This is a genomic window from Anatilimnocola floriformis (assembly GCF_024256385.1).
GTDB lineage: Bacteria > Planctomycetota > Planctomycetia > Pirellulales > Pirellulaceae > Anatilimnocola > Anatilimnocola floriformis.
Window position 1 is genome coordinate 4091087 of record NZ_JAMLFW010000001.1, and the last position, 115343, is coordinate 4206429.

97 protein-coding genes and 1 tRNA gene (2 of these 98 running past the window's edge) are annotated in these 115343 nt (G+C 58.9%); 39 read left to right on the top strand and 59 right to left on the bottom strand.

Annotated features, from left to right (window positions below; genetic code table 11):
- Positions 1 to 1257 carry the 3' portion of a DUF1998 domain-containing protein gene (gene drmB, locus M9Q49_RS15705; protein WP_254509743.1) on the top strand. 564 nt of this gene lie to the left of the window's left edge, so 1257 of the gene's 1821 nt are visible here — the last part of the coding sequence; its start codon lies beyond the left edge, outside the window; it ends in the stop codon at positions 1255 to 1257.
- Complete coding sequence (drmC, locus tag M9Q49_RS15710) at positions 1257 to 2060, top strand: DISARM system phospholipase D-like protein DrmC (RefSeq protein WP_254509744.1); 804 nt, start codon at positions 1257 to 1259, stop codon at positions 2058 to 2060. The genes drmB and drmC overlap by 1 nt, the downstream gene beginning before the upstream one ends.
- Positions 2061 to 2381: 321 nt before the next feature.
- Here the strand turns inward: drmC and M9Q49_RS15715 are convergent, their stop codons facing one another.
- A complete protein-coding gene (locus tag M9Q49_RS15715; RefSeq protein ID WP_254509745.1) occupies positions 2382 to 3971 on the bottom strand; it encodes an ATP-dependent DNA ligase in 1590 nt (529 codons plus the stop codon).
- Positions 3972 to 3973: 2 nt separating this feature from the next.
- Entirely contained in the window at positions 3974 to 5038 is a 1065-nt protein-coding gene (locus M9Q49_RS15720) for a ligase-associated DNA damage response exonuclease (RefSeq protein WP_254509746.1), read from the bottom strand.
- Between the two features lie 139 nt (positions 5039 to 5177).
- On the opposite strand from M9Q49_RS15720, the gene M9Q49_RS15725 reads away from it, so the two are divergent.
- From M9Q49_RS15725 to M9Q49_RS15745, 5 genes are all read left to right on the top strand, one after another.
- The gene (locus tag M9Q49_RS15725) at positions 5178 to 6041 is read left to right on the top strand and encodes a ThuA domain-containing protein (protein ID WP_254509747.1); all 864 of its coding nucleotides are present in this window, start codon (positions 5178 to 5180) and stop codon (positions 6039 to 6041) included.
- Between the two features lie 50 nt (positions 6042 to 6091).
- Positions 6092 to 6901, top strand: a complete 810-nt coding sequence (locus tag M9Q49_RS15730) for an MBL fold metallo-hydrolase (RefSeq protein ID WP_254509748.1) — start codon at positions 6092 to 6094, stop codon at positions 6899 to 6901.
- A gap of 185 nt (positions 6902 to 7086) precedes the next feature.
- The gene (map, locus tag M9Q49_RS15735; RefSeq protein WP_254509749.1) at positions 7087 to 7905 is read left to right on the top strand and encodes a type I methionyl aminopeptidase; all 819 of its coding nucleotides are present in this window, start codon (positions 7087 to 7089) and stop codon (positions 7903 to 7905) included.
- A gap of 65 nt (positions 7906 to 7970) precedes the next feature.
- Entirely contained in the window at positions 7971 to 8465 is a 495-nt protein-coding gene (locus M9Q49_RS15740) for a DUF3592 domain-containing protein (protein ID WP_254509751.1), read from the top strand.
- Between the two features lie 29 nt (positions 8466 to 8494).
- Positions 8495 to 8947 carry a hypothetical protein gene (locus M9Q49_RS15745; RefSeq protein ID WP_254509752.1) on the top strand — a complete coding sequence of 151 codons (453 nt, stop codon included), beginning with the start codon at positions 8495 to 8497 and terminating at the stop codon, positions 8945 to 8947.
- Between the two features lie 83 nt (positions 8948 to 9030).
- Here M9Q49_RS15745 and M9Q49_RS15750 read toward each other — a convergent pair whose 3' ends face one another.
- Entirely contained in the window at positions 9031 to 10410 is a 1380-nt protein-coding gene (locus M9Q49_RS15750) for a DUF1501 domain-containing protein (protein WP_254509753.1), read from the bottom strand.
- Between the two features lie 145 nt (positions 10411 to 10555).
- Here M9Q49_RS15750 and M9Q49_RS15755 point away from each other — a divergent pair, with 145 nt between their 5' ends.
- Both M9Q49_RS15755 and M9Q49_RS15760 read left to right on the top strand, forming a co-directional pair.
- Positions 10556 to 11317 carry an FHA domain-containing protein gene (locus tag M9Q49_RS15755; RefSeq protein WP_254509756.1) on the top strand — a complete coding sequence of 254 codons (762 nt, stop codon included), beginning with the start codon at positions 10556 to 10558 and terminating at the stop codon, positions 11315 to 11317.
- A gap of 33 nt (positions 11318 to 11350) precedes the next feature.
- Positions 11351 to 11605 (top strand): hypothetical protein, encoded by a 255-nt coding sequence (locus tag M9Q49_RS15760; RefSeq protein ID WP_254509758.1) that lies wholly within the window; start codon positions 11351 to 11353, stop codon positions 11603 to 11605.
- Here the strand turns inward: M9Q49_RS15760 and M9Q49_RS15765 are convergent.
- From M9Q49_RS15765 to nuoH, 8 genes are all read right to left on the bottom strand, one after another.
- Positions 11581 to 12360 (bottom strand): TatD family hydrolase, encoded by a 780-nt coding sequence (locus M9Q49_RS15765; RefSeq protein ID WP_254509759.1) that lies wholly within the window; start codon positions 12358 to 12360, stop codon positions 11581 to 11583. The genes M9Q49_RS15760 and M9Q49_RS15765 overlap by 25 nt on opposite strands.
- A 31-nt stretch (positions 12361 to 12391) precedes the next feature.
- Positions 12392 to 12829 (bottom strand): hypothetical protein, encoded by a 438-nt coding sequence (locus tag M9Q49_RS15770; RefSeq protein ID WP_254509760.1) that lies wholly within the window; start codon positions 12827 to 12829, stop codon positions 12392 to 12394.
- Between the two features lie 27 nt (positions 12830 to 12856).
- Positions 12857 to 14749 (bottom strand): NADH-quinone oxidoreductase subunit N, encoded by a 1893-nt coding sequence (locus M9Q49_RS15775; RefSeq protein ID WP_254509761.1) that lies wholly within the window; start codon positions 14747 to 14749, stop codon positions 12857 to 12859.
- 35 nt (positions 14750 to 14784) lie between these two features.
- Positions 14785 to 16902: a complex I subunit 4 family protein gene (locus M9Q49_RS15780; RefSeq protein ID WP_254509762.1), complete on the bottom strand. Its 2118-nt coding sequence runs from the start codon at positions 16900 to 16902 to the stop codon at positions 14785 to 14787.
- Positions 16903 to 16971: 69 nt separating this feature from the next.
- Entirely contained in the window at positions 16972 to 19833 is a 2862-nt protein-coding gene (locus M9Q49_RS35465; RefSeq protein WP_261365061.1) for an NADH-quinone oxidoreductase subunit 5 family protein, read from the bottom strand.
- Positions 19833 to 20168 (bottom strand): NADH-quinone oxidoreductase subunit NuoK, encoded by a 336-nt coding sequence (gene nuoK / locus M9Q49_RS15795; RefSeq protein ID WP_254509763.1) that lies wholly within the window; start codon positions 20166 to 20168, stop codon positions 19833 to 19835. The genes M9Q49_RS35465 and nuoK overlap by 1 nt, the downstream gene beginning before the upstream one ends.
- A 4-nt stretch (positions 20169 to 20172) precedes the next feature.
- Positions 20173 to 21276 (bottom strand): NADH-quinone oxidoreductase subunit J family protein, encoded by a 1104-nt coding sequence (locus tag M9Q49_RS15800; RefSeq protein WP_254509764.1) that lies wholly within the window; start codon positions 21274 to 21276, stop codon positions 20173 to 20175.
- On the bottom strand, positions 21273 to 22658 hold the full coding sequence (gene nuoH, locus M9Q49_RS15805) for an NADH-quinone oxidoreductase subunit NuoH (protein WP_254509765.1): 1386 nt from the start codon (positions 22656 to 22658) through the stop codon (positions 21273 to 21275). Before nuoH ends, M9Q49_RS15800 begins: the two co-directional genes overlap by 4 nt.
- A 482-nt stretch (positions 22659 to 23140) precedes the next feature.
- On the opposite strand from nuoH, the gene M9Q49_RS15810 reads away from it, so the two are divergent.
- From M9Q49_RS15810 to M9Q49_RS15830, 5 genes are all read left to right on the top strand, one after another.
- Positions 23141 to 24433: a PQQ-binding-like beta-propeller repeat protein gene (locus M9Q49_RS15810; protein ID WP_254509766.1), complete on the top strand. Its 1293-nt coding sequence runs from the start codon at positions 23141 to 23143 to the stop codon at positions 24431 to 24433.
- An 86-nt stretch (positions 24434 to 24519) separates the two neighbouring features.
- The gene (locus M9Q49_RS15815) at positions 24520 to 24849 is read left to right on the top strand and encodes an ArsR/SmtB family transcription factor (protein ID WP_254509767.1); all 330 of its coding nucleotides are present in this window, start codon (positions 24520 to 24522) and stop codon (positions 24847 to 24849) included.
- A complete protein-coding gene (locus tag M9Q49_RS15820; protein WP_254509769.1) occupies positions 24842 to 25279 on the top strand; it encodes an SRPBCC family protein in 438 nt (145 codons plus the stop codon). Before M9Q49_RS15815 ends, M9Q49_RS15820 begins: the two co-directional genes overlap by 8 nt.
- Before the next feature lie 321 nt (positions 25280 to 25600).
- A complete protein-coding gene (locus M9Q49_RS15825; protein WP_254509771.1) occupies positions 25601 to 26758 on the top strand; it encodes an LLM class flavin-dependent oxidoreductase in 1158 nt (385 codons plus the stop codon).
- Positions 26759 to 26857: 99 nt separating this feature from the next.
- Positions 26858 to 27640, top strand: coding sequence for an alpha/beta fold hydrolase (locus M9Q49_RS15830; protein ID WP_254509772.1), 783 nt, complete (start codon positions 26858 to 26860; stop codon positions 27638 to 27640).
- Positions 27641 to 27678: 38 nt separating this feature from the next.
- On the opposite strand, the gene M9Q49_RS15835 is transcribed toward M9Q49_RS15830, so the two are convergent.
- Positions 27679 to 28506 carry a purine-nucleoside phosphorylase gene (locus tag M9Q49_RS15835; protein ID WP_254509773.1) on the bottom strand — a complete coding sequence of 276 codons (828 nt, stop codon included), beginning with the start codon at positions 28504 to 28506 and terminating at the stop codon, positions 27679 to 27681.
- 89 nt (positions 28507 to 28595) lie between these two features.
- Positions 28596 to 33521, bottom strand: coding sequence for an outer membrane protein assembly factor BamB family protein (locus M9Q49_RS15840; RefSeq protein ID WP_254509774.1), 4926 nt, complete (start codon positions 33519 to 33521; stop codon positions 28596 to 28598).
- Positions 33522 to 33959: 438 nt separating this feature from the next.
- Between M9Q49_RS15840 and M9Q49_RS15845 the strand changes: the two genes are divergently transcribed.
- Positions 33960 to 34283, top strand: a complete 324-nt coding sequence (locus M9Q49_RS15845) for an HU family DNA-binding protein (RefSeq protein WP_254509775.1) — start codon at positions 33960 to 33962, stop codon at positions 34281 to 34283.
- Positions 34284 to 34418: 135 nt separating this feature from the next.
- On the opposite strand, the gene M9Q49_RS15850 is transcribed toward M9Q49_RS15845, so the two are convergent.
- From M9Q49_RS15850 to M9Q49_RS15910, 13 genes are all read right to left on the bottom strand, one after another.
- Positions 34419 to 35912, bottom strand: a complete 1494-nt coding sequence (locus M9Q49_RS15850; protein ID WP_254509776.1) for a TadE/TadG family type IV pilus assembly protein — start codon at positions 35910 to 35912, stop codon at positions 34419 to 34421.
- Positions 35913 to 35922: 10 nt separating this feature from the next.
- Positions 35923 to 36360, bottom strand: a complete 438-nt coding sequence (locus tag M9Q49_RS15855) for a TadE/TadG family type IV pilus assembly protein (protein WP_254509777.1) — start codon at positions 36358 to 36360, stop codon at positions 35923 to 35925.
- A gap of 11 nt (positions 36361 to 36371) precedes the next feature.
- Positions 36372 to 36797: a TadE/TadG family type IV pilus assembly protein gene (locus M9Q49_RS15860; RefSeq protein WP_254509778.1), complete on the bottom strand. Its 426-nt coding sequence runs from the start codon at positions 36795 to 36797 to the stop codon at positions 36372 to 36374.
- Complete coding sequence (locus M9Q49_RS15865) at positions 36797 to 37774, bottom strand: type II secretion system F family protein (protein ID WP_254509779.1); 978 nt, start codon at positions 37772 to 37774, stop codon at positions 36797 to 36799. The genes M9Q49_RS15860 and M9Q49_RS15865 overlap by 1 nt, the downstream gene beginning before the upstream one ends.
- Before the next feature lie 18 nt (positions 37775 to 37792).
- Entirely contained in the window at positions 37793 to 38749 is a 957-nt protein-coding gene (locus M9Q49_RS15870) for a type II secretion system F family protein (RefSeq protein ID WP_254509780.1), read from the bottom strand.
- Between the two features lie 2 nt (positions 38750 to 38751).
- A complete protein-coding gene (locus M9Q49_RS15875) occupies positions 38752 to 40098 on the bottom strand; it encodes a CpaF family protein (RefSeq protein WP_254509781.1) in 1347 nt (448 codons plus the stop codon).
- Positions 40099 to 40112: 14 nt separating this feature from the next.
- Entirely contained in the window at positions 40113 to 41210 is a 1098-nt protein-coding gene (locus tag M9Q49_RS15880; protein WP_254509782.1) for an AAA family ATPase, read from the bottom strand.
- Positions 41211 to 41585: 375 nt separating this feature from the next.
- On the bottom strand, positions 41586 to 42212 hold the full coding sequence (locus M9Q49_RS15885) for a response regulator transcription factor (RefSeq protein ID WP_254509783.1): 627 nt from the start codon (positions 42210 to 42212) through the stop codon (positions 41586 to 41588).
- Between the two features lie 360 nt (positions 42213 to 42572).
- A complete protein-coding gene (locus tag M9Q49_RS15890) occupies positions 42573 to 43061 on the bottom strand; it encodes a GNAT family N-acetyltransferase (RefSeq protein WP_254509784.1) in 489 nt (162 codons plus the stop codon).
- Positions 43062 to 43123: 62 nt separating this feature from the next.
- The gene (locus tag M9Q49_RS15895; protein WP_261365062.1) at positions 43124 to 44485 is read right to left on the bottom strand and encodes a sulfatase; all 1362 of its coding nucleotides are present in this window, start codon (positions 44483 to 44485) and stop codon (positions 43124 to 43126) included.
- Between the two features lie 130 nt (positions 44486 to 44615).
- The gene (locus tag M9Q49_RS15900) at positions 44616 to 45086 is read right to left on the bottom strand and encodes a hypothetical protein (protein WP_254509786.1); all 471 of its coding nucleotides are present in this window, start codon (positions 45084 to 45086) and stop codon (positions 44616 to 44618) included.
- Between the two features lie 77 nt (positions 45087 to 45163).
- Positions 45164 to 45237: transfer RNA gene (locus tag M9Q49_RS15905), tRNA-Met, on the bottom strand.
- Positions 45238 to 45390: 153 nt separating this feature from the next.
- Complete coding sequence (locus M9Q49_RS15910) at positions 45391 to 45948, bottom strand: hypothetical protein (protein ID WP_254509787.1); 558 nt, start codon at positions 45946 to 45948, stop codon at positions 45391 to 45393.
- Between the two features lie 510 nt (positions 45949 to 46458).
- On the opposite strand from M9Q49_RS15910, the gene M9Q49_RS15915 reads away from it, so the two are divergent.
- Positions 46459 to 49014: a S8 family serine peptidase gene (locus M9Q49_RS15915; protein WP_254509788.1), complete on the top strand. Its 2556-nt coding sequence runs from the start codon at positions 46459 to 46461 to the stop codon at positions 49012 to 49014.
- 19 nt (positions 49015 to 49033) lie between these two features.
- On the opposite strand, the gene M9Q49_RS15920 is transcribed toward M9Q49_RS15915, so the two are convergent.
- Both M9Q49_RS15920 and M9Q49_RS15925 read right to left on the bottom strand, forming a co-directional pair.
- A complete protein-coding gene (locus M9Q49_RS15920) occupies positions 49034 to 49333 on the bottom strand; it encodes a hypothetical protein (protein ID WP_254509789.1) in 300 nt (99 codons plus the stop codon).
- Between the two features lie 45 nt (positions 49334 to 49378).
- Positions 49379 to 50206 carry a ThuA domain-containing protein gene (locus M9Q49_RS15925; RefSeq protein ID WP_254509790.1) on the bottom strand — a complete coding sequence of 276 codons (828 nt, stop codon included), beginning with the start codon at positions 50204 to 50206 and terminating at the stop codon, positions 49379 to 49381.
- Positions 50207 to 50490: 284 nt separating this feature from the next.
- Between M9Q49_RS15925 and M9Q49_RS15930 the strand changes: the two genes are divergently transcribed.
- Complete coding sequence (locus M9Q49_RS15930; RefSeq protein WP_254509791.1) at positions 50491 to 52470, top strand: c-type cytochrome domain-containing protein; 1980 nt, start codon at positions 50491 to 50493, stop codon at positions 52468 to 52470.
- 80 nt (positions 52471 to 52550) lie between these two features.
- Here M9Q49_RS15930 and M9Q49_RS15935 read toward each other — a convergent pair whose 3' ends face one another.
- The 10 genes from M9Q49_RS15935 to hemL all read right to left on the bottom strand — a co-directional run bounded on the left by M9Q49_RS15935 (position 52551) and on the right by hemL (position 63630).
- Positions 52551 to 54305, bottom strand: a complete 1755-nt coding sequence (locus M9Q49_RS15935; RefSeq protein ID WP_254509792.1) for an acyl-CoA dehydrogenase family protein — start codon at positions 54303 to 54305, stop codon at positions 52551 to 52553.
- An 84-nt stretch (positions 54306 to 54389) separates the two neighbouring features.
- Positions 54390 to 54971, bottom strand: coding sequence for a class I SAM-dependent methyltransferase (locus M9Q49_RS15940; RefSeq protein WP_254509793.1), 582 nt, complete (start codon positions 54969 to 54971; stop codon positions 54390 to 54392).
- A gap of 12 nt (positions 54972 to 54983) precedes the next feature.
- On the bottom strand, positions 54984 to 55499 hold the full coding sequence (locus M9Q49_RS15945) for a peptide chain release factor-like protein (RefSeq protein ID WP_254509794.1): 516 nt from the start codon (positions 55497 to 55499) through the stop codon (positions 54984 to 54986).
- On the bottom strand, positions 55496 to 56539 hold the full coding sequence (locus tag M9Q49_RS15950) for a formylglycine-generating enzyme family protein (RefSeq protein ID WP_254509795.1): 1044 nt from the start codon (positions 56537 to 56539) through the stop codon (positions 55496 to 55498). The genes M9Q49_RS15945 and M9Q49_RS15950 overlap by 4 nt, the downstream gene beginning before the upstream one ends.
- Positions 56536 to 57843, bottom strand: a complete 1308-nt coding sequence (locus tag M9Q49_RS15955; RefSeq protein WP_254509796.1) for a DUF1552 domain-containing protein — start codon at positions 57841 to 57843, stop codon at positions 56536 to 56538. The genes M9Q49_RS15950 and M9Q49_RS15955 overlap by 4 nt, the downstream gene beginning before the upstream one ends.
- A 20-nt stretch (positions 57844 to 57863) precedes the next feature.
- Positions 57864 to 60371, bottom strand: a complete 2508-nt coding sequence (locus M9Q49_RS15960; protein ID WP_254509797.1) for a DUF1592 domain-containing protein — start codon at positions 60369 to 60371, stop codon at positions 57864 to 57866.
- Between the two features lie 105 nt (positions 60372 to 60476).
- On the bottom strand, positions 60477 to 61559 hold the full coding sequence (locus M9Q49_RS15965; RefSeq protein ID WP_254509798.1) for an Mrp/NBP35 family ATP-binding protein: 1083 nt from the start codon (positions 61557 to 61559) through the stop codon (positions 60477 to 60479).
- Between the two features lie 27 nt (positions 61560 to 61586).
- Positions 61587 to 62054, bottom strand: coding sequence for a hypothetical protein (locus M9Q49_RS15970; protein WP_254509799.1), 468 nt, complete (start codon positions 62052 to 62054; stop codon positions 61587 to 61589).
- A gap of 42 nt (positions 62055 to 62096) precedes the next feature.
- Positions 62097 to 62336 (bottom strand): hypothetical protein, encoded by a 240-nt coding sequence (locus tag M9Q49_RS15975; protein ID WP_254509800.1) that lies wholly within the window; start codon positions 62334 to 62336, stop codon positions 62097 to 62099.
- 4 nt (positions 62337 to 62340) lie between these two features.
- Entirely contained in the window at positions 62341 to 63630 is a 1290-nt protein-coding gene (gene hemL / locus M9Q49_RS15980) for a glutamate-1-semialdehyde 2,1-aminomutase (protein ID WP_254509801.1), read from the bottom strand.
- A 200-nt stretch (positions 63631 to 63830) separates the two neighbouring features.
- Here hemL and M9Q49_RS15985 point away from each other — a divergent pair, with 200 nt between their 5' ends.
- From M9Q49_RS15985 to M9Q49_RS15995, 3 genes are all read left to right on the top strand, one after another.
- Positions 63831 to 65459 carry a DUF1549 domain-containing protein gene (locus M9Q49_RS15985; protein WP_254509802.1) on the top strand — a complete coding sequence of 543 codons (1629 nt, stop codon included), beginning with the start codon at positions 63831 to 63833 and terminating at the stop codon, positions 65457 to 65459.
- 71 nt (positions 65460 to 65530) lie between these two features.
- Positions 65531 to 66817, top strand: coding sequence for a DUF1501 domain-containing protein (locus M9Q49_RS15990; protein ID WP_254509803.1), 1287 nt, complete (start codon positions 65531 to 65533; stop codon positions 66815 to 66817).
- 150 nt (positions 66818 to 66967) lie between these two features.
- The gene (locus M9Q49_RS15995; RefSeq protein WP_254509804.1) at positions 66968 to 67960 is read left to right on the top strand and encodes a WD40 repeat domain-containing protein; all 993 of its coding nucleotides are present in this window, start codon (positions 66968 to 66970) and stop codon (positions 67958 to 67960) included.
- A 135-nt stretch (positions 67961 to 68095) separates the two neighbouring features.
- Here M9Q49_RS15995 and M9Q49_RS16000 read toward each other — a convergent pair whose 3' ends face one another.
- A complete protein-coding gene (locus M9Q49_RS16000) occupies positions 68096 to 69436 on the bottom strand; it encodes a PhoH family protein (protein WP_254509805.1) in 1341 nt (446 codons plus the stop codon).
- Positions 69437 to 69732: 296 nt separating this feature from the next.
- Here M9Q49_RS16000 and M9Q49_RS16005 point away from each other — a divergent pair, with 296 nt between their 5' ends.
- From M9Q49_RS16005 to M9Q49_RS16015, 3 genes are read left to right on the top strand one after another with little or no spacing between them, the layout of a single operon-like run.
- Positions 69733 to 70662: a carbon-nitrogen hydrolase gene (locus tag M9Q49_RS16005; protein WP_254509806.1), complete on the top strand. Its 930-nt coding sequence runs from the start codon at positions 69733 to 69735 to the stop codon at positions 70660 to 70662.
- A 16-nt stretch (positions 70663 to 70678) separates the two neighbouring features.
- Positions 70679 to 71719: an agmatine deiminase family protein gene (locus M9Q49_RS16010; protein ID WP_254509807.1), complete on the top strand. Its 1041-nt coding sequence runs from the start codon at positions 70679 to 70681 to the stop codon at positions 71717 to 71719.
- Positions 71720 to 71742: 23 nt separating this feature from the next.
- The gene (locus M9Q49_RS16015) at positions 71743 to 72747 is read left to right on the top strand and encodes an acetylserotonin O-methyltransferase (protein ID WP_254509808.1); all 1005 of its coding nucleotides are present in this window, start codon (positions 71743 to 71745) and stop codon (positions 72745 to 72747) included.
- A 14-nt stretch (positions 72748 to 72761) separates the two neighbouring features.
- Here M9Q49_RS16015 and M9Q49_RS16020 read toward each other — a convergent pair whose 3' ends face one another.
- Entirely contained in the window at positions 72762 to 73421 is a 660-nt protein-coding gene (locus tag M9Q49_RS16020) for a hypothetical protein (protein WP_254509809.1), read from the bottom strand.
- Positions 73422 to 73725: 304 nt separating this feature from the next.
- Here M9Q49_RS16020 and M9Q49_RS16025 point away from each other — a divergent pair, with 304 nt between their 5' ends.
- On the top strand, positions 73726 to 74250 hold the full coding sequence (locus M9Q49_RS16025) for a hypothetical protein (RefSeq protein ID WP_254509810.1): 525 nt from the start codon (positions 73726 to 73728) through the stop codon (positions 74248 to 74250).
- Positions 74251 to 74660: 410 nt separating this feature from the next.
- On the opposite strand, the gene M9Q49_RS16030 is transcribed toward M9Q49_RS16025, so the two are convergent.
- The 3 genes from M9Q49_RS16030 to M9Q49_RS16040 are packed head-to-tail and all read right to left on the bottom strand — an operon-like array spanning position 74661 to position 75478.
- The gene (locus tag M9Q49_RS16030; RefSeq protein WP_254509811.1) at positions 74661 to 74972 is read right to left on the bottom strand and encodes a hypothetical protein; all 312 of its coding nucleotides are present in this window, start codon (positions 74970 to 74972) and stop codon (positions 74661 to 74663) included.
- Between the two features lie 19 nt (positions 74973 to 74991).
- Positions 74992 to 75276: a hypothetical protein gene (locus tag M9Q49_RS16035; RefSeq protein ID WP_254509812.1), complete on the bottom strand. Its 285-nt coding sequence runs from the start codon at positions 75274 to 75276 to the stop codon at positions 74992 to 74994.
- A 52-nt stretch (positions 75277 to 75328) separates the two neighbouring features.
- Complete coding sequence (locus M9Q49_RS16040; protein WP_254509813.1) at positions 75329 to 75478, bottom strand: hypothetical protein; 150 nt, start codon at positions 75476 to 75478, stop codon at positions 75329 to 75331.
- A gap of 729 nt (positions 75479 to 76207) precedes the next feature.
- On the opposite strand from M9Q49_RS16040, the gene M9Q49_RS16045 reads away from it, so the two are divergent.
- Entirely contained in the window at positions 76208 to 76735 is a 528-nt protein-coding gene (locus M9Q49_RS16045; RefSeq protein ID WP_254509814.1) for a hypothetical protein, read from the top strand.
- A 135-nt stretch (positions 76736 to 76870) separates the two neighbouring features.
- On the opposite strand, the gene M9Q49_RS16050 is transcribed toward M9Q49_RS16045, so the two are convergent.
- The gene (locus tag M9Q49_RS16050; RefSeq protein WP_254509815.1) at positions 76871 to 77776 is read right to left on the bottom strand and encodes a DUF1571 domain-containing protein; all 906 of its coding nucleotides are present in this window, start codon (positions 77774 to 77776) and stop codon (positions 76871 to 76873) included.
- A gap of 460 nt (positions 77777 to 78236) precedes the next feature.
- Here M9Q49_RS16050 and M9Q49_RS16055 point away from each other — a divergent pair, with 460 nt between their 5' ends.
- Both M9Q49_RS16055 and M9Q49_RS16060 read left to right on the top strand, forming a co-directional pair.
- A complete protein-coding gene (locus M9Q49_RS16055; protein ID WP_254509816.1) occupies positions 78237 to 81653 on the top strand; it encodes a DUF1553 domain-containing protein in 3417 nt (1138 codons plus the stop codon).
- A 26-nt stretch (positions 81654 to 81679) separates the two neighbouring features.
- Positions 81680 to 81913: a hypothetical protein gene (locus M9Q49_RS16060; RefSeq protein ID WP_254509817.1), complete on the top strand. Its 234-nt coding sequence runs from the start codon at positions 81680 to 81682 to the stop codon at positions 81911 to 81913.
- A 10-nt stretch (positions 81914 to 81923) separates the two neighbouring features.
- Here the strand turns inward: M9Q49_RS16060 and M9Q49_RS16065 are convergent, their stop codons facing one another.
- A complete protein-coding gene (locus M9Q49_RS16065) occupies positions 81924 to 84263 on the bottom strand; it encodes a BatA domain-containing protein (RefSeq protein WP_254509818.1) in 2340 nt (779 codons plus the stop codon).
- 266 nt (positions 84264 to 84529) lie between these two features.
- Between M9Q49_RS16065 and M9Q49_RS16070 the strand changes: the two genes are divergently transcribed.
- The gene (locus M9Q49_RS16070; protein ID WP_254509819.1) at positions 84530 to 85654 is read left to right on the top strand and encodes a hypothetical protein; all 1125 of its coding nucleotides are present in this window, start codon (positions 84530 to 84532) and stop codon (positions 85652 to 85654) included.
- Here the strand turns inward: M9Q49_RS16070 and proS are convergent.
- On the bottom strand, positions 85651 to 87162 hold the full coding sequence (gene proS, locus M9Q49_RS16075) for a proline--tRNA ligase (RefSeq protein ID WP_254509820.1): 1512 nt from the start codon (positions 87160 to 87162) through the stop codon (positions 85651 to 85653). The two genes, M9Q49_RS16070 and proS, sit on opposite strands and share 4 nt — an antisense overlap.
- 273 nt (positions 87163 to 87435) lie before the next feature.
- Between proS and M9Q49_RS16080 the strand changes: the two genes are divergently transcribed.
- Together M9Q49_RS16080 and M9Q49_RS16085 are read left to right on the top strand one after the other, a co-directional pair.
- Complete coding sequence (locus M9Q49_RS16080; RefSeq protein WP_254509821.1) at positions 87436 to 88824, top strand: DUF1501 domain-containing protein; 1389 nt, start codon at positions 87436 to 87438, stop codon at positions 88822 to 88824.
- Between the two features lie 141 nt (positions 88825 to 88965).
- Positions 88966 to 89964, top strand: coding sequence for an SHD1 domain-containing protein (locus M9Q49_RS16085; RefSeq protein ID WP_254509822.1), 999 nt, complete (start codon positions 88966 to 88968; stop codon positions 89962 to 89964).
- 61 nt (positions 89965 to 90025) lie between these two features.
- Here the strand turns inward: M9Q49_RS16085 and M9Q49_RS16090 are convergent, their stop codons facing one another.
- A complete protein-coding gene (locus M9Q49_RS16090) occupies positions 90026 to 90748 on the bottom strand; it encodes a platelet-activating factor acetylhydrolase IB subunit (RefSeq protein WP_254509823.1) in 723 nt (240 codons plus the stop codon).
- Positions 90749 to 90903: 155 nt separating this feature from the next.
- Between M9Q49_RS16090 and M9Q49_RS16095 the strand changes: the two genes are divergently transcribed.
- The 5 genes from M9Q49_RS16095 (at position 90904) to M9Q49_RS16115 (ending at position 94109) form a co-directional block, all read left to right on the top strand.
- Positions 90904 to 91278: a DUF1428 domain-containing protein gene (locus M9Q49_RS16095; protein WP_254509824.1), complete on the top strand. Its 375-nt coding sequence runs from the start codon at positions 90904 to 90906 to the stop codon at positions 91276 to 91278.
- Positions 91279 to 91288: 10 nt separating this feature from the next.
- Entirely contained in the window at positions 91289 to 91711 is a 423-nt protein-coding gene (locus M9Q49_RS16100; RefSeq protein WP_254509825.1) for a DoxX family protein, read from the top strand.
- 36 nt (positions 91712 to 91747) lie between these two features.
- A complete protein-coding gene (locus M9Q49_RS16105; RefSeq protein ID WP_254509826.1) occupies positions 91748 to 92620 on the top strand; it encodes a Hint domain-containing protein in 873 nt (290 codons plus the stop codon).
- On the top strand, positions 92617 to 93735 hold the full coding sequence (locus M9Q49_RS16110) for a WD40/YVTN/BNR-like repeat-containing protein (RefSeq protein ID WP_254509827.1): 1119 nt from the start codon (positions 92617 to 92619) through the stop codon (positions 93733 to 93735). The genes M9Q49_RS16105 and M9Q49_RS16110 overlap by 4 nt, the downstream gene beginning before the upstream one ends.
- 77 nt (positions 93736 to 93812) lie before the next feature.
- Entirely contained in the window at positions 93813 to 94109 is a 297-nt protein-coding gene (locus M9Q49_RS16115) for a hypothetical protein (RefSeq protein ID WP_254509828.1), read from the top strand.
- A gap of 1 nt (position 94110) precedes the next feature.
- On the opposite strand, the gene M9Q49_RS16120 is transcribed toward M9Q49_RS16115, so the two are convergent.
- Positions 94111 to 96909 (bottom strand): serine hydrolase, encoded by a 2799-nt coding sequence (locus M9Q49_RS16120; RefSeq protein ID WP_254509829.1) that lies wholly within the window; start codon positions 96907 to 96909, stop codon positions 94111 to 94113.
- 75 nt (positions 96910 to 96984) lie between these two features.
- Positions 96985 to 97917, bottom strand: a complete 933-nt coding sequence (locus M9Q49_RS16125; RefSeq protein ID WP_254509830.1) for an epimerase — start codon at positions 97915 to 97917, stop codon at positions 96985 to 96987.
- Between the two features lie 237 nt (positions 97918 to 98154).
- On the opposite strand from M9Q49_RS16125, the gene M9Q49_RS16130 reads away from it, so the two are divergent.
- Entirely contained in the window at positions 98155 to 98940 is a 786-nt protein-coding gene (locus M9Q49_RS16130) for a hypothetical protein (protein ID WP_254509831.1), read from the top strand.
- Positions 98941 to 99048: 108 nt separating this feature from the next.
- Here the strand turns inward: M9Q49_RS16130 and tssC are convergent, their stop codons facing one another.
- The 8 genes from tssC to tssK form a co-directional block, all read right to left on the bottom strand.
- Positions 99049 to 100536 (bottom strand): type VI secretion system contractile sheath large subunit, encoded by a 1488-nt coding sequence (gene tssC / locus M9Q49_RS16135; protein ID WP_254509832.1) that lies wholly within the window; start codon positions 100534 to 100536, stop codon positions 99049 to 99051.
- 66 nt (positions 100537 to 100602) lie between these two features.
- Entirely contained in the window at positions 100603 to 101121 is a 519-nt protein-coding gene (gene tssB, locus M9Q49_RS16140; protein ID WP_254509833.1) for a type VI secretion system contractile sheath small subunit, read from the bottom strand.
- Positions 101122 to 101277: 156 nt separating this feature from the next.
- Positions 101278 to 102420: a type VI secretion system protein TssA gene (gene tssA, locus M9Q49_RS16145; RefSeq protein WP_254509834.1), complete on the bottom strand. Its 1143-nt coding sequence runs from the start codon at positions 102418 to 102420 to the stop codon at positions 101278 to 101280.
- Positions 102421 to 102612: 192 nt separating this feature from the next.
- Entirely contained in the window at positions 102613 to 103311 is a 699-nt protein-coding gene (locus M9Q49_RS16150; protein WP_254509835.1) for a sigma-70 family RNA polymerase sigma factor, read from the bottom strand.
- Complete coding sequence (locus M9Q49_RS16155; RefSeq protein WP_254509836.1) at positions 103308 to 103691, bottom strand: hypothetical protein; 384 nt, start codon at positions 103689 to 103691, stop codon at positions 103308 to 103310. The genes M9Q49_RS16150 and M9Q49_RS16155 overlap by 4 nt, the downstream gene beginning before the upstream one ends.
- Positions 103692 to 103789: 98 nt before the next feature.
- Positions 103790 to 105487 carry a type VI secretion system protein gene (locus M9Q49_RS16160; protein ID WP_254509837.1) on the bottom strand — a complete coding sequence of 566 codons (1698 nt, stop codon included), beginning with the start codon at positions 105485 to 105487 and terminating at the stop codon, positions 103790 to 103792.
- Between the two features lie 46 nt (positions 105488 to 105533).
- Positions 105534 to 106184, bottom strand: coding sequence for a DotU family type IV/VI secretion system protein (locus M9Q49_RS16165; protein ID WP_254509838.1), 651 nt, complete (start codon positions 106182 to 106184; stop codon positions 105534 to 105536).
- A 3-nt stretch (positions 106185 to 106187) separates the two neighbouring features.
- A complete protein-coding gene (tssK, locus tag M9Q49_RS16170) occupies positions 106188 to 107657 on the bottom strand; it encodes a type VI secretion system baseplate subunit TssK (protein WP_254509839.1) in 1470 nt (489 codons plus the stop codon).
- Between the two features lie 429 nt (positions 107658 to 108086).
- Between tssK and M9Q49_RS16175 the strand changes: the two genes are divergently transcribed.
- Entirely contained in the window at positions 108087 to 108983 is an 897-nt protein-coding gene (locus tag M9Q49_RS16175; RefSeq protein WP_254509840.1) for a D-alanyl-D-alanine carboxypeptidase family protein, read from the top strand.
- 3 nt (positions 108984 to 108986) lie between these two features.
- Here M9Q49_RS16175 and M9Q49_RS16180 read toward each other — a convergent pair whose 3' ends face one another.
- Together M9Q49_RS16180 and M9Q49_RS16185 are read right to left on the bottom strand one after the other, a co-directional pair.
- On the bottom strand, positions 108987 to 110909 hold the full coding sequence (locus M9Q49_RS16180; protein ID WP_254509841.1) for a sodium/solute symporter: 1923 nt from the start codon (positions 110907 to 110909) through the stop codon (positions 108987 to 108989).
- Positions 110910 to 110963: 54 nt separating this feature from the next.
- Positions 110964 to 111239, bottom strand: a complete 276-nt coding sequence (locus M9Q49_RS16185) for a DUF485 domain-containing protein (protein WP_254509842.1) — start codon at positions 111237 to 111239, stop codon at positions 110964 to 110966.
- A 187-nt stretch (positions 111240 to 111426) separates the two neighbouring features.
- Here M9Q49_RS16185 and M9Q49_RS16190 point away from each other — a divergent pair, with 187 nt between their 5' ends.
- Complete coding sequence (locus M9Q49_RS16190) at positions 111427 to 114987, top strand: DUF4175 family protein (RefSeq protein WP_254509843.1); 3561 nt, start codon at positions 111427 to 111429, stop codon at positions 114985 to 114987.
- Positions 114988 to 115176: 189 nt separating this feature from the next.
- Positions 115177 to 115343, top strand: the beginning of a protein-coding gene (locus M9Q49_RS16195; protein WP_254509844.1) for a DUF1552 domain-containing protein. The gene runs 1072 nt beyond the window's last position; the window shows 167 of its 1239 coding nt (coding positions 1-167); its start codon is at positions 115177 to 115179; the stop codon falls past the right edge of the window.

A 115343-nucleotide genomic window follows, 5' to 3' on the forward strand; every position in this document is an offset into this window, starting at 1 on the left:
GAATGCAAGTTGGAGCGTCCGCTTAAGGAAGCGGCTGGCCCTCACAATCCCGCACTAGGACACTGCGATGGCGCACGTCCTTGGCTTGGAATCGGCTGGGCGGAAAAATGCAACCACTTCAACCGTCTGCTAATTCGGACTGCAAGTAATGCTTACTTCCCGCAATTGATGAGCGTCATCTCCCTCCCTGATCGAGATGAAAAGGTCAGAGAGGCAGTAAATGGTGCCTGGGATTTTTTGGAAGAGGTCACGAACCTTGATGAGCTCAAGAGCGAGCGTAAGAAACGAAAGGTACAGGCGCTCTTGGAGGGTGTGAGCGATGATGAAGTCATGGCAGAATTGAACGCGCGCCGTGGTGCAGGAGATGCCGAACCCAAATCCGTGCGGCGGGCCGAGTTGGAAACCCTCACGGCCAGACAGGAAGAGATTGGTTCTGACACACCGGATAGTGTCTTTTACTCGCGGGAACTCTCGCGAGAATCGTGGGATCAGCCCTGGATGAAAGACATTGAGCGCATTGTGCTGGTGCAGCGACTACGGGAAGTGACGGCCGAGGTGGGCTTCACTCGCTTTGAACCTCTGTCTCCGGACATCGAAGGGGAATTGGCTGTCGATGTGAAGCGGGCGTCGCTGGCGCGAGAAGTAAGTTGGTTGCCAGCCGTCGAAAACCGGGGGGAGGGTGTATTCCTTCAGTTTAACTCCGCAGCGATCGGAGCCTGGTTGCAGCGCCCTGAAGTGCAGAAGCAGGGTAAGCGGCTTGATGCCGGGTTTCAACGTTGGCTGGAGGAACATCCAGAGCAGAGTGCACGGAAACCACCGGGGCTGCCTTATCTGATGCTGCATTCGTTTTCGCATCAACTGATTACGGCGGTATCTCTGGAATGCGGCTATCCGGCCAGTTCAATTCGCGAGCGTGTGTACGCGATCAAGGACGTAGGATACGGAGTGCTGCTCTACACTGGATCGCCGGATGCCGAGGGTACATTGGGGGGACTTGTCGAGGTTGGTCGTCGCATTCACGATCATGTTCGCAATGCACTTAAGCTCGGCGAGTTGTGCTCGAACGACCCGGTTTGTGCGCAACATCAACCGGCGAGTGCCCATGAGCGAAGATTCTTACACGGCGCCGCCTGTCATGGCTGCTTGTTGATTGCCGAAACATCTTGCGAGCAGCACAACGATTTTCTGGATCGGGCACTCGTCGTGCCAACGATCGAAGGACTCGGTAGCGAGTTCTTTGCCGCAGGAATCTGGTAATGGAGATGTTCTCCTGCCTCTCCAGCGACACCCTTCGCCTGCTCGCAAGTGAACTGCGGTCCGGGCGATTGGTACCACCTTACCGTGCGCTGGCCTTGCAGCGTTGGCTGGACGTCGCCCCGAGCGAACGGGCCGCTGGCGGCCTGTCTGATCTGCACACGCAAGCCTTTGTCCCTGCACAACTGGCCGTTTTGTTAGAAGCGTTGGCCGTCGAACGGGATCAAGCAGACTTCAATGTCGAACGTTGCGTGCAGATGGTGGCGACCGGGCCGGAAGATCCTGCTGGAGAGCGCCGAGATACCAGTGCCGTTGTGCAATCAATGTTCGCCGGCGCTACGGAGTCAGTGTACATCGCGGGCTTCGCCATTTATCAGGGGCGCGAAGTGTTCCAGGTGCTCGCCGACCGTATGGAGCAATTGCCCAACTTGACGGTGCGAATGTTTGTGAATATCGGTCGAACGCAGAATGACACGTCCCGGGAAAGTGAAATTGTTCAGCGGTTCAGGCAACGATTTCAAACTCGGGAATGGCCGCCAGGCAGACGCCTTCCGCAGCTATTCTACGACAATCGTGCGTTGACGACGGATGCGCCAAAGAGGTCGTCATTTCACGCCAAGGCCGTCGTCGTAGACCATAAGCAATTGTTCGTCACATCGGCGAACTTCACCGAGGCAGCCCAGGAACGCAATATTGAAATTGGCGTCTGCCTGCATTCGAGCCCACTAGCTCAAAAGCTAGAGGCTTTTCTTGATGGATTGGTTGCTTCGCAAAAACTGACCCCGCTAACTCTGCCGCCGCGTTGACCATGTATGGCAGCGAGCTCGTCTCCAACCTTGGCTCACGGCCCACGCAACGTCCTGAGGCGACATCGTGTCCCAGCGGCGTTCGTTATGCCATTGGAGATGGTGAGGCCCCCACTGTTTCGCTTGAATCCAATTGACGATCTCTGTCGGCAAGGAAATGTCGGCCATGGGGACTTCCGTTGAAGAACCTGTGAGACGAAGCAGTCCCGGCCATTAAAGTGGGTTAAAACGCTACTACAATAGGATGTGACACCCTTTGTCAGGTGGCATTTTCAATTCTCTAGCTATTTATTTTGTTGGCGGCGACGTTGAGAAGTCGCGCTAATCTTCGGCCTTCAGCAATCCCCGAATCATTTCCAATGTATCCGCATCGGCGGGTTGTTTGTCTCTCCGCCAGCGGGCGATGCGAGGGAAGCGGACGGCGAGTCCTGATTTGTGGCGAGAAGAGACTTGGATTCCTTCAAAGGCAAGTTCAAAGACAAGTTCGGGTTTGACCGAACGGACAGGGCCGAATTTTTCGATGGTGTTTTGCCGGACGAAGCGATCGACCTCGCGAATCTCTTCGTCGGAAAGGCCGGAGTAGGCCTTCGCAAACGGCACGAGTTGGCCGTCCTGCCAGGCAGCGAAGGTGTAGTCGGTATAAAGGCTCGCGCGGCGGCCGGAGCCGCGCTGGGCGTAGATCAGCACAGCATCGCACGAGTAAGGCTCGATCTTCCACTTCCACCACGAGCCGGTCACGCGGCCCACTTCATACGGCGAGTCGAGTCGCTTGAGCATGAGGCCTTCAACTTGGCGCGTGCGACTCGATTCGCGGAGGCGCGCGAGTTCATCCCAGCCGCTCGCGATGATGATTGGCGACGGCATGAAGACTTTCGATTTGCCAGAGGGAAGCAAAGCATCCAAGCGTGCTCGACGCTCTTGAAACGGCTGCGAACGCAGATCGACGTTCCCTTCTTCCAAGAGGTCGAACACAACCAGCCGAACGGGAACATCGGTGAGCAACTTTTTGCCGACCGTTTTGCGGCCGATTCGTTTCTGCAATTCAGCGAAAGGTAGCACATCGTCTCGCCAGGCGAGGATTTCGCCATCGAGCACGGTTCCCTCCGGCAACGCGGCGGCCGCGGCTTCGATCTCTGGGAAGCGTTCGAGAATCGGCTCTTCGCCGCGCGACCAGAGATAGGTTTCGCCGCCACGGCGGATCAGCTGCGCGCGAATGCCATCCCACTTCCATTCAGCCGACCAATTCTCGACGGGGCCGAGCTCTTGCGGATCGATTTGCAGTGGATGAGCAAGGCAGAAAGGATACGGCCGACTGCGATCGGCGGCACCAGTGTCAGGCGCGAGCAGCTGTTGAAAAAAAGCCGCCGTCGGCTGCCAGGTTCCCATCAAACGATGAGCAATCACGGCCGGCGAAAGGCCCGCGACTTCGGCGAGGGCGCGAACGACAAGGCCTTGCGAAACACCGACGCGAAACGAGCCGGTCACCAGCTTGTTGAAAACGAAGCGTTCTTCCGGCGCGAGTTCCGACCAGGCACGCCGCAGCACTTCGCGCTGCTCCACTTCGGGCATCTTCGCCAGCGGCAGCAAGACATTTTCCATCCACTCATGCAACGGCCGCGGCGCGGGATTGCTCGGCGGTGGCAGGAGCAGTGCGATTGTTTCGGCCAGATCGCCGACCGCTTCGTAGCATTCGAGAAACAACCACTCGGGAATCTCAGCGAGCTCGGTTGCCCACTGCGCGAGGTTGCGAATGAGGATGAGACGCTTTGGTTTCTGGCCACAGAGAAAGAAGACAGCCCAAGCCGCATCGGCCGGCGCTGCCGCGGCGAAGTACTCGCGCATGGCGGCGATCTTGCGATTGGTCTTGGTCGTCTCATCGAGACGGCGATAGCACTCAGCAAAGCGTTGCATGATCAGCCCTCAGCTTCTGTCGAGTGCTGATTTGTTGGAGTTTCGGCAGGCTCTTCAAGCGCGTCATCACGGCCGTCTTGTTCGCCTTCAAACTCTGTTCGCAGCGACTGAGCATCGAGACCTTGTTCACGCAGCCAACGAACCATCACCGGCACTTGACCATGGGTGACGAAGACGCGCTCGGCGCCGGTGGCTGCGATGGTGTTGCACAGTCCCGGCCAATCGGCATGATCGGAGAGGACAAAGCCGCGATCGACCGCGCGTCGCCGTCGCGCGCCGCGCACGGCCATCCAGCCGGAGACAAACGCGGTGGCCACATCGCCGAACTTTCGTTGCCAAGGAGTTCCCGCTGCCGATGGTGGCGCGATGATGAGCGCACCGGCCCAATCCTTCCCACGTTCGCCACCGCCGGCGTACTTCGTTTCCGGCAATTCGATGCCGCTGAAACGGTACGCCGCGTTCATCTTTTCCACAGCGCCATGACAATAGATCGGCCCGATGCTCGGATCCAATCCGGCCAGGACGCGTTGAGCTTTTCCCAGCGAGTAAGCAAAGACGAGCGCAGCCCGACCTTCATCGCGGCTTATCCGCCACCAATCGTTGAAAGAATCGACGAGCACCTGATAAGTGGGCCAACGATAAATCGGCAGCCCGAAGGTCGACTCCGTAATGAAGCTGTGGCAACGTACGACCTCCAGCGGTTTACACGTCGGATCGGCGGCCACTTTGTAATCGCCCGAGACGACAACGACTTCGCCATCTTTTTCCAAGCGAACTTGCGCAGAGCCGAGCACATGGCCAGCGGGATGGAGTGAAACACGCACGCCTCCGTGCGTGAGTGATTCACCGTAAGGGAGCGTATCGATGTGCACCGCCGGGCCCATTCGCGAACGAAGGACGAATTCGCCATCGGTCGCGGTCAGATAGTGTTCATGTCCGAAGTGTGCGTGGTCGCCGTGCGCATGCGTGATTACGGCCCGCGCAACGGGTTGCCAGGGGTCGATGTAAAAATCGCCGGCCGGGCAATACAAACCGGCGGGTGTCTCGGTGAGCAGCGACAAGGTCACGGTGCATCCTCAAATTGGAGAAGGACATTGCACTGCATATCAGAGGCCAAAGCTCGCCGCTGAATTTCATTTTCAGCCAGCAGGGGAGTTGAGATGTCGTTACAATGCTCAAACGTCTATTTCACCCAAGGATTTCACCATGTCTGAAACTCTCTCCATTTTTCGTTGGCTTGTGCTCGGTGTTGTTTGCTGCGGCGGACTGTTGGTCTCGCAGCAACCAGCGGCAGCGCAAGGCGAAGTCAAACCGCTGAAGGTTCTGCTCGTTACCGGGGGCTGCTGCCATGATTACGATCGCCAGAAGCTGATTCTCAGCGAAGGGATCGGCGCTCGCGTGCCAGCCGAATTCACCATCGTGCACGAGGGTGGCAATAAGACAAACCACAAGGTTTCGATTTACGAAAAGGACGGCTGGGCCGATCCCTATGATGTGGTCATTCACAACGAGTGCTTTGCCGATGTGAAGGAACCCGATTTCACCGAGCGGATCTTGAAGCCGCATCGTGAAGGCAAGCCGGCCATCGTCATTCACTGCGCGATGCATTGCTACCGCGACAAGACCGACGAGTGGTTCAAGTTCGTCGGCGTCACGTCGCATCGCCACGGCAGCCACTTCGCGTTTGACGCCGTCAACGTACAGCCCGAAAATCCGATCATGAAGGGCTTTGGCGAAAAATGGAAGACGCCCAACGGCGAGCTCTATCACATCGAAAAGACCTGGGACAACTGCACGCCGCTGGCCAAGGGCTACAGCCACGAAACCAAGAGCGACCACGTCTGCATCTGGACCAACACCTATGGCAAAGGTCGCGTGTTCGGCACCACGGTCGGTCATTACAGCACCGAGATGCAAGACCCGGTGTTCCTCAACTACGTCTCGCGCGGCTTGCTCTGGTCGTGCGATAAATTGAACGACAGCTACCTCAAGGATCCCGCCAAGGATTTCAAGTTCAGCTTCGAATCGAAGCCCGGCGATCCACAACCGACTCCAGCCAAGAAGCCGTAGTCGTAATCGTAGGTCAGGCACTTAAGTGCCTGACCTACTAGGATTTCACAGTGCCAAAACCTCTCCTCACTACCGACATTCGCGGCCAGTTCATTCTACTAGGAACTGGCACGAGCGTCGGCGTGCCTTCGCTGGGGTGTGGGTGCGAGGTTTGCACGAGTACCGATCCGCGCGACAAGCGGACGCGGGCGAGCGCGATCATCGGTTTACCCGAGGGGAACCTGCTGATCGATACCGGCCCCGACTTGCGGTTTCAATTGCTGCGTGAGGGGGTCGGCATCGTGCATGCGGTGGTCTACACCCACGAGCATGCCGATCATCTGTTCGGCCTCGATGATCTGCGGCTGTTTCCTTTTTATCTTGGGCATCCGATTCCGCTCTATTGCGAAGAGCCCGTCGAGCGCCGCATTCGCCGTGCGTTCGACTATGCCTTTGCCGATGAATCGCACTACACCCACAGCGGCGCTGCGCCGCAGCTGTCGATCCAGCCGCTGGATCTTTCGCCGCACCAAATTCTCGGCGGTGAGATCCTGCCGCTGCGGTTGCAGCATGGCCCGCGGTTTGAGGTGATGGGTTTTCGCGTCGGCAACATCGCCTACTGCACCGATACCAATCACATTCCCGGCGACACGATGGCCCAGCTGCGAGGGCTCGATGTGCTGATCATCGACGCGCTCCGCTGGCGGCCGCACGTCACGCATTTTTCGGTGGAAGAAGCCCTCGCCGTCGCCGAACAACTGAAGCCCAAGCGAACCATCTTCACCCACATCTGCCATGACCTGGGACATGCGGAGACAAACTCCCGCCTGCCGCCGGGAGTCGAAATGGGTTACGACGGCATGAAAATTCCGCTTACGTAAACAGGATGAGACACCGCAGCGGAAGTCGAGGAAGTTACAGTTTACCTGCTTGGAATTTTCCCCTCTTCTCGCGCCCCTCGTCTCTCGCATCCTCCTCTTTTCAACTCCCCTCCGGCTTGGCGATGGGGTATGATTAGAGCATTGGATTTCTCCTTAACAGCACCTCCTCCAGATCCGCACGCACGATGCTTTACAACCGCAAACGCCGCCTGAAACTCGATGAAGCCGAGCGGCAACAGATGCGCGCTGCCGGCCAGTTCAACGCCCGCCTGATGGACGAAGTCCGCGCGATGATCAAGCCCGGCGTCACGACCAACGACATCGACCGCCTGATCAGCACGTACACCCAAGACCATGGCCATCGCTGCGCCACGCTCGGTTACGCCGGCCAGCATGGGCCTTATCCGAAGAGCTGCTGCACGAGCATCAACGACGTGATCTGCCACGGCATTCCGTCGGACTATGCTCTCCGCGAAGGGGACATTGTGAATGTCGACATGACGTCGATCGTCGACGGCTGGCACGGCGACTCATCCGAAACGTTTTTGATCGAGCCCGTGAGCGATCTCGCTCGCAAGGTCACGCAGTGCTCGTTCGATTGCTTGTGGGCCGCGATCGACGCCATCAAGCCCGGCAGCCGCGTTTCCGAAATCGGCGAAGCCATTTGCCGCAACGCCCGCAAGAACACGTTCTCCGTCGTGCAAGAATACGTCGGTCACGGCGTCGGTCGGCAGTTCCATCAGCCACCGACCATCCCGCACGATCCCACATCGTCGCCCGAAGCACGTCGCCAACGTCTCGAGCCCGGCGTGTGTTTCACCATCGAGCCGATGATCAACACTGGCACCCGCGATACGCTGCTGAGCAAGCGCGACGGCTGGACAGTGCGCACGAAAGACGGCGGCCTGAGCGCCCAATTCGAGCACACCATTCTGATGACGGAAAACGGTCCGGAACCACTGACCGTGCCGCCGAATGGGCCGCAGCGCGGGCACAAGTTCTAACGCCCAGTCGGTCGCTTCGAATCGACACGCATCCACTCTGCTCGCAAATTACCGAGTCACCTGCCATGGCTTTGGAACCGCAACGAGAAGTGCCTGCCGAGCTGCGCAGTGAGATCATCCAGATCAACGCATTGATCTTTGGCGGACCAGTCTTGTTGCTGTTCCTCCTCTACGCGCTAAGGCTGTGTGGGATTGATCCGCTGAATAAACGCGGTGATGAAGAAGGAGTTTCCTCCAATCTTTACCTGGCGTTTGCCATCATCGGCACGCTGATTTGCGTTCCCTGGTGCTTGTGGCGAATTCGCAAGTCGCTGTATCTGGCCCGCTACGGCGTGGAAGTGATCGGCCAGATGACGAGCATCGGTTTGGTGCAAATGAAGGGGATGCGGTCGATGCACTACCGCTACACTTACCTGCGTAGCACCTATGCCGGCGCTACCGAAATTGTCGCCAGCGCAGTCGAACGTTATCAGCAGTCGCCGCAGATCCGCTTGCTCGTTGATCCAGCTAAGCCGCAACGGGCAATGCTGTATAACGAGGTACTCGGGCCGGGATTGTGATGGTTCGATTGCCTCAGCAAACAGTAGCCATGTCGAACGCTAAATCTGTTTTTGATCTGACTCGTGACGAGCGCCAGGAACTCGCTGTGGCGATGATGCAGCGAGGGGTGGAGCGACTAGCACTGGCGAAGAAGAATTTCGAGCAGTTGTATCCGGCCGCGCCGCCGGAAATGATCAAGGCTGCGGTCTTTCACGTCTATGTCGATGGCACGGATGCGGCCGTTCTGTGGCTCGCTGAAATGGAACGCTTCCTGCGCGATCCCAGCCGGACTTTGCACAGTGGCGTGACGTGGGACCTCATCGGCCACCTTTACAGCTGGCACATGCTCGAAGCACTGATGCCAGCCGGTAAACCAGGCTTGCTGAGCATGCTCGATGAAATCAGCGAGTTCGCCAAAACGGGCGATTACGAGGCGATTCCCGGCGCCATTGAGCAAATCAAAGAGATGCTCAACGGCGATGAGGATCCACCTGTGATCTGAATCCGCTCGACCGAAGTATGGCTTCGGGGTACGCGACTTTGCACAGCGTAAGTGCAGCAAAGCGAGCTGCCGTGCGCGAGAGATCACGCAATGAGTTCGCGAATCACCTGGCCGTTGGCGAGCACCGGCATGGGTCGGTCGAGTTGGTCACGGAACATCGCATCGGTGGGAATGCCCAACTGGTGATAGATCGTGGCGAGCACGTCGTTGAACGGGATCGGTCGATCGAGCGGCAGGTCGCCACCCTTCGTGCTGCTGCCAAAGACGATGCCGCGTTTTAAGCCCCCGCCGGCGAGCATCACCGAACAAACGTTGTGCCAGTGATCGCGGCCTCCTTGGGCGTTGATCTGCGGCGTGCGGCCAAACTCGCCGAAAACGGCGACGAGTGTTGTATCGAGCAAGCCGCGGTCGGCGAGATCGTCGAGGAGCATGCTGACCGCGCGGTCCATCGGCGGCAGGAGCGTGTTCCGCATCGCGCCGAAGTTGTCGACGTGCGTATCCCAATCCTGGCCATGATGCTGCGTGAGCGTGTAATTCACCAGCGTGAACGGCACGCCCGCTTCGACGAGCCGCCGCGCGAGAATCGTTTGTTGGCCCCACAAATGACTGCCGTACTGTTCGCGAAGTTTGGTGCTCTCGCGATTCAGATCAAAGGCCATGCCGGCCGCGTCGCCCGTGAGCATCTCCAGGGCCTGGCGATGATAAGCTTCGCTCGAGGGGAGACGCTGTGACCAGGCCTGTGGATTTTCGAGCGAATCGAGCAGCGACAATCGTTGATCGAGACGGGATCCATTCAAAGTGGGTTGCAGCCGCAGATCACGCGGCGGATCGTAGTGGCCTTGCGCGCTATCGGGTGGAATTCCCGCGCAGACTGCTTCATGGGCAGCGCCGAGCAAACCGGCCGTGGCATAGCGAACGCGCGTGCCGAGCTGGGCATCGTGAGGAATGGCGACATACGGCGGCAGATCGCGGCGATTGCCCGTTCGCAAACGCGAGACCCAAGCGCCGATCGAAGGGTTGGTGATGTTGCGATTTTTTCCCGCCACATCCGCGCCGGGCAGATCCCAACCGGTCAGCGTTTGATGGATCGCGACGGGATGGCTAGGCGAATCGACGTAGACGCTCCGCAGCACATTGAATCGATCGGCCCGCGCGGCGAGCAACGGCACGTGTTCGGCAAAATGAACGCCGGGCAACTTCGTCGCGATTGGATTGAACTCACCCCGCCAGGCCGTCGGCGCATTGGGCTTGGGATCGAAACTTTCGTAATGCGACAGGCCGCCCTGCAGATAGATGACGATGGCCGCTTGGGCTGGCGCGGAACTTTTCTCGCCCGTTGTTGCCGGCAAGTTTTCGCGCGCTCGCAGCAGTTGCGGCAGCATGAGCGATGCCGCTGCACCGCCGCTGCAGGCCAGCCATTGCCGGCGCGTGTGCAGAGCACTCGAGACGAAGTGCCGATTCATGGGAGGGAATCCAGGCAGGGTGGGAGGCGAGATTTCGGGATTATCGCGGAGGCCGCGGCGACATTCAATCTATTTTCGCCGTTGCCAGCAGCCCTGACCTTGCGGCCTGTAACGCCTCGGGGTGCATCGGCTGCGGCATTTTTCAATGAGCTCGACCTTTGCGCTTTACCCGGTCCTGTCACCGCATCCGATGATGACGATAGCAGCGGGCGAATTCCGCTGGCACATGCTCCTCGGTGAACTGATAGCAGGGCGGAAACTGGCGATGGCGAACTTTTACACGCGGATTGACGAACCGAGCGGTTCTGGCAAAGAGTCGGGCGAATCGCAGCCGCATGTCGCGTTTCCCAAGGCCGTGTGGGGACTCGAGATTGTCCGCGGCACGGCTCAGCAGATGTTCCGTCCGATCGCCGGCCCGGTATTCATGATCGGCACCGCCGCCGACAGCGACCTGGTGTTGGCCGACGAGTCGTTTCCCGAGACGTACCTGTATCTGTACGTGAAGACCGACGAACAGCTGAACGAAACCGTCAGCGTTCGCCGCTTTGGCGTGGGGCCGGAACTGCTCGTTGACGAAGTGGAGCTCGATGTCGCGGAACTGCCGGTGGGCTCGCTGCTCGAGTTCGGCGCGTATGCATTCCGCCTGACGCAACGAACTTCTTCGCAACCCGGCGGCGATGGCCCGGGCCGCGGTCCCGATTCGAACGATGATGACGAACCATTTCTTCCGGCCGATTTTTCGGCGTGGGAAATCGACGAATCGGCTGCGCTCGATAAAGTGCGGGCGCTGCTTGCCGATGTGCGGGCCAGCCTGCAAACGGCCAAGCAGCATCAAGGTTTGAAATTGTTCATGGGCGCGCGAACCACGCCGTCGGCGAGCACGTCATTAAGAAGACAGAGCGCCTGATTCACCCCAAGCATTTTGAAAACGATTCGACGTATGTATCCCGGCGAAGACACGATTAGCGGCTTGATTGAATTCGATGCGAAAGAAGCTCGCATCGTGTTGCAATCGCGGTGCGCGAGCGACGACTCGCTGCACGCGACGCTGATCAGCCTGGCGCAGGATCGGATGCATGAGATCGCGCTCGAAGGGAACGGCGAACTCGACTGGGACAGCACGGAAGTGATTGCCGACTTCAACTCGCTCGAAGAGGAGCTGCTGCTGATTTATCGCCGCGTGAAGAGTCGCTGAGCATTGGCCGTGGTGAGCGCTGCCAACTCGCCGAGCGACAACGAACGAACTTCGGCCAGGCACTCGGCCGTATGCACGACCAGTCGCGGCTCGTTCGGCCGCTGACCGCGAAACGGATGCGGCGTGAGATAAGGGGAGTCGGTTTCGACCAGCAAGCGCTCGGCGGGAATCGTCTTTGCCACCGCTCGCAGATCATCCGACTTCTTGAACGTCAGCATGCCGGCGAAACTGATGTGCAGGCCGAGCGCGATGAACTCTTTCACCTCGTCGGCAGTTCCCGTATACGAATGCATCACGCCGCGGAGTTCACCGCGCTGCCGCGCTTCGCGGAGCATGGCAAGAATTTCCTGCGTCGTCTCGCGCTGGTGAATCACGAGAGGCAAGCCCGTCTGCTGCGACAAGCGAATGTGACGATCGAAATAATCCTGCTGCAGCGGCAGCGGACAATCTTTCCAATAGAGATCGAGGCCGGTTTCGCCGAGAGCGATGACCTCGGGAAGCTTGGCGAGTTCAACGATACGATCCCAGTCACCCGGTTGCGCTTCGCCGGCATGATTGGGATGAATGCCGGCCGAACTGCGGACCACATTCGGAAATTGCACAGCAGTTTGCTGACAGGCTGCACTCGAATCGGCCGTCGTGCCGACGGCGAGAATGCGGGTGACGCGGGCGAGTCGCGCTCGCTCGATGACGCCGGCGACGTCAGCAGCGAGCTGATCGTCGAAGAGGTGCGCATGGGTGTCGTAGAGTTCCATGCTTGAATTCTAGTGTGTGCAGAGCATCACACTAGGCGGGCGACACTTGCAGTTCGCCGGCCACTTCCTGCAGATTCTCGAGATGTCCCTTGGCTTGGCCGACCGCTTCGCGGGCCATCGCTTGCGCGTAAGGGGCCAGGTTCAATTCGGCGGTGAGTTGCTCCATCAAAGCAATCGTCCGCTTCTGCCGCTCGATCAACTTATTGACGAGCCAATCGACCGACAGGTCATGCCAGCCGGTGAACGAAATCGGAAATTCGCCCGGATCGACCGGACCATTTTCCATGATGAGGGCCGCCAGGCGATCGACCGTATCCAACTGATCGGCGACCATCTGTTCGAGCACCGCCTGCGTCTTGGGATGGGCTTGAATGGCCCACGGCTTGGCATAGTGCAAATACGCGGCGAGCGACCGGCTATGCAGGATCGCGATGCGGTTCAGGATGTCGTACGTCGAAGATTCGGACATAGTCGTTGCAGAAATTTGAAGGGCTGCTTAGAAGAGTTGCGAGGCCGCGGCCAGCGCCAGCCGGTTCAGCCCTTCCCAATTGATGATCAAACCCAAAGTCGGCAGGGCCAGAACCCACAGGTAAGCGCTCGCCAACGACACGTCGGAAAACACGAACGGCCGACGATCGCGGGGCTCTTCGTCGATGGTCATGATCTTCACGACGCGGAGGTAATAAAACAGACTGATGGCCGTATTCAAACCGCCGATCACGATGAGCAGCAGCAGGAAGAAGCCATCCTTGCCAGCGGCTTGATAGGCTTCGACCAGCGAGGCGAAAATCGCAAACTTACCGATGAAGCCCGACAGCGGCGGCAAACCAACCAAGCTGAACAGGATGAGCGAGAAGCAGATGACCGTCAGCGGGCACCGCTTGAGCAGACCGGCGTAATCGGCAAGGTCTTCGCTCCGCATCGCGTTCCGCAGGAAGGCAATCACGGCGAAGGCCGCGAGGTTCATGAACAGATAGACCGCGATATAAATGCCCAGGGCAGCGATCGCCCGTTCGGCACCGCCATTGCCAGTGCCCGCGAGAACCATCACGGCGGGAATCGCCATCAACATGTAACCAGCGTGAGCAATGGTGCTGTAAGCGAACAGCCGCTTGATGTTGTTTTGACCATAAGCGGCGAGGTTGCCGAAGGTGCAAGTAACCACGGCGAACAGAGCGACCAGGCGAGCGATGAACCAGCGGACCGGCGACAGCCGGGCATTTGCTTCGGCTCGCACGATCGACGGCGACTTCTCCACAACAACCGGAGCGGGAGCGGCTTCAGCCTTGGCCGATTCTTTGGCCGATTCTTTGGCTTCCGACTTTTCGGCGGTTGCTTCGGGCTGCTGGAACTTGACTTGCAGGTTCTCAGCGTTGGCTGCCATCGTCACATTCACGGCTGGTGGTTGCTTTTGCAGACCAGCCGTCCGTTGACCAGGATAAACACCTGGGGGAGCAATGATGCCGAGGCCGATCGTCACGCGGACGAGCAACGCGAGAGCACCGGCCTTGGAGGCAACGCTCAAAAACGCATTCACTTCGGCGGTGGCCCCTTCGAAGACGTCCGGGCACCAGAAGTGGAACGGCACGGCCGATAACTTGAACGCCAAGCCGACGCTGAGCATCAAGCCGCCGAGGGCCAGCACCATCATTTCGCTCGGCAGGAAGCCACCCTCGGTCGAGAGTCGCTGAGCAATCGTCGCTGCCATGGTCGGCAGGTGAGCGGTATTGAGCAAACCGGCGAGCAAGCTAATGCCGTAAAGCATCACACCTGCGGTGCCAGCGCCATAGATCGAATACTTCAGAGCCGCTTCGCTAGAAACTCGTCGACCCTTCAGCAAACCAGCCAGCACATAGGACGGCACGCTCGCCATTTCGACGGCGAGGAAGATCGTCAGCAAGTGATTGGCCGATGCCATCAAGCACATGCCGAGCGTGGCGCCCAGCACGAGCGTGTAAATGTCGGGGCCATCCTCTAGATCAGGAATGCCCGACAGCCAAGTGAAAATCACAAACAGGGCGGCGAACAACAGGAGCGCGGCCCGCACGTAGACGGAGAAAGCGTCATACACGAGCATGCCCGTGAAGATTTCCATCCGCACGATGTCTGTGGGCTTGGCAACATCAGCACTTGTCGGCAGCGAGAACAAGCTGCCCGGAGCGGCGAAGTACAACGCGATCAAGCTTCCCGCCAGCGCGATGTAACCGGTGTTGAACCGGCGACCGGCTTCGAACAGCCGAACCAACAACATGAGCAGGATCGTCGCACAGATGATCAGCTCAGGCGTAAACACGGACAGGCTCGAATCGGGCGCGATCGACAAGAAGCTGCCATCGGGCGAGCCCTTGGTATCGATGATCAATTCGCTGACTAGTTGATGAAGATTCACGGCTGATATCTTTTGCGTGCGTGCTTAATGCTGGCTTACTGGTCCGAACCACTGCTCACAACTTCCACTGCAGCGGGCTGCAAGGCAGCGTTCGCGGTGGGTGGTGTCGTCGGGGCAGTCTTTTCCTGTTCTTTCAGAGTCAATTCCGGCTGCTTGACGTCGCGAGTCCACTTGGCGAGGTCGCTCGTCTGCCGGGTAATCGTCTTGTCCATGTACTTCAGCACGGTCTGGTACGGCATGATGCCGAACAGAATCGCGAAGAGGAGCAGCGTGATGCCGATCAGGTTTTCGCGGCCGTTGGAAGGCGTGATGTGATCGCCGTGCGGCCCCTTGTACTCGGCACCGAGGTAAACTCGCTGCAGAGCCCAGAGGATGTAAGCGGCAGTCAAGATCACCACTGCGGCAGAGACAACTGCGAGCAGCATGCTGAACTTCCAAACCGAGAGGACTACCAGCACTTCGCCGATGAATCCGCAGAGAGCGGGCAAACCGAGACCAGCGAAGAACAAGCCCATCGCCATCGCGGTATAAACCGGCATTTTGCCGAACAGGCCACCGAATTCTTCCAGGTTGCGGTGATGCACCCGGTCATAAATGATGCCGACCATAAAGAACATGCCGGCCGAGCTCACGCCGTGACCGATCATTTGGAACATCGCGCCTTGCACGCCCATGTTCCAGTAATCCGCGACATAGGCATTGCCCTTCGTCGCCGACCAGACGCCGATGCCCAGCAGCACATAACCCATGTGGCTGACCGAGCTATAAGCGACCATCCGCTTGAAGTCCTTCTGAGCGAGAGCTGCGAAGGCGCCATAGACCATGCTGATCACGCCCAGCGAGCAGACGACCCACATCAGGTCGTAACCGCCGTGGGGGCAGATCGGATAGCAGATGCGAAGGATGCCGTAGCCACCCATCTTCAAGAGCACGCCGGCCAGAATCATCGAGATCGGCGTGGGAGCTTCGACGTGAGCGTCAGGCAACCAGGTGTGAACCGGAACCGACGGCACCTTGATGATGAAGCCGATGAACAGCAGCAGGAAGGCCCACCATTGCAGCGAACGACCGAGGATCACACCATCAAAAACCTTGGTGTGCTGACCGAGCGCGGCCAAGGCGAGCAAGTTGAACGTATGGACCTTCTCGACAGGTACGCCATTGGCGTCGCGAGTCGGCACCTTGAACGCCGGCAACGAAACGGCTTGTTCTGCCGTCGACAGGCTGCCATCACCACCCTTAGCCACCACGATGTTCGCGGCGGCTGCATTGCCGTTGATGGCCGTGGCCACATCAGCGGCCTTGGCATCTTTGGCGAGCATCAGCGAGAGGACATTGCCGGTCGCGTCAAAGTTCGCAGCAGTCACATCGCCAGGAGCCACTTTCACTTCTAGGGCTCGGGCGGCGCCTTCGCTCTTACGAATCAGCACTACCGAATTGTCGCCGCGGCCGAGCGTTTTCACGCCAAGCTTCGCATTGACAGCATCGCCCAGATTCAATTCCGACCAGCGAATCGGCCGTTCGGCGTCATCGGCCTGAGCAACGTATTGATCCTTCAGCGTTTGCAGATCGCCGGCGAAATAGAGCATCAGGATGGCGATGAGCATCAGCACCGAGCCGAGCAGCGTGTACAAGAAGAACTTGATAGCTGCGTATTCCTTGCGAGGACCACCCCACACGCCGATGAGAAAGTACATCGGCAGCAGCATCACTTCCCAGAACACATAGAACAGGAAGAAATCGAGGGCCATGAACACGCCCAGCATGCCCGTTTCGAGCAGCAGGAACAGAATGCAGTAACCCTTGATGTACTTCGTGATCGACCAGCTGGCCCCGCATGCGAGCAAGCTGACGAAGGCAGTCAGCATGACCAGCGGAAAGCTGATGCCATCGACGCCCATGTAGTACTCGATGTCAAACGACGGAATCCAGCCGACGTTGAACGTATCCTGCATCTGGGCCTGAGCGATGTCGTAGTTCGTTCCTTGGTTGCCGAAGAAAACGAAGCCGCATAGCGCGAGAACCGCCGCCGTGGCAGCCAGGGTGACGTAGCGGATGCCGTCTACCTGATTGGCTGGAATGAACGCGATGACAATCGCCGCGATCACGGGGAGGAATACGATCAGCGATAGGAGGAGCAGTGCGGGATCCATAATTCCAATCCAAGCCGAAAATGCTTGTTACTGAGCTCTTTGTTCGAATTCGTGTTTTGAGTTTGGCGTTTACTTGGCGATCAGAAGCGGGGTCCAGAAAAAGCTGATGATCACGAACACCGCGATCGCGCCCACTACGATGAACACCACATACTGACGCAACAAGCCAGTTTGAACGCTCCGCAGGCTAAGGCCCGCCGAGTACATCCAACCAGCGAAAATGTTGATGCTGCCATCGACGATGCCACGATCGGCAATCAGTTCCCACTTCTTTGAGAACCAAACAACGGCTCGCGACAGCCAGTCGATAAATCCATCGATCCAATTCTTATCGATGCCGGAAATCACACGGCCGATGAGGAGCGTCGGTCGCACGAAAATGAAGTCGTACAACTCGTCGAACCACCACTTATTCACCAGGAAGCTGTAGATCGGCGAGAACTGCCGACGGACATCTTCAGCGTTCAGGTATCCAAGGCCATACATCAGCGTGGCCAGACCAATGCCACCAAGCCAGGTGCCAGTCGCGAGCAACGTAGCCGGAGCGACGATCGATCCGAAGTTGGCCGGGTCGTGAGCAATGTGCTCGGTCGGCCAGGTCGCCTTCGTCCATTTGCCCGCCATGCTCGTGCCGAGGCCCAACGGTTCCGATTGCGACAGCAGACCGTCGAGCGTCAAACCGCTCACCGAATTGCCAAGCCGCGAGAACATCGGAATCGCCAGCGTGCCGACGATCAACGTCGTAGCGAGCATGATTCCCACCCAAGACCAAGTCAGCGTCAAACCGCCGCCGTGATCGTGAGCGTGATGATCGTCATGGCCGTGGCTATCGTGGTGATCGTGAGCTTTGTGTGTGTCGTGAGCGTGAGCGTCATGACCATGCGAATCGTGACTATGGGTGTCATGCGAATCGTGGCCGTGTCCGTGATCGTCATGAGCGTGGTCGTGTCCACCAGCCGACTTGAACCAACCATCCTTCATGCCCTTGGCGATGAAGAACGTGCCGGCGATCAACGCATAACCGAGCAGGCTGATATTCCAGGCGACCGCAATCGCAAAGACGCTGAGGATGACCAGCGGCACGTACATCACCGGGGGCGACTCGTGAGCATGATCATACGCGTGCTTGTCACGGGGCTTGCCGACGAACGTCATGTACCACATGCGGAACATGTAGAACGCCGTGATCGCAGCACCACCGGCAGCAGCGACGAAGAACACGCCCGACCATGGCACGGCGGGATTGGCAATTCGGAAGGACAGGGCTTGTTCGAGGATCATATCCTTCGAGTAGTAGCCGCTGAAACCGACCAGGAACGGCACACCGACACCGGCAATCGCCAGGCAGCCGATGAGCATCGTGATGGCAGTGACCGGCATCTTCTTCAGCAGGCCGCCCATCTTTCGCATGTCGTTCGTGTGCACCGCGTGAATGACGGAGCCCGAACACATGAACAAGAGACTCTTGAAAAACGCATGCGTCACCAAGTGCATCAGGCCGGCTTTCCAACCGCCGACGCCGAGAGACAACATCATGTAACCGAGTTGGCTGACCGTCGAATAAGCGAGAACTCGCTTAATGTCAGTCGCCGTGATCGCAATCGTCGCGGCCATAAACAGCGTGATGCCGCCAATCGTGGCGATCACCAGAAGAACTTCCGGCACGAACACGGGAAAGAAGCGGCCGACGAGATACACGCCGGCGGCCACCATCGTCGCCGAGTGGACGAGCGCGGAAACCGGGGTCGGGCCTTCCATCGCGTCCGGCAACCAGACGTGCAGCGGAAACTGAGCACTCTTACCAACGCATCCGCAGAAAATACCGACGCCTGCGACTACCAGCAGCCAATAGCCAAACCCTTCGGCCCGCCATTTATCGAGGTGGTGAGCTTTGATTTCAGCGATCGTGTTCACATCGCCGTTTCGCATGCCAGCGCGATCGACGGCAATCTCAGCGACCTTCTCTTGAGCATCGGCGATCACCATACCATCGGGCACGGTCAGCTGATTGTGATTTTCTTCAGGGCGAACCAGCGAGAACAAGCCTCGCTCTTCGGTTTGAATTCCCTTTTCGCCGTTGCGGTCGATGTCGCCAAAGGCGAACGTTCCCAGGCTCGACCAAATGGCCAACAGGCCGATGATCATGCCGAAGTCGCCGACGCGATTGACGATGAACGCCTTATTAGCAGCCGTCGAAGCACTCTTCCGTTCGACATAAAAGCCGATCAGGAAGTACGAGCAAATGCCCACGAGTTCCCAGAAGCAGAACACCATTGCGATGTTGCCGCTGAGGACCAGGCCGAGCATGCTAAAGCAGAACAGCGACAGGGCTTGAAAGAACCGCGGGAACCGCCCCGGACGATGCAAATGCTTGCCGTCCGAAGTGGTTACTTCGTGATCGGTAATGTCATGCAACTCATCGTGCATGTAACCGATGGCGTAGAAGTGAATGCACGAGGCAATGAGCGTCACCATGCAGAACATGGTGAGCGTCAGCGAATCGATGTAATAGCTGATGACCAATCGCAGGCTGCCGAACTGGCCCAGCGTGTAGTACTCGCCGGTGACGGCAGGCACATTGGTCGAGTGATGGGCATCGTGGCCGTGGTCATCATGGCCATGCTCATCTTTCGCATGGTCAGCTGGCTTGGCATCGTCATGCGAGTGCGACTCACCATCATGCGAATGAGTGTGGTCGTCGGTCGCCGCTGCGTGCGATTCGCCGTGGTGGGCCGGCGCCGGAAAGTGCTTCGGCAGCCAGACCAGGAACAGCGAGACGAACGACAACACCGCCGCGCCAATGATGGCGCCAGTGGCAATGTACGCGCCGCCTTTGCGCACGTTGAACCAAGTCGCGCCGATCAGGATCACGACGAACGAGGCCAGTGGCAAGAGCACGGCCGCCGCGAGCAATTTTGGGAGGACGTCCATTAGCCCTTCAACTCATCTGCATGGTCGACGTCAATCGTCGCATGGTTGTTGTAAAAGTTCAGCGCGATCGCGAGTGCCACGGCTGCTTCCGCTGCCGCCAACACAATCACAAACAACGCCATTAACTCGCCATCCAGGCCGAGCGTATCGTTCCGCAAAAACTTGCTGCCGAAAGCGACGAAGTTGATATTCGCCCCGTTCAACACCAACTCGATGCCCATCAGCACGCCCAGCGCATTGCGCTTGGTTGCCATGCAAATGACACCGAGCACGAACAAGACCGCGCCAACGGCCAGGTAGTGCGATACGGAAACTGGATCGACCAGCGGATTCATATCCCTATTCCATCTGCGACCAAACGGTCGGACGCGAGCCAAACGCACAAAGCAGCGCCAGGGCCACTGCCGGAATCAACATCACTGCCGCAACCCCGCCCGCCACGAGTGGCGAAACGTTGCCGTTCACCATGAACATGAACTGGATGAGCGGCACGATGAGCAAACCAACCACACCCCACTTTTGCCAGTTGAGCACGACAAACAGCAGGAGCAAATTGACAATAAGAGTCAGAACCAAGGCGGGCAAAACCCAACCCGGCAAAGCATAAACCTTGGCCAAAAATGCTTGCGACCATTCGCCGAATTGACCTTCGGTCGGCAGCACGATCTTGCGTGCCAGCGCGGCCACCAGCGTAATCACCAGGAAGGCGTTGATCACAAAGCCCTTGATGATGCCAACCTTGACCATGAACGGAAACTTGCGATTGGCAGGAACCGCTCGCGCCGGCGCTTCGAGCACTCGGCCGGTCCGAACTTTCTTCGTACGGGCCATGTAGCCCGCGCCGATGAGCACCGTCAACAAGTGCATCGAGATAATCACGAACGGCAGCAAGTAGCCAACCATTCCCTGACGGCGAACAGGATCGGCTACTTCAGGCTTGTCGACCCGAACGCCAGACAGTGCCAAGCCAATCTTTGTGCTCGTCCGCGATTCGAACGGAGCAATCACCGCTGCTGTTTCCTTGCCATCGACCACAGTCGTGGGACCAGTCGTCCAGCTCGGAATGCTGAAAGCCGTGCGAACGAGCAACACCAGCAAGGTGCCGCCGACGATCAGGCCAGTCACCCATTCACCGGCACCCGTCTTCATGTTGATGAAGCGTTCTTGCGCGGTGAGCATCACACCGAAGATCAGCAGCACGAGCGTGCCGCCGACATAGATCATTAGTTGCATCGCGCCGACGAACTCAGCCCCGGCGAGAAAGAACAAACCAGCCGTCGCACCCAGCGACAGCGTCAGATAAAAGGCCATCCGCACCACGTTGCTTGTCGCCAACACCGCAGCACCAAAGCCGCATGCCAACAGCGCGAAAAACAAAAACGTGAACGAATGCCAATTCACCATTTGAGCGGCCAGCAGATTCGTCATCAGTGGGTTCATCATCGTGCAGCCTCCTGCGAGACGGCTGCAGTTACTTTTTCAGCTGGCTTGGCTTCAGCCGGACGAGCGACCGAGGGAGCAGCGCCAGGCACCACCCAACCTTCACGCACACCAGCCCGACCAATCCAGGCCACACGAGTACTGGCTTTCTTCAAGCCGCTGCTCTTTTTGGCACCAGCGGGCAATTCCGGTTCTTTCCAAGTGTATTGCTGCGGACCAGGAGCAGCTTCGTTGAGCGAAGGCAAAGCAAGCAATTGCCAGAACGTGGCACCGATAAAGCAGACCGCGCCCAGTGGAACGCAGTACTTCAAGCAAGTCGTCAAAACCTGATCGATGCGGAGCCGAGGCAGAGTCCAGCGAACCCACATCATCACCGTCACACCGATCGTGGCCTTCAGCAGCACGTTGTGCACGCCAGCCACCTGCGAGACGAAGCCCAGGATTCGCCAATCGGTTTCGCCGGGCTTGTAGGCCCACTCCAAACCAGTGATCGACGGCAAGATCTCGGTAAAGATCGGGAATGGACCATTCCACGCGCCGAAGAACAGGATCGAGGCCAGCACGCTGACCGAGAACATCGAGCCGTATTCGGCCATGAAGAAGAACGACCAACGCAGACCGGAGTATTCCGTATGGAAACCGGCCACGAGTTCGCTTTCTGCTTCGGCCAAGTCGAACGGGGCTCGATTCACGCTGGCGATGGCACAGGTGAAGTAGACCCAGAACACAATGAAGGTGGCCGGATCGTGAAAAATCAGCCAATTCGAGAACCAGCCGTCTTGCTGATTACCGATCGTCGTCAGGTTCATCGTACCGGCGATTAACACCGGAATAACGATGCACATGCCCATCGGCACTTCATAGCTCACGACCTGAGCCGCTTCACGCATGCCGCCGAACAGCGACCACTTCGAGCCCGAGGCATAACCGGCGAGGATCACGCCGAACACTTCGAGGCCGAGAATCGCCACGAAGAAGAAGACGCCGACATTTACTTCCGATGCCGACCAGCCATTGGCAAACGGCAACACCATATATGCGGTGAAACCGGCCGCGAAGCTGATATACGGAGCGAGCTTGAAGAGCATCACGTCCGCATCTTTGGGCGTGAGATCTTCTTTGGTGATCAGCTTGATGCCGTCCGCCAAGGTTTGCAGCCAGCCGAACTTGCCACCGACGCGAGTGGGACCAAGGCGGTCTTGAATGCGGCCGGCGACTTTACGTTCGAGCCAGATGAAGATCAGCGCGCCAACGGCGACGACCTGAATCAACAGGGCGATATGAACGATGGCGGCGAGCCCGTATCCCAGCAGGCTTTCTGGGCCGACGGACGAGCCGAACAGCTTAAAAAACCAGTCCAGACAACTATTAATGAACTGTGCCACAGAGGTCTTGTCCTGCGGTTTCCGCGTCGTTCCAAACCGGCTTTTTACCGGTAGTACTCGGTGGGCGAGCGAACTCACCTGCCGTGCAAAAGTCGTTTCTGCATTGGAACTTCCGATCTGTCCCTGGGGTTGCGCACCGTTGCTAGCCCTGGGTCTCCCGGAAAGATCGTGAAATATGGCACAAGGGCCGCCGCATCGACAAGCCCCCGAGCGGGCATTTTTGAGTAGAAATTAATGACGGCCCTGCGCCCTCTGCCGGAATATCGAGGCTGACCTCTACTTTTTGAAGTAGCTGCTCGGGGCCGACATTTGCCGAAGTTACGGCCTATTCAACACATTTGGGCAAGTCCGTTCAGCGAACGATTTCCGCTCCCAAGTCGCCGCTTTACGGCATGTTACATTCTCGTGATTGATTGCCGCTGCCGCGATCCCCTACCATTGGCTGCAGGAAACGCCTTTTTTCGCCAGAGAAGGAGCCGCTCATGATTTCGCGTCGTTGCTGGTTGGGCCAGATTTCGTTCGTGCTCGGTGGCTGTGCGGCGAGCGGTTGGAGTAGCACGCTCGAAGCCGCCTCGCAAACTGCACCCGCAGGGAAGTTCGATTGGCCGCAGTTCCTAGGCCCGCGGCGAAACGGCATCTCGGCCGAGACCGGCCTGCTCGACAAATGGCCCACTGGTGGCCCCCGCGAAGTTTGGCGAAAACCGGGCGGCGTGGGAATGTCTGGCTTGGCCATCAGTCGCGGACGCGTGATCACGATGATCGAGCGTGGCGGTCAGCAGCAAGTTGCCGCCCTCTCTGCCGATCAAGGCACCGAGCAATGGCTTTGCCCGATTGCTCCCGCCTACAAAAATCAGATGGGAAACGGCACGCGGGCCACGCCGACGATTGCCGGTGAGCGAGTGTTTGTGTTTTCGGGCGAAGGAATTCTCGCTGCCGTCAACCTCGCCGACGGCAAGCTGCTATGGTCGAAGAACCTGCTGAGCGAACTGAACACCCCGCAAGCCGATTATGGAATGGCGTGCTCGCCGCTGGTGGTCGACGATCAAGTGATTGTTTCGGTCGGCGCGACGAACGGCTCGGTCGCGGCGTTCGACGTCGGCTCGGGCAAGCTGATTTGGAAAACCGGCAGCGATCCTGCCGGCTATTCCTCGCCGACCGTGCTGAGCATCGGCGGCCGCGAGCAGATCGTGGCTTTCACGGGAGGCGCGGTGATGGGCTTGGCGACCGGCAGCGGCGCTTCGCTCTGGCGGTTTCCCTATGAGACCGATTTCGGCTGCAACATCGCCAGCCCGATTGCCTGGAAAGACAAGGTCTTCGTCTCCTCCGGCGAAAATCACGGCTGCGTGCTGCTCGATTTGAAAAAGACCAGCGACGGCCTCGAAGCCAGCGAAGTCTGGTCGTCGCAGGGCCCCAAAAGCGTGCTGCGGAACGAATGGCAAACAGCGATCCTGCTCGACAATCACCTGTACGGCTTCGATAACGTCGGCGGCGCCGGGCCGATCTCGCATCTCACCTGCATCAGCGCCGAAACCGGCCAAGTCGCCTGGCAACAACCTCGCTTCGGCAAGGGAAACATGATCGCCGCCGATGGCAAGCTGCTGATCTCGACGATGAAAGGCGAATTCATCATCGCTCGCGCATCGCCAAAAGCCTACGAGGAAATCGGTCGCGCCACAGTCCTCTCCGGCGCGACCCGCCAAGCGCCGTCGCTCGCCAACGGCTTGCTTTACCTGCGCGATGACAAAGAGATTGTCTGCTTGAAGGTAAAGAACTGATTTCTCAAGGCAGTTCGCTCGGCACGAATTTCTTCGCCTGAATTACAATGCTTGACACGCAACCTTTTGGTTGCATAATTGTGCCGATGACGGTCGATATCGATAAGGTGTTCAAAGCGCTAGCCGATTCCACTCGCCGAGAGCTGCTCGACCGTCTGCACGCAGACAACGGGCAGACCTTGGGAACCTTGTGCGAAAAGATGAGCATGACGAGGCAAGCCGTCACCAAGCATCTCGCCATTTTGGAAGACGCCAATCTGGTGGCCACCGTCTGGCAGGGCCGAGAAAAGCTGCACTACCTCAACCCAGTGCCGCTGCATGAAATCTCGGTGCGCTGGATCGCCAAATTCGAACGGAATCGGCTCGACGCGCTGCATCAACTCAAACAACAGCTGGAGCGAAAGCCAGATGAGTAAGCCGAAGTTCGTCTACGTCACCTACATCGCCACCACGCCCGAGAAACTCTGGCCCGCTCTGACGAGCGCCGAGTTCACCGAAAAATACTGGTTCGGCAGCCGCATTCAATCGGATTGGAAAGTCGGCTCGCCCCTCACCATCTTCACCGGCGTCGCCGAAAAGGACTGGCAAGGCAAAGTCCTGCAGTTCGATCCGCCACGCGTCCTCTCCTACGACTTTCGTGTGGCCGGCGGTGCTGCTCACGTCTCGCGAGTCACTTTCACTCTCGAACCCAACGGCGGCGTGGTGAAGCTAACGCTCGTCCACGACGAACTCGATCCGAACGACGAAAAGTTCCTCTCCGGCATCAGCGGCGGCTGGCCCGCGGTGCTGTCGAACCTGAAGAGCCTGCTCGAAGGCGGCAGCGTTTTGGTTCCTCGGCCCTGCTAACAAGCCAATATTGGACCACCCATTTTAGTGGCAATAAAGTGTTATATTCCGCAGGCGAAATTGCTTCCGAAATGAACCACAACATCAAATCCAACAATGACTTGCGATAATTTCAACAAATCGTATCACCTGTTATATTCACGGGGTACGAAAGGGGGGCTCCAGCGCAATCGGTTATCCGGGAGATAGGAGAGCGGTTACGATTGGAAGGCCCCCCGCGACCGGGAAAGGGCTTTTGAGCCTTGCTGTCATGGACGGCTTCAGGCACACTGGCAAGGGCAGTAATTCGGCGGTTGGGCAGGGCAACGGGAGTCAGCAGTAATGAAGTGTTTTGCGTTTCACCTCATGCCTTGGGATCGGCTGCCGGCGGACTTTGGCGAGAAGTATGAGTCGGCTTGGACTTGGCTGCCGAACTCGCTGTATGACCCCAAGCATGGCCACACGCTGTACAACCGCTTTTTGGATGAGCTGTGCCTGGCCGATGAGCTGGGTTTTGACGGCGTGTGTGTGAATGAGCATCACCAGAACGCGTATGGAACGATGCCGAGCCCGAACTTGATGGGCTCGATCCTGGCGCGGCAGACCAAGCGCTGCAAGATCGCGGTCATCGGCAATGCGTTGCCGCTGTACAACCCGCCGACGCGGGTGGCCGAGGAGTTCGCCATGATCGACGTGATCAGCGGCGGTCGGCTGATCGCGGGGCTCGTCGTGGGCGGTGGGCCGGAGTACTACAGCTTTTCGATGAACCCGACGCACGCGCGGGCCATGTACAACGAAGCTCTCGACCTGGTCGTGCGGGCTTGGACCGAGCCGGGGCCGTTTGAGCATTATGGCGAGTATTGGAAGCTGAAATATGTGAACCCCTGGCCGCGGCCGTTGCAGCAGCCGCATCCGCCCATCTGGATTCCCGGCGCCGGCAGCAAGGAGACAATCGAGTTCGTCGCGCAGCGGCGATATGCGTACATGGGCATTCCGTATTTTCACGTCGATTTCTTCCAACGCAACTTCGACATGTTCCGCGACTGCTGCCAGAAGAACGGCTATGAGTGCGATCCCGAGCAACTCGGTTGGCTCTGCCCGATCTACGTCGCCGAGACCGACGCGCAGGCTTGGGAAGAGTACGAGCATCACTTCATGTACTTTGCCCAGCAGCTGCTGAAGGGGCTGGTCGTGCTGCCGCCGGGTTACACCAGCGCTCGCTCGCTGATCGGCATTCACAGCGCGATGAAGCAGTTCCTGATCAACGTAAAGACCCGCAAAGAAATCGAAGACGGCGCGTACGCGATCGTCGGCAGCCCGGAAACGGTGCGCGACAAGCTCGCGCATTACGCGAAGCGGCTCGGCGTCGGCAATCTCCTCGGCTTGTTCCAAATCGGCACGCTGCCGGCGGAATTGACCAAGAAGAATCTGACGATCTTTGCCCAGGAAGTGATGCCGGCGCTGCAGAAGCTGGATACGCGGATTGGCGTTGCGGTTTAGGCGTTGCTGCTGATTTGAGTTCTGAGACAGGAAAGCTGTTGAACGAACTCTCCTCTTGTCTCAGAACTCAAAACTCAGAACTCAAAACTTTCTCCCTCCATGCCCTCCACTCGAACGATCAATATCGCTGGCAAGAAAACCCAACTCACCGAAGGAGGCAGCGGGCCGCCGTTGCTGTATTTGCATTCGGCAGGGGGCGAAACCGAGTGGATGCCGTTTCATGAAGAGCTGTCGAGGAGCTTCACAGTGCTGTTGCCGGCGCATCCGGGGTTTGCGGATTCCAAAGGGCTCGAGGAAGTTCGCGATGTGACCGATTATGCGTGGCATTATGTCGACATGCTGGCCGAATTGAAGCTGAAGAATGTGCCGGTGGTCGGCTTCTCGCTCGGTGGCTGGACGGGGATGGAACTTGCCATTCTGCGGCCGGCGCTGGTCAGCAAACTGGTCCTGGTGAACTCGGCGGGCGTGCGCGTGGCGGGTTCGCCGATGGGGGAACTGTTTATCGACGACCTCGCGAAGTTGCGGGCGTTGCTCTTTAAGGATCCGAACAATCCGGTGATCAAGCTGGCGATGCCGATGGACCTGGAAGATCGGCGGATCCTGCAGTGGCTTGCCGCTCGCGAAGCGACGGCGCGGGTTGGCTGGAATCCGTATCTACACAATCCTCGCCTCGCCGCCCATCTGCATCGCATCGAATGCCCGACGAAAATCCTATGGGGCCGGCACGACAAGCTGATCCCGCTGCCGCACGGGGAGTTCTTGGCGAGCAGGATTCGCGGCGCGCAGCTGGAAGTATTCGACGGCTCGGCACATATGCTGCCGTTTGAGGAACCGGTGAAATTTGCGACGGCGGTGAAAGAATTCTTAGTTAGTAGTTCTTAGTTCGTGGTTGGTAGGAGGGTAGCGACGAGTTGCTCCCTCTAAGCCTTCTCTTCGGCCAACACGCCCATGACCAGCGCTCGCAGCTTGGGCTCGGCGGCGTTTGCATGGGCGATGATCTTCGGCACTTCGGCAGGTTCGAGCGAATCGGGAAAGCACATGTCGGTGATGATCGAAAAGCCGACGACCTTCAGCCCGGCATGCACTGCAACGATCACTTCTGGCACGGTCGACATGCCCACCACATCGGCGCCAATCAAACGCAGGAAGCGATATTCCGCGCGGGTCTCGAGGTTCGGTCCGCTGACAGCGACAAACACGCCTTTGTGGACGACGATGTCTTGCTGCCGGCCGATCTTCAAGGCGCGATCGACGAGAGCGCGGTCGTAGGGCTGGCTCATGTCGGGAAAGCGTGGTCCGAGGCGGTCGTCGTTGACGCCGATCAGCGGATTGCCGCCCATCAGGTTGATCTGGTCTTCGATGACCATGATGTCGCCGCACTTATAGTACGGATTCATGCCGCCGCAGGCGTTCGAGACGACGAGCATCTTGGCGCCCATGGCCTTGAAGACGCGAACGGGAAGCGTGATCAGGTCGAGGGGATAGCCCTCGTACATGTGGAAGCGGCCTTCCATCGCCATGACCGGCAAGCCGCCGAGCGTGCCGCAGATCAACCGGCCGCGATGGCTGATAGCCGTGCTGCGCGGGAAGTGCGGAATGTCGCCGTAGTCGATGGCGACGTCTTGCTGCATCTGCTCGACCAGGCTGCCGAGCCCGGTGCCCAGAATGATCCCCGCGTGGGGCGTTTTGTTCCACTTCGAACGGATGAAGGCGGTGGCTTCTTCGATTTTGGCAAACAAACCCTGCATGTGATTTCCCCGACCCTGTTCTCAATACCCAGCGCAAAAACAACGGGCCAAGGGTACCGCAAGTTCAGAAAATTCGCCAGCGGTTAAGGCTACTTGAACGGATCTTCGGCTTCCTGCCGCGGCGCGGGAGGCGCTGGTCCGTTCGGGGCTGGCGCGTTGGGAGCCTGCGGCGCTCCGGCGCGCTTGAGGGCTTCTTTGATCCGCTCGACATCGGCTGCCGGCACACCGGCCGGAATCTGAATCTGCCGACCGTTGGGGCCGATGATTACTCGCTGGCCACCGGCGCCGGGCTGAGGAGCAAAAGGATCATCCACCGTCTTCGTGCGGCCGGAGTTGAAGAGCCCATCGGTCACGTCGACCGAAGTCCCCTGCGGTTGCCCAGCGAGCAGGCTCGATAGATTGCCGGTTTGAGCTGGCGGCATGGGTGGGAGCGGATCATTGGTCAGTTTGATCGTCGTCAGCCGCATGGTGCCGGGCTGAACCCAGGTGGTGACTTGCACGATGGATTTTTCGAGATCGGCTGCAACTTCACACATGTTGGCTTGCGCGGTGGCGATGTCACCTTCGTAGGCAATGGCGCCGTTTCGTTTATCGAGACACAGGATATTCGCCGTCCAGTTGCCGCTGTTGTTTCCCCGGCGATTGCGGATGAAAACCAGCAGCGGCGAATCGACAGGCTGTTCAAAGGGCAAGCCGTGCTGGGCGATGAACGCCGGCGTTTGCCAGCGCTGCTTGCCCGTCACGCGATCGAGAGCATAGACTCGGCCGTGGGCTTGCTGCCCCGGCATGCCGCCGCCCGACAGCGGTTGCGTTACCAGGCCCGGCACCGATTCGGCGATCGGCGTATTGGCGAGCACCGTGTATTGCTCTTGCGAACGATAGACATGCACCGAGGTGAGCGTGGGTTCGGGCTGCAGTTGCGATTGCACCACCGGCTGGCCGGTGACCAGCGAGATCACCGTAAACTTGCCGCTCGTCTCCAGCATGGCAAACTCTTGGCCGTCGAGGAGCTGTCCCTTGGCCCCGGTGGGAGTTTCGAGCTTCCACAAATCATCCTGCTCGCTCCAAGCATCAAACAAACGGAGTCGCAGCGTGCCGCCGACCTGCTCGAACGACAGAACGCGCCGACCGTTGGTGGCCAAGCGATTGTTCGGGCGGTTGACTGTGCGTGTGCCGACCTGCGAACCGTCGCGCATGCTGAAGACCGTGGCGCGATCGGAATTGGGGGCCGCGGCGAACACGTATTCGTCGTCGCCGAACAGATCACAAGCCGGGTCAATGCCGCTGCGTTCCCACAGCGTTTCGCCGGTGAGCGGATCCGCACAAACGAGTTGCCGGGAACGCTGATAAACAATGCCGAAGGGAGTGACCGGCCCCGGCTGATAGTTGGTTTGCGCCGATTGATCAAAAGCCATCGTCCGCGAGCCCGTGATCGGGTTCGAAGTCTGACGCGATTGCGGATAAGCCCGGCCCATTTGCAGCGGATCCATATTCACGACTTCCGCGCGCCACAAAATGGGTTCGCCGGGGCCGCGATTGGCTCGCAGCGCGTCGATCGTGAGAATCTCACCGCCGGTGTGCACCGTGATGATGTGTCCTGTCGCGCGGCCAACCAGGCCCGAGTAAGGGATCGAGTAGGTTTGTCGATACACACCGTCCTGGCGGCGGATCGGTGCTTGAGCGATCGTCTTTCCTTGGCTGTCGAAGACTTGCAGCGCTTGTTGCGACGGATCGTACACCGCTCGTAGGCCACGAGGTGCTGGGCCGGTGAACTCGGCCATCATCACGCTGAAGTTGTTCATGTAGGTCCGCGGTCGCGAACTTTCGGAGCTTGCCTCTACCTTCTGGGCGCGGCCGCCGGGCCAGCTATCAAGAGCCAGCATCGTCCGAGGCGTGCCGGCGTTTTGGATCTTGGAGATCAGCGCAAAAGCAGGATGATCGGCAGCGACCGGATGGCGCGCGACAAACGCAGCCAGCTCGGCTGATTTCTCGGCGGCCAGGTAGGGGCGTTGCACCAGATCATAGGTTTCGACGAGCGCTGCCAATCCCGCCGCGCGATAATTGGTGTCTGCTGAATCGAGCAGATCGCCGGCTCGCAGTTCCGCTTCGAGATACGACTTGTCGAACAGTAGTTTTTGCACGATGAGCAAGCGAGCGCGATCGGCGAGCGGATGAAAGCCATAGACTTCCACAAACCGACGAGCGCCCTTAAGAGAGTCGGCCTTCAGGCAAGCGGCCAGGCGTTCCTCGAGTCGTTGCTGCAGCTTGGTGCGGTCGGCATCGCTGCTGCTGGTGTAAAGCTCGGTCAAGCGCGCTTGCAGCCAACGGCCGGTGCGTACCTGCCATTTGCTGTCGATATATTCCATCTGGGCGCTGCCGTCGTCGGAACCGACGTCGGCTTGCAGCTCATCAGCGAGCGTGACGAATGCCTCGAGCGATTCCGCGACGAGACCAGCCTTGTGCATGCCGACGGCTTGCAGCCGCAGCAGTTCACGGCGCTGCGCGGGATGATCGATCAACTCCTTGGCTTCCACGACCAGCTCGCGGTGTTTGTCAAAATCCGTGCGGAGCAGCACCAGCATGACGCGCGCGAGTAATCCGCGAATGCGTTCTTCGTGGGGATGCGCTTTGAAGGCTTGCCGCAAGCTGGTGAGAGCTTCGTTGGTTTTGCCTTCGGTCAGCAGCAATTCGCCGAGTCGCGCGAGAGCACGCACATCGGTGGGATTGGCGGCGAGATCTTTTTCGACCTGAGCCCGCATATGCTCGACGAGATAAAAAGCTGACATCTGATCGTGGCCGATCGAGATCATCTCGCCGGCAAAACTGACGAGATTGCCGAGCGTGAATTCGGTGCGCGACTTGTCGGCGATCTTGCCGGTATCGAGGTCGAGCTTCAGGAGCTGTTGGCCGGTGGTGGGCAGATAATAATGCGTGCCGTTGTAGAAACCGCGGCCTGAGGCGATTTCGCCACCGAGTTCAACCGGCGCCTTCCAAGCTTCCGTGCCGTCGCTCACGGAGATGGCTCGCACGTTCTTTTTGCCGACGAGAATGATTTTTTCTTTGTGAATGCAGGCGACGAAAAGTGATTCGTCGCGCTTGACCGGCGCCCCCCACTTCGGCTTGCCGGTCAGCAGATCGACACAGTGCAAAAACTGCGATTCCACCGGCGTGACGATGACCGAGCCATCGGCCACGATGGCCGACGAATCGAGCCAACGGCCGGACGGTTGATTGTTATTCAAATTCGACGAAGTGATCACGCCGCGATTGGGACGCCCCAACAAGTCGTTGCGCTCATACGTGTAATGCCACTTGAGCGACCGAGTTCCCAGATCAACAGCGACAACGGCGCCAGCCGACGTCGGACAAATCAACACGCCATCGGCATACGAGGGCGAAGCTGCCGCCAGCCGGCGCGTGGCATCGTAGCGAATGGTCAGCGTTTCATCGGGCACACTGCCGAGTTGCTGTTTCCATTCGAGCTTGCCCGTTTGGGGCGAGAGGCAGAGCAGTCGCAGTTCGCCGTTAAATTCGGCCAGTGCGAACAGTTTTTCCGCAACGGAGACCGGCGCACCCAAGAAGAACGCTCCAGCCAGATTCGGATCGTCGTGGCCGCTGTCGCCACCGACTTGCCAACAGAGTGCGCCTTGCCGGAGAAGATTGAGAGCGGTCAGCTTGTTGCTGCCGCGGACACCGACCGGCTGCCGCGCACCAACCCACACGTTGCGCGTGGTGTTGATGTTCTGCGTGTTCATGAATTCGAGATCGTCGATCAGGTAGAGCTGCTGACTATCGCTGCTCAGCTGACCGTAGAGATTGTCTTCCCAAATTCGCTGACGGACGGCATTTTCCTTGGTCGCGGCAATCTGCTGTGCGCCCGCTGTGAGCGCGCCCGCATTGCTCGTGATCCGATCTTCGTGTGGATACACCCACATCCGGCGACCGGTCTTGAGCGATACACCCATGACTTTTTCGGGCGAGCGAATCACAACGTAGTCCACTCGCTTGTTGTCTTTTTTATTAATCGATGCCACGGCCAGCGGCTGGAGCGCGGGGACAATCGTCTCGCCTTTGTCTTGTAGCGTACGAGCATATTTGCCGACCCACTTATCGAGATCGGGGTCATTCGTCGTCGGAAAGTACCATTCGGAAATCACGAGTGGCATGCCACCCGCAGTGGCTGCATTGCGAGCTTCGTCGCCGCGGAACATCACCCACTGATTGGCCACCGCCGCGGCCGGAGCCAGACCGCGACCGGCGATCAGCTGTAGCCACTTCATGGCGTCTTCTTCTTTGTCGAAGATCGATTGCTCGCCGTCCTTCAGCCGGACTTTTACTTTTGGTGTTCGCCACTTGAGCGCGATCAACACTTCGTTAGCTTTGTCGGGTCGCTGCGCATAGCTCCAAGCAGTCGCCGTCAGCACCGACAACTCGGGGTCGAGCATGTCGCGGGCTGGAGCTTGTTCGCATAACGGCTGCAGCAAAATCGCGGCTGCGAGCGCCCGGCCTTGATCGAGTTCCAAGCGACCGAGAAGAAACGTCGCTTCATAACCGGCCTTGGTGTGCACAAACCGCCGCGCGACTTCAGCCACGGCGGGTACGTCGCGATCGCGGAGCGCTTCGTTTAAATTCCGGCGGGCTTCGTGGCCAACTTGCGTTTCATACAATTGCCGCGCAGCGGGCGGCAGTGAGCCCAGCAACTGACTAGCGGTGGCCTTTACGCTGACCTGCGTCTCTGGTTGGCCGGCCGCTGCGAGAAAATAATCGTCGAGGGCGGAGTCGGTTAGCAACTCTTCGAGAGCTTGCACTGCAACCGGATAGTCCTCTTCATCGAGCGCCTTGCGAGCGCGATTGAGCAACTGGCGCAATTCGCGGGTAGCGGGGCGAATGACACTGCCGTTGTCATTTTTGCTAATCCCCGAGTCGATCTGGGCCTGCGCGGTCGTAACAGCCACCAGCAACAGCATTGCCAGGCACAACAACCAGCGGCAACCAATCCGTCGATTTAGCAACATCGATACGCGTCCTATTCGCGACAGGAAAGTGGAGCTGCGAAAGGGGCGAGGCCAACCTCTCGCGGGCGCAACTCGTTTTCTCAAAATATCTTACCAGGAGCAAGCAACGGAAGTGCAAGAAACGTCCGGCTTGTTACGCGGGCATGGCAAAGTGCGACGCAGATGCGCCAGAGGTATTGAATATGCGGCATTGGATCGCGTGGTATTGGTGGTGATGAATGTGCGAAAAACAAGCTGTTTTTGACTCTTCAGCGGCGAGAATGCGATTATTTTGCGGAATTTAAGAGGTTTTAGCGGTTCGACCAGTTGCATTTTCCGCTGTACACGTCAAATTGGCCCGCAAATCCACGCTGCGGACATCGCAGTGCGGACGAACAAACTATTCATTGTCTTCGAGGCAACCTCTCACGGGCGCCTCACCACGGAGGTCGGTAGCAGATGGCTAAAAAAGCCCCCACGGCGAAACCCGCCAGCAAGTCGGAAGTCTTTGCAAACATCGCGACAACAACGGGCCTGACCAAGAAGCAGGTCACCTCGGTGTTCGAAGCCCTGACGACTGAAATCGGCAAGGCTTTGGGCAAGAAGGGCTCGGGCGTGTTCCAGATTCCAGGCCTGGCCAAGATCATGCGGAAAGACATCCCCGCCAAGGCCGCTCGCAAGGGCATCGATCCCTTCACCAAGCAAATGCGCGATTTCCCCGCCAAGCCGGCGCGGAAGAGCGTTCGCGTCCGCCCGCTGAAGGGCCTGAAGGGCATGGTCTAATCGTCATTCGCGACGACGACCTGCAACTGCGACAGTCAGCAGTTTTGCCTGCAAGCATCGAAAACTCCCGCCGCGAGGGCCGCTCGCGACGGGAGTTTTTTTGTGGAGTTTCCTGTCCTTATCTCGAATCCACTGTTATTCCACCAAATAAACATCCTCCGCCGCCGGCAGGAAGCTCGTGGGCTTCAAGTTGAGATCGAGCACCGTCACGATCCGCATCGTGCCCGATACGAAGCGCAAATCGAGATCGCCTTTGCCGGCCAGGATCGTATGCCCCCATTTGGAATAGACGTTGCCGCGGATCGAGCCATTGCCGAGCAAGTTTTCTTGCACGAAGACCAACGGCCGACGGTCGTGACGGCGCTGGAAGAAGAGCATGCCGTTGTAGGGACTCGCGGGATCATCGATGCCGGTGAATTTGCTTCCCAGGAGCCCGATGTTGACGACCGCGGCGGGAACCATCGTGCCGACGACGCCCGCCGTGGGCGCCGTGGTTTCGCCGTCGAAGCAATCGGGTGCGCCAGTTGATGGTGAATAGGAATTGGTGTCGGTGATATAGAACATCACGCCCTCCGCCGTGATTTCGCCGACGAGCAGTTTCAGCGGCAGCAGCGTGAGGGGATTTTTGCCGCGGATGATATACACGCCCGGCTGAAACAAGACCTTGCCTGCCACCACTTCGATGTAGTCGTACACGCCCGGCTGCAACACGATGGTTGGGCCAATCAGCGGAATACCGATGATGGTTTTGCCGCCGAAGTTGGTGGCTTTCACATTGGTGGGATCGCTCGCCAGCGTTGGCACTGGCAGGCTGCGAAACGGATCCGGCACCGGCAATCGCCCCGCTTGCAGCACTGCTGGATCGCTGCTGCGCATCTTGCCGTAGTTATTGACGCGATCGACGCCGCCAACCACTCGCAACTCGCGGGCTTTGAGACGCGACAGAGCGATCAGTGGCGTTGCCGACACGGCGTTCGACAAGCCGAGCAGTCCCGCCGGTTCGCCGATCAGTTCGTTATGTTCATCCACGCCGCCCCACTCGGTGTTGACGTGAACAGCGCCATCGACCTCCACCTTTCCGAGTCCGAGCACTTCCAAGCCGCCGAGAATCGCTGGCAGCGGCGGCAAGAGCGGCGGAATGGCGCTGACTGCAAACGGCGGCGGCCCTGGATCGAGCACCACGATCGCGGCGGGAACCGAACTAGCTTCCCAGCCAGCCGTCGCGCGCCCGCAAATCGTTTCCGCCGAACGGCCATTGAGAATTCGCATGAAGAACGTCGGCTGCTGTTGCTCGACAATGATCTGCAGATGCCGCGACGAGCCGACAAACTCACCGTTGATCGGTGGCGAATACAACGTCACCGTCGCATCTGCCAACCCGTGATGCTCACGAATGAATTGCTCTGCCACCGCGAGTGCTTGCGCGTTCGACTTGCCCCAACGTTTTTCCATAGCCGCAGCCGTCGCCGCCGAATCGGTCGCGTGCTGCAACTGACGACCATTTGAGAACAACAGTCCGCCGTCGATGACCAGGCCGATCATTCCGCAAATCGCCGGCAGGCAGATGGCCAGCAGCACTAACACTTTGCCGCGACGATGGTGTCGCCGGGCCGATAACAGGCGTTTCATAAGTCCCTCGCTAATGAGCAATTTGCATCGTCGAACTGCCACGGAGAACCAATCCGCTGTTCCAGCCCCAAGCCGGAACAATCGGTTTATGCGTGTGCTGCACCGTCACTCGCACGCGATCGCCGGCGCTGTTGTCACCGTCAAGCCATTCGATTTCGAGTTGCACGTCGGCGGCGGGAACGGCGCAAAGAATGCTCCGCAACGCTTCTGCCGCAGCATGATTGTCGTTGGCTTTCAAAGTGAGTTTCGTCGGTCCCCACACTTGCGTCGGGCTGCGATCACCACGAACCATCGCGGCGCGCGCAACGCGGCGGGCCCCTTCCGACATCGTGGTGTGATTCAGCAGCATCAACGAAAGCTCGAGCATGCCGAGAAGCAGCAGCGACAAACCGCCAAGGATGATTGCGCTTTCTACGGCAACGGCTCCGCGGCGCTGACGACGTTTCATGGCAGGACTCCTTAGCGATAGCGGCGCATGACGGATTTGTGTTGGAGTAATAGCGGCCGTGGAATTATCGGCCAGGTGATGATCGTGTTCCACGGATACTCTGCAGTGACTTCGATCCGTTGCAGCGAGTAACTGTCGTTGGTCAGTGTGACCGTGGAATTCAGCAGCGCCGGGTTGATATCGGCCAATGCTTGGAACTCTTCTTCGATGGCATCTTCCAGGCGCGCTCGCCATTCGCTGTCGGTGGCGTCGTCGCGACGATGCGTCGCGCCCCACTCAGCGCCAACACGCGAAGCATTGCCAACCGCGATGCTGACGAAAGCAAACCGCCCCAGGTCCACGGCGACCAAGCAGAGCACGATCAGCAACGGCAACACCACGGCAAACTCCGTCGCGGTTGCACCCCGATGATGTGGAAGCTTTTTCAGGCGATTCATTACGGCTTCCTTTGTTCAGCGAGGCTTGCCTGCTTGTCGGTGCTCGCCAGGCTTTCGCGAATCTGAATTGCCGCCGGACCAGCGAGGACGACAAACACGGTTGGAAAAATGAACAGCAAAGTCGGGAAGAGAATTTTCACCGCGGCCTGTTGCGCCAATTCTTCAGCGCGATGTTCGCGTTGGGTGCGCAAAACAATGGCTAACTGACCGACTGCGTCAGCCATCGTCGTGCCGAATTTGGTGGCCTGAGAGACGAACGTGCAAACAGTGCGCAGTTCCTCGAGAGCGGTCCGCTCGGCCAAGTGATGCAGCGCTGCCTCGAGCGTGCTGCCGAGTTCCATTTCGCGGCTGACGAGCAGCAATTCACCGGCGAGGATGGGGTGAGCTGTCACGAGCTCGTCCGAAACCTGTTTGATCGCCGCTTGCATCGTCAGGCCCCCTTCGAGGCAGGCCATGATCAAATCGAAAAAGTCCGGCAACGATCGACGCAGTGTGGCATGCCGTCGCGCTTGCCGGCGCGATAGCCACAGGCTCGGGGCCACGATGCCGCACATGCCGAGCAAACCGCCGAAAAATATCGCGGGCCAAAAGCTCACCACGCCCAAGCTGCCGAGCAGAATGCCGGCGGCGAGCGGTCCCGCCATCAGCAGCAACTTTACGGTGAAGTAGGTCGAGAGCGCTGTGGTGGAATAAATACCCGCGTGACTCAACCTCGCTTGCAGACGCGTGCGCGTCTGCTCATCGTTCGGCAATAAGACCTCGGTCACATGCGGCACGATCGGCACCAGCAGCTTGAGCATGCCGCGGGCTTGGCCGACGGTGTCTGCTCGTTCGCGTTCTTGTGTGCGCAGATCGGCGAGCCGGTTTTGCACGCGACCGTCGTGATCGGCTACGAAGTACACAATCGCCAGCAGCGCGCCGGTCACGATGATGTAGACCAGGCCTTGCATCAGCAGCGGATCGAGTTGGGAAAACATGAGAACAATCTCCTGCCGTTAAAAATCAATCTGAGTGAGTCGGTGAATGCATACCCCGCCGATTCCCTGGCTCGTCAGGCAACCGCCGATCAGCCAAGGTCGATCGAGCAACACCTGGGCGTACTCGCGATTCAAGATGTACAAGGCGCAAAACACAACCATCGGCAGCGCGGTGAGCACCACGGCTTGCAAGCGGCCTTCGCCGGTCAGGGCTTTCACGCGACCCGCGATGTGCGCTCGTTTGCGCAGGATTGCCGAGAGTTTGACCAGCAGTTCGGAAAGATTTCCGCCGACCCGCAAGTGCACGATCATTGCCACCAAGAAGATCTGCAGTTCCATCACCCCGGACCGCCGCGCCATGTCGCGCAGCGCAACCTCAGGGGCAATGCCGAGATGCTGCTGCTCATAGCAGAAAGCGAACTCGTCCTTGATGGGTGAGGGAAAATCCGCAGCGATCACCTGGAATGCGCCGGAGATCGATTGCCCGGCTCGGAGCGCCCGGCTCATCACATCAAAGGCATCGGGCAACTGCGCACAGAGCTTGGCACGGCGCTGTTGCCGCCGCCAGCAAACATAAACCAAAGGAAGCGGCAGAACCGCGGCAGCTGCCAGTCCCGAGAGCACCGGGCTGCGCGTGATGGCGATCGTGATGATGATTGCGAGACAGGGCCCGATGAATGTCGCCAGCGCAAACTGCATCGGCGTCCAAGCCAGGCCGGCTTGATCGAAGAGCGTTTGTAATCGCAGCAGCAATGAGGTGACATTCAACTGCTCGTCGGGTTCTGCGAGTTGCAGATCCTTGAACAGCGGCGATTGCTCCGCGCGATCGCGCATCTCATCGTTGAAAGCGGCTTGCATTCGCTCGCGGATGCGCGAGTGATCGCGAAAGAATAAATCGATGATCAACATCGCCACGCCAGCGACGCAGAGCGTGACGCTGACAAAGGTCAGCGCGGCAATCGAAAAAGATCCCATCGTTACACCTCCACTCCCCGCCCGACCGGCGCAGAAGCAATTGGCTGAAAGAAGGCAGTACTCAAATTCAGGCCGCATGATCGCAAGCGGTCGAGACACTTCGGCACGGCGCCCGTAGGACGAAAGCTTCCCTGAGCTTCGCCTTGTTCGTTCACGCCTGTTTGCTCAAAACGAAACAGATCGTTCGTTTCCAGGCGGCCATCGCGCGCCGATTGCAGTTCGGAAATCTGCACGATTTTGCGAATGCCGCCGCTCAAGCGAGCGACATGCACAACCAGATGCACACCCGAGGCAATTTGCCGATCGATGTACCACATGGGAATTTCGCTGCCCGACAAACCGACGAGCATCTGCAATCGGCTGAGCGCGTCCTGCGCGCTATTCGAGTGGACCGTGGTCAAGCTGCCGTCGTGACCCGTGTTCATCGCTTGCAGCATGTCGAGGGTTTCACCGCCTCGGCATTCACCCACAATGATTCGGTCTGGCCGCATGCGGAGTGCGTTCTTTAGCAGTTCGCGTGGTCCTACTGCCCCTTGACCCTCCGCATTGGCCGGACGTGTTTCGAGACGAGCGACGTGCGGCTGCTGCAGCTTGAGTTCCGCGGCGTCCTCAATTGTCACAATTCGTTGATTCGCCGAGATGAAACTCGACAGCATGTTGAGCAGCGTCGTCTTGCCGCTCCCCGTGCCGCCGGAGATCAGAATGTTCAGTCGCGCTTCGATACACGCCGCGAGAAATGCCAGCATTTCCTGCGACAGCGCGTTCTTCTCGAGCAGATCGATCGGCCGCAGCGGCTGATCGCCAAAGCGACGAATGGAAACGAGTGCCCCATCAAGCGCCAACGGCCGGATGATTGCATTTACGCGGCTGCCGTCCGGCAAACGAGCGTCGACCATCGGGCTCGATTCATCGATCCGCCGTCCCACGCGACTGGCAATCTTCTGCACCACTTGCAGTAGATGCTCATCGCTGTGAAACGTCACTCCGGCGGCTTCGAGCTTTCCGCGGCGTTCGACGAACACCTGCCGCGGGCCGTTGATCAAAATATCGGTGATCGTGGGGTCACGCAGTAGCGTCTCGAGTGGACCAAGGCCCAGCGTTTCATCGATCAGCTCATCGATCAATCGCCGTCGTTCGGCCAGGCCGAGCAAGTCGGGTCGTTGCCGGCAGAGTTCCTCGGCCCCTTTACGGAATTCATGGCGGAGCTGTTGCTCTTCCATCGTGCGGAGCGCGGTCAGATCGATGCTTTGTACCAAGCGCTGGTGCAAATCTCGTTTGAGCTGACTGAAACGTTGCTCAATGTCGGAAGAGTTTTCCCGCAGATCGGCAACGCGTGTTTTGGTTTGCATGGTTGGCTTCCTTGTTACGCGGCGATCATTTCGGCGAGCTTGCGGTAGGCCCGCGAAATCGCGGCGCGGGGAGCTTCGAGCACGGCAGGATTGCCGACGTTGATCGAAGTCAGCATCACGCTTTCGTCCTCGGGCAGGCAGTGATACACAGGCTGGCCGAGCGCTTCGATCACTTGTTTTTGCGAAAGGGCTTTGGCACTGCCCACGCGACTGGCGATCAGCCGGATCTTGCCGGGATCGATCCCCGACTGCTGCAGCTCATCGAGAATCCGCCTGGCCCGCAGCAGGCAGGGAAAATCGAGCCGCAGCAGGATGAGGAGTTCGTCACAGCAGCGAATCGCGTGCGATTGTTCCGGGTGTGATGTGTCTTCCAAGTCGACGACGAGTTGCCGAAATGCGCTACGGGCCATCCGGAGCACTTCGCACACGGCATCCAGGTCAATTCCATTGAACCGCGTCAGCAGCGGCGGAGCAGCCAGCAGCTTGAGTGCTGGCGAACAATGAACCAAAGCTTGTTGGAATACAACTTCGTCGAGCGGCTGGCCCTGACAGCAAAGGTCAACCAAGGTGTGCCGCGGCTGGACATTCAGCAGCGTCGCTAGATCACCGCCGCGGAAGTTCAGATCGACGAGACAGGCCGGCGCATTGCCGTTGCCGAGGGCAGCGCCGAGATTCGCCGCGAGATTGCTCGCGCCGCACCCACCGCTGCTCGACAGCACACAGACCATGCGGCCATGCTGGCCCGCCTGCTCGGCGCGGAGGCGGGTCAAAATCAGCTTCAGGTCGGCTGCGACATTTCCCTGCAGGTCGACGTAATCGGTGGCCCCGGCCCGCAGCACGCTCAAAATTTCATTGACGCGTGATGTGCTTCCAGCCGCGACCAAGGGCACGGTTGTCGCCGCCCGTAACTGCGTAATCAGGTTGATCGCTTCGCTGTACTGCTCGGGGCAATCGGCGACGAGCAGAGGAAACGATTTTCCCTCGCGCAGCAGAGCCAGTGCTCGCTGCAGACCGACGATCTGCGAGCGCGGGCAATCCACGCCCAAGTGAGTGAGCGTGGCAGCGAGCACCAGGGCTCGCGGTTCGCTCTCGGTAACAATCAGGGCTTGCATCTTCCGCACGCGCCTTAAGCAAATGGAACTCTGTCCGACTCCGAACCGTGCCCGCAAGGCAGATTCAGCGAGCCGCGCAAACTTAGAATCGCGCTAGTCGATGTCAATTGCGCGTTTGAATAAACGGCAGCCTCATGCCAACTCAGGTAGTAAGTCGCCTACCGCTGGTAGTTTTTTGAGTAGCCAATTGGGGAGCAGCCCCACGCGGTCGCCGTTAGCTCACTGACAGAGTCTTACCGGGCTGACAAGAGCTGCCACGGCCCGGACTGGCGGGACAAGAAGGCTGGGAGGAAATCTCCCAGCGCCGGCGGCACGAGGATTAATAGTCAATAATTGCTATGACTGCATTCGCAGATGTTATTACATGCGCGATAATTAATTATTAGACGACCAATTGCCTGGGTTCGTGCAATCAAGCCAGAGCTTGAACAGCTCAGAGATGCTGGCTACATGCAGCTTGGCCATCACATTCAGCCGATGTTTTTCCACGGTCTTGGGGCTGATGTGCAGACGGTTGGCGATCGACTGCGTCGTCGCTGCCGACAGGATTTGATCCAGAACCTCGCGCTCCCGATCGGTCAGCGTCATCAGGCGAGTAGTTCGCTCGCCCAACAGCACCCGCACCGGCCCCATCCGTGCGAACAGTTGATTTACCGCATGTTGTACCGATTGCGGCGAAAACGGCTGATCTAAAAAGCCGCCAGCCCGCTCATTCATGGCCTCTACCACTAGGCTCGTCGCTGGCCAGGCCTGCGTGACCAGAGCGGGAATCGACCAGGCGCGCTGGCGGATATTTTGCAGCAGTTCAATACCGCTCATCTCACGCAGATCGAGATCGACGAGCAGGCAGTTGTCTTGCCGCGGTTGGTAGTTCGCCAGAAATTCCTGGCCACTACGAAAGTGGTCGCAGCCCCAAGCGAGCTCGTTGCCGATTTCGCCGAGCGAATGATGAAGAAGCGAGTTCGCGCTGACAATCAATAGGTGGGATTGAGCAGTAGTCATCTGCGGAGCCATTAAGTACACGATGCGGACTCCCAATACTGTTGAATATTAATGATGCGCGAGTACGCCAGCAATTGCCTGCTCGTATTATTAATAACGCCCAATGAGGGGTGTTATCTTGAGAATCCGCAATCGATGTACGCAAAAACGCCAGAGCGTGACGTGAAAGTGTCAAGGTTGGTTCAACAACTGTCGCTTCGACGAGAGCTCGTAAATGCTCTTCGAAAAAGCAATGAGTGACATAATGCGGTCACCATCGAGCGCAAGAAAAATACGCGCGCGAGGCCACAAATTGCCGCAATGTCGCCGAACTCACGATGAGCCATGTGGTTGCTGCTGCGAACTGCGTTTTTGTGGCATTTAGCCGCCAATTCTTCTCGCTTGGGGATCCCGCATGTGGCTACCCGGCAGCGCCAGGCGCAGGGCTTGGCATAGATAGCCTTCGCAAGTTCTGTCGCGAGTCCAGACGACATCGAAGCCAGCCGTGCGATAGAGTCGCAGAGCACGCTCGTTGCCGCCGAGCATGTTCGTCCATGCTTCGGCACCGATGCAACGGAGCGCGTGCTCGAGCAGTGCTCGCCCTACGCCACGCCCTTGGTCCGCAGGTTCTACATACAGCCAAGTAATATACGCGCCATTCCACGAAATAAAACCAATAACGCGATTGTCATAATAGGCGACCACGGTTTGCGATATAAAGAACTCGTCACCTTCGGCCGCTTCCGTCATCGGTTTAAAAGCGCGCGGATCAACGTTCCCCGCTGTCAATTCTTGAACCCTGGCCACGTCGTGGATCTGACAGATTGCGTCCCAGTCGTTCGGGGCGTAGTCACGGAGAGAGATGGTCATGAGCTCAACATGCAACTGAAGTCAGTGCACCATTTGGGAACGCCGCACTCTGCGTTTCAAGGCTACTTTTCGTCGCTGTTTCGCACGGCAGTCGGTAGGCCAGCTTTTGTCTCCGCCAGCCAGTTCAACAGGCGGTCTTTAAGCTTTCGAGCGATATCCGGTTTGGCTGCAGCGAGATCTTTCGTTTCACCCAGGTCATTTTCCAGCTCGAAAAGCTCGACTGAATTGTCGTCGTAGCGAAGAACGAGCTTGTATTGCCCCCAACGAATCGCACTGCCGGGACGATTGGCTTTATGAAAGGCAAAATGCGGATAGTGGAAGTACAAGGCATCACGCTGCAACTTTCCACCCCTGAATAGCGTTCGCAGCGATTCGCCATCGAGCTGTTCGTCTTTCGCGAGGGGCACTCCCGCTGCATCAAGCATCGTCGCCGTCAGGTCCATGCTGACGACGGGGGTGTTGTCGACGGCTCCTTTTGTGTTCACGCCGGGCCAGCGCACGATGAGCGGGACGCGCAGGCCGCCTTCGTACAAATCACCTTTGCCGCCGCGCAGGGGACGGTTGTCGGTCGCGCCGGTCCAGCCACCGTTGTCGCTGGTAAACATCACCAGCGTCTGCTCAGCGATCCCGAGAGTTTTTAGTTCGTCCAGCACGCGGCCAACGGCCCGGTCGACTGCGGCGATCTGTCCGCCATAGATCGGATTTTTCAATCCGGGCCCTTCTCGACCCTTGAAATGCGCGACGAGTTCGTCAGGCGCCTCGAACGGGTAGTGTGGATTGTAAGTCCATAAGCAGACGAACATCGGTCGGTCTTTCTCGCGTCGCATGAACGCAACCGTTTCGTCTGCCAGTCGGTCGCACAAATACTCTCCGGTCTTGCGCGGCGGCAACGTGGGAATGCGATACGGATCGAAATACGTGGGCGGTCCGCCTAGCCCGCAACCGCCGAGGTTTACATCAAAGCCATGCTCCTTTGGCCAGAATTTTGGATCGTCACCGAGATGCCACTTGCCGAAGAAGCCCGTGGCGTAGCCAGCCGCACGGAGCCGTTCCGCCAGCGTCGTGGTTTCGTGCGCTAGCTCCGCTTTGGTGGTCGGCGGTTGCACGCGGCGATCTGCGGGCCAAAACTGCTTTCCATCGGCGCCATGCTGCGTGATGTGCAGCCGCGCCGGCGTCAGACCCGTGATGAGCGCGGCCCGCGTCGGCGAACAAACCGGCGCTGCGGCATAGGCGTTCGTGAACCGCACTCCCTGTTTCGCCAGATTATCGAGCTGCGGCGTCTGCAGCACGTCGTTTCCCTGGCAGTGCAAATCCATCCAGCCCAAGTCGTCTGCCATGATGCAGATGATGTGAGGGCGATCTGCGGCGTGAGCGCACGCCACATTCAGAAAGCAAGCCAGCGCAAATAAAAGGCGATCTCGCATCCGTCATCTCTAGGAAACTGTAGTCACCGATGGGCTCCTGATCGTGACTATTGTGACGCGGCGGTTCAAGTGATGGCCTCACTTTTTCTGTAGACATAACGGCTGAAGCACCATTGCATTCGCAGGCCAATTATCGCTGCTTACGAATGAAATCCCGAATTGAATTTTCAGGGCACCAATCGGTCGAGCGGCAGGCTGCACCAATGGCATCGACCAGCCGTTCTACTTCGACTTCATCGGGGTCGAGCTGATCGACCTCTGCTGTTGTGTACCGCCGACCTGGCAGACCGGCGTCGGCGATCGCCACGTAGATCTCGTCGTCTTCGCCGAACTCGCGGGTGATTGCGCCTTGCTGATATACCACGGCCTGGCGCATGCCGACGCGATCGTCCCAGCGGATTAGCATAGCAGCACCGTGTTGAAGGGAGAGACGCTTAGCGATCTCCAACATCCGCGGTGAGAAAACCACTCGGCCGCCGGTGCGCGCGAGCAGATTCACGCCGCTCAGGGAAAATAGCTCGAAGGTGATTTCGCCGTCCTCGTTGTCCGTCGGCAACGAGATACCGGCCGGGACGCCGATGGCTTCGAGGACGTAGCTCATGTTCGTAGGCCACCAGTTGCTGACGACGGGCAACGAAAAAAGGCCGGCGTCCTGAGACACCGGCCTTTTTCTGTCAGTTGCGGGGGCCGGATTTGAACCGACGACCTCGAGGTTATGAGCCTCGCGAGCTACCGGGCTGCTCCACCCCGCGTTAGTAGATAGGCAAGTCTATCATGTTTCGGCCATTCGTCGAGGGGACTGCAGGCTGAAATCGAAAGTTTTGATCGGTAGGGCGGACCATTGGTCCGCTCAGGTGCTGCAGTACCCGCTTCTTGGACGGACCAATGGTCCAGTCCTACGGGAATTAGGCAGCGCGACGCATTGTCCGGCCACTTTCGCGGGCCAAGCGGTGGACTTCGGCGACGGGCAGCGTTTGGAAAACGGTTTTGCCGGCGCCGGCGGGCTGTTCACGCAGAATCAGCGTTTTCTCGTGCACCGTCCGGGTAATGAACTTCCAGGCCCGTTCGAAATCAGCTGGCTGTTGATCGGCGGCGATCACAATCAGGTCGGTTTCGGCCAGCACGTTGTTGCAGCGGAGTAGCGCGTCGTACGGCAGGCCGGGAATGAGCTGCACCGTAACTTCCGGCGCGCGGATCTCGGCAAAGGCTTGCTTGAAGGTCAGGCCTTTCTGTCCCTTTGGTCGGGCTTCGAATTGATCGATGCCCATATAGCGCAGCGGCAGGTTTTCCTGCTGCCAGCTGATGACCTCGAGGAGGTTCTTGGTCCGTGTGCCATCTCCCACGCCGAATTCGAGGACGCTGCGGATGCTGCGGCCTTTAACGACTTTGTACAGCGCGCGATCGTTCGCGGGCTGGGAGAAGTAAAGAAGCCAAGTACTGCGGATAATGGCGCCGGCGCTCAACGTCGCATTCCTTTGCGGCAGAAGAGACTGATTTCGCTGCGGATACGCAGCGTGATGTTCGTATCGTCAGCAGTGGGGCTTGGAATTCACTTACTGGACATCCGCCCGCAGCCTCTCGCTATCACCCGCAATTCGATTCGCGGATTTTCAAACTGTAACGATTAGGCGGCCAGTTGCGCCGTGCCAGCAGTCAAACCTGAGGGACGGTATCACCTGCAGGGGCGTTGCCAAAAAGCATCAAGGCCGCGGACCTGAGTTGTCCGCACTCGCCACAGCATAACCACGTAGGAACCTGACCTATAGTTTTGCGACAGCCGCTGGGACGCAGCTGCTACGAACTTTTCACCCCTCGTGCCCGGTTCCGGGAAGACAGCATCTCCCTGCGTGATGCGTCGCGCGGCCCCCGCCGCTGCGAACAATCGCGCGCCTTGCTGTCTCGCTAGCAGACGACGACTGTCTGCGTCGCGATCTCCCGGCCGGAAAACCATTTTCGGCGCGAGCGACAGAGTAATGAAGCGTCCCGAGTTGACGCCTGCGGACCGCAGGGTTGCGTTTGAATCGTTTGAAGACCGCCTGGCCATGACCGCGCAAGCGCTGTCGGAAATGGCCAATGAGTGGAACGATACTCCCATCGAAACGATGGCGGCGAGTCCGGTTTCGACGGCCGAAGGTCACGGCTGGTCGGAGATTGCCTACGCGCGCAATGCCTACGGTCTGCGCGGCGATGGTCAAACCGTGGCCGTCATCGACAGCGGCATTGCCTACGATCACGTTGCGCTCGGCGGCGGCTTGGGCGCTGCCTATAAAGTGGTCGGCGGTTGGGATTTCGCCGAGAACGATGCCGACCCTTATGATGACGGCCCGGCTGGTTTTCACGGCACGCATGTCTCCGGCATCATCGGCAGCACCGATAAGAAGTACACCGGCGTCGCGCCCGATGTCGATCTCGTGGCGCTTCGCGTCTTCGATGACAACGGTAACGGCACGCTTGAGCAAGTCGAAAAAGCCCTGCAGTGGGTTCACAACAATCGCAATGCGTTTGCGAATCCGATTACCACGGTCAACCTGTCGCTCGGTACTTCGTGGAACAGCAGCAATCTGCCCGACTGGGCGATTCTGGAAGATGAGTTTCGGCAGCTAGAGCAGGATGGCATCTTCATCGCCGTCGCCGCGGGAAATTCTTTTGCTACTTACAAAGCAGCCGGCTTGAGTTATCCGGCCGCGAGCGAATATGTCGTGCCGGTCGCGAGCGTGAATAGCGCTGGCCAATTCAGCTCGTTCAGCCAGCGGAGCGATCGCGTTCTGGCTGCGCCGGGCGAAAAGATTCAAAGCACGCTGCCCGACCATTTTTATGGCAGCGATGGCGTGAAGAATGACTTCGGCGCGACGAGCGGCACGAGCATGGCTGCGCCGTACGTAGCCGGCGCGAGTGTGTTGTTGCGTGAAGCGATGACGGCGATGGGCCGCACGAACATCACGGAGGACATGCTCTACGACTGGCTGAAGAACACCGCCGATACCGTTTACGATTCGGTGACCAATGCCAACTACAGCCGACTGAATTTGCAAAACGCGCTCGACAAGCTCGTCGGCGCCGATGACTTTGGCTCGACGGCTGCAGAGGCCACGAATGTCGGCACCCTGACGACATCAATCACCGTGAGCGGCACGATCGGTCAACTGCAAGACAGCGATTTCTTCCGCTTCACGGCGGCTGCTTCAGGCCAAGTGACGTTCACGATGAACGTGAGCGGCAACCTCGCAGGAAAATGGCAAACTCCAGACGGCGGCACCGTGAATGGCAACCAGGTGACGATGACCGTCGTCGCCGGGCAGAGCTATCGCATCGGGCTCGGCACGAGCGACGGCATCGGGAAGTTCGTCATTGATGCTCGTCTGACTGCGACCGAAACTCCCCCGCCGCCGACTACACCCAATCCACCTACGAATCCGAACCCGCCTACGAATCCGAATCCTCCCTCCACGCCGCAGCCGCCAGCTGTGAACGCCAACTGGGGAACGGCGGCCAGCAATCGCATCAACGATGTGAATCTGGCCACGGCGAGCAACTACTACCAAATCACGGCTGGTCGAACCGGCACATTGACGATCGAAGCGCTGTTCAACAACGCGCTCGGCAACGTCGATCTCGAGGTCTACAACGCGCAGAATCAGCTCGTCGGCAGCAGCTCGGGCCTGACGAACGCGGAACGGGTCGATGTATCGGCAACGGCTGGCGCCGTGTTCTATGTTCGCGCCAAAGGCATCAATCGCGACGTCGATTTTCGCGTGACCAACCTGGTAACCGTCACTGGCAATCAAGTGGCCATCGGCGGCACTGCAGGGAACGATGTTTACAGCTGGACGCACACCGGCGCACTGCAACAAGTTCAAGTAAACGGCGTGAGCTACACACTGGCCGCGAGCAGCCAAGTGCAGATTCAAGGTGGCGCGGGTAGCGACTCGATTACGTTGCAAGGAAGCAGCGGTGTCGACACGATCACCGCTCGGCCCGGCAGCATTGAGCTACTCGGCAACACGTACTCGTTGAATACGAGCGCGATCGAACAAACGATGATCCGTGGCGATAGTAGCGACCGCGTGACGATGTACGACACCGCCGGCATCGACTTTCTCGAAGCCACCGCGAATGGCGTGTCGATGGTAGGCACTGGTTATCAAACGCGGGTGCAAGGGATTAGCAACGTCACTGTTATTTCGCTCGGCGGCGCCGATATGGCCCGCCTGAGCGGCACGAGCGGCAATGATCGCTTCACCGTTAGCCAGGGTGTGCGGACATTGACCAACAACTCGTTGAATCTCCGCGTTGAGAACATGGCCACGGTATCCTTCTTCGGCCTCGGCGGCACCGACACCGTGGAAATCAGCGGCATCGGCACCAATGACGAGCTATACGGCCGGCGCGGCGTCGGTCGGTATACAACGGCCAGTTATCGAACCGAGTTCTCTGACATCGACAATGTACTGGCCCAGGCGCGAGCCGGCCAAGCCGTGAAAGCCGATGTGAAGACAGTTGATTATCTGTTCCGCCGGTTGGCGAACTAACATCGTCGACCGGGGCGAGTTAACCCAAGTTGCTACGCCGGGCGATGGCCGCAGCGTAATCGGCGCGGGCTTCGCCGTTGAGGGGGCGTTTGCGAGCGGTGCACCAGCGGGCGAGCGTGTCGACCTCGACCGGAATGCGGTGGGCATGTTCACCCTTGTCGTGCAGTTGCCGCTCGAGCTTTTCGACGTCCTCGGTCCATTCGTCGTACGTGCTCGCGAGCTTATCAGCGTCGGCAGCAACGGCTTTCAACTTCTGCCATTCGGTTTCATTGAACCAGGCGATGTTGACGCAATCGTGATGGTGGTGATGATGGGCCATGGTGTTCCTTAACGTGAACTCGTCGCGACGAGACTAAGTGACGGTTTACTTTTTCGGTGAATCAGGCAGCTGAAAATCGGCGTCTGTGAGTTTCGCCGGGAACTCTTTCGGCTGTGGCAACTGAGTCGTCCAGAGGACGCTTTGAGCCACGAGTCGTTGATACTCAGGCTGTTTCCAATTGGCGTGAAAGTGGAGGCCGGAAAAACCAAACGAACGGCCGCCATCTTTGCGTTGCCAGGCCCAGGCGATCATTTCTTCGCGGTCGTCGATGCGAGCGGTAAGGAGTGATTTCAGTTCTTGATTGGGATCTTGTTTGAAGGCGTAGTAGAACTCGTCCTTCTGCTTGAACGGCTGCATTCCTGCCGTGGCGGGATGATCGCTGGCCGGCGTGCACTGGGCTTCGAGCACTTTGTATTTGCGATCGGGCCCGCCGTGGCAGGCACCGAAGAGTTGCACAAAGACATCAATGTTTTCGGCTTCTTTGGTTCCCATGCCCCAGTGCAAAACCGATAAGCCACCCTTTCGCCCAGCGAGTCGGCGGAAAGCTTCGCGGCGGGCGGGATCGCTGTTCACCCATTTCGCCCCCTCGGAGACAAATAGCACGCAGTGGTCGGTCTTATCGAGAACAGCAGGGCCGTCCTTCCAATCGACGTCGGCTTTAACTTGAGTGATCAGGAGATCGGGAACGTCGCGCAGGAGCCGGGCGAGAATCTGCTGGCCGGCAACGTATTCGTGGGTCGTCACAGGATGACCATCGGGCCCCTGCGAAAGGAGGAGCAACCGCCGCGGCTCGACTGCCGAGGTTGCGGCTGGCTGCAATCCGCTCCAGAGTGCAACGGCGAATAAGAATCCGATGATGGCCCGAATCGACATGGGAGAGTTCCACGAGGAGGATGGCGACCGGCACATTCTAGTGGATTGCGGCCCCTTCCGTGAACGAACCGCAGCGGCTGCGACTGAGTACTTTTTTCCCGACCAAGCGTTCAGGTCGTAGTCGCTGTGCGCGGCGGGAAGAATAAATCGTCCTCGAGGCGCAAGTCATTTGTCAGCCAGGGCGTTCGTAGTCTAAGATAGCTCCCTACGAGGGTGGGCTCCTTCGCTCGCAGCCCTTCGGTCGGAACAGATCAGTGCGGAACAGAATCCAAGGAAATCGCTGTATGTCCAATTGCCGCTGGCTCTTCGGATTGGTTGTTGGTTGCGGTCTGCTGTTGGCAGGCTGGATTGCCGACGCGCAGGCCGCTCCCACGGCAGAGCAGCGAGCCGAGGTGACGGCGATTAGCACCCTGATGACCAAAGCGGCCAACCTCTTTCAAAACAGCAAGTTCAAAGAATCGGCCGCTGCCATTGCCGAAGTGCAACAGCGGATCGAAAAGCTCGCTGAATCGGGCGATGAACAGGTCATCAATCTGCTCGCCCCGATCCACAAGAAGCTGCAGAACGCCCACTCGCTGCTTGAACTCGAAGGGGTGACTCTCACCGAGCTCAAGCCTCTCGCCAAGCCGATGAAGCCCGATCCGAAGGATCCCAAGGCTGGTCCGGGAGCTCCGGCTGGCACTCCTGCTGCGGGTGGCGGAGTGAGTTTCACCAAGCAAGTCGTGCCGATTCTCACGGCTCGCTGCGGCGGCTGCCATGTGACCAAATCGAGCGGCATGTTTTCGATGGCGACCTACAACGCCCTGATGAAGGGTTCGGCCGCCGGCCTCGTAATTTTCAAGGGTGACGGCAAAGGCAGCGTCTTGATGGAAAAGATCGACGACGCCGAAATGCCGCCAAACGGTCAGAAGATCCCCGCCCCCGAAATCGAAATCCTCCGCAAGTGGATCAACGAAGGGGCCAAGTTCGACGGCGCCGACATGGCCAGCAACATCACGATGCTCACCACGGCTGGCACGCCAGCCCCTGCTGCCACGCCGGCCAAGGCGCCTGTGGTGGCGCAAGCGACTGGCAAAGAGACCGTCAGCTTCTCGAAGGAACTCGCTCCCATCTTGGCCGAGACCTGCATGGGTTGCCACGGCACGCAACAGCCGCGCGAAAACTTCAGCGTCAGCAACTTCGAACGGCTGCTGAAGGGTGGTGATGCCGGCCAGAACATTCTCCCCGGCAAGCCTGCCGAAAGCCTGCTGATCAAGAAGCTCAAGGGAACCGCCGCCGATGGTCAGCGGATGCCGCTGAATCAACCGGCTCTCGACAATGCGGTGATCGCCAAGTTTGAAAAGTGGATCGAAGAAGGGGCGAAGTTCGACGGCCCGGATTCGAAGCAATCGATGGACCGTTTGGCGGCTGTTACCAAGGCGATCAACTCCACGCACGAAGAATTGAGCAACGAACGAGCTAAGCTCGCGATGCAGCACTTCGCCCTCACGTTGCCTAATGATTCGGCCGAGCGTCGCGAAACGACGAACTACCTGATGCTGGGCAACGTCGGCACCAGCACGCTCGACGAAATCGGCAAGCAGGCCGAAAGGCTGGCCCCGCGCGTTGCGGATATCTTCAAGGCTCCCGCCGACAAACCGCTCATCAAGGGCCGCCTGTCGCTGCTGATTTTCAAGGACCGCTACAGCTACAGCGAATTCGGCAAGATGGTGGAAAAGCGGACGATCCCCGCACAATGGCGCGGGCACTTCATGTTTGACACCGTTGATGCTTATGCCGCCGTTACCGTGCCGCGGCCGGGCACCGCCCAGGACTACCCGATTCAGGGAATGATCCTGCAGCAATTGGCCGGCACTTACATGGCTTCGATCGGCAAGAATGTGCCCCACTGGTTTGCGGAAGGAGCGGGCCGCGTGGTTGCTTCGCGCTTGTCAGCCAACGATCCTCGCGTGCGAGCTTGGGATGAATCAATCCCTGCCGTCGTCAGTTCGATGCCTGCCAGCGATTCGTTCCTGGGCAATGACATGGATCAAGAAGCGGCCGACATCGCTGCCTACAGCTATGTGAAGCACCTGATGGGCGATACCCGCCGTTTCCAGATCCTGGTCGATGGTCTGCGGAAGGGTGGCGACTTCAACCAACTCTTTAATGATGTGTATGGTGGCAGCCCAGCAGCAGTGACTCAAGGCTGGGTTCGCAAGGCCGCCAACTCAAAGCCGGGTCCTTCACGAACAGCACCGGTGCCGAAGAAAAACGACAAGTAGAGCTGAGCATCGCTCTGGCGCTGCTTCTGAAAATCCAAACTGGACGAGCCAAAAGGTTCGTCCAGTTTTTTTAGCAGGGGCTACTTCAACATCCGCCGGGCGAGGCTCGTAGTCGCCGCGTCGTCGTTGTCCCACAGGCTCTCGAACCAACCGTTCACGCGGCGGCGAGAAAGCGTGAGCCAGTAGCGGCCCGTTTCGAGTTGCATCCGCAGATCGGCTTCGTCGCCGTGATGCTCGCGGATCAGATAGTCGAGGCGATTGAGGACGCAACTACTGGCGTAAATGTCGGTTGCCGCATCGGCGATCCGCGCGAGCAGGTATTGGCGGTCAACGATTTCTTTCTGGTGAGCGATCAACAGCCGTTCGACATTCTTACTCAGCGCGGCGATCTGCACGCTGAGCGCTGCAGCATCGGGTTCGAGCTCGGCACTTCGCACCGGCACCGCTGGCGAGGCGAACATCGCCCCCAACTTGCGGCCGCCGAAGCGCGCGAGCTTGGTGACCTTGCCCAGCGGATGATAGATCGCGTTCAGAATGCTTTCGAGTTCCAGGCCCACGTCGCGCATGCCTACAAGTGCGCTGAACCCGCGGAGCACATCATTGGCCCCTTCGCCAATGGTGTTGATGCGGGCATCGCGAACCATCCGCTCCCACGGCTGATCGGTGAAATAGGCCAGGCCACCGTGTAGCTGAAACGTGTCGTTCAGCAGCGTCCACAGAAGTTCGGTGGCGAAGACCTTGAGCATCGCCGTTTCCAGCATGAAGTCGCCGTGTCCTGAATCCATCAGGGCTGCCGTCTGATAGGTGCAGCTCTCCATCGCAAACGTTGCTGCCTGCATGAAGGCCAACTTCTGCTTGACCAATTCGAAGTTAGCCAGCGGTTCGCCAAATTGCACTCGCTGTTTTACATGCTTCAGCGCACCGGCCACGCAGAACTTTGCCGCGCCCGTGCAACTGGCCCCAAACGTCGTCCGGCCGAAGTCGAGCACCGTCAGCGCGACGCGGAGGCCTTTGCCTAGTTGCCCCAGCACATTTTCCCGCGGCACGACGAGATCTTTGAAGGCCAACCGGCTCGTCGCGGTGCCGCGCACACCCATCTTCGGCATTCGCTTTTCGACGACGCTAAAGCCGGGCATGTCGGGAGTGACCACAAAGGCCGTTATCTTTGAATCGCCCCCTTTGGGATCTGGCGTGCGGGCCATCACGGTCAGCACGCTCGCGATTCCGCCGTTGGTGATCCAGCGTTTCTCACCGTTGATCACAAACGATTTGCCATCGGCAGTCGGCGTGGCCGTCGACTGCACATTGGCTGCGTCGCTGCCAGCCTGCGGCTCCGTGAGTGCGAAGGCGCTGATCCATTCGCCCGTCGCGAGCTGCGGCAAGTACTTGGCCCGCTGCGCATCATTTCCAAATAGCACGAGCGCTCGCGGACCGATCGAATGATGAGCGTTCACAAACAGCGCGGTGCTGCCGCAGTGGCCGCCGAGAATCTCCAGCACGCGACAGTAACTCGACTGCGTCAAGGCGAGTCCGCCAGCACTTTGCGGCAAACAGGCGCCGAGAATACCGAGCCGCCCGAGGCCATCGATCACGCTCTGCGGAATCTCGGCATTGCGATCGATGGCGACCGGATCGATCTGCGTGCGGCAAAAAGTTTTGAGTTCATCGAGCAGCGGCTCGACGCGCGAATCATGCTCGTGGATCGGATAGGGGAGCAGCGCCTCGCGCTGGAACTCGCCGAAGAACAACCGTTTGGCGAAGCCGATTTCCTTGGACTTGTCGCCGAGAATTTCCTCGGCTTGCTTCATCTGCTTTTCACGGTCCGCGGGATTCATGGTGCGATCCTTGCTGAGCGTCAATGATGTCGGGAAGAGGATGCGTCATTGCCTGCTATCATCATACGGGCGAGCCCGCCAAAGTCACTCCCGCCTGACCACGAGCACCGCATCGTGCCGATCGTCAATCGACCAGCCTTCGGAAACATGACAAACGCTTAAACTCGCGCCGGCACAATCGTCAGCCATGGCCTGAATCTCGCCTGGCTGCAGCAAAAAGTCGCGCGGCGGCTTGTCATGCCTGGTCAAATTGATGGTCGTGGGTTGAATCATCATCAAGACACCTTGCGGACGGAGTGAGTCGCGGAGCAGCTGCGGAGTTGGTCGCCAAAGGAAGCAAATCGAAACGATTAGGTCCCACGGCCCCACCGGCAGACCTTGCAGTTCCAGGTCATGCTCGAGTGGCTTGAGCGTAACACCGACCGCCCGCGCGCGTTGTTGCGCAACTTGCAGGCCAACCGCCGAAACATCGGCGAGCGTCACATCAAAGCCTTGCTGTGCGAGCCAGATCGAATGCCTGCCGCAACCACCGGCCAGATCGAGCGCTCGGCCGCGCTGAGGTGGCAGCCACTCGGCGAGATTCAGCAATACCGGCGAAGGCTTTCGCGGTGCGAAATCGGGATCGCTGTATTTCTGATTCCACTTCTCGCGATCTTCGGCCGACATGCAATTTTCTCCTCAGCGGAGCGGACGCAGGTTTCGCGCTCGCCGCTCGTCATTGACCCGTTTCCAAGCTTCCGGCGATTGTTGCAGAAAGCGAGCGAGTTGCGTCGTCGAGACATTTAGCTGTTCGGCTGACGTCGATAAATCGAACTCCAAAGCCGCGACGCGATCGAGCGCTTCGGCGAGCAACGCGGGAAAATCGTCGTGCTCGGCGCTCACACTCAGCTTTCGATTTCCTGTGCGACTTTGCCAAAGTTCGCTCGATCCTTCTCCTGCCAATGCCGAGCGGACATGAATTGCCAACTCCAGTCGCAGCCGAAAGATCGCCATCGTGCGATTCTGGGCTTGGCTGCGTCGTTCGCTGGCTTCGGCGCGCAGGCCAGTGGGTTGATGCGTGACGACGACGGCGGTCTCGACTTTGTTGCGGTGCTGTCCACCCGGACCGCTACGGCGCGTCGTTTGAAAGCTACACTGGTTGAGCAGTTGATCTTCCGTAAGCGCGGCTGGATGAACCGGAAACGTGCCGTTCACGGCGAGGCTCGCGCGACGCGAAAACCGGCGTAACAAAAAGCATCGCCGGCTTCGCCGTAGGCTCGCGACGCGCTGCGACTCGCCATCGGCCCGGTGTACCAACAGCCGCCCCGCATCGAACGCCAGTCGCCGAACTTGTGTTGCGGCGTGGTCTCGGGGCCCTGCGGATCGACGGTGACCACCATTCTTCCCGTGCGGGGATCGCGGGCTGCTTTCTGCAACTCCTGATAGTATCGATCGGCGTAACGGTCGGAGCACCATTCCCAAACGTTGCCGTGCGTATCGAAGAGCCCCCAGGCGTTCGGTTTGAACTTGCCGACCGGTGCCGTATAGACCACGCCATCGGTTTGCTCCTCGGGTGTGACTGTCAGGTGCTGCCGTTTCACGACGCCGGGGTGGGCCGCTTCGAGAGTCGCATCGCCGATGTTGCCATAGGCGTAAACCGAGGCCGGCGTGTCGCCACCAACGTAGATAGTGTCGTTGCCAGCGCGGGCCGCGTACTCCCACTCGGCTTCGGTCGGCAGCCGGTATGTCGTCTTCTCCTGCTTGCTCAACCAATCGCAAAATGCCGTCGCATCCTGCCAGCTAACGCAAGTTACCGGATGATCGTCGGTTTGAGCGAAGCCGGGATTCTTCCAATTCGCATCGCTTTTTTGCACAAAGCGAGCCACGCCATCTTTCTCGGCAGGGTTGAAGACCAGCGCGCCACGACCGTTCTTCTCGGCCGACGTCTGATACTTCGTTTCTTCGACAAACTTGCGGAATTGCCCGACCGTTACTTCCTGTGTGGCAATCCAAAATGGTTTGCTGATGCGCACCTGATGGGCTGGCCGTTCGTCGATCAGATCGGCGCCCTGTTCCAGCGTGTTGGGGTGATTCAGCCGCAACTTCTGGTCATCGGTCATGCCGCGATTGAATTCACCGGCGGGTATTTCAATCAGCGTCATGCCGAGCGAGTTTGTCGCGCGCGGCAACGGCTCGGCGGCGAAGCTCACGTTAGCCACGAGAAATAACAAACTAAGTGCCGCGAGCGTTTTCATGCTGAAATCAACTTTTTGATCACGCCCGTGCTGTCTTGGAATTGTCCCGCGGGCGACGCGCCGACGCGATCGATCATCGTGTGCCAGACGCTGCTGAGCGGCGTCTTGTCGAGCTTGAGATGCCCCTGATGCGCGATGCCGAGTCCGCTGCCGCCAGAGATGACGGTCGGCAGCAAATCCTTGCTATGGCCGATCCCCATGCCGCTGGAAAATCCAAGCACCGTGCGATCTAGCAGGGTTTGATCCCCTTCCTTGATGCTGCGGAGCTTGCCTAGGAAATAGGCCCAGTGATTCATATAGATCGTGTCGACCTTGGCGAGTTCCTCGAGGTTCTGCGGATCGTTGCCGTGATGCGTCAACGCGTGATAGTCCTTCGACACGCCAAACTCCGGATACACGCCGCCAGCAAGTTCGGTGCGCACCACATAGGTCACCACCCGCGTCGAATCGGTCTGCAGCGCGAGAGCGATCAGGTCGTACATCAGCTTGGCATAGGTGTCGTAGAAAAAGCCCGGCACACCCTCGGGCGTCATGTTTTTGCTGTAGTCGCGCAAGCCATCTGGATCGGGCGAGGGTTTGCCTTTGGTCGACCATTCGACTCGTCGCGCGAGTTGCTGTTCGAGTTCGCGCACCGAATTGAAATACTGATCGAGTCGATCGCGATCGGCCGTGCCAACCTGACGCGACAGCTTGTTGGCATCTTCGCGCACTAGATCGAGCACACTACGACGACGGCGGAACTCGGTCGACTGCTGCGACTTCTGCTGTTCGGTATCGGGCTGAAATAGACGAGTGAACAATACATGCGGATCATTTTCGGCGGCCAGCGGCACGCCCTGGCGGTTCCAGGCGATGGTGGCGAGCGGTTGTTCACCGAAACCGGTGCCGCGTTTGACCGACATCTGCAGCGAAGAGTATCGCGTGTCACGCCCTAGCACTTCGGCAGCCACTTGATCGGGCGAAATGCTCTGCTTCTGGTCCTTCGCAATACTGGTGGCGAATGGATAAGCGCCATCGTGACCGCCACCCTTTTCGAGATATGTTCCCGAGAGCACCGTGAAATGGCCGCGATGGGCCTCGAGCGGCTTGAGGATCCGCGTGAGCTCGAAATCCTTTCCTTCAGTTTCGGGCGTGAACTGCCGCATGTTCATGCCGGTGCCGAAATAAAACATGCCCATCCGCGCCGGCGGCGTAGCCGCAGCAGCTGCGCGAGCAGAGGCAGGCAGCATCGCGTCGAGATAGGGGAGCGCCATCAGTGCGCCAGCGCCACGAAGGAGCGTTCGACGAGAAAGAGGTGTTGGCATCGTGTTCTCGATTAAATGAACTACTTGGTGCGAAAGGATTCGCTGGTCACCAGGGCTTGGATCAAACTGCGAAGCGAATCATCGCTCGTGGTTGCAGCGGCTGTCATGTGATCGATTGTTGGTCGATCGAGCGGTTCCACGGGCCGACCGAGCGCATAGCTGAGGAGCTTTTCCGCCAAGGCCTGACGGAAGCGAGGATGTTGCTGCTTAAGCAGATTCTTGAACTCCGTGAAGTTCGCAAACGATTCGCCGTTGGGCAGCTTCCCGCTGGCGTCGATCTTCGGCTTTAGTCGGCTGTTGCGAAAATTTTCGCCGTCCTGCTCTTCGCGCCATTGGCCGATGACATTGAAGTTTTCGAGCGCGAGGCCATACGGATCGATACCGCGATGGCAGGCCGCACAGGCCTCGATCTGCTGATGCTGCAGCAGCCGTTCGCGGACGGTCAGGTTCTTGCCCTGAATATTAGGTTCGATTTCTCCGACATTCGGCGGCGGCGGATCGGGCGGATCATTGAACAGCACTTCGCGCACATACACGCCGCGGGTAACCGGTTTCGTCCGATTCCCATCGCTGCCGCGCAGCATCACGCCGGCCTGGCCGAGCAAGCCGCCGCGCCGCGAATCAGCAGGGAGTTTCACGGCGCGGAAGTCTTCACCTTTGACATCAGCAATGCCATAAAAAGTTGCTAGCCGTTCATTGAGCAGCGTGAAGTCGCTATCGAGAAAATTCGCAACCGGCAAATCATTACGCAGCACATGTTCGAAGAACGATAGAGACTGCTGCACCATCGCGGCGCCGAGCTTTTCGCTGTAGGCCGCGTAGAGTTTTTCGTCCGGCTTGAAGTTGCGGAACTCTTCCGTCCGCAACCACTGGGCGCCAAAGCCAGCGACCAGTGCTCGGCTGTTTTTATGTTTCAGCAGCCGTGAGGTTTCAGCGGCAAGCGTTTTGGGATCTCGCAACTTGCCGGCCGCAGCCAATTGAAATAACTCGTCATCCGGCATGCTCGACCAGAGGAAATACGACAAACGACAAGCCAGTTCATGGTCAGTGAGCTCGCGCCGCGACTCGCTACTCGGCTCGAACAAATAGATGAACTTCGGCGAAGTGAGAACCGCGGCGAGACCGACGCGGATCGCTTCTTCCCAGGCTGTTTTCGATTCCAACTCTTGCTGCACGAGTTTGACGAAGGGCTCCACTTCTTCAGCAGTCACTGGGCGGCGGAACGCGCGAGGGAGAAAGTTTGTAAAAACCGTTCGCACTCGCGCGATATCTTGCGCCGCGTCTGGCTCGTGACCGAGCACGATCTCGTGACTCTTCGGCGGCCATTGTTCGTACAGCGGCCCTTCGATTTCGATCCAATCAATAAACAGCTTGGGGACCTTCGTCAGATCGAGCACGTCAGGGTTGGGCATGCTGCCAGAAACAATTCCTTCGGCCAGCATCCGGCCGCGGATCCGCATGATCTCGGCGAAGTTCTGCTCGTTGCCTGCTTTTTCGATCGCTCGTTCCATGTGACCATAGGCTTGGCTGTAGCCGCGGAAACGCGTCGGCTTGCCGATGCGGACTGAGAACTCGCCGCCATCGATGCCGAGCGGCATGATCACTTCGTAGACCTTCGGATCGCTTTCAGGAGCATCGACAACAGTCTCGAGCAGCACGCCTTCGCCGCCACCTTCGCGGATGACCTGCATCGTGACCGGTTCGTCCTTGCCGGCCCGATCGGCGGCAGCGCGCACGCGAACCGCATACATTCCTTTGATGGGAATCCGCCGGCCGCGGCTGCCATTCACCTTGGTGCCGGGATAAATCAAGTCATCGAACGACCGCGTGCCACCTTCCATAACGACGACATCGTGCTCGCGGCATTGAAAGCCCGGCTGAGCACACATGTAGCGAATCGAAGCCCGCTTGGCAGTGTCTTCGAGCTCAAAGCGGTTGCGATACGTAGCAAACTCCGGCGGCCCGCTGACGATGGCTTGGGCCGCGATTCGCTGAGCTACTTCGTAATACTTGTCGAGGAGCGATGGATCGAGCAGCAGCGCCGACGAGCCTTTATCAAAGCCATCGGCTCGGCCGTCGGGCGGCAGAAAATCGAGCGGGCTTTCGCCAGGGAGAAAGTTGATAGCGAGCAAATCGCGAATGGTATTCGCGTACTCGGTGCGATTCATTCGCCGTAGTACGACGCGGCCGCCGCTACTGCGCGACTTTCGTTCCGCGGCACGCAGTTCGGCAGCGATCCACTTCACCACTTCTTGCTGCGCGGCAGCAGCAGGCCGAGGCCGTTCGTCCGGCGGCATTTCGCCCCGATTCAGCTGATCCATCACTTCAATCCACTGCCGGGCGGCATCGCCTTGCGTGAAATCGGTCGATAGCGTGTCGAGCCGCAGTTTCCCTTCCTGCTTCTCAGGCCCGTGACAGGCCACGCAGTGCGACTTAAGAAACTGCTGCAGAAAATCCGGCGCGGGCTCGGCGAGCGCCGGCGAGCAAATCGTGGCCAAGAACAGGCAGGAGTAAACGATCGCGCGCATCAGGCCGAACCCAGAGTTAGCTGCCTGGAGCGCCGGCAGCAGCCGGCACTCCCACGGGAATCTATCAAGCCTAGAGTTTAGCCCAGCTAGCGGCGCGTGGCGAGCTTAACCCAGCATCGGCAGCGACATGCCCGGCGGTTTGGCCATGGTGCTGTCGGCAATGTTACGGACCATGGTGGCGACGATCTTTTCCAAATACGGCCCAACGATCGGATCGTCGAAGTTGCCGAGGGTCAGCCCTTCGTCGCCGTTAATGCGAATCTGCATGTTCAGCGGCACTTCGCCGAGGAACGGCACTTTCAATTCTTCGGCTGCGCGACGAGCACCGCCGCTGCCGAATATGTCGTACCGTTTGCCGGTGTCGGGGCAGATGAAACCGCTCATGTTCTCGACCATGCCGAGGAGCGGGATATTCACTTTGCGGAACATGGCGATCGCTTTCACCGCGTCGATCAGAGCGACCTGCTGCGGCGTGCAAACGACGACCGCGCCGCTGAGCGGCAGCATTTGCGAGAGCGTAAGTGCGATGTCGCCGGTGCCGGGCGGCATGTCGATGATCAAATAATCGAGATCACCCCAAGCGGTGTCGCGAAGGAACTGTGTGATGGCTCCGTGCAGCATCGGCCCGCGCCACACGACGGCTTCGCCGGGCGGCACGAGAAAGCCCATCGACATGACGGGCATTCCTTGAAATTGCACCGGCTGAATCTTGCCGTTGGTAACGCCGGGTTTGTCGGCGGAAGCCAGGCCGAGGAGTTGCGGAATACTCGGGCCGTAGACGTCGGCATCCATCAGGCCTACTTTGCATCCAGCCCGCTTCAAGCCGAGCGCGATCGTCGAAGCAACCGTGCTTTTGCCAACGCCGCCTTTGCCCGAGCCGACAGCAATCACGCTTTTGCAAGTCAGGCCGATCTGGCCGATCTTCACTGGAGCGCGATCGTGCGTGGCGAGTTTGATTTCGATATCGTAGAGCGACGGAAAGCGGCGGCGCAGCAATTCAGCCAGGCGATCGCGAATTTCGTTCTTGATTGGTGCCGAATGCGTGGTGAGGGCCAACGTAAGCGACAGTTTTTCGCCGGCTAGATTTATGTCATGCACTTGCTGCGTTTGCGTCACGCTTCGTCCGGTTTCAGGGTCTTTGAATTCGGCAAGCACTTTTTCGACGGCCGCCAGCGATACATCAGTCATCCGATTTTCCTAAACAAATCCGAACAGTTAGTTGATTACAGGTGAAGCATTTAGAGCCAGGCGCGGCCAAGGCAAACGTTGCCAAACAGCGTCAGGCAGCGGCAGTTGAATCGCTGCCTGCCGGCGCAAATGTCGGCGAACGAGACGAGCCGCGGCAGGCAATTGTTGAGTCCGGTCAATAGCCAACAGCACACCGGCTTCCTGCAGCAGCGCGACTGCCGTTGGTTGGCGGCTGATATCTGCGCTACAAAGTGCGAGCGTTCGTACTTGCGGCAATTCATTCTGCCAGCGATGGAGCGTGGCGAGAGCAACTGCGAAGTTCTCTGCCGAAACACTCACGGCGGCGACCGAGCCCGGATGTTCTCGCAGCAATTGTTCGCATTGAGTCAGCGACAGCGCCGAAGTCAGCCAATTCCAACTTGCCGCCGGCAGCGCACGCCGCCACGCGGCGAGCCAGCGCGGCGTGCGTTCGCAGATAATCAGGCGGGGAGGCATGCGGTTAATCGTAGAAAGCAAGGGCGTTTTTCACAACGGGCACTATTCATCTCCGAAGTGCCGTGCTTTGCGGGTATCATCGTTGACAATTACGATTTCCGGACCATCTAGCGGATTACCGCTCTCGTTGAACCACTGCACAACGACATTCCATTCGTGTGGTCGGTGCCGATCACGGCGAGGCGCAGCAAGTTGATAAGTCCAGTCGTCAACTGCATTGCTTCTTGCCAAGCCACTCTCAATTAAAGCCTGGGCAGCTTGGGTCACTTCGGATTCAGTCATCGCCTTATGCCCCGAATCCCGCCAGCACTTCCTTCGCCGTGTCGATTGTCTGCTGAATATCCGCCTCGGTATGGGCCGCAGAAACAAAGAGTGCTTCGTATTGGCTGCAGGGCATGTACACGCCGCGGTTGAGCAAGCCCCAGAAGTAGCGGGCAAAGCGGGTGGTATCGCTCTTGCTTGCGCCGTCCCAATCGGTCGGCTGCATGTCGTTGAAAAACAGCGTGAGCATGCTGCCGACGCGGGTCAGCGTGGCGGGAATTTTGGCCTCGTGGGCGGCGGCGAGCAAGCCATCGCCCAGCAGCTTGCCGAGTTGATCGAGTTTTTCATAGGGCGGCTGATCACGCAGAAGTTTCAATGTGGCAATGCCCGCGGCGGTTGCGACCGGATTGCCGCTGAGCGTGCCAGCCTGGAAAACTTTGCCTGCCGGCAGAATGTGTTCCATGATCTCCTTGCGGCCGCCGTACGCGCCAATCGGCATGCCGCCGCCGACAATTTTGCCCAGCGTGGTGATATCGGGCGTGATGTCGAGTAGTTGCTGCGCGCCGCCGGCCGAGACGCGAAAGCCCGTCATCACTTCATCACAAATCAGCAGCGCGCCGTGCTTCCAAGTTAGTTCGCGCAGCGTCTGCAAAAAGTCCGGTGTGGGAACGACGGTTCCCATATTCCCGACAATCGGCTCGAAGATGACACCCGCAATCGTCGAACCGTGCTCGGTGAAAACTTCTTCCAGATTGGCCACATCGTTGTATCGGCAGACAATTGTGTCTTGCGTTGTGCCAGCCGTCACACCGGGCGAGTTCGGCACGCCGAGTGTCGCTGCCGAGCTTCCCGCAGCGACGAGCAGGCTATCGACATGGCCGTGGTAGTTCCCAGCAAACTTGATGATTCGATCGCGGCCCGTGTAGCCGCGGGCTAGACGGATGGCGCTCATCGTCGCTTCGGTGCCGCTGCTCACCAGGCGAACCATTTCGATCGACGGTACGAGTTGGCAGATGAGTTCGCACAGTTCGTTCTCGCCCGGCGATGGCGCACCGAAACTGAACGCTTTCTCAATCGCTTCGCGCACGGCAGCGACGACTTGCGGATGCTGATGGCCGAGAATCATCGGTCCCCAGGAACCGATGTAGTCGATGTATTGATTGCCATCGACGTCGAACAAGTACGCGCCGGCCGCCCGCTCAAAAACCACCGGCTCACCGCCGACGCCGCCAAAGGCCCGCGCAGGACTGTTCACGCCGCCAGGCATGAGTTCCTTGGCGCGGGAGAAAATCGCATGTGATTTAGGGCGTTGCATGGGAGGGCAGAAGTTAGAAGGCTGAATGCGGAAGGAAGGATACAGTTTCGCCGATTTGGGGCGGCACTTGAAGGTGGCGAGGTTCGCCGCAAATCAGCTTGCATCACCGTGACGCGTCGCTGAGAATGAACGCTTCCCTCCCGCCGCATATTTCCCACCTAAGGCCGTTCGCCACTCCCGCCGCGAATGAGGAGCAACCGATGCTTTTTTGGCAGCGACCACTGCTGGCTTTGTTCGTTTTCGGCTGTGCGCTGGCGAATTTGCTGCACGCCGAAGAATTGCTCCCGGCCGATGCCACGATCGAAGCTGCCGTCGATCATTACATCACTGCCCGCCAAAAGGCGCTGAGCGTCGAACCGGCGCCTCTCGCCGACGATGCCAACCTGTTGCGCCGCACGCTGCTCGATATGCACGGCCGGCCGCCGACCGCCGCCGAAGTGAAGGCCTACCAGCAAAACAACGACCCCGCCAAGCGCCGCGAATTGGTCGAACGACTCATGGCTTCACCGGCTTTCGCTCGCGAACAAGCTGCCGCGTTCAACGCCCTGCTGATGAATGGTACGAACGCTTCGCTCCGCAGTTACCTGACCGAAGCCTTTCGCGAGAATCGCAGCTGGGATCGGATCTTCCGCGAGTTGCTCGTCGGCCAGGAGAAAGATGAAGAACAAAAAGGGGCCATCAACTTCGTCAAAGCCCGACTCAAGGATCACGACAAGCTGACCGCCGAAGCCAGCTCGCTCCTCTTCGGCGTGAACGTGAGTTGTGCCCAATGTCACGACCATCCGCTGGTTGCCGATTGGAAACAGGACCATTACTTCGGCATGAAGTCGTTCTTCGTCCGCAGTTTCGAGAACGGCGAAATGATGGGAGAGAAGTCGTATGGCCAGGTCGATTTCAAAACGACCGCCGGCGAAAGCAAACAAGCCAAGCTGATGTTCCTCACCGGCCAGGTGTTTGACGAACCAGAAAACAAAGAGCCCGACGACAAAGCCAAGAAGGAAGAAAAGGAGCAGCTCGAAAAGCTGAAGAAGGATAAGAAGGCGCCGTCGCCGCCGGAATACAGCCGTCGTGCCAAGCTCGTCGAAATCGCTCTTTCGCCCGAAGCCAATTCGTTCCTCACGCGCTCGATCGTCAATCACGTTTGGAATCGCTTGCTCGGCCGCGGCCTGGTCATGCCTGTCGATCAGATGCATTCCGAAAATCCGGCAAGCCATCCGGAATTGCTCAGCTGGCTCGCCCGCGATCTGCAGACGCACAACTACGACCTCGCCCGCCTGACCCGCGGCATTTTGCTGAGCGACACTTACGCCCGCAGCAGCCGCTGGGAATCGGCGGCCAAACGCCCGAGCGACGAACTCTTCGCTCTCGGTTTAGTCCGCCCGCTCACGCCGTGGCAATACGGCACCACGCTCAAAGTGGCGATGGTCAATCCCGATCAATATGCAGCCGAACTTGCCGGCGATGCCCTCGACAACAAGATGCAGGGGCTCGAAAGTGCGGGCCGCAGTTTCACCGAAAAGCTCGAACTCCCCGGCCCGGATTTTCAGGTCAGCATCGACGAAGCGCTGTCGTTCAGCAATGCCAGCCGAACCAGCCAGGAACTGCTGCGGATCGACGGCGGCACGTTGCTCGGCAAGTTGAAAGACATCGCCGACGACAAAGAAGCCGCGACCACGGCGGTTTGGAATATCTTCGGCCGGGCGCCAGCCGATGAAGAGCTGCAGTCCCTTGAGCAATATTTGAAAGCCCGCGCCGACCGCCGCGAACAAGCGTTGCAGCAGATGGTGTGGGCCCTGCTGACCAGCAGTGAATGCCGGTTCAATTACTAAGAATAGGTTTGAAGTTCAGAGTTTGAAGTTGGCAACCTAACTACAAACTTCAAACTGAAATGGAGTCTGCCATGTCGGAAAATAGTGGATCGTGGAGCCGTCGCGGTTTCCTCGGCGCATCTGCCGCCGGAGCTGCGGTTGCTGCCGATATGACCGGACTGAATGTGCTGCAGAATCCCGTCCTTGCCAGCGAATTGAAGCAGCAAGGGAAGCGGGTGATTCTGTTGTGGCTCGCTGGCGGTGCGAGTCAGTTGGAGACCTTTGATCCCAAGCCGGGCCGCTCGACGGGCGGGCCGTTTCGGGCGATCAAGACATCGGTCCCCGGCGTTGAGATCAGCGAGCTCATGCCGAAGATGGCCACGCGGCTGTCGAAGTACACGACGATCATTCGCTCGCTCGATACGAAAAATGCTGATCACGGCGGCGCCGCTCGCTTGATGCATCTCGGCCGACGCGACGAACCGACGGTGAAGTATCCCGACCTCGGCGCCGTGCTTGCTCGCGAGTTGGGCCGCGTCGACAGCCAGGTTCCTGACTACGTCAGCTTTTACACGGCCACCGAGGGCCGCGGCAGCGCGGTGAGCCAGTCTGGTTTTCTCGGCGCGCGGTACAACGCGATGTTCCTCACCGAAGGGAACGTGCCGCCGAACCTGCGGAAGCTCGACGAGATCAGCGACCTCGATCATCAGCAGCGTGGCGAGCTGCGCGACCTGCTGAGCAAGCGTTTCGCGGCCGGCCGGCAATCGGCATCGCTCGGCAGCCACAACGAATCCTACGCTCGAGTCCGCGGACTCATGGCCAGCGAGCAGCTCTTCGATATTTCGAAAGAGCCGCAAAGTATTCGCGACAAGTACGGCCCGACGCTCTTCGGCGAACAGTGCCTAGTCGCTCGCCGCTTGGTCGAAGCCGGCGTGCCGTTTGTCAAAATCTCGCGAGCCTGGTGGGACAGCCACGGCCAGAATTTCGAAACGCATCTGGAACTCGTGACCGAGCTCGACAATGTGATGAGCGCCCTGCTCGACGATTTGAGCGAGCGGGGCTTGCTTGAAAATACGCTCGTCGTCACCCTGAGCGAATTCGGCCGTACGCCGTCGATCAACAGCAGCCTCGGTCGTGATCACTTCGCGAGCGCATGGAGCAGTTCCCTCTCCGGCTGCGGCGTGAAAGCCGGCAGCGTTTACGGCGCGAGCGATGACGACGGCCGGGAAGTGAAGGATGGCAAGATCGGCGCCGCCGAGCTCTTCGCCACGATCTATCGCGCCGTCGGCATCGACCATCGCAAGGATTACCACATCGGCGCTCGGCCGATTCCGTTGACCGATCCGGGGACCAAGCACGTCGCGGAAGTTCTTTCCTAAAAAGCTCCCTCGCCCCTGTATTCTGGGGAGAGGGCCGGGGTGAGGGGCTGATACGGCAGATGACGTCGGCACCAGCTTCAACCCCTCACCCTACCCCTCTCCCCGGAGTACCGAGGAGAGGGAACCAGTAGCAGCAGACAGAGAATTCAGATGCCACCCGAAAAACTCAAACTCGCGAAAGATATGGGCAGCAAGGAAGTCTTCCTGTCGCTGGCCCGCGTCAAGGATTCCAGCCGATTGTTTCTCGGCGCGTCGGATGGCAAGGTCTACGACATCGACCTCGCCGCTGAGAAGCCGGAATTCAAGTCCTGGGAAGGCCATGGCCCGTATGTGACGGGGCTTGCGCTGGCAGGCGAGACATTGGTGTCCGGCGGTTACGACTGCAAATTGATTTGGCGGAACATCACGAACGGCGGAGTCATTCGCACCGTCGACAACGCTCACGCGCGCTGGATCCGCAAGCTTGCTGTTTCGCCGGACGGCAATCAGTGCGCGAGTGTGGCCGATGACATGGTCTGCCGCGTTTGGGAAGTCGAATCGGGCAAGCTCGTGCATGAGCTGAAGGGCCACGAGACACTCACGCCAAACAACTTTCCTTCGATGCTGTACACCGTCGCTTACTCGCCGAACGGCCAGCATTTGGCGACTGCCGATCGCGTCGGCCAGGTCTGCGTGTGGGAGGCGAGCACCGGCAGCAAAGTACAAACGTTGCAAGCGCCGGGGCTTTATACCTGGGATCCCAAGCAGCGGATTCACTCGATCGGCGGCGCGCGGAGCGTGGCGTTTTCACCGAACGGCGAAACCATCGTCGTCGGCGGCATAGGCCACATCGGCAATATCGATCATCTCGACGGCCCCTCGCGCGTCGAAGCCTTTGCCTGGCAGAAGGGCGAAAAACTGCACGAGTTCCTCGGCGACGCCAAAGGGCTCGTCGAGTTCTTCGCCTTCGGCCCGGATAGCAAATGGTTCATCGGCGTCGGCGGCGACAACGGCGGCTTGATCCAGATTTATGATCTTGAAGCGAAAAAAGTCACGAAGAGCGAGAAGTCCCCGATGCACGTTCACGCTTGCGTGCTGAACGAAACGGCCGACAAGCTGTTTGCTTGTGGGCACGGCAGAGTCGGGGTGTGGGAACTATCGTAGGCGAAGTCACTCCGTGACTCGCAACAGGTGGATAGCTGCGGGAGGCGAGAACTGTAACTCACCCTCCATCCTTTCTATTTCAGATTCTCACTGCAATTGCCAAAAAACGTGTTGCGAGTCACGGAGTGACTGCGCCTACAAGAGTTCACTCGCCAGATCGGCCAGCGCCGAGCGCTCGCCTTTTTCTAGCGTCACATGGCCGTAGATCGGCTGGCCCATCATGCGGTGGATGAGATAGCTCAGGCCGTTTGACAAAGCATCGAGGTACGGCTGATCGATTTGCCGGATGTCGCCAGTGAGGACGATCTTGGTTCCTTCGCCGGCCCGCGTGATGATGGTTTTCACTTCGTGCGGCGTGAGGTTCTGAGCTTCATCGATGATGAAGAAAATTCGCTGCAGGCTGCGGCCACGAATGTAAGCCAGCGGCGTGACGAGCAGTTTTTCGCTTTCACGCATTTCGTTGATGCGCTGAGCAGCGGCGTCCTGATCGTTGAACTGGTGCCGGATGACCGTGAGATTGTCATACAGCGGTTGCATATACGGATCGAGCTTGGCGTCGACGTCGCCGGGTAAAAAGCCGAGGTCGCGATTGCTCAGCGGCACGACTGGGCGGGCGAGTAGGATCTGCCGATACTTTTGCCGACATTCTAGAGCGGCAGCGAGTGCGAGTAGCGTCTTGCCGGTTCCCGCCGTGCCGGCGAGCGTGACAAGTTTGATACTATCGTCAGTCAGCATCCGCAGGGCAAAGGCCTGCTCCGCGTTGCGCGGCACGATGCCGTAGGTGTTGAGCTTTTCGACGCGCACCAGCATTTGATCGGCATGGCGATAAGTACAGAGCACGCTTTTGCTGCCATTGCGGAGGATGAAATTCTCGTTCGGCAGCGGATGCGTGATTTGCGGCACGCTCTCGAGCGGCACAAGCCCGCGCTCGTTGTAGAACTGCGAAATCACTTCGCTCGGCGCGTCTTCGATCACCCGCTTGCCTGTGTAAAGCTTGTCAAAGCTCTCGACCTTGTCGGTCGTGTAATCTTGCGCCAGCAGATCCAAGCCCTTGGCCTTCATCCGCAAGTTGGTGTCCTTCGTCACCAAAATCACTCGGCGATTCGGCTCGCGTTTTTGCAGCAGCAGGGCGCAGTTCAAAATGCGATGATCGGGCGTATCGGCGGCAAAGGCAGCTTTGACACGTGGATCGATTTCGCTCCCCAGGATGACGCGAATCGTACCGAGGCCGGGGCCAAGCGAAGTCCCCTGGGCAGTGAGCAGATTGTCGCCAGTCAGCTCGTCGATCGAGCGAAGAAAGTCGCGGGCTTGGAAGTTGATGGCTTCGTTGCCACGTTTGAAGTGATCGAGTTCTTCGAGCACCGTGATCGGAATCGCGATGTCGTTTTCCTCGAAATTTTGAATGCAGCCGCTGTCGTGCAGAATCACATTCGTGTCGAGCACGAATAGTTTGGGGACAGCCGGAGAATCGGTCATGCTGCGTTCCGTGCGGGGCAATGCGTGCGGGTAGTTCATCCGTGAGCCTGCCTTTCTGTGCTTTCAGTCTGGCGCAAAAGAGGGAAAAGGACAAGTCGAGTGTGGCGACCGTTGCGGCGGCAGGGTAATTCGAGGATGAGCTGCAGGGCCGACGCTCGAACTGCCGCAAACTGTCGAGTGGAATCTTGAACATGCCGAAATGAAGACGAAGTGAGCGTTTCGCGAAGAAAACTTTCATTCGCTCGCTCACCAGCCGGCCCCCTCTCCCACTCCGCCGAGACGCGTATAATTCGCACTTGTCTCCGCATCTCCTTTCTCACATTCCCGGTGCAATGTCGTACACCTACAAAAACTCCCGCGTCGTCAACGTCGCCGTCGTGCAGATGACCTGCACCGAGGCCAAGGAACCGAACGTCGAGAAGGCTCTCGCGAAAATCGCTGAGGCCGCGGCGAAAGGGGCAAACGTCATCTGTTTGCAGGAGTTGTTTGCCGGTCACTACTTCTGCCAGACCGAAGACCACGCCAAGTTCGATCAGGCCGAGTCCATTCCCGGCCCCACCAGCGACGCGATTCAACAGGCTGCGAAGAAGCATGGCGTCGTCGTCATTGCTTCGCTCTTTGAGCGACGAGCACCCGGTTTGTATCACAACACGGCGGTCATCTTCGATGCCGACGGCACGCAGCTCGGGTTGTATCGCAAGATGCACATCCCGGACGATCCGTTGTTCTACGAGAAGTTTTACTTCACGCCCGGTGACCTCGGCTTCCGCAGCTTTCAAACGAAGTTCGGCAGGGTCGGCGTGTGTGTGTGCTGGGATCAGTGGTACCCTGAAGCCGCTCGCCTGACCGCACTCTCTGGCGCCGAGATCATGTTCTATCCTACGGCCATCGGCTGGCTGCCGGAAGAGAAGGAAGTCTTCGGCGCGAGCCAGCATAACGCCTGGGAAACGATGATGCGCAGCCATGCGATCGCCAACGGCGTGTTCGTCGCGGCGCCAAATCGCGTCGGCCTCGAAGGTGCGTTGCAGTTCTGGGGCGGTTCGTTCGTTAGCGATCCCAACGGCAACCTGCTGGCGAAAGCCAAGCACGAAGGAGAAGAGATTCTCGTCGTGCCCTGCGATCTTGGGCTCATCGACGTCGTCCGCACACACTGGCCGTTCCTCCGCGATCGGAGGATTGATGCCTATGGCGATTTGACGAAGCGTTATCTCGATTCGGCCCAGTAAGTGAAATTCGCTGATCATGCTCACACCACAGCAACTCGGTTATCGCTGGCCCGCGGAGTGGGAACGGCAAGCTTCGGTCTGGCTCAGCTGGCCGCGAAATCCGGCGACCTGGCCTGGTCACTTTAAACCCGTGCCGGCCGAGTTCGCACAGCTGGTGCGGACCATTGCGCAATTCGAGCCGGTAAATATTCTCGCCGGCGGCAAAGAGATTCTCGCGCACGCCAAATCGCTCGTCGGCGAGTTGAAAAACGTCACGCTGCATGACATCGAAACCAACGATGCCTGGTGTCGCGACCACGGTCCGATCTTTTTAACCAGCACGACGGCAGCGCGCTTGCAGCCGGCGCTCGTCGATTGGGAATACAACGCCTGGGGCGGCAAGTATCCGCCCTTCGACAAAGACAACCTGGTGCCGCAAACGATCGGAAAGCTGCAATATCGCCGCGTCTTTTCGCCGGGGATCATCCTCGAAGGTGGCGCCATCGAAGGAAACGGCGCGGGCTGTTTGCTGACGACCGAGTCGTGCTTGTTGAACCCCAATCGCAATCCACACTTGTCGCGCGAGCAGGTAGAAAAATATCTCGCCGATTATCTGGCGATCAAAAAAGTGCTGTGGATCCAAGGTGGAGAAATGGCCGGCGATGATACCGACGGCCACATCGATCAGATCGCCCGGTTCGTGAATCCGCGCACGATCGTCGTCTGCGTGTGTGACGACCCCAGCGACGAAAACTACGGCCCAACCCAGCAAAACCTGGCAGAAGTCCAGCAGCTGACCGATCAAGACGATCGACCGTTCGAAGTCGCTCGTCTGCCGCTCCCGCGCCCGTTGTTTGTCGATGAACAACGCCTGCCGGCCGGCTATGGCAATTTCTTAATCGTTAACGACGCCGTGATCGTGCCGCAATTCGGCGATCCCGCCGATGAACAAGCGATTGGCATCCTGCAAGACTTAATGCCGAATCACAAAGTCGTCGGCAGCCCTTCGCTCAACTTGGTCTGGGGCCTCGGCTCGTTTCACTGCTTATCGCAACAAGAGCCGCTGGCGCACTTGTAGCGGACGCTACGAAAGGACTCACCATGAACGGCAACCCCGTCCTCGCTCTCAAGCAAATGATCACTGGCTATTGGACTTCGCAGTCGATCTACGTCGCTGCGAAACTCGAATTAGCTGACAAGCTCGCCGCCGGTGCGAAATCCGCTGCGGAACTCGCAACCGAAACGAAGACAAACGCTGGCGCGCTCTTTCGCTTGCTGCGGGCCTTGGCGAGCGTGGGCGTCTTCACGCAGCAAGCCGATGGCAAGTTTTCCAATTCGCCGTTGAGCGAACCGCTGCAGAAATCGGCTGCCGATTCGCAGTGGGCGATGGCCGTGATGATGGGCGAAGAGCACTACGCGGCGTGGGGCGAATTGCTCTATAGCATTCAAACTGGCCAGGGGAGTTTTCGCAAAGTCTTCGGCGAAGGCGTGTTCGATTTTCTCGGCAAGCATCCGGAACAAGCCAAGGTGTTCGATGCCGCGATGACGAGCATTCACGGTGCCGAGACGCGGCTGATGATCGATGCCTACGACTTTGCCGATTGCCACACGCTATGCGATGTCGGTGGCGGCAATGGCAACACGATTGCTGAGGTGTTGAAACGCCAGCCGAAGTTGCAAGGCGTGCTGTTTGATTTGCCGCATGTCGTCGAACGGGCGAAAGCAAATCTGCAGCAAGCCGGCGTCGGCGATCGCTGTCAGTTCGTGGGGGGCAGCTTCTTCGAGCAGGTCAATGTGCAAGCCGATGTCATCATGATGCGGCACATCATTCACGATTGGGATGATGAGAAGTGCGTTACCATCCTCAAGAATTGCCGCGCGGCTTTGAAGCGTGGCGGCAAGGTCGTCGTGGTCGAAAGCGTGGTTCCCACCGGCAATGAACCGGGCTTCGTAAAGTGGCTCGATCTCACCATGCTCACGATTCCCGAAGGGAAAGAACGGACGGCCGATGAATATCGCGAACTCTTCGCCGGGGCAGGACTGAAGCTCAACCGCATCGTGCACACTGCGGGCGAGCTTGACGTGCTCGAAGCCGTGCCGGCCTAAGGCCCGCGATCAACTCACGGCGCGATTGCGAAATCGACAAACGCCGTCGTCGAGCGGAGCACGGTTTCATACCGCTCGGGCTGCGTGCGATCGGCCCAGCGGTAGAGATTGCCCTGGCCATCGCAGCCGTACAGACTGGCGTCGCGACCGAAGCGAAACGCAGTGAGCGCGACGGGCAGCGTTACGACGTGCTGCACGGGCGAGACGCTGATATCGTAAATCGCCGTTCGATTTCGCAGCGTGCCGACGAACAGCCGCCCCTCGACGACATCGAACGCGCCCCACCAATCCTTGCCGACGTCGCCTTGCGAGAACGTGAGCACCGGCTGCGAAGTGCCGTCGGCGTTCAGCTTGTAGATGAATCCGTCTGGCAGCGGATTGTTGTTGATCGGCGTTTCCAGTCCGCTCCAGTAAAGCGTGCCATCGCGATCCGTGCGCACCTGCCGGGCCAGATAACCGCCGTGCTGAAAGACCCGTTCGCCGCGCGGCAGCAATTCCATCAATGAACGATCGAGCCCGCTCGCAAAGATGATCCTGCCGTCGCGGAGTGTGGTCACGCTCTGCACCCGCGGCGTGAGTTCCTGCGGCTGCCGCGCGTCACGCACAGCCAGCGTCCGTTCGCCCCGCTCATTGGCAATCAGGATTTTCCCGGGCCAGGCCCGTCCGTCGGCCAAGATGAAATCCTCCGCCGAGGCGAAAGGTACCCACATGGCCAAAAGACAACAGGCGATGAGGCAGCAAAGAAGCACGCGCAGGCAGAAAGAACGCATATGAGGATCCTGGTTTTGTCAAATGACAAGTCGCGAAAAGCAGCTGAGCGTTTTGGCTCGGCCTAACAGAAACTCTAGGTCACGAATCGGCCTGGGGTGGCGAATATTTTGGTGAGCCTCGGCGTCATTCGGCCAGCGCTTGCGGAGCGAACGACGACAATGTGGGTTACAATACGGGCGTTACTCGCAAATAATCGGAGCCGCCGGCATGTCGTTGCATTTTGGTACGAAGCTGATGGGAAAGGTCGATGACGTGCCGCGCATGGGGTACGTCGCGACGCAGTTCTTTCACGTCAACTATCTGCCCCTCATTCCCACCGGCACTTACTTTGTGCTCGAGGAAACCGGCGACAACTTCCGCGGCGTCACGCTGCCGCTCAGTTTCAAAAGCATTCTGGTCGCCTGGCTGCGAGCGGCGCTGTTTCTCGGCTTCATTGGCACGGTGATCGGTTCGATCATCCTGTTTTCCGAGCACAAAACGCTCCCCGCCATCGGCGTGGGCATTGGCGGCGTGTTGATCGTCGCCCTCTTTTTCGGCACGTACTATCTGCCGTTCATTTCCCGGGCCAGCTATCACCGCGCGATGGACCTAGCTCAACGAGTTGGCCTCAACGAGGAAGCCATTCTGATGCTGGAGGTCGCCTACGGCCGCAAAAGCGCCGCCGAAGCCGATCTGGAACTCGAGCAGATCGAAGCCCGGCGAGAATCAGCCGTGATGGCTACTCTCGAATAGCCCCACCCTCTCGCCAGCAGCCCGCCCCACTTTCGGGGATCGCTTTTATAACAGTTATCGCAAAGTTTGTTTCGCCGAATCTGCTTACCAGCCAACAGCTTACGCCGAATTACTGTATTATCTCTATAACCTTTTATAACACTTTATAACGCCCTGATAACCATCACTCGACGAGGTTATTCCTAGTTAATTGCCACATAATGCATAGGAGATAGCACGGCAGACTGCTGCCATTGCGGTGAATGAGATCGAACCGCAAGAAATAGCTGACGGACGCCTGCCGAAGAGCAGCGGCGCATTTTCTGACAACCACAGCGTCAAAGAGCCAAACCAGGCAATAGTACACGTACGTACACTAATGTCAATAGAGGTGGTGGTCCATTATGTGGACCTAGCCAGGGAAGGCGGAATTAAGGGGGCTGGAAACCGAAGCCTGAGTCGTCAGAGAAACGAAAGTCCAAGTCAGTTTCCCACGCTCCCGGCCTCAACTTCCGGTCGATCTGCTCCAGGGGCCAAAAGAAAAGGGCGGCGCGGTGAACGCCACAGCGAAAATGAGCGATCTCACAGGGATTCTGAAAAGCAATCTTCTTGCTTCCCTTGATTGGTGTGACAGGCGAGAAGCCACCCGGCACAACCAGCGCCAAATAACTCCCCACATACAGCACTGGCAGCACCAGCAGCACGATGGCGACAATCAGGGGTGCGCGGGATTCGCGTTTCATGCCGGCTCTGCCCAATAAGTCAGTTCACCGCCGATTTCTGCGATAGTAGCTGCGAGAGCATCGCAAGGTCAGCCTCTAACTCTTTCGCCGCGTCGGTATAGCCAGCATCCGTTGCTGGTTCGATGGTCCCCTCTATCTCTGTAACCAACTCCAGAGCAATCTTGGTGTCAAATTTTTTGGCAAGTAGGCCTGCCCTTGTGTGCAGGTATCCGCAGCGTACCAGCAGCTCATTGCGGCGAAAGGCATCTGACCAGCCCGGTTCTTTGTGCCACGCCTGCCTGCGTCTCTTGGGCTGATCACTCATCTCGAAAATCCTACTCCCGCACAATCGTACTGAGCGCCACGCCCACCGCGTCCTACTTGTCTTTGATGCCAGCCTTTCGGCGTGCGCGGTTAAGCAGCCCAGTGATCCAATATTCAAATTCGTCGAAACTATCCTTGCTCAACTCATCTGGCCAGAGCAACACAACCTTGCCTTCATCAAGGCGATATTCAACCTTCACCATCTTGGCCTTGTTTTCATCTTCCTGATCGGTCCCAAGAGCGCCAAGCCCCTCAGCGCCACGCGATAGGTGACAACTAGTCTCCTATCGCCAGCCCCGCGAACTCTAGCGGGGCTTTTTCGTGCGCGGATAGAATGGGCTCATGAAAATCCACTTGCGAGATTTGTTCTGGGCAGTTTTGGCTATTTCGCTTGCCGTAGGCTGGTTCGCAGATAACAGAAATTTGCAAGCAATTGTGAACTCGCAAGCACACGACAATCAAACAATCAACGCCAAGTTCCAGGCAGTCGCTAACTCAATGCAAGAGACGCTTCAGGCGCATAGGGCGATTGAGAGGGATACCATATGGAGAAAGGCCCTAAACCCGTGCCCATGCTGCGGACAGGAAATGCGAAAGCAAGATTAGCGGCGTCGATTTCGGCACTAAAAATCGGGTCCACATAATGGACCATCATCAATAGGTTTAATTCGGACCTCGCGCACCCCTGATCGTCGCGATCGTGCTGCTGCTCCTGCCGGTGCTATACGTGGGGATGTACTTGGTGCTGCTGGTGCCTGGGGGAATATTCCGACATGATCCGCGGCGCGGAGGGATGTAGGACATCCTTGTGCATTACCGCTGGCTTAATCCGAGCGAAGAGGTAGCTTTCTGGCCTCTGGAGCAGCTCGACCGGAAGATCAGGCCAAAAGCGTGGGAGTTCCGTCCGTCCACAGAAGAATTCAAGGAGTAGCATGCTTCCTAAAAGCTTCTCGGTGCGAACGCTGCTGTTGTTGACGACGCTACTTTGTGTCGGGTTGGCAATCTGGACTTACCGTGCAAACAGGCAGAAGCGCTTGGTTGCCTCACTGCACGGTGTCGGCGCTCGCGTGGTTTACGACTACGTCATCGTCCCCCGTGGCGCCAAACTCGGGGAGCCGTTTTGGCTTTCGCGCAGTTTGGGCCAAGACTACTTTCACAACGTTGTTGGGGCCACTTTTTATCCCGAGCCGACAGAAGAAGCGGACGAGTTGATCAAGCTGCTCGACGATGCTCCCGGCATCACAAGAATTGCCATCTGGACAGGTGCTAAAGGGCGAGCCTCAGTGTCTAGCAAAGAACCAGGAGGTCTCACGGATAAGGGCTTGGCACATCTGTTGGCGAAGCACCCCAACTTGGCGCACCTATCGCTCACAAGCGCACGATTGTCACCAGCCGGTGTTGAGCAGATGAAAAAGCATCCGACCTTAGTTTCGCAACAAATCGATTTGGCCGGCAACTAGCTGGGGAATTTCAGACTGCGCCACTTAACCCCTCTGTCGGAAAACGCAGCTAGCGCACGAAAAAACGCGCGACAAAGTCGCGCGTCCCAAGCGCCGACGCTAACAGCGTCGGCGATTCAACAAACCCGATCCGAATTAGAACTTGTAGTTCGGATTTTCCGGATCAAAGTCCGCATCGGTCAGGCCGGGATTCAGCTTGATATCGAGGTAGGTGTATTCCTCGAGCACCGGACCCAGCTTGTCAGCAGCGTCGGTCGGCCAGTGGTAGGCCGCGTAGCGAACCGGCAGCTTCGTTTCGTCGTCGATAAAGATCTGCGCGATGTGGAATTCGAAGTGCGGCCGGGGCACCGGATGGCGGACTTGCAGCACGGTGCAGACGCGTCCGTTGATCTTTGCGCCGGGTTTGAATTCGACTTCGCACTCGGCGTGCTTTCGTTCGCGGGCGCCACGTTCGAGCAGTTTGAGAACCAGGTTCTCGATGCCGATGTCGCTGATCGGGTGCAACTGGCCACGCATCGCGAGGATGCCGTTGGGGTCGAGCCACACCGTCGGCAGGAAGCCGCCCGTCGGGCCGCCTTCGTGGGCTCGCATCTTGTTGTTGTTTTTGCCTTCGACCCAAATCGCTTCGCGACCCTTGGCCGAGTCCGGTTTGACGAACTTCAGATAAACCGAGAGGGGCGCGGTGAGTTTGCCGTCGACGATCTTGCGGTTGCGGACCTTGGCTTCCATGAATTCATGAACGCCGAGCTTGCCGTTCACCCGTTCGCGCTTAACGATCAGCGTGGTGTAGTCGACCACGTCGCGCTGAATGTTGACCAGCGTGTCTTGGGCGATTTTCAGGGCCGGATCGAGCGGGTGGGAATCGAGGGGCACGGCGATGCCGGCAGCAGCCCCTTCGGGATTCTTGGCAACGCGGAAGACGGGCTCTTTGAGCTCCCCTTCTTGCGCGATGGCCAGGGCAGCACTCAAGCTGCTGAAGCCCAGAGCTTGCAAAAACATCCGCCGGGCATTCAGCCCACGAGGGAGCGAGTTGTCAGCCATCCGCAAAATCTCCTTGCCAAGGCGTCGGTTGGGTGCGTGCCTGAGCACGCGGCATCCAGCCGATCACTGCATTCTTCCTTGATATGCCAGCCGTGGGAGCCGCCCGTGGGGAGGAGGCAACCTGACGAACCCTCACGCTCCGCTACGTGAAATTGGGTTGACCGCGTGACTTACGTAATTCATCGCCGCAGCGGGAACTCGAAATTCACAAAGTCAACCGCACGAATTGCGGATTCTGTTGCTTTGCTGCCACTGACCTACCAGCAGTCGGCAAAGCCCATACATTTTACCGCGAGGCACGGATCGGGGCGAGAGGAAAAGGAGAGCTAATCGGCGGTGCCCGATGAACGTGCTGGATAGTGTGCCCCACAACCTGTGACCTGAATACTTCAACTTTGGGGCTCGCCTACGTTACGATAGGTGCTGCTCCATCCTCTCCCTTCCCGCGAAGTTCGTCATCATGCCGTTCGCGAAGCAGCACGCATTTCCAATTCTTTGGACGCCGCTCGTCGGGGCCATTCTCGTTGGCGTTTGGATCGGGACTGCTGCCGCCCAAAAGCGCGCTCCGCAGAACGATACCGACGATCTGCCGATGTCCTCTGCCGGCGCGTACGCCGAACTCGTAGCCGATGACGAACCGGTGGCTTGGTGGCGATTTCAACAAGCCAAGGGAGGGGCCGAAGGAGCCTGGCAACAACCGGCCGTTGCCGACAAACTCGAGGTCGGCCCGGTCACCGCCGTCGGCAAAGTCACTGCGACAGATGCTGGTCCACGGCCGCCCGTTTTTCCCCTCTTCGCCAGCGACAACACCGCAGCCAAGTTTGATGGGAAGAGCTATCTAAAATTTGCCGATCCTGGCGACAACAGCCCGTTCGATTTTGCCAACGGCGATTCGATCACGCTCGAGGCTTGGGTGAGCCCTGGCAAGCTCGCCGACGGCGCGCAGGTTTATCTGATCGGCAAGGGGCGCACCGGCAACGCGGGTGTCGCCAAGGACAATCAAAACTGGGGGCTGCGAATTGCCGGCGCGGGCGGCCAGGCCAAGATCAGCTTTCTCTTTCGCGGCGCGACCAACAAAACACAAGACGACTGGCATCGCTGGAATTCTTCGGCGAGCTTCGGCACGGGGTGGCATCATCTGGCCGTGACTTACAAATTCGGCGAGCCGAAATCGATCCGCGGTTACATCGACGGCAAAGCGACTAGCGGCGATTGGGATTACGGCGGAGCAACTGCCGAAGCGCCGGTCGTCGACAACGACGAGATCTGGCTCGGCAGTGCCAGCGGCGGCAACGCGGCGAACAGTTACACCGGCCTGCTCGATGAAGTGGCTATATATCGCACGGCGCTGTCGGCTGAGCGAATCACGGCTCGCTGGAAAGCGGTCATGCCGGAAGGGTACGTCACGAAGCAGCCGATTCCGAAGAATCAGGCTTTGGTCGAAGTCTTCGAAGGCTTGCCCGACGATTGGACTTGGAATTTCTCTTACCCGCAGCCCAGCGAACGCTGGACGCACGATCGCCTGGCGCTATCGGCGATTCCACAAAAGTACGGCGAACACGGCACGCGCATCGATCGTGGCAGCCCGCACGTTTTGTGGCTGACGATGGATACGGAATTGCCCAGCGGCGATCAGCGCGTGCTGCTCCGCTCGCGGCACGCGGCGAAGTTGTATCTCGATGGCAAGCTGATCGCCGAGAACCCGTTTCCATCGGGCAAGACGGATGGCCACAACGATTGGGTGCCGGTGCAGAGCAAGGTCTCGAAGAACATCCGCGCGCTGCAGCCGGGCGATCAAGAGAAACTGGTCGAACTGAAAATTGCTCCTGGCAATCATCGGTTGAAACTGGAAGTCTTTGTCGCCGGTAAGAAGCGTCGGCCTGAGTTGGGCGAGACCTGCGTCGCGATTGCGGCCAAGGGGAGCGATGATTTTCGGATTGTCAGCCCGCGCGAATCATTCCCGCTGCAAGACGATGCCTGGCTCGCCTTCGAAGATCAGCAGCGGGCCCAGTTGCTCGCGACCAATCAAAAACGCCGCGCTGCCGCGAGTGCGGATTACACCAAGTACTGGCAACAGCGGCACTCTTATGCTCAGCGAATTGCGGAGAAAGATCAGCCGGCCAGCGCACAGTCGATCGATCAGTTCATCAACGCGCGTCTGCAATCAGAAAATATCAAGCCGACCCAACTGATCGACGATGCAGCGTTCGTGCGACGGATTTATCTCGACGTGATCGGCGTTGGGCCGACGGCTGACGCGGTACAAAAATTCTTGAACGACAAGTCAGCCGACAAGCGGCAGAAGCTCATCGATCAGTTGCTCGCGCAGCCCGGTTGGGCCGACAACTGGATGGGTTACTGGCAGGATGTGCTCGCCGAAAATCCGAACATCGTTAATCCCACGCTCAACAACACCGGACCTTTTCGCTTCTGGTTGTATGAGTCGCTCCTCGACAATAAACCGTTCGATCGAATGGCGACGGACCTGATCCTGATGGACGGCAGCCCGCGCTACGGCGGCCCGGGCGGCTTTGCCGTGGCGACCGAGAACGACGCGCCGCTGGCCGCGAAATCGCATGTGCTCGCCAAAGCACTTCTCGGCATCGAACTCAACTGTGCTCGTTGCCACGACGCCCCGTTTCATCCCTTCAAACAAGAACAGCTCTTCAACCTGGCCGCCATGCTCGGCCGCGGCACGCAGCAGTTGCCGAAGACGAGCACGATTCCCGGCGGCGCTGGCGCCCTGAAGTCCGACATCGTCAAAATCACTCTCAAGCCCGGCGACAAGATCAAGCCGAACTGGCCGTTTGCTGGCGAGTTGAAATTCGATGTCCCCGCAGAGCTCGTGCGCAAATCGGGCGATACTCGCGAAGAGTTGGCCCTGCGAATCACGCTGCCGCAAAACGAACGGATGGCCGAGGTCCTCGTCAATCGCCTGTGGCAACGTTACCTGGGCCGCGGAATTGTCGAAGCGGTCGACGATTGGGAACAAGGCAAGCCGTCGCATCCCGAACTGCTCGCGTACCTCGCTCGCGAATTCACAGCGCACGGTTACGACCTGAAGTACATCGCGCGACTCATTTTCAACTCGCAGGCCTATCAGCGCGAAACGTCGAGCGATCCGAAGCTGACGAAATCTTTCGCCGCGCCCGAGCGGCGACGACTTAGCGCGGAACAGATTCTCGATTCGCTCTTTGCCGCGGCGGGCAAGCGACTCCACAGTGAAGAACTCAACGTCGACGTCGACGGCAGCCGCCTGGAGACGGCATCGATCAGCTTGGGCCTGCCGGAGCGAGCCTGGCAGTTCACGTCGCTCTCGAACGAGCGCGATCGGCCGAGCTTGTCGCTCCCCTCCGCGCAGCCGATGCTCAACGTCCTCGAAGCCTTCGGCTGGCGGGCTTCGCGGCAGGATCCACTCACGCTGCGCGAAAAAGAGCCGACCGTGCTCCAACCCGCCGTCGTCGCCAACGGCACGGCAACGAAACGGATCACGCAATTCTCGGAGGACAGCGAATTCACGCTCGCGGCGGTTCGTTGCAAGTCACCGGCGGACTTCACCCAACATCTTTACTTGCAAATCCTCGGCCGCGAACCGACAACGCGCGAAGCAGAACTTGGCAGTAAGTTACTGAACCCAGGTTTTGACGATCGCCTCACCGGCGCGCGCCCCGGACCGATGCCGACGCAACCGAAGCGCGACGGCGTTTCCTGGTCGAATCACCTGCATCCGCAAGCCAACGAAGTTCGCCTGCAACGACAAGTGGAAGTCGAGCGAGGCGACGCGCCGACGACGCTCCTCACCGCCGATTGGCGAATGCGGGCTGAAGATCTGGTATGGGCGATCATCAATTCGCCTGAGTTTGTGTTCCTGCCTTAAATCTCAAACCCGAAAATTGCCATCCCATGTTGCCAGAATTTCTTTCGCTGCTCGCCTCGGAAAGCGCCGGCGCTGCGATTTCAGCTATGATCTCGCGCGTTGTCGGTTCGGCTGGAGTGCTCGCCGGGATCACGATGTTGATCGTCGGAATTGCAATCGTTCGCAAGCCGCAAACCAAGGTTCCGGGCATCCTGCTCTGCGTGGTGGGAGCTGCAGCGATTGGTTTCGGCGGGTTTGTGCTGTCGTCTGCTTTCAGGTAAGCCGATGGCTCTACTCATCCTTCCGATAAAACCGATTGGCCAGCACTTGCTCGCCGGCGAGAGCGCCGACGAGCAGCAACATCAGCAGCGGATAGAACTCGCTGCCGATGCGGTCGCTGCCGACCGCGCGGTCGATCTCTTCTTTGCTCTTGGCGAGATGAAAACGATCCTTGCCGAGTAAGTCGCTGAGCTTATCGGCTGGCCAACGCGTGAGATCGCCAACGTCGGCCGTGAGATTGACCGCGAAGCCGCGCACCACCGGTCCGCCGCGTTGACCACGCAACCGATAAGCACCGGGATTGTCGGTAAAACGGACCGTAATTCTGCCGTCGCGGGCGAGAATGTCTTGCGGTTTATCGAGCGGCGTGAAGAGTTGATAACGCTCTGGCTGCGTGGCCGGATCGTTCCGCAGAACGGCCGTTTCGCCCGTCGTGTAATTGAGGCGAGCCTCTGAACTGCCGGTGAGGTAAAGCAGCATTTCGTTGACGAGCACAAAGCCCGGCCAGGCATCTTCGCCCGTGAGGAGTTCATTCCACGGCTTGCGACCGACGGGCCGCAGTGGATCGGTTACGGGAGTCGTCAGCACCAGCGCGCGGCCGCGGCCGATGCGCGATTCAGTCAGCGCCGGCATGCCGTTGCCATACGGGATGATGACGCGAGTTCCCGCGGCGAGGTCCGTCAGATTCCAATGAAAGAAAATTGGAAAGCGATCCCAGGGAACGCTGGTATCGAGCGCTCGATAGGCCGCTGTGATGGGATGATCGAACGAGCGCGGATCGAGATAAAGTCCGCTCGGCGCCCGCGTTTGAATCGCCAGCTTGCCGCCGAGGAGTTGGGCAGCGGCTGCTTCTTGGAATGATTCCGCGGGCTGCGCGTGATGGCCGAGAAAGATTCCCACGCCGCCGCCGCGCTCGGCATAGCTGACGAGCTTTTCCCAGACGTCGCTCTTGGCCGGCAGCGGATCGAGCAGGCAGACCGCGCGGTAGTCGACGAAATCGGTCTGCGCTAGTTCGGCCTGCGAAATGACATCGCAGTTGAACTTGGTCTGCGGATTGTCGCGGAGCATGCGGACAAACAGTTCCGATGAAACGCCATCGCCCGTCACCACGAGAATTCGCAGCGCTGGCTGAACCTCGATGGTGAAATAACGCACGTCATCGAGCGCGAGACCATCCTCGCCCGCGAGCCGAAACTGACCTTGATACGTGCCGGGTTCGACAAGCCCCTGCAGCGGAAAGCGGACCTGCTGCGGATCGGCGGTCAATTGAATCGTTTGCGTGCCGCGGTGAACGGCTTCGGGAAAGATCGGCTTGTCGTCTTTGATGATCGGCAGCGTGGGGTCGTACTTTTCGAGATAAAGCGAAACCTGCCGCGCGTCGGTCATGCCAGTCGCCGCGAGTGTGGTCTCGACGGTTACCTGAGCCCGCGAGGGAATCATTTCGCTCGACAATTGCACCTTGCCGAGCGCGGCGTTGCGTGGTTCTTTCACACCGACGTCGATCACGTAGAGCAGGATCTGTTCGTTTTCCGCAACCAGTTTTTTCAGCGTCGCCGCATCGCCATTTTGCCAGGCAGCCTGCGTCAGATCGCTGAAGACGTAGACTTCCTTGCGGTGCTTGGGATTTTGCTTGGCCAGTTCGATCGCCGAGGAAACCATGTCCAGGAGCGGCCGTGGCGAACCGATCGTGCGGAGTCGCTCGAGAGTTTTGGCCGCGGCTGCACGATCGACGGCAAACGCGCCGCTGCCCGGTTTCGAATCGCAGATGGCAATTTCGCTACCCTCGGGAAACTGTTCGAGCAGCCAAGCGCCGATCTGCTGAGCCTGCTCGAGTCGCGTGCGGTTCTCGTGACGATATTGCATTCGCGGCGAAGTATCGACCACCACCACCGCGGCCAGCGGCGCTTCCTGATCGCCGATGCCCGTGCCGCCGCCACCCCAAACTTTAGCGAGCATCCACAGAACGATGCCCGCGAGAATCGCCGTGGTTGCGCCGCTCCCGATCTGCATGGCCAGCGAGCGCCGGCCAAAAATAGAGGCCAAGGTGATGACCAGCGCCACGAGCAGCGCGACGCCGAGAATCGCAATCGCGATCCAAGATCCAATCAAACCAGAAGCAACGCTGGGCCGCGCGAGCGCCAGAGCGGCCAGCAATACCGCGCCGCAGCGCAGCGCCAGCAGAATCCAATGCCGCAACTGCAACTGTCGCCGGTTAGCTTCGCGCCGTTGCTGGATGAATCGCAGTGCGGGAAAGACCAATTGCTTCGGCCGCTGCCGCATCACCAGATGCAGCAGGATGGGGAGCGCCATGAGCAGCCCGCCGGCCAGCAACGAGAAATTCAGAAAAGCCATCGGTCGCCGGCACGTCCTTGCTCAGTGGTTATGTTAGCCGCCCTCATCATATCACAGTCGCCTTTTGCTTCGCCAAAGGGCGCGTTGTTTCGTGCAGACGCTGCAATCGCTACGACCCGCACGGTCGTCTCGGCAGTGGGAAATTCCGCAGCCAAATTTGCTCGCGCTCCGGCTTGGCCCGTCAATGTGACGTAGGTTTGTTTGCACCGCTGCGCGCCTGCACGTGCTCCTGCCATTTTCTCTCCCACCTCCGCGGAATGTCTGTCGTGAAGTTCGCTGCCTTCCGCACCTGCGCAGCTCTCGCATTGCTCTTCATCGGCAGTGCAGTCGCAGTCGCGTTCGAAGCCATACCATCGGCCGAACAGCGGTTGCTCGCCGATGCCCGCGATGGCGAATTGCAGCAGTTTGAATTCATGGAAGCGGCGCTCATCGCCGGCGGCCTGCAGGATTCAGCAGCCCGCGAAGCTGTGCTCCGCGAACGCGAACTGAAGTATCAGTCTCTCGATCTCGCCGTGATCGCCCGCCTGCCGCGCGACCAGCGACCGGCCGCCTTGCTGGAAGGGATGCATCAGCAGATCCTGACCGGCTCGTTTCAACCAACGGCGACGCTCGTGCAGCAAACATTTGCGACGGGTGACTTCAACTGCGTGACGGCGACGATCATTTATCACGACCTGTGTGAGCGCGTGGGCGTGAATGCCGAAATCATCGCGCAAAGCGGCCATGTTTGCAGCCGTTTGATCACTTCGCGTGAAGAGATCGAAACGACGCGGGCCGATTGGTTCACCAATCCGGAATTGCGACAGAGCGAACAGCCGCGGCACGCGATTTCGGCGGTCGCGCTGGTCGGGCGGATTTACTATAACCGTGCGCTGGCGAAACTGGAACAAAAAGAGTTCGCCGCGGCGATCGAGTTGCTCGAGAAGAGCCTGGCCTGTGATGCCCGCGATCGCGACGCGCAGGAAAATCTGCTGGCCGGATTGAACAACTGGGCGCTATCACTGTGCGAACAAGGTGAGTACGCCACGGCCGCACGGCGGATTACCACGGGACTCGCGCTGAAGGCCGATTATCAGCCGCTGCTCAGCAATGATTTGCATGTGCATCAGCAATGGGTTGCCCAGCTGTGCCGCGAGCAAAACTTTGAGCAAGCGCTCCAGCTACTCGATGCTGGCAAGTCGCGCCGTCCCACAGCGCCGCTGTTCGTCAGCGGCCAGCGGGCGGTTTATACGGCGTGGCTGAAGTCTTGCAATGAGCAAGGCGACACGGCCGCGGCGGCAAAAGTACTGCGGCGAGCTCAAGAACAGCTCGGCGCGCAGGTGAAGCTGACGGTCGAAGCCCGGCCGATGCCGAAGGTAATTTCGGCAAAGGGCCGCAGCGAACGCCCCTAGTACGACTTCGCGATGTAGGCCCGCTTCGTCGTCGACTGGCCGGTGAAGATGCATTTACCGGGAATCTCTTCGAGCCCCATCGGCATGTTGCGGATGGTCAGCTTGTGCTTCTTCAGCAATTCGTCGACTTCTTTATTCTCGGTAAAGTGCGACAGTGCAAAGCCACCGTGAATCTCCGGCTCGTTCACGTTCTTCGGCGTGAACCAGGCGAGCAATTCGTCGAGCTTGTCGATGTTGCGGGTGTTGTCTTCGCGCAGCTTCAGAGCTCGCTGGAAGAGATTGTCCTGAATCGCTTGCAGCCGTGAAGAAATCGTGGCGACCAGTTCAGCACGATCGACGCCGGCCTTTTCGCCCGTATCACGCCGCGCGAGGAATACGCCGTTCTTGGCGATGTCCTTCGGCCCGATTTCGGCCCGCAACGGCACGCCGCGCTTGACGTGATACCAGTTCTTTTCGCCGCCGCGAATGTCGCGGTCGTCGATATGAACGCGAATCTTCGTGTCAGCGAAGTACTGGGCTTCGAGTTCCTTCTTCAGGCTTTGCACGTACGGAACGACTTGCGACTTCTCTTCGTCATTGCGATAGATCGGCAGCAGCACGATGTGCTTCGGCGCCAGGCGCGGCGGACAAATCAAGCCGTCGTCATCGCTGTGCGTCATGATCAGGCCGCCGATGAGCCGCGTCGAAACGCCCCACGAGGTCGTCCAGGCAAATTGCTCGGTGCTGTTTTGATCCTGGAATTTGATTCCTTGAGCGCGCGAGAAATTCTGACCGAGGAAGTGACTCGTGCCGGCTTGCAGCGCTTTGCGATCTTGCATCATGGCTTCGATCGAGTAGGTCGCGACCGCGCCGGGAAAGCGTTCACCAGCGGTCTTCTCACCTTTGATCACCGGCATCGCCATGTGCTGCTCGGCGAACTCGGCGTAGACGTCGAGCATCTTCATCGTCTCTTCGCGAGCCTCGGCTTCGGTCGCGTGAGCGGTGTGCCCCTCTTGCCAGAGGAACTCGGCCGTGCGGAGGAACAGCCGCGTCCGCATTTCCCAACGCACAACGTTGGCCCACTGATTGATCAGAATCGGCAGATCGCGATACGACTGCACCCACTTCGCATACATCGCGCCGATGATCGTTTCGCTCGTCGGCCGGACGATCAGCGGTTCCTCGAGCGGGCTCGCCGGCTGCAACTTGCCGTCGGCATCGGGCTGCAGACGGTGATGCGTGACGACTGCGCATTCCTTGGCGAAGCCTTCGACGTGATCGGCTTCCTTTTGCAGAAAGCTGAGCGGAATGAAGAGGGGGAAGTAGGCGTTTTCGTGGCCGGTGTCCTTGAACATGCCGTCGAGCACGCGCTGGATGTTCTCCCAAATGCCCCAGCCCCAGGGCTTGATGACCATGCAGCCGCGGACGTCGCTGTTTTCGGCGAGGTCGGCAGCCTTGATCACCTGCTGATACCACTCGGGATAATCTTCGGCACGGGTCGGTGAGATCGCAGTTTTGGCCATGGCCATCCTAGTTTCTGGCGATAGTTTTTGAGGGCAACGAGAGACTTGGCGCTTGATAGTTTCCGCTTGGCGGGACAATCCTTCAAGACAAACCGGCGTCTCGCAGGTTCGCTGGTGAAGCTGCCGATTGTAGAGGGAGGGCGAAAAATGGGGGAGAGGACAATACGCCATTACCGGAAGGGGAGTTGCCTTTCCAGCGGCTTGGCGAAATGCGTTGCATTCGAAAACGGCGGCCGCGATGATAGTCGCATGGCCGATTCCTCTCCTCTTCGATTCGCCATGCGGCGACAACTGCTGCAGACCGGTTCGCTCGGTCTGCTGGGGCTGACGTTGCCTCGGCTGCTGGCGGCGGAGAGCGAACGCGCAACGCAACGACCACGCAAAATTGCCAAGTCGTGCATTCTGATTTTTCTCGAAGGCGGGCCGTCGCACATCGACCTGTGGGACATGAAGCCCGCCGCTCCCGCCGATGTTCGCGGCGAGTTTCAGCCGATCCAGACGAAGACGCCCGGCGTGACGGTGTGCGAACACCTGCCGCAGTTGTCACAGCAGTGGCATCACTGGGCCCAGATCCGCTCGGTGCAGCACAAGATTGTCGATCACAACGCCGGCGCGTATTACATGCTCACCGGTCGTTCGCCGCTGAAGGGAGGCGACCTGATTACCGGCGATTTGCCCGATAACTTTCCGCCGTTCGGCGCTACGCTTGCGGCGCTGCGGCCCATCGACAAAAAGTTGCCGCCGTTTGTGCATCTGCCCGATATCATGTCGAACAACGGTAAGGATCTGCCGGGCGAACGAGCCGGCTTGCTCGGCGCTTCATTCGATCCGTTGATCGGCGGCGACCCGAGTGTGGCCAACTATTCCATCCCCGGCTTGTCGTTGCCTGCCGATATGAATGCAGCGCGCTTAAGTGAACGGCAGGCGTTACTGGCGGGACTAAATCAGCCGGCCGCTGCGGGAAGTGGTGGCAGTCGCTTCGAACAATTCCGCGCGAAGGCTTTCGAGCTGTTGTGCTCGACCGAAACGAAGCAAGCCTTTGATCTCTCGCGCGAATCGCCGCAGACGCGCGAGCGCTACGGCCTGCCCGATCGTGAAGATCGTTCGGTCGAGGCTCGCAAGTTTGGCGGCCTGCCACATTTAGGCCAGTGCTTGCTGTTGTCGCGACGGCTGATCGAAGCGGGAGTGCGACTGGTCACCGTCGTCAGCGGCCGGCGAATCGACCAGGCTTGGGATACCCATCGCGATCACTTTTCATTGCTAAAGAAATCGCTGCTGCCGTACACCGATCAAGGTGTCTCGGCATTGCTCGCCGATTTGCACGAGCGCGGCCTCCTCGAGGAAACGCTGGTGGTGATGATGGGCGAATTTGGCCGCACGCCGCGCCTGGGGCAGATCACGAGCAGTGCTGGCGCCGCTCGCGAGGGCCGCGATCATTGGCCTCATTGCTATACGGTGTTGCTCGCGGGAGGACCGGTGCAGAGCGGCGCGATCTATGGCGCATCGGACCGCATTGCCGCGTATCCGGCCAACGATCCGGTTTCGCCCGAAGACGTCGCTGCTACGATCTACGCAGCGCTTGGCATTCCGCCGGAGACGCGGATTTATGATCAACTGCAGCGACCACATTCCGTCGCGCTTGGTCAGCCGATCGGTGCGATCTTGTAGCCACGTTCGTCAGAGCGCGCGCGAATCCGCGATACCACGTCGATTTTCCCACCGTGTGCCGGCGGTGGCTACGGAGTCAGAATTGACCTCCGAAGAGTGGATGGCTAATATGGGTGGGCAACCTCCCTCGCCAGGTCGTGTATGAGCTATTCAGATCAATCTTCAGGCGGCACTACGGCTGCCGGCATCTTTGGCACCATTGTCTTGGTGGCCCTCGCAATCGGCTTGAAAGCGCTGTCGCGCAGCGGCGGACGAGCGCTTGTCCGCGAGCTGGTCAACAGCGCCAATTCTTCGAGCGAACCTGCTCCGCCTCAAGTCCGCCAGTCGACGCCGGAAGAAATCGCCGAGCGCAATCGTATTTTGGCTGAAAACGCGGCGCGAGCGGCTCGCGAAAAAGAAGAATGGGATCGACAGCAGAAGGCTGCGGCGGACGAAAGAGCCCGCAAAACAGCGGCAGATTTGCAGCGTCAGAACGACGCAGCTGCGCTCGGTCGCCAACAACGACAGGCTGAAGAGGCCGCGGAGGCGGAGCGGCAACGGGAGCTACGAGCAGCGCGGGAAGCCGAGAGAATGGCTCAAACTGGGCCTGGCCGGTTTGCGTTGCAACCCCAGTCCAATCAGCCGGTGCCGGTTCAGCCGGCAGCAGATCCGTCTGCCGTCATTCCACAAGCGCCGGGCTCCCCTTTGACTTCGCTAGACCAGATAAAGCCCAAGCAAACTGTGTTCGCGCGTGATCAGGCCGGCTGGTTTCCAGCCGTGGTCGTCAGCCGCCGCGGTGCAGAGATAACTGTCCGCTACACGACCAACGGCGTCGTCGATCGCGTCACGTACGACCGCATCCGCTTGCAGACAGGGGCGGACATGAACGGAGAAGCCGAAGCACGTCCACGCCTGAGTGAAGCCGCCGTCGAACGACCTGACAATATCGATGCGGCAGCGCCCATTCCTGCCGCAGTTAATCCAGTCCCGGTCATGCGCAAATGGATCAACGACACAGGCGAGTTCAAAGTCGATGCCGAACTGGTTGGCTTTGAGTTCAGTCTCGTGCAGTTGAAAAAGCGGGACGGCAAGGTGATTTCGATCCCGCTCGACAAGCTCTCCGTTGCCGATCAAGTGTATGTCCGTGAACGCTATAAATAGGCGAGTGTCACGTAGGCCGGAACAAACGGTACTCCGCGCAGTTCCGGCATGATCTGCAGTGCTACTCCCCGAGCAACTTCTTCACGCTCGGCTCAATCGCTTCGGCCCAAATCTCGTAGCCCTTCGGCGAGAGGTGCAAATAGTCCGGCATGATCTCCTTTTCGAGGGTGCCGTCTTCGGTGAGGAACTTGCTGCCGATGTCGAGATAGAAAATGCTCTTGTCGTCGGCCAGTTTGGCAATTCCTTCGTTGGCCGTTTTGATCCGCTTGCGGAAATCGGTATCGGGTTTGTTGTCGCGCGGGAACATGCCGAGCAGCAGAATTTCGGTGTCGGGCAATTTCGTGCGGAGCGTTTTCACTAACGCTTCGACGCCGCGGATCACATCCTCGGGCTTGTCGTTATGCAAGCCGAAGTTGTTGGTGCCGATCATCAGCACTATGGCTTTCGGCGACAGGCCCTCGAGCTCGCCATTGGTCATGCGCCAATGGACGTTCTGCGTCGTATCGCCGCCGATGCCGAAGTTCACGGCGTTGCGCGGCGTGTAGAACTTCTTCCAAGTGTCGTTGTTTCCCCAACCTTCGGTGATCGAGTCGCCCAGAAAGAGCAAATCGCACTTCCCTTCCTTGGCCCGCTGCAAAAACCGATCATGCCGAGCGTTCCAATCGGCGACTTTCATCCATGAGTATTCGCGCGTCCGCTGCGCGGGAACGGCGGCATCTTCTGCAGACAAACGGCTGACCAGCACAAGACTGAGAACGCAGCAACTAAGAACGGCACGCATCATGAATGGAATTCCGCATGAAGGAAGAGGTAACGTTTCTGAAGTCAGGCGGCTTGAGTATACTCGCCAGCAAGTGCCTGTTGCTGCGAGTACGCATTCTTGTCGCTGCGAGTACGCAGGCCGTTGTTTCTTCCTGTTCTCTACTGCGAGACTACTGCATGAGCTACGTCGACGGATTTCTCCTCTGTGTACCCGAAGCCAGGTTGCCCGAGTACGTGAAAATCGCCAAGAAGGCCGGCAAAATCTGGATGGAGCATGGCGCACTCGGCTACTACGAATGCCAAGGCGACGACCTGGAAATCGAAGGCTTGCAGTCGTTCAACAAGGTCGCCAAGCCCAAGGCCGGCGAAGTCGTAATGTTCTCGTTCATCATTCACAAGTCGCGCAAGCATCGCGATCAGGTGAATAAAAAAGTGATGGCCGATCCCCGCATCATGGAAGGGATGGATCCGAACAACATGCCGTTTGACATGAAGCGAATGGCGATGGGTGGTTTCAAGGCGCTCGTCGAATATCAATTGCAGAAAAAGTAAGGAACGGAATATGTCGCAAGCAAAATTGTCCTCGCCGGATAACGCCGCGCAGCCGAAGTGGATGACGATCAGCGGTTGGGTGCTGACGGTGCTGATCACGCTCGCGATGTCGGCGAGCGCTTTTATGAAGCTCACCGTGCCGCTGAAGATCGGCGACCATGAAAAGTTAGCGGCCGATTTTGAGAAGGGAGGTTTCTCGGTGCAGACGATGACCGCCATCGCCTGCGTAGAAATCTTCTGCGCGCTCGTTTATCTCTTTCCCCAGACAGCGGTTCTCGGCGCGGTGCTGCTCGAGGGTTACCTCGGCGGCGCTATCTGCGTACATGTGATCGGCAAGCAACCGATCTGGGCGCCGCTGATCATCGGCGTTGTGATGTGGCTCGGCATTTACTTGCGCGAACCGCGGTTGCGCTCGATCATGCCTTTGCGCTAGGATCACGTCGGAAAAATTTCGCGAGGATCATCGGCTATGAAGAATCCCATCCGCTGGTGGAACTTCAGTTTGCGGACGCTGCTGATCCTCGTCACGTTGTCATCGATCGCGTTTGCCTACGTCGGTTATCAGCTGAGTGTCGTGCGAGCGCGCAAGGCGCTGTTGAAGGAACTGATCGCTGACGGTTTTCATATCACGACGCAGGACGAAATCTCGCACGCGATGCAACCGCTGAAGCCGGTGGGAGTGCCCGATCCTTCTGTGCCAATCGTTCGCGCTTGGCTGGGCGACGAAGCAATCGCTCGCGTTGGCTATTTTCCGCATCAAAAGCCCAATGTGGAAAAGGCCGCTCGTATTAACCGTCTCGTTCCCGAGGCCAGCTTGGTCGAAATGGAACCCCTGCAAATTCCTTGTCACCCCGGCTGCTTCCCACACGGCACGCTTGTCGAGACCGCGGCAGGCCCGCGGCCAATTGAGTCAATTACTGTCGGCGACGAGGTTTACAGCATCTCGCCGCAGGGGAAAAAGATTTTGTTGCCGGTGGTGTCGATCTTTCGGACGACCAATCGACTATGGATTGTGCAAACGAACCGGGGAGAGCTGCGCACCACTGAAACGCAGCCACTTTGCCAGCGGCTCGATGCTTTCATTGACGTGGGAAAGTTGCAGCCGGGCGATACGATCCTGCGTTGGTCGGCGAGCGACTCGCCCGACGGTGAAGTTCAGATTGCCGAAGTAATTAGCAAAACAAAAACAGATGAAACGGTTCCCGTGATCAACCTGGTACTGGGAAACCGCGAGCCATTTATCGCCGGCGGATTTCTGGCCCGCAGCAAGCCGCCACGCGATGAGACGGCCGAAGTGAAACTCGATCAACATTTTCATCATCGACACGAGACACAACCATGACCAAAGTTCGCGTGCTGGTTGGCACCAAGAAGGGCGCGTTCATCATCAACAGCGATGCTGCGCGAAAAAAGTGGGACATCAGCGAAGTCCTCTTCGGCGGTTTGCCCATCTATCACATCAAGGGTTCGCCGGTGAACCCTGATCGTATCTACGCCTCACAAACCAGCGACTGGTTCGGACAGGTCGTACATCGCTCGAATGACGGCGGAAAAACCTGGGAGCAGGCCAGCAATCAATTCACTTACGAAGGTGAGGTCGGCACGCACTTGTGGTACGACGGCACACCGCATCCCTGGGAGTTCAAACGAATCTGGCACTTCGAACCGTCGCTCACCGACGCAGAAACCGTGTACGCCGGCGCCGAAGACGCCGCGATGTTCCGCTCGACCGACGGCGGCACGACCTGGCAGGAACAGACCGGTCTGCGAGGTCACGGCGGCGGCAACTACTGGCAGCCTGGCGCTGGCGGCATGGGTTTGCACACGATCTTGATCGATCCGACGAACCCCGATCGCATCTACGGCGCTATCTCCGCAGCCGGCGCGTTTCGCACCGACGACGGCGGTCAGACGTGGAAGCCGATCAATCGCGGCCTGGTTTCGCAGTACGTGCTGCCCGATCCGAATGCCGAAGTCGGGCACTGCGTGCATCGCATCGCGTTTCATCCGAGCAGGCCGAGCACACTCTACATGCAGAAGCATTGGGACGTGATGCGCAGCGATGACGCCGGCGAAAACTGGTACGACATCGGCGGCAACTTGCCGACGGACTTCGGTTTTCCGATCGAAGTGCACGCGCACGAGCCGGAGACGATCTACGTTGTGCCAATCAAGAGCGATTCGGAACACTATCCACCGGAAGGAAAACTCCGCGTCTATCGCAGCAAGTCGGGCGGCAATGAATGGGAAGCTCTGACCAACGGATTGCCCCAAGAGAATTGCTTCGTCAATATTCTCCGCGATGCGATGAGCCGCGACGAACTCGACCCCGGCGGCATCTACTTCGGCACCACCGGCGGTCAGGTTTATTGCAGTCCCGACGGCGGCAACAACTGGCAAACGATCGTTCGCGATCTACCTGCTGTGACAAGCGTGGAAGTGCAGACGTTGGAGTAAGGAGGAAGACAGGAAGGGTGTCCTACCGCCTTCTTCCCCCGCCCTTCATCCCTTTTTCTCTTCACCCCTTCCTCTCCATGCTCCGCGTTCATTTACCCTTCCATCTTCGGGGTCTCGCTGGTGTGACCGGCGAAGTGGAGTTGGATGTTGCTGAGCCGATCACGCAGCGAACGCTGCTTACTGCGCTGGAAGCAAAATTCCCGCAGCTGAAGGGGACGATTCGAGAACACGGCACGCAGCGCCGCCGCGCGTTCATTCGCTTCTTCGCCTGTCAGCAAGACGTGAGCAACGAAGATCCCGATGCGCCGTTGCCTGCTGCGGTTATTGCCGGCGAGGAGCCGTATATGGTGATCGGCGCGTTGTCGGGCGGCTGAGTTACTGCGCGATCGGCCAATCTCGAACTTCGTCGAGTGCCGCGTGCAGTGGTCCCTCGAGCTCGCGTGTCAGATGTTGAGCAGTAGGACTCACTCGGCTGTTGAAAAGGACGGCGATATTCAGGCCGTCGTGACGGCGAATCAAAATCGTCGATGTCCCCGGCAATGAGCCGGTATGCCAGGCGTTTCTCTGTTTGTTACGAAGTGGCCGAACCTGCCAGCCGAGAGCGTAATACGTTTCGCCGTATTTGATCGGCGGCGGTGAAAACATCGACACGATCGAACCGGCTTTGAGGAGCGGGCATTTCTCTGGCTCATCAAATGCCGCCGCAAAACGGACAAGATCGACGGCCGAGGCAATCCACCCGCCGTGCGAGTCGAGGACTTCGAGCTTGTACGCGCCATATGGAGCAGCCCGCTGCTGGCCGATTTCATTTTGAAAAACTGATCCCGACAGAGCCGGATCGTAATAGCGGACTTCGCCAGGAAAACGATCCTCGAGATGCGAACCGCCGATCCGCATGCTGGTGATCTGCAGTGGTTTCAGCACCTGGTCTTTCACATATTCCTCGTAAGGCCGCTGCGTGATCTTTTCGATCACACGGCCCAGCAGGCAATAGCCGTAGTTGGAATAGGCGTAGCGTTCGCCGGGCGGAAAATCGAGCGGCAGGCCGCGCATGTTGCGAATGATGTCATGCACATCGGGGGGCGAGGGCTTGCCGAGAGCCTTCGCGAATCGCAGCGATTGAAACATGCCGTCGAACGATTTGTCGCGATCCCAACCGCCGCGATGCTCGAGCAACTGGCGAATAGTGATCTCGGCCTGCCGTTCGTCGAGCTTGGCGTCACCGACGAGCAAAGGTTCGTCGTCGATGAACTTGTGCACGGGATCATCGAGTTTGAGTTTGCCTTGTTCGATCAATTGCAAAATCGCGACCGCAGTAAACGGTTTCGAAATGCTCGCAATCCGAAACAAACTTTCTGGCGAGACTGCTTCGCGAGTCGCGACATCAGCGAAACCGAAGCCGCGAGCGTAAACGAGCTTTCCTTCGCGCATCACGGCCACCGAGCAGCCGGGAACAGAATGCTTGTCGAGAAACGCGGGAAAGAGTTGATCGAGCGATTTGATTTTCGTGACGGATTTTGCAGCCGAAGTCGTCGCCGACGGCGGGCCTTTGTACCCAGGTCCGCGCAGCACACGACCGGGCCGACGCTTCGTTTGCACGCCGTCGTCCCAAACCAGTTCGCCGTTGACGAGAACGTACTTCATCCCTTCGGCCTGGGCATGCGGTTGGGCGAACGTGGCTTTGTCGGTGAACTTGTCGTAATCGAACACAATCACATCGGCGGCAGCGCCTTCTGTGATCCGGCCGCGATCAAAAGCAAGAATGTTGTTCGCCGCTGCTGCCGAAGCCTGCGAAATGGCTCGCTCCAACGAGATCGTTTGCTGCTCGCGTATAAACCGAGCGATGACGCGCGGAAACGCGCCGAAAGCTCGCGGATGCGAAGCGATGCGCGAACCACCGGCCGGACCGACGTCGGTGCAGAACGATACGAAGGGATGCTGCATCGCGAGTTGGATGTTCGCCTCTTGCATGCTCTCGGGGAGGACGAAAGCGCCCGCTTTGACGAGTTCGAAAAACGTGTCCCAGGGATCTTCCTTGCGGTCCTTCGCGATCTCGGCCAGGCTCTTGCCGGTCGTGCCGTTGAAACGCTCATCGTTGGTCTGGCCGATAATCAGCCTGTTCCAATCGCTGCCGATGTGGCGATACCAGTTTTCGTAATCGCGACTTTCTTCCATTTCTTTGCGGATTGTTTTTCGCAGTTCTGCATCGGCGACTTTCGCACGAAACGCCGGTTCGCCGGCAGCGAAGTGCCGCGGATGAATCAGCGCGGCGATGCCGAGGCCATTGTTGATGTAGGGATAAACATCGGCCGTCACTTGCTGGCCTCGCGCGCGGGCCGCTTTGATCTTGTCGATCGCTTGCGCCATTTTCGGCCAGTTCTGCTGGCCGGCCGCTTTGAGATGAAAGATATGCACCGGCATTTTCGCCTGTTCACCGATGGCCAGGGCTTCGTCGATGGCTTCGAGGAGCTTGTCTCCTTCGTTGCGCATGTGCGTGAAATACTTGCCGCCGAATTCACCGGCCACGCTCGCGAGCGCGGCGATCTCCTCCTGACTGGCATACACGGCCGGCGGATAAATGAGCGAGGTCGATACGCCGATCGCGCCAGCTTCCATTCCTTCGCGGACCAGTTGCTGCATTTGCTTCAGTTCATCGGGCGACGGTCGGCGATCGACTTCGCCCAGCACGAGTAGCCGCGCCTGAGTATGCCCGATTGTTTGCACCGCATTCACCGGTAGGCCTTGCATGTCGAGCAGCTGAAAATACTCTGCTGCCGTTTGCCAGCCGAGCGACTTGGCGTCGGCGGCCGATTGCGGCGCTTGCGAAACTCCTTCGCCACAGTTGATCGTCGTGATGCCCTGCGACAAGAGATTCGCCGCGGTCGCTGGATTGCGCAGCAGCGGCGTCGCCGTCTGGCCCATCATGTCGATGAAACCAGGCGCGACGATCAGCCCCTTGGCATCAATCACGCGGGCCGCGTTCGCCGCATCGACGCGGCCGATCTTGGCGATCTTGCCATCGCGAATTGCGACATCACCGCTGAACCAAACCGCGCCGCTCCCATCGACGATGCGGCCTCCCTGAATCACCACATCATAGCGCTCGGCGGCGGCAGCGAACGCCGTGGAGACAAGAACGAACAACGCAACCAGCAGAACAGGTGAGCGGAGCATGCGGCGTCTCAACGGAAGGATGCAGAGAGGGCAGTCCTGTTATAACCGCCGCCGCGCCTCACTTCATCCGCATTCTCACGCGAGCAAGTCGCGCAGGGCAGGCCGCAGTTCCGCAAACTGAAATTCAAAACCGGCCTCGCGCAGCCGCCGTGAGACCACATAACGGCCGTACAAAATCAACTCAGGATCGCTCCGCAAAAAATAGTGCGCGGCCAGACGAACCATCCAACCAAATGCCGGCAGACCGAGAGGCATTCCCACCGCCTTCCGCAGCTCTCGCATGAACTCTGCTTGTGAAACAGGATTCGGCGACGCCGCGATATAAGGGCCGCTCATGCTCTCATCCGTCAACGCGCGCACGAACAGGCGATTCAAATCTTGCTCGTGGATCCAGCTAATCCCTTGCTTCCCCGAGGCAATCGTCCCGGCCAGCCCCAGGCGCGCGAGTCGCGAAAGAGTGGTCAGCGCGCCGCCACCACCACCGCGATTGCGGCCGATCACGAAGCTGGTGCGAATGATCACGCCGCGCTGCGCAGGGAGTTTTCTGCGCTCGAACTCGTCTTCCCACGCACGGCCCACAAACGGGGCCAAGCCGATGCCGTAGGGCGAATCTTCGTCGCAGACGATCTCAGGCGGATCGCCATAGATGTGGGCCGTGCTCATTTGCACCCACACGGGTGGCGGGGACACGAGTGTTCGCATGGCCTGCCCCAGCACACGTGTCGACGCGGTGCGCGAGCGGAGAATTTCATCCTGGTGATCGGGCGATTTGATGCAATCGACGCTTCGCCCCGCCAGATTCACTACGGCAGCGGCTCCCTCCAGTTCCTGTTGCCACACGCCAAGGGTGTGAGCGTCCCAGGCGATATGTTTCCACGGTCCAGCAACCTTCGGCGGTGTGCGCGAGAGGATCACCACCTCAGCACCGAGTTCGGCTAGGTGCGTGGCGAGCGACAGGCCCAAAAAGCCGCTGCCGCCGGCGATGACGATTTTTCCTGGGATGGTCATGATGCTTGTCTCGAAGGTGGGTGTGCTGCGAGACTTGAACCGCAAAGGGATTTGCCGATTAACAGGGAGTTCTGCTGTGTGTAGGCATGCCCCGCGGGCGCACGAACCTGGGGGTTCGTACTACCGCCTTGTTTTGGCTCTTTATGGCATCTTCCTTGCAATCAATTGTGCTTCTCGCGCATCCTAGATGGTGCTCGTAGGGCAAGTCCCTAGTTACATGCGGCAGGAAATCAGGCGATGAACAAAATTCTCTTCGGCGTCTTGGCTTGGGCAGTCTTCGGCAGCATGCTGCTCCACGCCGACGACAAGAACAAGAATCAGAATAAGAAAAACGACGAAGCTGAAATCCGCGCTGCTCAGGCCAAGCTGGCGGACGCTCAGAAGGACGCCGTGGAAGCCAACAAAGATGTGCAGGAAGCTAAGCAGAATGTCACGAAGGTCCGCAGCGCGCTGGTCGCGCTGCGGCGAAAGATCGAGGATCAGGCCGACGGTTCCAGCGAAGTAAAAAAGGCACAAGAACGTGTCGACCAGGCACGTCAGACGCTCGAGCCGCTGGTCACGCCCATTCTGACCGCCGTTCATCAATCGCCAGAATACGTCGCCGCAGCGCAGAAGCGCGATCAACTCCGCGCGACGCTCGATAGCGCGCCCGATCGAGCCGCCGCAGCCAAACAGATTGCCGACGCCGAAGCCGGGCTGCGAAAGCTGGAAGCGACCGCCATCGAAAAGGTCCCTGCCGCCGCGAAGGCAAAGGCCGCGGTCAGCAAAGCGGAGGAGCACCTCCGCGAAGTTCTCGCCAAGGCCGACGAAGTGCTACTGAAAGATCCGAAATACGCCGCAGCCAAACGCGACCTGGATAAAGCCGAAAACCAAGCCGACGCCGCCGCCGCCAAAGCGGTTGCCAAACATCGGGCCGTTGCTGCCGCCCAGCAAAAAGTTCAAGCCGAGATTGTTGAAGAACGAAAAGAAGACGCCCGCGAACGGGCTCAGCAGCAGAAGAAAAAGAACAACAATAAGAAGTAACCGCACCGTTCGCTATCGTCGCGAGTTACAAAAAAAGACCGCGGATCTTTCGATCCGCGGTCCTCTGTGTTTCTCGAGCTCCTAGCTCCCAGTTTCCAACTCCCTGCCTTACTTCCCAGCCGGCGGAGGCAGCGAAGCGACCAACCGCATCGACACGTTCAGCGCGTCGAGTTGGAAGTGTGGCCGCAGGAAGGCGACCGCTTCGTATTGGCCGGGGCGGCCCGGGATTTCGCGGACGTCGACGCGAGCGTCGGCGAGCGGCATCTTGGCCAGCGATTCTTGGTTGGCCGTTTCCGGGTTCGGGTGCTTGTAGGTTTCGATCCATTCGTTGAGCCAGCGTTCGCATTGACCGCGGCTCATGAAGCTGCCGATCTTGTCGCGAGCGATGGCCTTCAGGTAGTGGGCGAACCGGCTGACGCAGAGCATGTATTGCAACTGCGTGCTGAGGCGGGCATTGGCGTTGGCTTCGTCTTTGTTGTAGAGCTTGGCCTTTTGGCAGCTCTGCGTGGCGAAGAACGCAGCAAAGTCGCGGCCCTTGCAGTGCACCAGCGGAATGAAGCCGAGGTCGCTGAATTCCTTTTCGCGACGATCGGTGATCGCCACTTCGGTCGGGCACTTCAGGGCGACATCGCCTTCGTCGGTCTTGAAGGTATGCGTCGGCAGGCCTTCGACCAGACCGCCACCTTGCACGCCGCGGATCGAAGCCAGCCAACCGTGCTGGGCGAACGAATCGGTGATCCGAGCGGCAAGGGCGTAGGCGGCGTTGCCCCACAGATACTTGCGGTGATCGCGGCCGTCGACGTCTTCTTCGTAGTTGAAGCCTTCGACCGGCTTGGTCTTAGCGCCATACGGCAGACGCATCAGCACGTGCGGCAAGCACATGCCTACATAACGGCTGTCTTCCGATTCGCGGAAGCTCTTCCACTTGGCGTATTCGACCGTGTCGAAGATCTTCGCCAGGTCACGTTTGCTGTCGATATCGGTGAAGCGGTCGAGGCCGAACAGCTCGGAGTTCGCGGCGGTGAAGAACGGCGCGTGAGCAGCGGCGGCAACTTGGGCCATCTTTTCGATGAACAGCATGTCATCGGGATGGTTGCTGATTTCGTAGTCGCCAATCAGCGTGCCGTAGGGAGCACCACCGAACGTGCCGTACTCTTCTTCGTAGACCATCTTGAAGAGAGCACTCTGATCAAATTCGATCGCGTTTTCGAGGTTCTTGCGAACTTCGTTCTTGCTGGCGTTCAGCACGCGAATCTTCAAGCTGGTGCTCGTCTCTGTCTTGTCGACGAGATAGAACAACCCGCGCCAGGAGCCTTCGAGCTTTTGGAACTCTTCGGCGTGCATGATTTCGTTGAGCTGCGCCGACAACAGCCGGTCGATCTCCGAAATCCAGTAGTTGATCTGCTTCTCGACGTCTTTACTGACGGTGGCCTGACCGCTCATCAATTGCTTGACGAAGGTTTGCAGCAGGTCCTTGGCCCGTTCGATTTGAGCGTCGCTCTTGGGCTTGGTGGCAGTCACCACCTGGTCGAGAAAACTCGCTTCCGTGGTGGTCGTCGTCGCGCCGGCGGCGCCTTGGGCTTGGGTTTCAGCCATCGTCATGGTCTCCAACCGAAAAATGTGTGCGAAATTGTGTGGTGTGGCCGGGAAAGCGACTTGGCTTTAGCCTTCCTTGGTCGGTTCGACGTTCAGCGATTTGCCCATGTCTTGCTGCAGGTTGGCGTTGTTCAGCACCTGCTCGAGCAAGCCGGTGAGCTTGTCGTTGCCGTCCATCTTGGTCTTCAGCTCTTCGAGCTGTTGACGGGCTTCGAGCAGTTTGCGGAGCGGCTCGACTTGTTGAACCACGTTTTCGGGGCTGAAGTCCGACAGATTGTTGAAGCGGAGCTCGACGTTCAGTTTGCTGTCGGCTTTGCCGCTGATCTTGTCTTCCACGCGGTAAGCGAGCCGCGGGGTCATGCTCTTCATGACTTCGTTGAAGTTGTCGCGATCGATTTCGACAAACTTGCGATCCTTGAGCTTCGGCAGAGGTTGATCGGGTTTGCCGGAGTAGTCACCCATCACGCCGACGACGAAGGGCAATTCTTTCAGCTCGAGGGCGTTGCCGATTTCGACTTCGTACTTGATCTGCACGCGGGGGGGACGAACGCGTTCGAGCTTCTTCTGAATGCTGTCACCGGCCATGTTTTCGATCCTTTGTCTGAAGGGAACTAACGTTGTGCGGAACTATTGCTGTGCGGTTGAGAGCGTGGCGTGATCTGCTAATCGTAAAAACGGACGAAATGTTACAGCCTGGTTCTCAAATCCTAGGTTGCGGCAAATCTTTTTTGACAAATCCAGTTACTGCTGCTCCTCGGAATAACCGCTACCACTGTCGTAACTGCTGTCGGACGAGCCATAGGCGTCGGGTTTGATGCCGAGCGTGGTGTTGATTCGTTCGCGGGCAGCGTCGTCGGTGACAAGTTCTAACAGCAGCTTCTCGAACGGCATTTCGCTCCAAGTGATCGCCCGGTTGATCAGGTACGACACGGGGCTGTGCGGTTCGGCTTGCTTCAAAAAGTCGGCGATCTCGCGCAATCGATTCAGGGCTTCGGCCCGATTGCGGATGGGGCCCGCATGACCGTTGCCGTTGCTCATGGTCGAAGTTTCCTCGCTGGAGCTTTCCGATTCGTCGCTGGTTTCCGCCACGGCTGCCTGAGCCGTGAGCGAAATGCCGCGACTCTTGCAGATGCTTTCGATCCGGTTTTTGCACAGGGCGAGCGCTTCGCGAACCTTGGTTACGTCCGGCGCCACATCGCGGCCAAAGCGATCGTTCGTCGCATCTTTGAAGGCCTCGAGCGCTTCGGCAGCGCCGACGATGTCTTCGTGCGACGAGATCAAAAAGGCCGCCGGCGTGCTGCCGATCACCTTGGCCATGCCGGCGGCAAAGGGAAGTGCGCTGTCGGACTTCTTTTCGTTGATCAGCACGTGCAGGTTGTAAGTAACCGGCACTCGCTTACTGTCGTCGCCATCCATCGGCGCGGGGTTGTTCGTGAGCGGGACCTCACGAATCCAGATCGGCGCTTCGGTCTCGCGGCAGAGGGCCAGCAGCGGGCTGACGCGCGATTCGAGATCGCCCGTGTCTTCGTCGGGCAGGGGATTGAGCGTATCCCAATATTCATTGATCAAACTGTTGGTGAACAGCAGACCATCACGCAAACCAGCGAAGCCGTGGCGATTCGTGAGAGCTTGAATCAAGCGACCGGCGAAGCGCAGGTCTTTGCTCTTGTTCTTCAAACCGGCCGAGCACTTGTCGATCATGGCCCGCCATTCGCCAGGTCTGGCCGATTCGATCCCTTCGCTGACCCCTTTGTCCTGTTGCGGCAGGAGCTTGTTGATTTCGTCAAACTCGGGCGCGCTGGAGCGGAGCGCCGCGCCGGCGGGGTTGTCGCCAGGTATCGGAGCCAGCAGTAATGCGGCATCGATGACGGGTGGTGTGGGCACGTGTTGACTTTCGAAGTCGACTTACAGTCCGCCCGATTTTGCGGCCTGGTGTTGAACTAGGCCACAACCCCACAAGTGGGCGAAAATTATCTTAGGGGTCGTGAGGGGCAGTGTAAATAATGCGGCTTGTGGAAGAGCTGCGGTTACTACCACGCACGATTACCTATTAGCGGCCTGATTTGCGGCAAATCGTTAATCCGAAACCTGGAGGCGGCGCAATCCGCGTGCGAGTTGTCCTAGCGCCCGTGCGTGCAATCGGCTTGCCCAGGCTTTGCTGATACCAAGCTTCTCACCGGCTTCCTTCAATGTCAGTCCTTCGAAATACGCACTCTGCAGCAGCGAGCGCGATTCTTCGGGAAGTTCCGCCAGCAGGGCGTGTAAGTTGGCCTTGAGCTCATCATCGAGTAAATCTTGGAATGGCGCGCGAGCGGAAGCATCTTCCAGGTGCGGCGCTTCGCGACCTTCTTCCGACGCATGGCTCAGTAAAAAGACGACGCTAAGCTGGGCGCTGGTGTCTTGCAACCACGCGGCCTGATCGCCCGTATCGGCCGATTTTTCGCCAGCCGTGTCGGCGGCATCGGTCGCGAGAGTGTCGTTGGCCAGGCGGTCGTATTTTTGCCGGCAGGTAGTGACGCGGCGGGCCCACGACATTTGCGAAGTGCCGTCCAGAATCGCACCGCGAATGCGATGGTAGGCAAACGTCGAGAACTGCACCCCACGGTCGGGATCGAAATCGGCAGCGGCTTGCATCAAGCCGAGTTGGCCGTAGGAGATCAAATCGTCGAGTTCCATGAACGGCGGCAAGCTGCGATGAATGCCGCGGGCAATCGCTCGCACCAAACCTTGATGGGTGAAGACGAGTTGATCGATCTGATGCTTGGCCAGCGTCATGCTGCCTCTCCCAACCGAGCCCACAACTCGGAAAGTCGTTGCTGTGCAGCCGGATCCTCAAGCAGCGAACTCGCAATCCAGGCATTCATCCGCCGAGACAATGCCTCGCGCGAAGCAATCATCGGCATCTGCACGGCGAGGCAAGCGGCAACAAGCTCGATCGCGATCGGATCAAGCGATAGCGGTTCACCGGGATAACGCCGCGCGACTTCTAGCAGAGCAGCAAAAACTTGAGGACTGAGCTCACGCGTAGATGCGATGTTGGCGACGGTTTGGCTCATGACTTCCTTGAGGAAGTCGGGACCGGCAGCGGAATCATCGGCCTGCTCTTCATGCGTGACTTCGATGGGACGCTGATCATCTCGGCGTTGGTTTGTCATCAGCCATTCGGCGCTCGCGACTAGGAACTGGGGGCTGGGGAAATGCAATTTCGAATGCACAATCCCCAGCCCCTAGATCCCAGTCCCAAGCACCCTCCTTACCGCAGGAACTTCGTATACATAAACACGCCGATCAGGCCGACCACCAGTGCGCCGCTGAGCAGCATGCCGACGCGGGCCCAGGTGTGGTAGCCGGCATCGTCGCGGAGCGCGGTTTCGGTCCACTGCAGGTTGTCCTGCTCGAGCATATAGAGCTTTTGATCGAACAGGCTCCGCAAGAAGCCAGCGGCACCTTCAACTTCGCCGGTGGCGGCGAAGTAGCAGCCGCAGAAGAGCATCGGCCGCGAACCGTCGGTCTCGCGAATGTCCTGCAGGCCGTAGGCGTCTGTTAAGAAGAACTCGAGCCCTTCGATGAACTTGCCGCGGGTCTTGCAGATCAAGCTATACAAGCGGTCGTTGCCGGGCTTGTTGTAGCCGTCCTCTTCCTTGAACAGGGCGTAAATATTGTCCTCGAACGAGCCGCAAGAATTGGTTGCCAGTTGTTGCAGACGTTCGATCGTCGGCGGATTCCAAGTCTTGAAACTCGAGCCCAGGCGTTGATCGCGAGCTCGCGAGGTGCCGACGCGACGGATGAGTTCGATGAAGCCGCGCTCGTGCTCCATGCCGCCGATCAGCGACACCACGGGGCAGCGGAGTCGCGTGCTCTGCTGCACAATGCGCAGATCCTCACGCACCGCGCCGGCCAACTGCCGGCATTGCTCGTCGCCACGGCGGAGCATTTGGAACGGCGTGACCGTCATCACACCGTTTAGCGGGCAGAGCGGTTCGCGAGCGCGGGAAATGAGCGTGCAGAGGTATTCGAGCCGGGCGGCCTGGTAGGCGGATTCTTGTTTGGAAAGGATCGCCACGCCGGTACCCGCATCGCTTGCGCCGGCGTGCATCGTTGAAGCGCCACCACCGCCGGGCATCATGGTGCCGGCCAGTTGAGCGCGCGAAAGTGTAGCCGGTGGAGGACTGCTGCCGACCGAAGTGCCACGCATCGAGTCGTTCGGCGCGTTGCCAACCGTCGTGCCGCTCGATACTCCCGGCTTGTCGCTACCCGATACCATCGTGCCGCGAATTCCTTCGCCGGCGCGAACGGTATCTTCGACATTGAATCGGCTGCGGCCCACTTCGGTGAAACCGAGCTGATGCAGTTTGCTCGACCGGCAGCAATCGACGGCGAAAATATAGACTGCGGTCAGTTTGTCTTCGACGCCGGCGATCTTCTCATCGATGGCGGCATAAAAGTGGAGCGGCTTGTTGTTGCCCTGCGGCTCGCCTTGAACGGCGAATTTGATCGATGTCGAGCGCATCAGCGAGCGCATCTGTTTTTCGTCGCGGGCGCCGAGCACCAAAAAGACCGGCGTGTTCGTCAGCGAAATGCCGGCCCCTTCGAGCGCCGCGATGCCTTCTTTCCAAGCTGCATCGATATCGGGGAATCGCGAGACCGAGCCTTCGAGCCAAAACCGCACGGCGACATAAACGACCGGCGGCGTGAGAAACATGAGCACGATCGACGGCACGAATGACTGTCGCAACCAAGAGCCGCGATCGGCGTTGGTGGGATCGATCCCCAAAAATTGATACGCGGCCGAGATGACCGTGAACAACAACATGAACAAGAAAACCACAATCGCCACGCGCATGGCCAGCGACACGCCCCGAAACCAACTCGACGCGCCCACGAGCGCAGCCGGGGTCATGAAGACGAGTTGGAAGGGATAGCTGATAACGTTCAGGATGTGGTTGATCATGCGGAGTTGAACATTCGGACGCTATGTGCCTCGAAGGGAGCAGCTCTTACTGCAGCAGGATGTAAATGAGCGGCAAACAAACGGCGGCAATAATCGCAAACATCACCGCCGTGCCGAGCAACGTTTGTTCGCCATCGAGTGGCGGCGCAAAGTCGGCTTGTTTGCTGGTATCCGAAATCGCAGGCCGGTCTTGTTGCAGACGGATGGCCTGTGATTGCCGTTTGGTCCAGGTTTTCAAATCGGGTGGCAGTTGCAGGCTCTCGATGATTCGCATGCGGTCTTCGGTATTGGCGTTTTCGTAAAAGCCGCGGAAGCCGAGAACGACGCAGATATAGAAAACTTCGAGTGCATCTTTGCTGCCGAGTCGGCCCGCTTCGTTCGCGCGGGCGTAAAAATCGTGATTCGCCAGGCCTTGGCCGTGGTAGTCGATCTCCAAGGAGTTCGACAGCCACCAATCGCGACCCTCCCATTCACGGACGGTCGCCAGTTCGGAATCGATCCAGGCGATGAGTGCATACTTCGCGTAGCGAGACCATTCGTCCGATTCGCTAAGCATCGTTCCCGCGGTTTGCAGTTGCGCAGCGATGCGAGCCTTTTCTTCGAGCGCGTTTACCTTCTGGCCACGATCGATCCGGTCGAACAGATCGAGGACGTAGGCAAAGACAGGATCAACGGCTTTGGCGAAGCGTGGTGTCATAATTTAAAATGGTTTCACCGCGAACAAAGCGAACTGCAAAATAACATTCTGGCCGCGGACCGAAACCACCAGGTCTCGTTTTCCCTGCAGCGACTCGAGGTTGCGAATCAAGTGCGTATTAAGTCGCATGGCCAGAGACTGTTCTTTGTGAACGTACTGCCAGGCCTCGTTGTCGCGCTTTACCTGGTAATACAACCAAGGCCCCTTCGCCGGCAAAATCCGCGGGACGGTCGTGAGCTCTTCCAGCCACACGCCGCGGTGAAAATTGCGGCGGTAGAAGTCGACCATCGTCGCGCTGCCGAACTTCCAGTCGAGGTTGGCGGCGCCGGGCTTGAGGAGTTCACGGCAATCCGATTCCGACAGCGAACCGCGGTTCACACCGATGTACCAGTTCCAGCCTTCGGCCAGCCATTGCGGCTCGAGGTTGACTTGCAAGCCTTGGCCGGCGCCGGTGAAATACCGCTGCACGTACTTTTGATCAGGAATGGCTTGCAGCAGTAGTTCGATTTGCTTCTTCAGCCAATCGAAGATGTAGAACAAGTTGTCGTGATCGTAGCGTGGAAACTCCGGCGGCCGACGATTGGCGCTGAAGATCGACAGCTGACCGATCACGCGGCAGAGTTCTTGATAGGCGGCGTACGGATGCACGCCAGAGGCGAATGTCTGCGTACCGAGGACTGAGTAAGCTTCGTTGAGTCGCAGCAGGATAAACACCCGGCGCATGTCGAGCGGATCGCTCGAAGCCAGCGCGACATCCATATCGGAAATCTGATCGGCGAGCACACCAATGCATTCGCCAATTCGATCGTAAATGACGCGAATGATATCGCGCGCCAGCGGCGGCCACGATTCCACGGCGATCAGCGGCGGAATGTATTCGGCATCGAGCTCGGGCGCTGAAGCCGCACCGCCGGCCCGCTTCACCTGGCCGATCGGCAGCACTTCATAGCCCGTAAGGTTCTGCGTCGAGAGCATCAGCCGCACGTTCATCGCGCGGAACTCGATCTCCTGATCGTTGCCACCTTCGTTTTCATCCTGAATGCTCTTCAGATCGATGCCGAAGCGGGCGTCGGCTGACGTTTCTTTCGGGCCGGTGTTCTTCCGGCCGAGCATCAGTCGCGGCACGGCGAGAAACACTCGGACCTTGGCTTCTTTTTCAAACGCTTCGGCCAGGTTGACGGCGTCGAGCGTTTTACCGGTGAGCGATTCTTTCAGATCAAGACGATCGGGATCCTGGCCGGCTTCGAGATGAACGATCGTGCCGTCCTTCAGACGGGCTTGCAACTGCGTGACTTGAAACTGGTTGTTGGCGATCGCGGGCCGACTGATAGAGAGGGTTCGCAGGCCGTAGTAATAAGGATGATCGATCTGCTCGCTAACGTCGTTGACTTCGGTCCAATAGCGTTCCGCCGCTTGGAAGTGCTGGGGCCGAAGGAACATCCCCTCGTACCAATAAACCGGTTGATTACGCATCGGGCTCAGTTTCCTTCGGCAGTGCGTAGCCCGCCGGCAACGTGTTTGCGCAGTGGTTGAGTGGAAGGACGGCGCGCATTCACAGATGGCATCTTCGGCAATGAGGCCCTAAACATGCAGGTTCCCTCTCCGTGCCCGAACAACGTGCTTCCTCGCCACTTGCGGCGTGACCAGAACAATCGACCGTACTGTTGACGCATCACCCGATAAGACTTGGAGTTACGATACCGCATTGCAAACGGATTGCAACGGCGGCAGAGTTGCTAAGCGTATAGCCGTTGTGATTGTGACAAGATTCAAATTCCTGCTCCGTCTCCTAGGTACTCCGGAGAGAAGTAGGAGTGAGGGGTCGAACCCAGTTGTGACTTTCCCTTCCGATGCCCCTACACTGAATTCACGCCATTGAACCGAACACCTAGGCACTCACCCATGAACCGCCGCAACTTTCTCCTTTCGAGCGCGCTCGCGCTAACCTGCTCTCGATCGTTTGCTCAAGATCCCAAACAAAAACCCGATCGTCTCGCCGGCCCGCCTCTGGTAACCGCCAAGGGTTGGGCGATCATCGACGCCGAGAACGGCAAATTTCTCTGGGGAGAGCACGAGAATGAACCGCTCGTCATTGCCAGCACCACCAAAATCATGACGGCTTGGCTGACGTTGCAGTTGGCCAAAGACAAGCCGGAGTTTTTGCAGCAGCGAGTCACTATTTCCGAAGCTGCGGCGAAAACGACTGGTTCATCGGCAAAGGTCGAAGCCGGCGATCGGTTCGTGCTGCGAGAGTTGCTGCACGGCTTACTCTTGCCATCGGGCAACGATGCCGCGGCCGCCATCGCCGAGCATTGCGGTCCGGCGTATCGACAGAAGGGTGATCCAGACGATGCCGTTGAAGCCTTCGTTGCGCAGATGAATCGTCAGGCCAACGACTGGAAACTCGCGCAGACCAAGTATTTTGATCCTCACGGTTTGGGAAAGAACCATGCGAGCCCGGCGAACCTCGCGCAGATCGCCTGGCAGGCGATGCAGAACGAAACATTTCGGAAGATCGTTTCCACTCGCCGTTACGAAGGAACTGCCGTCGACGCCAAGGATGAAAAGCGAACCGTCGTCTGGAACAACACCAACCGCTTGCTCGAGATCGAAGGTTTCGTAGGTATTAAAACCGGTACGACGACCGCGGCTGGCAACTGCCTGGTCTCGCAAGGTCAGCGCGGCAAAGACAAGCTGATCATCGTTGTCCTCGGCAGCACGAGCGCCGACGGCAGGTACGTCGACACTCGAAATCTCTACCGCTGGGCTTGGCGGGAGCGAGGGCACAAGGATGAATAGCGTCTAGCTTTGGGGAACTTCTTCCTGCGGCTTGGTCATCAATGACACCACAATCAGCACCAAGAAACCCAGCGGCACGGTGATGATCGCCGGTTGACTGAATGGCGCGAGGGATTGTTCGGCTTTCAGCTTGTAGAGACTGGTGAAAGCGTCAGCGCTGAGCAGCACCCAGGCCAGCGAACTGATCATGCCGACGAAAATCGCGGCGGTGATGCCTTGCTTCGTCGTCCGCTTCCAGAAAAGGACCATGATTAGCGACGGCAAGTTGGCCGACGCGGCGATATTGAACGCCCAGCCGACGAGGAACGTCACGTTAAAGCTCTCGAACAAAATACCGAGAACAATCGCGATGCCGCCGACCACCACGGCGGAGATTTTGCCGGCCCGCACTTTTTCGTGATCGGTCATTTCCCACTTGAGGAAGTTCGAGAGCAGGTCGTGCGCAACCGCGCCGCTCGCCGCGAGAATCAAACCGCTAACCGTGCCGAGCACCGTAGTAAACGCAATCGCCGAAATCACTGCGAACATGAACTCGCCGAATTTGCGCGCGAGGAGCGGAGCGGCCATGTTGGTGCTCGTGGGATCGAGCACGCCGCTGGTCATCGCACCCAGGCCCAGATAAAGCGTGAGAATATAGAAGAAGCCGATGCTGGCGATGCCGATGACCGTACTTTTGCGGGCAGCCGATTCGTCCTTCACCGTGTAATAGCGAATCAGAATGTGTGGCAGCGAAGCCGTGCCGCCGAACAGCGCGAGCATGAGCGAAAAGAAGTTCAACTTGTCTTGCCACTTCGGGCTGCGCACGCCAGCAAACGTCGGGCTCGCGCCCGGCATCATCAGATCGCTGCCCGATTTCACCGTGGGATAATAGATGGCCGTCTCCAGGCCGGCAGCGTCTTTCAGCTTGAGATTCGACCAGGTTTCGACTTCGCTTTGCTGCAGCGTCGACAGGTACGAGAACGGCCCGAGTGGCGCCGTCTTCGTCGCATCTCCGGGCAAACTCACTACACGACCGACCGGCATAAAGTCATGTTTGCCCCGTTCCTGCGGCAGGCCATTCACATGCACCTTGCCGTTGATCACTTGCGACGATTGCACTTCCTGCATTTCGACGGTCGCCGTCCGTTTCACTTTGTGCCAGACGCGCACCGTGCCATCCTTGTTCTTCACCAGGCTGAAGTCTTTCGCTTTCTCGGCAGTCCAGTCTCCCGTTCGCGGCAGGATCTCGAAATCTCCGCCGCCACCTGTTTCGAAATCACTCAGCAAGCGTGACTCGTATTTGTTCGCCGTCGACTGCGCGTCGGTCGTGAAACCCGCTCGCAAGATCATCCCTGTGAGAATCGTGCAGAACAGCACGAGCAACGCGCCTTTGATGAATTGCACCCACGTGGTCGAAACCATCCCCGCCGTGACCACGATCATTACCACGACCACGCCGACACCGACCACCCCGACCCAATGCTGCTCCACTCCGAGCAACGGCTTGATGAGGGCGCCAGCGCCGACCATTTGCGGAATGAGATAGAACAGGCTAACCACTAGCGTGCTGATGGCCGCAGCCAGCTTGATGCCCTGGCTATGAAACTTGGCATCGAGCGCGTCGGCAAACGTGAATTTGCCCATCCGCTTCAGCGGCTCGGCGATTACCAGCAGCGCTACAATCCAGCCCGCGAGATAACCAATCGAATAGAGAAAGCCGTCATATCCGTAGAAGGCAATCAACCCGCAAATGCCGAGGAACGACGCCGCCGACAAATAATCGCCAGCAAAGGCCACGCCGTTGACCAGCCAGGGAATTTCGCCATGTGCCGCGTAATAGCCCGAAGCCGACTTGGCCTTCGAGCCCAAGTAAAAGCTGATGGCCAGCACTACTGCGACGAAGAAACCGAACACGGCAATCGCCGAATAGGACGTTTCGTGAATCATGACAGGCAATCGCTGCGAAGAACGGAGAGAAGGGAGCCGAACAAGAAGACAGCGTTATGACGCCGACGAGGTGAGATTCTTGCAGAGAAGCATGTAAACGATCGAGACGATAAACGCCCCGAAAATTAAACCAAAGCCGTACAGCACCGCGACATTCACACCGCCCAGCGAAGCCTGCCGCAAAATGCCCCGGCCACTTTCGGAAGCCGATAGCCCGACAAAGCCGATATAAGCAGCCAAATAAAACACAAACAGCACAATGCCCAAGCGGGCGTTGTAACTGCGAATGGCCAAAACTTCGGCGGACGGCGGCGGGGGAGGCTTATTCATAGGTGGCCAGAATAACAACGGCGTTGCCGATTGTCACGTGGAACCGCAGTTGGAATAACTTGGCCACGTCACCTAAGATGGGGGCAGGGTTGAAGAGACGAAGAGATGAAGGGACGAAGAGTGGATGACTCTTTGCTCTTCCTCCCTTCAACCCATCGTCTCTTGTCCCTTCGTCATTCTCTCCCCTATGCTTCAACCCCGCATCACTGCCATTCGCCGCCGAGTGAGCCAGGCACAAGCTGGTCGAGCGTGGGGCTGGACGGTCGGCGCGATTGCCGCTGCGGCGTTGCTCGCTGGTGGAATCGATGCGGCGTTTCGCCTGCGCGCCTGGCCGTTGCGCTTGATGCTGACGGCGGGTGTGGTTGCGGTGGCGGTCGTCGCCATCCGCCGTTGGTTGCTTCCCTGGTGGCAGACGACCCACAGCGATGTACAAATTGCCCGGCGGCTGGAAATGCTCCATCCGCGCCTTGGCGAGCGACTTTCCTCAGCCCTCGCTTTTTTACAGCAGGGAACCGCCGATGCTCGCGAAGGCTCGCTGGAACTCCGCTACGCCGTCGTCGCCGAGGCCGAAGCCATCGCCGCCGATCTTCCGTTGGAAAAGTCGATCGACACCAGGCCGCGCAATCGCGCGCTGGCAGTCTGTATCATCATCGCGCTGGTTGCCATCGGCCTGGCGATCTGGCGGCCGGCGAACTTCGGCCGTGCTGTTGTGCGACTCGCCTGGCCCATCGGTGGTCCTGTTTGGCCGCCGCGGCATCAGTTGAAATTGCTCGCGGCGCCAGCAGCCGTGGCCCTCGGCCAAAGTTTCGAAGTGCAGCTAGTCGATCTAAATGGCCGGCCGCCGGATGATGCCGCGATCACGCTGCACTACGATCAGCCGGCGCGGCGCACTGAGCGTGTACTGCTGCAGCAACGAGGCGACAAGCTGGTCTTTCGCATCGAACAGGTCCTGCAAGGTTTTCGCTATCGCGTCACCGGCGGCGATGACGATTCTCTGCCGGAAATCGAACTCGTCGTCGTTCAGCCGCCGAAGCTCAATGATCTCGTAGCCGTTATCGAACCTCCGGCGTACTCGGGTCTGAAACCAGAACGGACCGGCCGTTTGATCAAGCTGCTCGCTGGTTCACGCTTGTCCGTTTCGGGCAAACTCGATCGCGCGGCAAAGGTCGTCAATCTGGTCTCGACGGCGAAAGAGCAGGTGCCCACGACTACTCTGTCGAATGACGCGTTGTCGTTTGAATCGGTGAGCGATGTCCCGTGGCAACCCAAGAAATCCGATCACGTTTGGATCGAACTCGTCGATGAAACCGGCAGTGTTACCGGTCGCGATGGTCCGCTTGAAATCCAGGTCGTCGCCGACTCTGCACCGTCGATCTCGTGGGAACAGCCTGGCGATCACAGCGCGTTCACCGCACAAGCCCTCGTGCCGCTCGCAGCCGTGGTGAAAGATGACCTTGCGGTGCAGCGTGTTGAACTCCGCTTCGTCACGATTGGCAGCGAGCCGATGACGCCGCAAGCGGTCGTCCTCTTTTCGAAAGATCAGCCCCCTGCGAAGTCGCTGGGTGAAGGTGACTCGCGGTCGGTAACGCACGCCTGGGATCTGTCGCAGTTAACGCTTGCTGCCGAAGGAGCTGCGTTCTCGATTCAGATTGCGGCGCGAGATTTTCTCGGTCAAGAAACACTTTCGCCGCCTCGGCGCATCAGCCTGATCTCGACGCAAGATTTGCAAAATCGCCTTGTGCAACGGCAGGGAGCAATTCTGGAACAATTAGGCGAAGTCCTGCGTTTGCAGCGGCAGGCTCGCACGCTCATCGGTGAGGTTTCTGCCCGCCAAGCCGATGAAGGGAAATGGCAGCCGCGCGATCTCGATGTGCTGCAAAGTGCCGATCTGCAGCAACGGCAGGTCCAGCGACTGCTCGCCAATCCCGACGACGGCCTGGCGAAACAGATCGAGCAGTTGCTCGCCGAGTTGAAATCGAATCGTCTGGGCGAAGAAGGAATCAGCAGCCGCATGCAATCGCTGCAAAAGCAGGTTCGCCGCCTGACCGAAGACGTGCTGCCGCCTCTCGAAGAAGAGTTGGCCACCGCGCTCAAGTCGGCCCGCCTGCGCTCCGAAGGCTGTGCCGAAGACGTTCCGCTGCCGCTCGGCGGCGTTACGCAGCATCAAGACCAGGCCGTAGCCGCGCTCGAATCGATGCTCGGCGAACTTGCCCAGTGGGATAGCTTCAGCCGCATTTCGCGCGAGGTCGGATTGCTGAAGCAGGAGCAACAAAAGTTGCGCGAGCAAACAGAAAGTGTCCGCGTAGCTCTCGCACTCGCCGAACGAGATGCCGAGCCGCTGAATCTCGCTCGCCAGTCGGCGCAGCGGCAACTCGAAGCCGCCCGGCAGTTCGACAAGCTGCAGCAACGGATGGAAACGCTCCTCGCCAAATTGCAAGACAGCGATCCACTCGCGGCCGGCAGTCTCGCCGATGCGCTCGATGCCGCTCAGCGACTCGCCATCGGCGGTCAGATGCGTTCGGCCGCTCGGCAACTCCAAGACACGCGGGCTGGCAACGCGGTGCAGACGCAAGATCAGGTTCTCACCGGTTTGAACGAAGTCCTCGACCGCCTTGCCAGTCGTCGCGATCAAGATGCCAAACGCCAGCTCGCCTCGCTCAACGCGGCTGCCATTGAACTGAATCAGCTTGGCGCTCGCAGCGAAAATCTCGCCCGCGAAGCCACCGGAGCCGCTCAATCGAACGATCCGCAAAAACGCCAGCTCCAGCGACTAACGAAAGATGCGCAGCGACTCGCACAAGAAGTCGCCGAACTCGCCCGCAAGCTCGAACGTCTACAAGCCAAAGGCGCCGCCGAGGCGGTAAAGAAGGCCAGTTCTTCTCTCTCGCAAGGAAGCCAATCGGCCAGCGGCGGCAACGGCGACACGGCCGAACAGCAAACCAAATCAGCCTTGGAAGATCTGCAACAAGCCAAAAAGCAGTTGCAACAGGAAATTCAAAAAGCTCAGGAAGACCTCGTTCGTGAGCAACTGGCCCGCCTTGAAACCGAACTCGCCGGATTGCTCAAGCGGCAACAAAATCTGCTCGGCGAAACGCAGCGTCTCGAAGCTGCCCGCCAAAAAAACAACGGCACGCTCGGCCGGGCGCAGCAAGCGTCGCTCCGCGATCTCGCCGAAGAACAGCGGCAGCTGGCCGATGCGGTTGAGCAAAGTAGCCAGGCGTTTTCTTCCGGCGAATCGTTCGATCTGGCCCTCGCTGGCGTCCGTCAGCAGATGCAGCGCGCCCACCGCAGCCTCGCTCGCAGCCTCACCGACGCTGCTACGCAAACCGCCCAACAGCAAGCCATCGCTCGCCTGCAACAACTCCTCGCCGCCGCCCGTTCGCAGGCCGACGAACAACCGATGGACGACAACAATCAGCAACAAGGCCCCGGCCAGCAGCAAGAAGGCGCTCCCGAGGTCCGCAGCATCGGCGAACTCCGCCTGCTGCAGCAGTTGCAACTCGAAATCAACCGCCGCACCACGGAACTCGAAACGGCTCGCGCCAAATCGGGCGAGTTTTCTCCCGAGCAGTTAGCTGAACTGCAGGAACTTGCTGCGGAACAAGGCAAGGTCGCAGAGATCGTTCTCAACTTGATTCAAAAGAAACCGGAAGCAGAGGACGGCGAAAAAGCTCTACCAGAGAAACCATCGCCAGAGAAGAAGCCGGGAAATGGCTTGGATGAAGAACTGCTGAAAGATCTGAAGTAGCATTGTCGCTCACAAATTCTCCATGCAACTATTCCCAACTCGCGATATAGTAAACCACCGCTCACCAAAATCCCCACCGTTAAACCCCTCACCCTAACCCTCTCCCCGGAGTACCGAGGCGAGGGAACCACGGCGACTCAAGCCGCAACTGCAAACTTCAAACTCATAACTTCGAACTGTAAAGTCTCCATGCCCACTCTCAACCGTCGAACGTTCCTCCGCGGCGCCGGCGTCGCCTTCGCCCTGCCGCTGCTCGATGCGATGCAACCAGCCTTTGCCGGCGAGACGAAGGAAGCCGCCATTCCGCGGCGGATGGTCTGCATGGAAACCAACATGGGAATCCTGCCGCAGTACTT

Coding starts and splice junctions, on each gene's coding strand:
- M9Q49_RS15925 (WP_254509790.1), bottom strand. CDS start 50,206: ATGTCGATTCGGGCCATCATCGGATTCTTATTCGCCGTTGCACTCTGG.
- M9Q49_RS15810 (WP_254509766.1), top strand. CDS start 23,141: ATGATTTCGCGTCGTTGCTGGTTGGGCCAGATTTCGTTCGTGCTCGGT.
- M9Q49_RS15865 (WP_254509779.1), bottom strand. CDS start 37,774: ATGTTTTCCCAACTCGATCCGCTGCTGATGCAAGGCCTGGTCTACATC.
- M9Q49_RS15940 (WP_254509793.1), bottom strand. CDS start 54,971: ATGTCGGCCGAAGATCGCGAGAAGTGGAATCAGAAATACAGCGATCCC.
- M9Q49_RS15870 (WP_254509780.1), bottom strand. CDS start 38,749: ATGGGATCTTTTTCGATTGCCGCGCTGACCTTTGTCAGCGTCACGCTC.
- M9Q49_RS15755 (WP_254509756.1), top strand. CDS start 10,556: ATGAGCTCGACCTTTGCGCTTTACCCGGTCCTGTCACCGCATCCGATG.
- M9Q49_RS16035 (WP_254509812.1), bottom strand. CDS start 75,276: ATGAGTGATCAGCCCAAGAGACGCAGGCAGGCGTGGCACAAAGAACCG.
- drmC (WP_254509744.1), top strand. CDS start 1,257: ATGGAGATGTTCTCCTGCCTCTCCAGCGACACCCTTCGCCTGCTCGCA.
- M9Q49_RS15825 (WP_254509771.1), top strand. CDS start 25,601: ATGAAGTGTTTTGCGTTTCACCTCATGCCTTGGGATCGGCTGCCGGCG.
- M9Q49_RS15915 (WP_254509788.1), top strand. CDS start 46,459: ATGAAGCGTCCCGAGTTGACGCCTGCGGACCGCAGGGTTGCGTTTGAA.
- M9Q49_RS15960 (WP_254509797.1), bottom strand. CDS start 60,371: ATGCGCGCGATCGTTTACTCCTGCCTGTTCTTGGCCACGATTTGCTCG.
- M9Q49_RS15770 (WP_254509760.1), bottom strand. CDS start 12,829: ATGTCCGAATCTTCGACGTACGACATCCTGAACCGCATCGCGATCCTG.
- M9Q49_RS15750 (WP_254509753.1), bottom strand. CDS start 10,410: ATGAATCGGCACTTCGTCTCGAGTGCTCTGCACACGCGCCGGCAATGG.
- M9Q49_RS15995 (WP_254509804.1), top strand. CDS start 66,968: ATGCCACCCGAAAAACTCAAACTCGCGAAAGATATGGGCAGCAAGGAA.
- M9Q49_RS16105 (WP_254509826.1), top strand. CDS start 91,748: ATGAAGAATCCCATCCGCTGGTGGAACTTCAGTTTGCGGACGCTGCTG.
- M9Q49_RS15955 (WP_254509796.1), bottom strand. CDS start 57,843: ATGCCAACACCTCTTTCTCGTCGAACGCTCCTTCGTGGCGCTGGCGCA.
- M9Q49_RS15765 (WP_254509759.1), bottom strand. CDS start 12,360: ATGGAACTCTACGACACCCATGCGCACCTCTTCGACGATCAGCTCGCT.
- M9Q49_RS16160 (WP_254509837.1), bottom strand. CDS start 105,487: ATGATCAACCACATCCTGAACGTTATCAGCTATCCCTTCCAACTCGTC.
- M9Q49_RS15780 (WP_254509762.1), bottom strand. CDS start 16,902: ATGGATCCCGCACTGCTCCTCCTATCGCTGATCGTATTCCTCCCCGTG.
- M9Q49_RS16030 (WP_254509811.1), bottom strand. CDS start 74,972: ATGAAACGCGAATCCCGCGCACCCCTGATTGTCGCCATCGTGCTGCTG.
- M9Q49_RS16055 (WP_254509816.1), top strand. CDS start 78,237: ATGCCGTTCGCGAAGCAGCACGCATTTCCAATTCTTTGGACGCCGCTC.
- M9Q49_RS16045 (WP_254509814.1), top strand. CDS start 76,208: ATGCTTCCTAAAAGCTTCTCGGTGCGAACGCTGCTGTTGTTGACGACG.
- M9Q49_RS15820 (WP_254509769.1), top strand. CDS start 24,842: ATGAGTAAGCCGAAGTTCGTCTACGTCACCTACATCGCCACCACGCCC.
- M9Q49_RS15845 (WP_254509775.1), top strand. CDS start 33,960: ATGGCTAAAAAAGCCCCCACGGCGAAACCCGCCAGCAAGTCGGAAGTC.
- M9Q49_RS16050 (WP_254509815.1), bottom strand. CDS start 77,776: ATGGCTGACAACTCGCTCCCTCGTGGGCTGAATGCCCGGCGGATGTTT.
- M9Q49_RS15725 (WP_254509747.1), top strand. CDS start 5,178: ATGTCTGAAACTCTCTCCATTTTTCGTTGGCTTGTGCTCGGTGTTGTT.
- nuoK (WP_254509763.1), bottom strand. CDS start 20,168: ATGAATCCGCTGGTCGATCCAGTTTCCGTATCGCACTACCTGGCCGTT.
- M9Q49_RS16040 (WP_254509813.1), bottom strand. CDS start 75,478: ATGGTGAAGGTTGAATATCGCCTTGATGAAGGCAAGGTTGTGTTGCTC.
- M9Q49_RS15855 (WP_254509777.1), bottom strand. CDS start 36,360: ATGAAACGTCGTCAGCGCCGCGGAGCCGTTGCCGTAGAAAGCGCAATC.
- M9Q49_RS16090 (WP_254509823.1), bottom strand. CDS start 90,748: ATGATGCGTGCCGTTCTTAGTTGCTGCGTTCTCAGTCTTGTGCTGGTC.
- M9Q49_RS16175 (WP_254509840.1), top strand. CDS start 108,087: ATGAACCGCCGCAACTTTCTCCTTTCGAGCGCGCTCGCGCTAACCTGC.
- M9Q49_RS15895 (WP_261365062.1), bottom strand. CDS start 44,485: ATGCGAGATCGCCTTTTATTTGCGCTGGCTTGCTTTCTGAATGTGGCG.
- M9Q49_RS15715 (WP_254509745.1), bottom strand. CDS start 3,971: ATGCAACGCTTTGCTGAGTGCTATCGCCGTCTCGATGAGACGACCAAG.
- M9Q49_RS16120 (WP_254509829.1), bottom strand. CDS start 96,909: ATGCTCCGCTCACCTGTTCTGCTGGTTGCGTTGTTCGTTCTTGTCTCC.
- M9Q49_RS15860 (WP_254509778.1), bottom strand. CDS start 36,797: ATGAATCGCCTGAAAAAGCTTCCACATCATCGGGGTGCAACCGCGACG.
- M9Q49_RS15970 (WP_254509799.1), bottom strand. CDS start 62,054: ATGCCTCCCCGCCTGATTATCTGCGAACGCACGCCGCGCTGGCTCGCC.
- tssK (WP_254509839.1), bottom strand. CDS start 107,657: ATGCGTAATCAACCGGTTTATTGGTACGAGGGGATGTTCCTTCGGCCC.
- M9Q49_RS15835 (WP_254509773.1), bottom strand. CDS start 28,506: ATGCAGGGTTTGTTTGCCAAAATCGAAGAAGCCACCGCCTTCATCCGT.
- M9Q49_RS15975 (WP_254509800.1), bottom strand. CDS start 62,336: ATGACTGAATCCGAAGTGACCCAAGCTGCCCAGGCTTTAATTGAGAGT.
- M9Q49_RS15990 (WP_254509803.1), top strand. CDS start 65,531: ATGTCGGAAAATAGTGGATCGTGGAGCCGTCGCGGTTTCCTCGGCGCA.
- M9Q49_RS15800 (WP_254509764.1), bottom strand. CDS start 21,276: ATGATGAACCCACTGATGACGAATCTGCTGGCCGCTCAAATGGTGAAT.
- M9Q49_RS15875 (WP_254509781.1), bottom strand. CDS start 40,098: ATGCAAACCAAAACACGCGTTGCCGATCTGCGGGAAAACTCTTCCGAC.
- M9Q49_RS16100 (WP_254509825.1), top strand. CDS start 91,289: ATGTCGCAAGCAAAATTGTCCTCGCCGGATAACGCCGCGCAGCCGAAG.
- map (WP_254509749.1), top strand. CDS start 7,087: ATGCTTTACAACCGCAAACGCCGCCTGAAACTCGATGAAGCCGAGCGG.
- M9Q49_RS16015 (WP_254509808.1), top strand. CDS start 71,743: ATGAACGGCAACCCCGTCCTCGCTCTCAAGCAAATGATCACTGGCTAT.
- M9Q49_RS15745 (WP_254509752.1), top strand. CDS start 8,495: ATGTCGAACGCTAAATCTGTTTTTGATCTGACTCGTGACGAGCGCCAG.
- M9Q49_RS16065 (WP_254509818.1), bottom strand. CDS start 84,263: ATGGCTTTTCTGAATTTCTCGTTGCTGGCCGGCGGGCTGCTCATGGCG.
- M9Q49_RS16110 (WP_254509827.1), top strand. CDS start 92,617: ATGACCAAAGTTCGCGTGCTGGTTGGCACCAAGAAGGGCGCGTTCATC.
- M9Q49_RS16130 (WP_254509831.1), top strand. CDS start 98,155: ATGAACAAAATTCTCTTCGGCGTCTTGGCTTGGGCAGTCTTCGGCAGC.
- M9Q49_RS15880 (WP_254509782.1), bottom strand. CDS start 41,210: ATGCAAGCCCTGATTGTTACCGAGAGCGAACCGCGAGCCCTGGTGCTC.
- M9Q49_RS16125 (WP_254509830.1), bottom strand. CDS start 97,917: ATGACCATCCCAGGAAAAATCGTCATCGCCGGCGGCAGCGGCTTTTTG.
- M9Q49_RS15920 (WP_254509789.1), bottom strand. CDS start 49,333: ATGGCCCATCATCACCACCATCACGATTGCGTCAACATCGCCTGGTTC.
- M9Q49_RS15965 (WP_254509798.1), bottom strand. CDS start 61,559: ATGACTGATGTATCGCTGGCGGCCGTCGAAAAAGTGCTTGCCGAATTC.
- proS (WP_254509820.1), bottom strand. CDS start 87,162: ATGGCCATGGCCAAAACTGCGATCTCACCGACCCGTGCCGAAGATTAT.
- M9Q49_RS15760 (WP_254509758.1), top strand. CDS start 11,351: ATGTATCCCGGCGAAGACACGATTAGCGGCTTGATTGAATTCGATGCG.
- M9Q49_RS15985 (WP_254509802.1), top strand. CDS start 63,831: ATGCTTTTTTGGCAGCGACCACTGCTGGCTTTGTTCGTTTTCGGCTGT.
- tssB (WP_254509833.1), bottom strand. CDS start 101,121: ATGGCCGGTGACAGCATTCAGAAGAAGCTCGAACGCGTTCGTCCCCCC.
- M9Q49_RS15900 (WP_254509786.1), bottom strand. CDS start 45,086: ATGAGCTACGTCCTCGAAGCCATCGGCGTCCCGGCCGGTATCTCGTTG.
- M9Q49_RS16115 (WP_254509828.1), top strand. CDS start 93,813: ATGCTCCGCGTTCATTTACCCTTCCATCTTCGGGGTCTCGCTGGTGTG.
- M9Q49_RS15950 (WP_254509795.1), bottom strand. CDS start 56,539: ATGAAAACGCTCGCGGCACTTAGTTTGTTATTTCTCGTGGCTAACGTG.
- M9Q49_RS16155 (WP_254509836.1), bottom strand. CDS start 103,691: ATGACAAACCAACGCCGAGATGATCAGCGTCCCATCGAAGTCACGCAT.
- M9Q49_RS15840 (WP_254509774.1), bottom strand. CDS start 33,521: ATGTTGCTAAATCGACGGATTGGTTGCCGCTGGTTGTTGTGCCTGGCA.
- M9Q49_RS15815 (WP_254509767.1), top strand. CDS start 24,520: ATGACGGTCGATATCGATAAGGTGTTCAAAGCGCTAGCCGATTCCACT.
- M9Q49_RS16095 (WP_254509824.1), top strand. CDS start 90,904: ATGAGCTACGTCGACGGATTTCTCCTCTGTGTACCCGAAGCCAGGTTG.
- M9Q49_RS16180 (WP_254509841.1), bottom strand. CDS start 110,909: ATGATTCACGAAACGTCCTATTCGGCGATTGCCGTGTTCGGTTTCTTC.
- tssC (WP_254509832.1), bottom strand. CDS start 100,536: ATGGCTGAAACCCAAGCCCAAGGCGCCGCCGGCGCGACGACGACCACC.
- M9Q49_RS16060 (WP_254509817.1), top strand. CDS start 81,680: ATGTTGCCAGAATTTCTTTCGCTGCTCGCCTCGGAAAGCGCCGGCGCT.
- M9Q49_RS15850 (WP_254509776.1), bottom strand. CDS start 35,912: ATGAAACGCCTGTTATCGGCCCGGCGACACCATCGTCGCGGCAAAGTG.
- M9Q49_RS16185 (WP_254509842.1), bottom strand. CDS start 111,239: ATGAATAAGCCTCCCCCGCCGCCGTCCGCCGAAGTTTTGGCCATTCGC.
- hemL (WP_254509801.1), bottom strand. CDS start 63,630: ATGCAACGCCCTAAATCACATGCGATTTTCTCCCGCGCCAAGGAACTC.
- M9Q49_RS15740 (WP_254509751.1), top strand. CDS start 7,971: ATGGCTTTGGAACCGCAACGAGAAGTGCCTGCCGAGCTGCGCAGTGAG.
- M9Q49_RS16080 (WP_254509821.1), top strand. CDS start 87,436: ATGCGGCGACAACTGCTGCAGACCGGTTCGCTCGGTCTGCTGGGGCTG.
- M9Q49_RS16010 (WP_254509807.1), top strand. CDS start 70,679: ATGCTCACACCACAGCAACTCGGTTATCGCTGGCCCGCGGAGTGGGAA.
- M9Q49_RS15930 (WP_254509791.1), top strand. CDS start 50,491: ATGTCCAATTGCCGCTGGCTCTTCGGATTGGTTGTTGGTTGCGGTCTG.
- M9Q49_RS15935 (WP_254509792.1), bottom strand. CDS start 54,305: ATGAATCCCGCGGACCGTGAAAAGCAGATGAAGCAAGCCGAGGAAATT.
- M9Q49_RS16165 (WP_254509838.1), bottom strand. CDS start 106,184: ATGACACCACGCTTCGCCAAAGCCGTTGATCCTGTCTTTGCCTACGTC.
- M9Q49_RS15885 (WP_254509783.1), bottom strand. CDS start 42,212: ATGACTACTGCTCAATCCCACCTATTGATTGTCAGCGCGAACTCGCTT.
- M9Q49_RS16025 (WP_254509810.1), top strand. CDS start 73,726: ATGTCGTTGCATTTTGGTACGAAGCTGATGGGAAAGGTCGATGACGTG.
- M9Q49_RS16190 (WP_254509843.1), top strand. CDS start 111,427: ATGCTTCAACCCCGCATCACTGCCATTCGCCGCCGAGTGAGCCAGGCA.
- M9Q49_RS16085 (WP_254509822.1), top strand. CDS start 88,966: ATGAGCTATTCAGATCAATCTTCAGGCGGCACTACGGCTGCCGGCATC.
- M9Q49_RS15890 (WP_254509784.1), bottom strand. CDS start 43,061: ATGACCATCTCTCTCCGTGACTACGCCCCGAACGACTGGGACGCAATC.
- M9Q49_RS35465 (WP_261365061.1), bottom strand. CDS start 19,833: ATGGACGTCCTCCCAAAATTGCTCGCGGCGGCCGTGCTCTTGCCACTG.
- M9Q49_RS16000 (WP_254509805.1), bottom strand. CDS start 69,436: ATGACCGATTCTCCGGCTGTCCCCAAACTATTCGTGCTCGACACGAAT.
- M9Q49_RS15830 (WP_254509772.1), top strand. CDS start 26,858: ATGCCCTCCACTCGAACGATCAATATCGCTGGCAAGAAAACCCAACTC.
- M9Q49_RS16150 (WP_254509835.1), bottom strand. CDS start 103,311: ATGACGCTGGCCAAGCATCAGATCGATCAACTCGTCTTCACCCATCAA.